This window comes from Mesorhizobium shonense, assembly GCF_040545255.1.
Lineage (GTDB): Bacteria > Pseudomonadota > Alphaproteobacteria > Rhizobiales > Rhizobiaceae > Mesorhizobium > Mesorhizobium shonense.
Genome location: NZ_JBEPLM010000003.1, coordinates 111,222 through 222,640, shown reverse-complemented (window position 1 = coordinate 222,640; position 111,419 = coordinate 111,222). Strand labels below are relative to the sequence as shown.

At 63.5% G+C, this 111,419-nt stretch carries 109 protein-coding genes, 2 tRNA genes and 2 pseudogenes (2 of these 113 cut by a window edge); 66 read left to right on the top strand and 47 right to left on the bottom strand.

The window, feature by feature from the left end; translation table 11 throughout:
* Both lipA and ABID26_RS10450 read left to right on the top strand, forming a co-directional pair.
* Window positions 1-928, top strand: partial view of a lipoyl synthase gene (gene lipA / locus ABID26_RS10455; protein ID WP_292302771.1) — the 3' portion only. Its footprint begins 38 nt before the window's first position; only the last 928 of its 966 coding nucleotides appear in the window; its start codon lies beyond the left edge, outside the window; the stop codon is at window positions 926-928.
* Window positions 929-936: 8 nt separating this feature from the next.
* Complete coding sequence (locus ABID26_RS10450; RefSeq protein ID WP_126100293.1) at window positions 937-1,392, top strand: type II toxin-antitoxin system RatA family toxin; 456 nt, start codon at window positions 937-939, stop codon at window positions 1,390-1,392.
* 3 nt (window positions 1,393-1,395) lie between these two features.
* Here the strand turns inward: ABID26_RS10450 and ABID26_RS10445 are convergent, their stop codons facing one another.
* On the bottom strand, window positions 1,396-1,893 hold the full coding sequence (locus ABID26_RS10445) for a CinA family protein (RefSeq protein WP_292302772.1): 498 nt from the start codon (window positions 1,891-1,893) through the stop codon (window positions 1,396-1,398).
* A complete protein-coding gene (locus ABID26_RS10440) occupies window positions 1,890-3,113 on the bottom strand; it encodes a bifunctional 2-C-methyl-D-erythritol 4-phosphate cytidylyltransferase/2-C-methyl-D-erythritol 2,4-cyclodiphosphate synthase (protein WP_292302773.1) in 1,224 nt (407 codons plus the stop codon). Before ABID26_RS10440 ends, ABID26_RS10445 begins: the two co-directional genes overlap by 4 nt.
* 139 nt (window positions 3,114-3,252) lie before the next feature.
* On the opposite strand from ABID26_RS10440, the gene dusB reads away from it, so the two are divergent.
* The 8 genes from dusB (at window position 3,253) to hflX (ending at window position 13,381) form a co-directional block, all read left to right on the top strand.
* On the top strand, window positions 3,253-4,281 hold the full coding sequence (gene dusB, locus ABID26_RS10435) for a tRNA dihydrouridine synthase DusB (protein ID WP_292302774.1): 1,029 nt from the start codon (window positions 3,253-3,255) through the stop codon (window positions 4,279-4,281).
* Window positions 4,278-5,420 carry a two-component system sensor histidine kinase NtrB gene (locus tag ABID26_RS10430; RefSeq protein WP_292302775.1) on the top strand — a complete coding sequence of 381 codons (1,143 nt, stop codon included), beginning with the start codon at window positions 4,278-4,280 and terminating at the stop codon, window positions 5,418-5,420. Before dusB ends, ABID26_RS10430 begins: the two co-directional genes overlap by 4 nt.
* Window positions 5,417-6,877, top strand: a complete 1,461-nt coding sequence (ntrC, locus tag ABID26_RS10425) for a nitrogen regulation protein NR(I) (RefSeq protein ID WP_126100298.1) — start codon at window positions 5,417-5,419, stop codon at window positions 6,875-6,877. Before ABID26_RS10430 ends, ntrC begins: the two co-directional genes overlap by 4 nt.
* Before the next feature lie 138 nt (window positions 6,878-7,015).
* The gene (locus ABID26_RS10420) at window positions 7,016-9,307 is read left to right on the top strand and encodes a sensor histidine kinase NtrY-like (protein ID WP_292302776.1); all 2,292 of its coding nucleotides are present in this window, start codon (window positions 7,016-7,018) and stop codon (window positions 9,305-9,307) included.
* The gene (ntrX, locus tag ABID26_RS10415; protein ID WP_292302777.1) at window positions 9,297-10,658 is read left to right on the top strand and encodes a nitrogen assimilation response regulator NtrX; all 1,362 of its coding nucleotides are present in this window, start codon (window positions 9,297-9,299) and stop codon (window positions 10,656-10,658) included. The genes ABID26_RS10420 and ntrX overlap by 11 nt, the downstream gene beginning before the upstream one ends.
* Window positions 10,659-10,739: 81 nt before the next feature.
* Window positions 10,740-11,603 (top strand): D-amino-acid transaminase, encoded by an 864-nt coding sequence (locus ABID26_RS10410; protein ID WP_292302778.1) that lies wholly within the window; start codon window positions 10,740-10,742, stop codon window positions 11,601-11,603.
* 143 nt (window positions 11,604-11,746) lie between these two features.
* A complete protein-coding gene (gene hfq / locus ABID26_RS10405; RefSeq protein ID WP_006202172.1) occupies window positions 11,747-11,992 on the top strand; it encodes an RNA chaperone Hfq in 246 nt (81 codons plus the stop codon).
* A complete protein-coding gene (gene hflX / locus ABID26_RS10400; RefSeq protein ID WP_126100300.1) occupies window positions 11,993-13,381 on the top strand; it encodes a GTPase HflX in 1,389 nt (462 codons plus the stop codon).
* 8 nt (window positions 13,382-13,389) lie between these two features.
* On the opposite strand, the gene mazG is transcribed toward hflX, so the two are convergent.
* Both mazG and ABID26_RS10390 read right to left on the bottom strand, forming a co-directional pair.
* Window positions 13,390-14,214 (bottom strand): nucleoside triphosphate pyrophosphohydrolase, encoded by an 825-nt coding sequence (gene mazG / locus ABID26_RS10395; RefSeq protein ID WP_292302779.1) that lies wholly within the window; start codon window positions 14,212-14,214, stop codon window positions 13,390-13,392.
* 78 nt (window positions 14,215-14,292) lie between these two features.
* Entirely contained in the window at window positions 14,293-15,477 is a 1,185-nt protein-coding gene (locus ABID26_RS10390) for an amino acid aminotransferase (RefSeq protein WP_292302780.1), read from the bottom strand.
* Window positions 15,478-15,650: 173 nt separating this feature from the next.
* On the opposite strand from ABID26_RS10390, the gene ABID26_RS10385 reads away from it, so the two are divergent.
* From ABID26_RS10385 to ABID26_RS10365, 5 genes are all read left to right on the top strand, one after another.
* Window positions 15,651-16,172, top strand: coding sequence for a sigma-70 family RNA polymerase sigma factor (locus ABID26_RS10385; RefSeq protein ID WP_292302781.1), 522 nt, complete (start codon window positions 15,651-15,653; stop codon window positions 16,170-16,172).
* Window positions 16,169-16,942, top strand: a complete 774-nt coding sequence (locus tag ABID26_RS10380) for an anti-sigma factor family protein (protein ID WP_292344171.1) — start codon at window positions 16,169-16,171, stop codon at window positions 16,940-16,942. Before ABID26_RS10385 ends, ABID26_RS10380 begins: the two co-directional genes overlap by 4 nt.
* A 24-nt stretch (window positions 16,943-16,966) precedes the next feature.
* Window positions 16,967-17,683: a Bax inhibitor-1/YccA family protein gene (locus tag ABID26_RS10375; protein ID WP_292302783.1), complete on the top strand. Its 717-nt coding sequence runs from the start codon at window positions 16,967-16,969 to the stop codon at window positions 17,681-17,683.
* A gap of 185 nt (window positions 17,684-17,868) precedes the next feature.
* Window positions 17,869-18,750: an aldose 1-epimerase family protein gene (locus ABID26_RS10370; RefSeq protein WP_292302784.1), complete on the top strand. Its 882-nt coding sequence runs from the start codon at window positions 17,869-17,871 to the stop codon at window positions 18,748-18,750.
* Between the two features lie 3 nt (window positions 18,751-18,753).
* Window positions 18,754-19,164: a hypothetical protein gene (locus tag ABID26_RS10365; protein WP_292344172.1), complete on the top strand. Its 411-nt coding sequence runs from the start codon at window positions 18,754-18,756 to the stop codon at window positions 19,162-19,164.
* 5 nt (window positions 19,165-19,169) lie between these two features.
* Here ABID26_RS10365 and ABID26_RS10360 read toward each other — a convergent pair whose 3' ends face one another.
* A complete protein-coding gene (locus ABID26_RS10360) occupies window positions 19,170-19,607 on the bottom strand; it encodes a class I SAM-dependent methyltransferase (protein ID WP_292302786.1) in 438 nt (145 codons plus the stop codon).
* A 123-nt stretch (window positions 19,608-19,730) separates the two neighbouring features.
* Here ABID26_RS10360 and ABID26_RS10355 point away from each other — a divergent pair, with 123 nt between their 5' ends.
* On the top strand, window positions 19,731-20,123 hold the full coding sequence (locus tag ABID26_RS10355; protein ID WP_292302787.1) for a GFA family protein: 393 nt from the start codon (window positions 19,731-19,733) through the stop codon (window positions 20,121-20,123).
* A 23-nt stretch (window positions 20,124-20,146) separates the two neighbouring features.
* Here the strand turns inward: ABID26_RS10355 and ABID26_RS10350 are convergent, their stop codons facing one another.
* The gene (locus ABID26_RS10350; protein WP_292302788.1) at window positions 20,147-21,664 is read right to left on the bottom strand and encodes a winged helix-turn-helix domain-containing tetratricopeptide repeat protein; all 1,518 of its coding nucleotides are present in this window, start codon (window positions 21,662-21,664) and stop codon (window positions 20,147-20,149) included.
* Window positions 21,665-21,790: 126 nt separating this feature from the next.
* On the opposite strand from ABID26_RS10350, the gene ABID26_RS10345 reads away from it, so the two are divergent.
* Window positions 21,791-22,042, top strand: coding sequence for a DUF1127 domain-containing protein (locus tag ABID26_RS10345; protein WP_126100309.1), 252 nt, complete (start codon window positions 21,791-21,793; stop codon window positions 22,040-22,042).
* Between the two features lie 159 nt (window positions 22,043-22,201).
* Here the strand turns inward: ABID26_RS10345 and ABID26_RS10340 are convergent.
* Window positions 22,202-22,432, bottom strand: a pseudogene (locus tag ABID26_RS10340) (arginase family protein); the annotation flags it as partial.
* Between the two features lie 220 nt (window positions 22,433-22,652).
* Between ABID26_RS10340 and ABID26_RS10335 the strand changes: the two are divergent.
* Window positions 22,653-23,540: a PhzF family phenazine biosynthesis protein gene (locus tag ABID26_RS10335; RefSeq protein WP_126100310.1), complete on the top strand. Its 888-nt coding sequence runs from the start codon at window positions 22,653-22,655 to the stop codon at window positions 23,538-23,540.
* Window positions 23,541-24,194: 654 nt separating this feature from the next.
* Window positions 24,195-24,854 (top strand): glutathione S-transferase family protein, encoded by a 660-nt coding sequence (locus ABID26_RS10330; RefSeq protein WP_126100311.1) that lies wholly within the window; start codon window positions 24,195-24,197, stop codon window positions 24,852-24,854.
* A 44-nt stretch (window positions 24,855-24,898) separates the two neighbouring features.
* Here the strand turns inward: ABID26_RS10330 and ABID26_RS10325 are convergent, their stop codons facing one another.
* From ABID26_RS10325 to ABID26_RS10295, 7 genes are all read right to left on the bottom strand, one after another.
* The gene (locus tag ABID26_RS10325) at window positions 24,899-25,720 is read right to left on the bottom strand and encodes an MBL fold metallo-hydrolase (RefSeq protein ID WP_292344174.1); all 822 of its coding nucleotides are present in this window, start codon (window positions 25,718-25,720) and stop codon (window positions 24,899-24,901) included.
* Window positions 25,721-25,723: 3 nt separating this feature from the next.
* Window positions 25,724-26,518 carry a TatD family hydrolase gene (locus tag ABID26_RS10320; protein ID WP_292344175.1) on the bottom strand — a complete coding sequence of 265 codons (795 nt, stop codon included), beginning with the start codon at window positions 26,516-26,518 and terminating at the stop codon, window positions 25,724-25,726.
* Window positions 26,518-28,068 (bottom strand): methionine--tRNA ligase, encoded by a 1,551-nt coding sequence (gene metG, locus ABID26_RS10315; RefSeq protein WP_292344176.1) that lies wholly within the window; start codon window positions 28,066-28,068, stop codon window positions 26,518-26,520. The genes ABID26_RS10320 and metG overlap by 1 nt, the downstream gene beginning before the upstream one ends.
* A gap of 134 nt (window positions 28,069-28,202) precedes the next feature.
* Window positions 28,203-29,258: a DNA polymerase III subunit delta' gene (locus ABID26_RS10310; RefSeq protein WP_292374516.1), complete on the bottom strand. Its 1,056-nt coding sequence runs from the start codon at window positions 29,256-29,258 to the stop codon at window positions 28,203-28,205.
* Entirely contained in the window at window positions 29,255-29,929 is a 675-nt protein-coding gene (tmk, locus tag ABID26_RS10305; RefSeq protein ID WP_292338780.1) for a dTMP kinase, read from the bottom strand. Before tmk ends, ABID26_RS10310 begins: the two co-directional genes overlap by 4 nt.
* 72 nt (window positions 29,930-30,001) lie before the next feature.
* Window positions 30,002-31,180, bottom strand: coding sequence for a D-alanyl-D-alanine carboxypeptidase family protein (locus ABID26_RS10300; RefSeq protein WP_292344178.1), 1,179 nt, complete (start codon window positions 31,178-31,180; stop codon window positions 30,002-30,004).
* 82 nt (window positions 31,181-31,262) lie between these two features.
* Window positions 31,263-32,510: a septal ring lytic transglycosylase RlpA family protein gene (locus ABID26_RS10295; protein WP_292344179.1), complete on the bottom strand. Its 1,248-nt coding sequence runs from the start codon at window positions 32,508-32,510 to the stop codon at window positions 31,263-31,265.
* A gap of 536 nt (window positions 32,511-33,046) precedes the next feature.
* Here ABID26_RS10295 and ABID26_RS10290 point away from each other — a divergent pair.
* Window positions 33,047-33,136, top strand: a tRNA-Ser gene (locus ABID26_RS10290).
* Between the two features lie 166 nt (window positions 33,137-33,302).
* Here the strand turns inward: ABID26_RS10290 and ABID26_RS10285 are convergent.
* The 4 genes from ABID26_RS10285 to ABID26_RS10270 all read right to left on the bottom strand — a co-directional run bounded on the left by ABID26_RS10285 (window position 33,303) and on the right by ABID26_RS10270 (window position 35,487).
* Complete coding sequence (locus ABID26_RS10285) at window positions 33,303-34,130, bottom strand: MFS transporter (RefSeq protein ID WP_354415582.1); 828 nt, start codon at window positions 34,128-34,130, stop codon at window positions 33,303-33,305.
* 5 nt (window positions 34,131-34,135) lie between these two features.
* A complete protein-coding gene (locus ABID26_RS10280; RefSeq protein WP_354415210.1) occupies window positions 34,136-34,480 on the bottom strand; it encodes an MFS transporter in 345 nt (114 codons plus the stop codon).
* 65 nt (window positions 34,481-34,545) lie between these two features.
* Window positions 34,546-35,163: a 2-hydroxychromene-2-carboxylate isomerase gene (locus tag ABID26_RS10275; protein ID WP_354415208.1), complete on the bottom strand. Its 618-nt coding sequence runs from the start codon at window positions 35,161-35,163 to the stop codon at window positions 34,546-34,548.
* Between the two features lie 42 nt (window positions 35,164-35,205).
* A complete protein-coding gene (locus ABID26_RS10270; protein WP_292300490.1) occupies window positions 35,206-35,487 on the bottom strand; it encodes a YybH family protein in 282 nt (93 codons plus the stop codon).
* A gap of 349 nt (window positions 35,488-35,836) precedes the next feature.
* Here ABID26_RS10270 and ABID26_RS10265 point away from each other — a divergent pair, with 349 nt between their 5' ends.
* The 4 genes from ABID26_RS10265 (at window position 35,837) to rimO (ending at window position 39,007) form a co-directional block, all read left to right on the top strand.
* Complete coding sequence (locus ABID26_RS10265; RefSeq protein WP_292300478.1) at window positions 35,837-36,142, top strand: hypothetical protein; 306 nt, start codon at window positions 35,837-35,839, stop codon at window positions 36,140-36,142.
* 151 nt (window positions 36,143-36,293) lie between these two features.
* Window positions 36,294-36,701, top strand: a complete 408-nt coding sequence (locus ABID26_RS10260) for a DUF930 domain-containing protein (protein WP_189521212.1) — start codon at window positions 36,294-36,296, stop codon at window positions 36,699-36,701.
* Between the two features lie 192 nt (window positions 36,702-36,893).
* Complete coding sequence (locus ABID26_RS10255) at window positions 36,894-37,553, top strand: TerC family protein (protein WP_292300476.1); 660 nt, start codon at window positions 36,894-36,896, stop codon at window positions 37,551-37,553.
* Window positions 37,554-37,693: 140 nt separating this feature from the next.
* Window positions 37,694-39,007: a 30S ribosomal protein S12 methylthiotransferase RimO gene (gene rimO / locus ABID26_RS10250; RefSeq protein WP_292300474.1), complete on the top strand. Its 1,314-nt coding sequence runs from the start codon at window positions 37,694-37,696 to the stop codon at window positions 39,005-39,007.
* A 76-nt stretch (window positions 39,008-39,083) separates the two neighbouring features.
* Here rimO and ABID26_RS10245 read toward each other — a convergent pair whose 3' ends face one another.
* The 9 genes from ABID26_RS10245 to ABID26_RS10205 all read right to left on the bottom strand — a co-directional run bounded on the left by ABID26_RS10245 (window position 39,084) and on the right by ABID26_RS10205 (window position 48,179).
* Window positions 39,084-39,515 (bottom strand): hypothetical protein, encoded by a 432-nt coding sequence (locus tag ABID26_RS10245; protein ID WP_292300473.1) that lies wholly within the window; start codon window positions 39,513-39,515, stop codon window positions 39,084-39,086.
* A 319-nt stretch (window positions 39,516-39,834) separates the two neighbouring features.
* A complete protein-coding gene (locus ABID26_RS10240; protein WP_126100324.1) occupies window positions 39,835-40,902 on the bottom strand; it encodes a BMP family ABC transporter substrate-binding protein in 1,068 nt (355 codons plus the stop codon).
* Window positions 40,903-40,953: 51 nt separating this feature from the next.
* The gene (locus tag ABID26_RS10235; protein WP_192245068.1) at window positions 40,954-41,874 is read right to left on the bottom strand and encodes an ABC transporter permease; all 921 of its coding nucleotides are present in this window, start codon (window positions 41,872-41,874) and stop codon (window positions 40,954-40,956) included.
* Window positions 41,874-42,986: an ABC transporter permease gene (locus ABID26_RS10230; protein ID WP_292300469.1), complete on the bottom strand. Its 1,113-nt coding sequence runs from the start codon at window positions 42,984-42,986 to the stop codon at window positions 41,874-41,876. The genes ABID26_RS10235 and ABID26_RS10230 overlap by 1 nt, the downstream gene beginning before the upstream one ends.
* Window positions 42,983-44,560 carry an ABC transporter ATP-binding protein gene (locus tag ABID26_RS10225; protein ID WP_292300467.1) on the bottom strand — a complete coding sequence of 526 codons (1,578 nt, stop codon included), beginning with the start codon at window positions 44,558-44,560 and terminating at the stop codon, window positions 42,983-42,985. The genes ABID26_RS10230 and ABID26_RS10225 overlap by 4 nt, the downstream gene beginning before the upstream one ends.
* Window positions 44,561-44,774: 214 nt before the next feature.
* A complete protein-coding gene (locus ABID26_RS10220) occupies window positions 44,775-45,752 on the bottom strand; it encodes a quinone oxidoreductase family protein (protein ID WP_292300465.1) in 978 nt (325 codons plus the stop codon).
* A gap of 91 nt (window positions 45,753-45,843) precedes the next feature.
* Window positions 45,844-46,686: a phosphatidylcholine synthase gene (gene pcsA, locus ABID26_RS10215; RefSeq protein ID WP_435528561.1), complete on the bottom strand. Its 843-nt coding sequence runs from the start codon at window positions 46,684-46,686 to the stop codon at window positions 45,844-45,846.
* Window positions 46,659-47,273 (bottom strand): DUF1326 domain-containing protein, encoded by a 615-nt coding sequence (locus ABID26_RS10210; RefSeq protein WP_292374519.1) that lies wholly within the window; start codon window positions 47,271-47,273, stop codon window positions 46,659-46,661. Before ABID26_RS10210 ends, pcsA begins: the two co-directional genes overlap by 28 nt.
* Before the next feature lie 12 nt (window positions 47,274-47,285).
* A complete protein-coding gene (locus tag ABID26_RS10205) occupies window positions 47,286-48,179 on the bottom strand; it encodes a DUF2182 domain-containing protein (protein ID WP_292344218.1) in 894 nt (297 codons plus the stop codon).
* Between the two features lie 100 nt (window positions 48,180-48,279).
* Here ABID26_RS10205 and ABID26_RS10200 point away from each other — a divergent pair, with 100 nt between their 5' ends.
* Both ABID26_RS10200 and hspQ read left to right on the top strand, forming a co-directional pair.
* The gene (locus ABID26_RS10200) at window positions 48,280-49,491 is read left to right on the top strand and encodes a UbiH/UbiF family hydroxylase (protein ID WP_354415201.1); all 1,212 of its coding nucleotides are present in this window, start codon (window positions 48,280-48,282) and stop codon (window positions 49,489-49,491) included.
* 306 nt (window positions 49,492-49,797) lie between these two features.
* The gene (hspQ, locus tag ABID26_RS10195) at window positions 49,798-50,121 is read left to right on the top strand and encodes a heat shock protein HspQ (protein WP_059188585.1); all 324 of its coding nucleotides are present in this window, start codon (window positions 49,798-49,800) and stop codon (window positions 50,119-50,121) included.
* Window positions 50,122-50,194: 73 nt separating this feature from the next.
* Here hspQ and ABID26_RS10190 read toward each other — a convergent pair whose 3' ends face one another.
* Window positions 50,195-50,815 (bottom strand): invasion associated locus B family protein, encoded by a 621-nt coding sequence (locus tag ABID26_RS10190; protein WP_059188586.1) that lies wholly within the window; start codon window positions 50,813-50,815, stop codon window positions 50,195-50,197.
* A 295-nt stretch (window positions 50,816-51,110) separates the two neighbouring features.
* Between ABID26_RS10190 and ABID26_RS10185 the strand changes: the two genes are divergently transcribed.
* The 4 genes from ABID26_RS10185 to mgtE all read left to right on the top strand — a co-directional run bounded on the left by ABID26_RS10185 (window position 51,111) and on the right by mgtE (window position 57,876).
* Window positions 51,111-52,931: an extracellular solute-binding protein gene (locus ABID26_RS10185; protein WP_292374521.1), complete on the top strand. Its 1,821-nt coding sequence runs from the start codon at window positions 51,111-51,113 to the stop codon at window positions 52,929-52,931.
* Between the two features lie 31 nt (window positions 52,932-52,962).
* Window positions 52,963-53,643 carry a DsbA family oxidoreductase gene (locus ABID26_RS10180; RefSeq protein WP_292374523.1) on the top strand — a complete coding sequence of 227 codons (681 nt, stop codon included), beginning with the start codon at window positions 52,963-52,965 and terminating at the stop codon, window positions 53,641-53,643.
* 691 nt (window positions 53,644-54,334) lie between these two features.
* Entirely contained in the window at window positions 54,335-56,227 is a 1,893-nt protein-coding gene (locus tag ABID26_RS10175; protein WP_292374525.1) for an ABC transporter ATP-binding protein/permease, read from the top strand.
* 284 nt (window positions 56,228-56,511) lie between these two features.
* Window positions 56,512-57,876 carry a magnesium transporter gene (gene mgtE / locus ABID26_RS10170; protein ID WP_292374527.1) on the top strand — a complete coding sequence of 455 codons (1,365 nt, stop codon included), beginning with the start codon at window positions 56,512-56,514 and terminating at the stop codon, window positions 57,874-57,876.
* A gap of 155 nt (window positions 57,877-58,031) precedes the next feature.
* Here the strand turns inward: mgtE and gor are convergent, their stop codons facing one another.
* The 3 genes from gor to rpiA form a co-directional block, all read right to left on the bottom strand.
* A complete protein-coding gene (gene gor, locus ABID26_RS10165) occupies window positions 58,032-59,420 on the bottom strand; it encodes a glutathione-disulfide reductase (protein ID WP_292374529.1) in 1,389 nt (462 codons plus the stop codon).
* A gap of 124 nt (window positions 59,421-59,544) precedes the next feature.
* Window positions 59,545-60,144, bottom strand: coding sequence for a DUF2059 domain-containing protein (locus tag ABID26_RS10160; protein WP_126100340.1), 600 nt, complete (start codon window positions 60,142-60,144; stop codon window positions 59,545-59,547).
* Entirely contained in the window at window positions 60,131-60,862 is a 732-nt protein-coding gene (gene rpiA / locus ABID26_RS10155) for a ribose-5-phosphate isomerase RpiA (protein ID WP_126100341.1), read from the bottom strand. The genes ABID26_RS10160 and rpiA overlap by 14 nt, the downstream gene beginning before the upstream one ends.
* A 150-nt stretch (window positions 60,863-61,012) precedes the next feature.
* Between rpiA and ABID26_RS10150 the strand changes: the two genes are divergently transcribed.
* Together ABID26_RS10150 and ABID26_RS10145 are read left to right on the top strand one after the other, a co-directional pair.
* Window positions 61,013-61,693 carry a phosphoglycolate phosphatase gene (locus tag ABID26_RS10150; RefSeq protein WP_292374531.1) on the top strand — a complete coding sequence of 227 codons (681 nt, stop codon included), beginning with the start codon at window positions 61,013-61,015 and terminating at the stop codon, window positions 61,691-61,693.
* A 126-nt stretch (window positions 61,694-61,819) separates the two neighbouring features.
* Window positions 61,820-61,894: transfer RNA gene (locus ABID26_RS10145), tRNA-Val, on the top strand.
* Window positions 61,895-61,963: 69 nt separating this feature from the next.
* Here the strand turns inward: ABID26_RS10145 and ABID26_RS10140 are convergent.
* The 3 genes from ABID26_RS10140 to ABID26_RS10130 all read right to left on the bottom strand — a co-directional run bounded on the left by ABID26_RS10140 (window position 61,964) and on the right by ABID26_RS10130 (window position 67,423).
* Window positions 61,964-62,134 carry a hypothetical protein gene (locus ABID26_RS10140; protein WP_292374533.1) on the bottom strand — a complete coding sequence of 57 codons (171 nt, stop codon included), beginning with the start codon at window positions 62,132-62,134 and terminating at the stop codon, window positions 61,964-61,966.
* A 98-nt stretch (window positions 62,135-62,232) separates the two neighbouring features.
* The gene (locus tag ABID26_RS10135; protein WP_292374535.1) at window positions 62,233-63,759 is read right to left on the bottom strand and encodes an MBL fold metallo-hydrolase; all 1,527 of its coding nucleotides are present in this window, start codon (window positions 63,757-63,759) and stop codon (window positions 62,233-62,235) included.
* Complete coding sequence (locus ABID26_RS10130; RefSeq protein WP_354415192.1) at window positions 63,752-67,423, bottom strand: S8 family serine peptidase; 3,672 nt, start codon at window positions 67,421-67,423, stop codon at window positions 63,752-63,754. Before ABID26_RS10130 ends, ABID26_RS10135 begins: the two co-directional genes overlap by 8 nt.
* 612 nt (window positions 67,424-68,035) lie before the next feature.
* On the opposite strand from ABID26_RS10130, the gene ABID26_RS10125 reads away from it, so the two are divergent.
* On the top strand, window positions 68,036-68,722 hold the full coding sequence (locus ABID26_RS10125; RefSeq protein WP_126100345.1) for a Crp/Fnr family transcriptional regulator: 687 nt from the start codon (window positions 68,036-68,038) through the stop codon (window positions 68,720-68,722).
* A 17-nt stretch (window positions 68,723-68,739) separates the two neighbouring features.
* On the opposite strand, the gene ABID26_RS10120 is transcribed toward ABID26_RS10125, so the two are convergent.
* Both ABID26_RS10120 and ABID26_RS10115 read right to left on the bottom strand, forming a co-directional pair.
* Window positions 68,740-73,017, bottom strand: a complete 4,278-nt coding sequence (locus ABID26_RS10120; protein WP_354415190.1) for a cytochrome P450 — start codon at window positions 73,015-73,017, stop codon at window positions 68,740-68,742.
* Between the two features lie 119 nt (window positions 73,018-73,136).
* On the bottom strand, window positions 73,137-74,918 hold the full coding sequence (locus ABID26_RS10115; protein WP_292344190.1) for an adenylate/guanylate cyclase domain-containing protein: 1,782 nt from the start codon (window positions 74,916-74,918) through the stop codon (window positions 73,137-73,139).
* 409 nt (window positions 74,919-75,327) lie between these two features.
* Between ABID26_RS10115 and ABID26_RS10110 the strand changes: the two genes are divergently transcribed.
* Complete coding sequence (locus tag ABID26_RS10110) at window positions 75,328-75,585, top strand: PepSY domain-containing protein (protein WP_292344191.1); 258 nt, start codon at window positions 75,328-75,330, stop codon at window positions 75,583-75,585.
* 113 nt (window positions 75,586-75,698) lie between these two features.
* A pseudogene (locus ABID26_RS10105) lies at window positions 75,699-76,184 on the top strand (hypothetical protein).
* A 63-nt stretch (window positions 76,185-76,247) separates the two neighbouring features.
* Here the strand turns inward: ABID26_RS10105 and ABID26_RS10100 are convergent.
* Both ABID26_RS10100 and ABID26_RS10095 read right to left on the bottom strand, forming a co-directional pair.
* Window positions 76,248-78,122 carry a L,D-transpeptidase family protein gene (locus tag ABID26_RS10100; RefSeq protein WP_292338710.1) on the bottom strand — a complete coding sequence of 625 codons (1,875 nt, stop codon included), beginning with the start codon at window positions 78,120-78,122 and terminating at the stop codon, window positions 76,248-76,250.
* Window positions 78,123-78,332: 210 nt separating this feature from the next.
* Complete coding sequence (locus ABID26_RS10095; RefSeq protein ID WP_126100351.1) at window positions 78,333-79,079, bottom strand: 3-oxoacyl-ACP reductase family protein; 747 nt, start codon at window positions 79,077-79,079, stop codon at window positions 78,333-78,335.
* Between the two features lie 112 nt (window positions 79,080-79,191).
* Here ABID26_RS10095 and ABID26_RS10090 point away from each other — a divergent pair, with 112 nt between their 5' ends.
* Both ABID26_RS10090 and ABID26_RS10085 read left to right on the top strand, forming a co-directional pair.
* Window positions 79,192-79,803 (top strand): TetR/AcrR family transcriptional regulator, encoded by a 612-nt coding sequence (locus ABID26_RS10090; protein ID WP_292344192.1) that lies wholly within the window; start codon window positions 79,192-79,194, stop codon window positions 79,801-79,803.
* An 80-nt stretch (window positions 79,804-79,883) separates the two neighbouring features.
* Window positions 79,884-80,285, top strand: coding sequence for a rhodanese-like domain-containing protein (locus tag ABID26_RS10085; protein WP_059188597.1), 402 nt, complete (start codon window positions 79,884-79,886; stop codon window positions 80,283-80,285).
* A gap of 57 nt (window positions 80,286-80,342) precedes the next feature.
* Here the strand turns inward: ABID26_RS10085 and ABID26_RS10080 are convergent, their stop codons facing one another.
* Window positions 80,343-81,251 carry an alpha/beta hydrolase gene (locus ABID26_RS10080; protein ID WP_292344193.1) on the bottom strand — a complete coding sequence of 303 codons (909 nt, stop codon included), beginning with the start codon at window positions 81,249-81,251 and terminating at the stop codon, window positions 80,343-80,345.
* Window positions 81,252-81,298: 47 nt separating this feature from the next.
* Here ABID26_RS10080 and ABID26_RS10075 point away from each other — a divergent pair, with 47 nt between their 5' ends.
* Window positions 81,299-81,751, top strand: coding sequence for a MarR family winged helix-turn-helix transcriptional regulator (locus ABID26_RS10075; protein ID WP_126089229.1), 453 nt, complete (start codon window positions 81,299-81,301; stop codon window positions 81,749-81,751).
* 16 nt (window positions 81,752-81,767) lie between these two features.
* Here the strand turns inward: ABID26_RS10075 and ABID26_RS10070 are convergent, their stop codons facing one another.
* Window positions 81,768-82,379, bottom strand: coding sequence for a pyridoxamine 5'-phosphate oxidase family protein (locus ABID26_RS10070; RefSeq protein ID WP_292344194.1), 612 nt, complete (start codon window positions 82,377-82,379; stop codon window positions 81,768-81,770).
* Between the two features lie 93 nt (window positions 82,380-82,472).
* Window positions 82,473-82,826 carry a gamma-butyrobetaine hydroxylase family protein gene (locus ABID26_RS10065; protein ID WP_126100357.1) on the bottom strand — a complete coding sequence of 118 codons (354 nt, stop codon included), beginning with the start codon at window positions 82,824-82,826 and terminating at the stop codon, window positions 82,473-82,475.
* Between the two features lie 195 nt (window positions 82,827-83,021).
* Between ABID26_RS10065 and moaA the strand changes: the two genes are divergently transcribed.
* From moaA to ABID26_RS10000, 13 genes are all read left to right on the top strand, one after another.
* A complete protein-coding gene (moaA, locus tag ABID26_RS10060) occupies window positions 83,022-84,017 on the top strand; it encodes a GTP 3',8-cyclase MoaA (RefSeq protein ID WP_292344195.1) in 996 nt (331 codons plus the stop codon).
* A 244-nt stretch (window positions 84,018-84,261) separates the two neighbouring features.
* Window positions 84,262-84,567, top strand: coding sequence for a hypothetical protein (locus tag ABID26_RS10055; protein ID WP_292344196.1), 306 nt, complete (start codon window positions 84,262-84,264; stop codon window positions 84,565-84,567).
* 115 nt (window positions 84,568-84,682) lie between these two features.
* Window positions 84,683-85,039: a hypothetical protein gene (locus tag ABID26_RS10050; protein WP_126100360.1), complete on the top strand. Its 357-nt coding sequence runs from the start codon at window positions 84,683-84,685 to the stop codon at window positions 85,037-85,039.
* 125 nt (window positions 85,040-85,164) lie between these two features.
* Window positions 85,165-86,085, top strand: coding sequence for a DMT family transporter (locus ABID26_RS10045; protein WP_292338704.1), 921 nt, complete (start codon window positions 85,165-85,167; stop codon window positions 86,083-86,085).
* Window positions 86,086-86,090: 5 nt separating this feature from the next.
* On the top strand, window positions 86,091-86,723 hold the full coding sequence (mobA, locus tag ABID26_RS10040; RefSeq protein WP_292344197.1) for a molybdenum cofactor guanylyltransferase MobA: 633 nt from the start codon (window positions 86,091-86,093) through the stop codon (window positions 86,721-86,723).
* A complete protein-coding gene (gene mobB, locus ABID26_RS10035) occupies window positions 86,720-87,235 on the top strand; it encodes a molybdopterin-guanine dinucleotide biosynthesis protein B (RefSeq protein ID WP_292344198.1) in 516 nt (171 codons plus the stop codon). Before mobA ends, mobB begins: the two co-directional genes overlap by 4 nt.
* A gap of 151 nt (window positions 87,236-87,386) precedes the next feature.
* Window positions 87,387-88,172 (top strand): ABC transporter substrate-binding protein, encoded by a 786-nt coding sequence (locus ABID26_RS10030; protein WP_126100364.1) that lies wholly within the window; start codon window positions 87,387-87,389, stop codon window positions 88,170-88,172.
* A 78-nt stretch (window positions 88,173-88,250) separates the two neighbouring features.
* Window positions 88,251-88,967, top strand: a complete 717-nt coding sequence (locus ABID26_RS10025) for an ABC transporter permease (protein ID WP_292338701.1) — start codon at window positions 88,251-88,253, stop codon at window positions 88,965-88,967.
* Window positions 88,964-89,791, top strand: a complete 828-nt coding sequence (locus ABID26_RS10020) for an ABC transporter permease (protein WP_292344199.1) — start codon at window positions 88,964-88,966, stop codon at window positions 89,789-89,791. Before ABID26_RS10025 ends, ABID26_RS10020 begins: the two co-directional genes overlap by 4 nt.
* Window positions 89,792-89,904: 113 nt before the next feature.
* On the top strand, window positions 89,905-90,774 hold the full coding sequence (locus ABID26_RS10015) for an NAD(P)-dependent oxidoreductase (RefSeq protein ID WP_292300418.1): 870 nt from the start codon (window positions 89,905-89,907) through the stop codon (window positions 90,772-90,774).
* Between the two features lie 6 nt (window positions 90,775-90,780).
* The gene (locus ABID26_RS10010; protein ID WP_126100368.1) at window positions 90,781-91,485 is read left to right on the top strand and encodes a DNA alkylation repair protein; all 705 of its coding nucleotides are present in this window, start codon (window positions 90,781-90,783) and stop codon (window positions 91,483-91,485) included.
* The gene (locus tag ABID26_RS10005; protein ID WP_292300416.1) at window positions 91,445-92,023 is read left to right on the top strand and encodes a GNAT family N-acetyltransferase; all 579 of its coding nucleotides are present in this window, start codon (window positions 91,445-91,447) and stop codon (window positions 92,021-92,023) included. Before ABID26_RS10010 ends, ABID26_RS10005 begins: the two co-directional genes overlap by 41 nt.
* A gap of 63 nt (window positions 92,024-92,086) precedes the next feature.
* Window positions 92,087-92,662 (top strand): DUF3299 domain-containing protein, encoded by a 576-nt coding sequence (locus ABID26_RS10000; protein ID WP_292300413.1) that lies wholly within the window; start codon window positions 92,087-92,089, stop codon window positions 92,660-92,662.
* A gap of 45 nt (window positions 92,663-92,707) precedes the next feature.
* Here the strand turns inward: ABID26_RS10000 and ABID26_RS09995 are convergent, their stop codons facing one another.
* The 4 genes from ABID26_RS09995 to ABID26_RS09980 form a co-directional block, all read right to left on the bottom strand.
* Entirely contained in the window at window positions 92,708-93,199 is a 492-nt protein-coding gene (locus ABID26_RS09995; protein ID WP_126100371.1) for an Lrp/AsnC family transcriptional regulator, read from the bottom strand.
* Window positions 93,200-93,308: 109 nt separating this feature from the next.
* On the bottom strand, window positions 93,309-94,013 hold the full coding sequence (locus ABID26_RS09990; protein ID WP_126100372.1) for a uracil-DNA glycosylase family protein: 705 nt from the start codon (window positions 94,011-94,013) through the stop codon (window positions 93,309-93,311).
* On the bottom strand, window positions 93,953-94,564 hold the full coding sequence (locus ABID26_RS09985) for a glutathione S-transferase (RefSeq protein ID WP_292300410.1): 612 nt from the start codon (window positions 94,562-94,564) through the stop codon (window positions 93,953-93,955). The genes ABID26_RS09990 and ABID26_RS09985 overlap by 61 nt, the downstream gene beginning before the upstream one ends.
* 233 nt (window positions 94,565-94,797) lie before the next feature.
* Complete coding sequence (locus ABID26_RS09980; protein WP_126100374.1) at window positions 94,798-95,421, bottom strand: thermonuclease family protein; 624 nt, start codon at window positions 95,419-95,421, stop codon at window positions 94,798-94,800.
* A 76-nt stretch (window positions 95,422-95,497) separates the two neighbouring features.
* On the opposite strand from ABID26_RS09980, the gene ABID26_RS09975 reads away from it, so the two are divergent.
* A complete protein-coding gene (locus tag ABID26_RS09975; RefSeq protein WP_292300404.1) occupies window positions 95,498-97,018 on the top strand; it encodes a sensor histidine kinase in 1,521 nt (506 codons plus the stop codon).
* A 100-nt stretch (window positions 97,019-97,118) separates the two neighbouring features.
* On the opposite strand, the gene ABID26_RS09970 is transcribed toward ABID26_RS09975, so the two are convergent.
* Window positions 97,119-98,114, bottom strand: a complete 996-nt coding sequence (locus ABID26_RS09970) for a nicotinate-nucleotide--dimethylbenzimidazole phosphoribosyltransferase (protein WP_292374542.1) — start codon at window positions 98,112-98,114, stop codon at window positions 97,119-97,121.
* A 156-nt stretch (window positions 98,115-98,270) separates the two neighbouring features.
* On the opposite strand from ABID26_RS09970, the gene ABID26_RS09965 reads away from it, so the two are divergent.
* The 11 genes from ABID26_RS09965 to ABID26_RS09915 all read left to right on the top strand — a co-directional run bounded on the left by ABID26_RS09965 (window position 98,271) and on the right by ABID26_RS09915 (window position 104,120).
* Entirely contained in the window at window positions 98,271-98,501 is a 231-nt protein-coding gene (locus ABID26_RS09965; RefSeq protein WP_292299432.1) for a DUF1289 domain-containing protein, read from the top strand.
* Between the two features lie 24 nt (window positions 98,502-98,525).
* Window positions 98,526-99,230: a TIGR02281 family clan AA aspartic protease gene (locus ABID26_RS09960; protein WP_292299431.1), complete on the top strand. Its 705-nt coding sequence runs from the start codon at window positions 98,526-98,528 to the stop codon at window positions 99,228-99,230.
* Window positions 99,231-99,453: 223 nt separating this feature from the next.
* Window positions 99,454-99,786 (top strand): BufA1 family periplasmic bufferin-type metallophore, encoded by a 333-nt coding sequence (locus tag ABID26_RS09955; protein WP_126102718.1) that lies wholly within the window; start codon window positions 99,454-99,456, stop codon window positions 99,784-99,786.
* Between the two features lie 66 nt (window positions 99,787-99,852).
* Window positions 99,853-100,716: an MNIO family bufferin maturase gene (gene bufB, locus ABID26_RS09950; RefSeq protein WP_354415172.1), complete on the top strand. Its 864-nt coding sequence runs from the start codon at window positions 99,853-99,855 to the stop codon at window positions 100,714-100,716.
* Complete coding sequence (locus ABID26_RS09945) at window positions 100,700-101,491, top strand: HvfC/BufC N-terminal domain-containing protein (protein ID WP_354415170.1); 792 nt, start codon at window positions 100,700-100,702, stop codon at window positions 101,489-101,491. The genes bufB and ABID26_RS09945 overlap by 17 nt, the downstream gene beginning before the upstream one ends.
* Complete coding sequence (locus ABID26_RS09940) at window positions 101,488-101,973, top strand: DoxX family protein (protein ID WP_435528560.1); 486 nt, start codon at window positions 101,488-101,490, stop codon at window positions 101,971-101,973. Before ABID26_RS09945 ends, ABID26_RS09940 begins: the two co-directional genes overlap by 4 nt.
* Window positions 101,970-102,575 carry a sigma-70 family RNA polymerase sigma factor gene (locus ABID26_RS09935; protein WP_354415166.1) on the top strand — a complete coding sequence of 202 codons (606 nt, stop codon included), beginning with the start codon at window positions 101,970-101,972 and terminating at the stop codon, window positions 102,573-102,575. The genes ABID26_RS09940 and ABID26_RS09935 overlap by 4 nt, the downstream gene beginning before the upstream one ends.
* Entirely contained in the window at window positions 102,572-103,228 is a 657-nt protein-coding gene (locus ABID26_RS09930; RefSeq protein ID WP_354415164.1) for an NrsF family protein, read from the top strand. Before ABID26_RS09935 ends, ABID26_RS09930 begins: the two co-directional genes overlap by 4 nt.
* On the top strand, window positions 103,225-103,605 hold the full coding sequence (locus ABID26_RS09925) for a mercuric transporter MerT family protein (RefSeq protein WP_354415162.1): 381 nt from the start codon (window positions 103,225-103,227) through the stop codon (window positions 103,603-103,605). Before ABID26_RS09930 ends, ABID26_RS09925 begins: the two co-directional genes overlap by 4 nt.
* 9 nt (window positions 103,606-103,614) lie before the next feature.
* On the top strand, window positions 103,615-103,896 hold the full coding sequence (locus tag ABID26_RS09920; RefSeq protein ID WP_292338684.1) for a heavy-metal-associated domain-containing protein: 282 nt from the start codon (window positions 103,615-103,617) through the stop codon (window positions 103,894-103,896).
* Window positions 103,893-104,120, top strand: a complete 228-nt coding sequence (locus tag ABID26_RS09915; RefSeq protein ID WP_354415160.1) for a GDCCVxC domain-containing (seleno)protein — start codon at window positions 103,893-103,895, stop codon at window positions 104,118-104,120. The genes ABID26_RS09920 and ABID26_RS09915 overlap by 4 nt, the downstream gene beginning before the upstream one ends.
* Window positions 104,121-104,276: 156 nt before the next feature.
* Here the strand turns inward: ABID26_RS09915 and dusA are convergent, their stop codons facing one another.
* A complete protein-coding gene (gene dusA / locus ABID26_RS09910) occupies window positions 104,277-105,263 on the bottom strand; it encodes a tRNA dihydrouridine(20/20a) synthase DusA (RefSeq protein WP_354415157.1) in 987 nt (328 codons plus the stop codon).
* A 525-nt stretch (window positions 105,264-105,788) separates the two neighbouring features.
* On the opposite strand from dusA, the gene ABID26_RS09905 reads away from it, so the two are divergent.
* The 3 genes from ABID26_RS09905 to ABID26_RS09895 all read left to right on the top strand — a co-directional run.
* Window positions 105,789-109,436 carry a DUF5801 repeats-in-toxin domain-containing protein gene (locus tag ABID26_RS09905; protein ID WP_354415155.1) on the top strand — a complete coding sequence of 1,216 codons (3,648 nt, stop codon included), beginning with the start codon at window positions 105,789-105,791 and terminating at the stop codon, window positions 109,434-109,436.
* An 88-nt stretch (window positions 109,437-109,524) separates the two neighbouring features.
* Window positions 109,525-111,273 (top strand): type I secretion system permease/ATPase, encoded by a 1,749-nt coding sequence (locus tag ABID26_RS09900; RefSeq protein ID WP_354415154.1) that lies wholly within the window; start codon window positions 109,525-109,527, stop codon window positions 111,271-111,273.
* Between the two features lie 3 nt (window positions 111,274-111,276).
* On the top strand, window positions 111,277-111,419 hold the 5' portion of the coding sequence (locus ABID26_RS09895; protein WP_354415152.1) for an HlyD family type I secretion periplasmic adaptor subunit. Its footprint extends 1,384 nt past the window's final position; only the first 143 of its 1,527 coding nucleotides appear in the window; its start codon is at window positions 111,277-111,279; its stop codon lies off the right edge, out of view.

The window sequence follows — 111,419 nt, the reverse complement described above, 5'->3', positions numbered from 1 at the left end:
TCCGCGGCATCCCGAAAAGGCGCACAGGCCGGACCAGGAAGTGCTGCGCAAGCCGGACTGGATTCGCGTCAAGGCGCCGGTTTCCAAGGGCTATGCCGAGACGCGAGAGATCGTGAAGTCGCACAAGCTGGTGACGGTGTGCGAAGAGGCCGGCTGCCCGAACATCGGCGAATGCTGGGACAAGAAGCACGCCACCTTCATGATCATGGGCGAGATCTGCACCCGCGCCTGCGCCTTCTGCAACGTCGCCACCGGCATCCCGACCGCGCTCGATCCGGATGAGCCCGCGCGCGTCGCCCATGCGGTCAAGCAGATGGGCCTCAGCCACGTCGTCATCACCTCGGTCGACCGCGACGACCTCGCCGATGGCGGCGCGCAGCACTTTGCCGACGTCATCCATGCGATCCGCGCGGCCGCCCCTTCGACCACGATCGAGATCCTGACGCCAGACTTCCTGCGCAAGGACGGCGCGCTCGAAATCGTCGTCGCCGCCAGGCCCGACGTCTTCAACCACAATCTCGAAACCGTGCCGTCGAACTACCTGACGGTCAGGCCAGGCGCCCGCTACTTCCATTCGATCCGGCTGCTGCAGCGGGTCAAGGAACTCGACCCGTCGATCTTCACCAAGTCTGGCATCATGGTCGGCCTCGGCGAGGAGCGGAACGAGGTCCTGCAGCTCATGGACGACCTGCGCTCGGCCAACGTCGACTTCATGACCATCGGCCAGTATCTGCAGCCTTCGAAGAAGCACCATCCGGTGATCCGCTTCGTCACGCCGGAGGAATTCAAGTCCTTCGAGACGGTCGGCAAGGCCAAGGGTTTCCTGCTGATGGCGTCGAGCCCGCTGACGCGCTCCTCGCATCATGCCGGTGAGGATTTCGCCAGGCTGCGCGCGGCGCGTGAGGCGCAGCTCAAGAAAGCCGGCTGACCGGTTAGATGCCGAAATTCGAAGCCACTCGCCGCGTTGCCCACACGCCGGAAGAGATGTTCGCGCTGGTGGCCGACATCGAGACCTATCCGCAGTTCCTGCCGCTCTGCGAGGCGCTGACGGTACGCTCGCGCAAGGAACGCGACGGCCGCACCATCCTCGTCGCCGACATGAGCATCGGCTACAAGGCGATCCGCGAGACTTTTACGACCCAGGTGCTCCTGAAACCCGACGAGAACGCCATCGACGTCAAATACATCGACGGCCCATTCAAATATCTCAGCAATATCTGGCGCTTCGACCCGGCCGAAGGCGGCTGCGAGGTCCACTTCTTCATCGACTACGAGTTCAAGAGCCGCATCCTCGGCGCGCTGATGGGCACGATGTTCGACCGTGCCTTCCGCATGTTTTCCGAAGCCTTCGAGAAACGCGCCGACGTGATCTACGGCGCAAAGCTGGCCTGATCTTCACCCCGCCGGATCTTCGCCAAACGTGCGCAACCCTAGTTGCAGCGCATGCCGCACCGTCTCGTGACGTATAAACTCGCGGCCCTTGTGGCCAAACAACTGGCGCTCGGCAACCACCGGCTGACCGGCAAGTGCTATCCCGAACCAGACGAGGCCAACCGGCTTTTCCGCCGAACCGCCGCTTGGACCGGCAATGCCGGTGACGGCAAGGGAGAGGCTCGCGCGCGAATGCGCCAGCGCGCCGGCCGCCATCTCGAGCACCGTCTCTCGCGAGACGGCGCCATGCGCGTCGAGCGTTGCGGCGGAGACGCCAAGCATCTCCATCTTGGCTTCGTTGGAATAGGTGATGAAGCCACGGTCGACCACGGCGGAAGAGCCGGCAATGTCGGTCAGTGCTGCAATGATCATGCCGCCGGTGCAGCTTTCGGCCGTCGCCAGCATGATGCCGCGTTGCTGGCAGGCCTTGAGCAGGGCGTTTGCGAGTTCTGCGTTGCTCATGCCGGCACATCTCCCGGATAGACGACGCTGGCGGTGGCGATGGCCGCTATGCCTTCGCCGCGCCCGACAAAGCCGAGCTTTTCGTTGGTCGTCGCCTTGATCGAAATGCGCTCCGGCGCAATGCCGAGCATCGAGCTAAGCGCCGCCGTCATCGCCGCGCGGTGCGGCCCGACGCGCGGCGCCTCGCAGATCAGCGTGACGTCGGCATTGGCGATGCGCCCGCCACGCTCGCGCACCAGCTTTGCGGCATGTTCGACGAAGATCTTCGAGGCGGCACCCTTCCACTGCGGATCCGACGGCGGGAAATGCGTGCCGATATCGCCGGCGCCGCAGGTGGCGAGCAGCGCGTCGGTGAGGGCATGAAGGCCAACATCGGCGTCCGAATGGCCGGAGAGTTTTCGGTCATACGGGATGGCGACGCCGCACAGCGTGACATGGTCACCGGGCTCGAAGGCGTGCACATCGTAGCCATTGCCAGTGCGGATGTCCGGAAAGCGCGGCAGCGCGCTGGAAAGCCGCTGGTCGGCCATCGCGATATCCCTTGCCCAGGTGAGTTTGATGTTGTCCGGCGAGCCGGTGACGATCTTGACCGGAATATGCGCCCATTCGGCGATGGCAGCATCGTCGGTGAATTCGGTCTTGCCCAGATGATGTGCCTTCTCATGCGCGGCGAGCAGAGGCCAGAATGGAAAGCCTTGCGGCGTCTGCGCGGCATGAAGACCGGCCCTCGAAACCGTCTCCTCGATCATGCCCGTTGCCGATTCCCGTTTGAGCGTGTCGGCGACGGGCAGCGCGGGCAGGGCCCCCTGGCGCTCGCCGATGGCTTCAATGGTGCGGTCGATCAGCCCGGCATCGACGAACGGGCGCACCGCGTCATGCACCAGCACCTTTGCCGGCGCCTGGTCTCTCAGCGCCAACAGCCCGAGACGGACGGACGCCTGGCGGGACGGACCGCCTGTGACAGCAAGCACCCGTCCGGCAATGGCTCCCGCCGCGCGGTCAAAAAGCTCGCGGTCATCGGCATGAATCGCCACGACCACCGGTCCGACACTGGGATGCGACAGGAATCGCTCCAGCGTGTGCGCGATGACGGCGCGGCCGCCGATGCGCTGATACTGCTTCGGTCCGTCGGCCTGACCGGCACGCGCGCCGCGGCCGGCGGCGACGATGACCACTCCGACCTTGCCGCCGGCGTCCTGTTTTCCACTTGCGTCAGTCATGGCGAGAGGCTTAGTCGCGGCTCGAAGGGAAGGCCAGCATTTTCCAAAATGCGCCTTAATGTGACGTCATTGCGCGTTGCACAATGACTTGCATCTGGCTAGAGAATGTGCAGCAATCGTACATGCTTGGTTTTTGTGCATGCCTGAACTGACCACTTTGGCTTCGCTGCTCGACATCGGCGGTGCGAGGATCCGCAACCGCGTGTTCCTTGCGCCGATGTCCGGCATCACCGACGAGCCGTTTCGGCGGCGCGCATATGCGCATGGCGCCGGGCTGGTCGTGTCGGAGATGGTGGCGAGCGGCGAACTGGCCAAGGGCAGGGCCGGCTGCGACCTGCGCATCCGCCATTCCGGGCTGCCTGTCCACATGGTGCAGCTCGCCGGCCGTGAGGCCGCGCATATGGCCGAAGGCGCCCGAATCGCGGCGGGCGAGGGCGCCGACATCATCGACATCAACATGGGCTGCCCGGCGAAGAAGGTGACGGGCGGCTATGCCGGCTCGGCGCTGATGCGCGATCTCGATCACGCGTTGTCGCTGATCGAGGCGGTGGTCGGCGCGGTCGAAGTGCCGGTGACCGTCAAGATGCGGCTCGGCTGGGACGAAAGCGCGCTCAACGCGCCGATTTTGGCGCGCCGCGCGGAAGAGGCTGGGGTCAAGATGGTGACCGTGCATGGCCGCACACGCTGCCAGTTCTACCAGGGCAAAGCCGATTGGCGCGCGATCGCGCGCGTCAGGCAAGCGGTCTCGATCCCGGTGGTGGCCAATGGCGATGTCGGCTCCCGGGAAGAGGCGGCCACAATCCTGGAGCAGTCGGGCGCCGACGCAGTGATGATCGGCCGCGCCCATTACGGCGCGCCGTGGATCGCGGGCAGCATCGCGGCGGCCGCCGCTGGCATATCTGCGCCAGGCATTCCCGAAACGCCACAAGCGCTCGCCGACTACGCCGTTGCGCATTACGAAGACATGCTCTCGCTCTACGGCATCGAGAGCGGACTTCGCCAGGCGCGCAAACATCTCGGCTGGTATCTCGACCGGCACGCGGCCGGTATTTCGGCGGAGCAGAGGAAGCGCGTCCTCACCTCTTTCGAGCCGGCTGAAGTCATCCTTGGATTGCGCGACGCCCTTGCCGACATTGGCATGTCGAATGAACTTCGGAGCGCGGCATGAAGGCCAGTGTCCCACAAGATGCCGACATGGCGGACGCAGCCAACATCGTGCTGAACACGATCCGCCGGCCGGTGATCATGGTCGATCCCGACGGCTTCATCACCTTCGCCAACGCGGACGCCGAAGATTTCTTCCGCTCCAGCGCCACCATGCTTGCCCGCAACACGCTCTCCAAGCTGGTGCCGTTCGGCAGTCCGCTGCTGACGCTGGTCGATCAGGTGCGCGAGCGCCGTGCGCCGGTCAACGAATACCGTGTCGATGTCTCGTCGCCGCGCCTTGGCATCGAGAAGATGGTCGACCTCTATGTCGCGCCGGTGCCGGAGTTCCCGGGCTCGGTCGTGGTTATGTTCCAGGAACGGTCCATGGCCGACAAGATCGACCGCCAGATGACGCATCGGGGTGCCGCCCGTTCCGTCACCGGCCTCGCCGCCATGCTGGCGCATGAGATCAAGAATCCGCTCTCGGGCATCCGCGGCGCCGCCCAGTTGCTCGAGTTGTCGGCCTCCGACGAGGACCGCGCGCTCACCCGGCTCATCACCGACGAGACCGACCGCATCGTGTCGCTGGTCGACCGGATGGAGGTGTTTTCCGACGAGCGTCCGATCGAGCGCTTTCCCGTCAACATCCATGTCGTTCTGGATCATGTGAAGGCGATTGCCAAGAACGGCTTTGCCAAGCGAATCAAGATTTTGGAGGAATATGATCCATCGCTTCCTCCGGTCTTTGCCAACCGTGACCAGCTGATCCAGGTCTTTCTCAACCTGGTCAAGAATGCCGCCGAGGCGATCGGCGCCGACCCACAGGGCGAGATCATGCTGTCGACTGCCTTCCGGCCGGGCATCCGCGTTTCGGTGCCAGGAACGCAGGATCGCGTTTCGCTGCCGCTGGAATTCTGCGTGCACGACAACGGCCCGGGAGTGTCAGAGGACATCCTGCCGATCCTCTTTGACCCGTTCATCACCACCAAGCCGAACGGCTCGGGCCTTGGGCTGGCGCTGGTCGCCAAGATCGTCGGCGAGCACGGCGGCATCATCGAATGCGATTCGACGCCGCGCGGAACCACGTTCCGCGTCCTGATGCCGGCCTGGAAGGAGACTTCGCCCGGCGCCGGCGACGAAGCAGAAGGAGACCGCAAATGACCGTTCGCGGCAATATTCTCGTCGCCGACGACGATGCGGCCATCCGCACCGTGCTCAACCAGGCGCTATCGCGCGTCGGCCACGAGGTGCGTGTGACCTCGAACGCTTCGACGCTGTGGCGCTGGGTGGCGGCGGGCGAGGGCGATCTCGTCATCACCGATGTGGTGATGCCGGACGAGAACGCCTTCGACATGCTGCCGCGCATCAAGAAGGCGCGGCCGGAACTGCCCGTCATCGTGATGAGCGCGCAGAACACTTTCATGACCGCCATCCGCGCTTCAGAGACAGGCGCTTACGAGTACCTGCCGAAGCCCTTCGACCTCACTGAACTGCTCAACATCGTCAACCGGGCGCTGGCCGAGCCGAAGCGGCCGAAGCTCGACTCTCGCGCCGACGAGCAGCCGGAGACGATGCCCTTGGTCGGCCGCTCGGCCGCCATGCAGGACATCTACCGCATGCTGGCGCGCATGATGCAGACCGACCTGACGGTGATGATCAGCGGCGAATCCGGCACCGGCAAGGAGCTGGTGGCGCGCGCGCTGCACGAATATGGCCGCCGCCGCGGCGGGCCGTTCGTGGCGATCAACATGGCGGCGATCCCGCGCGACCTCATCGAATCGGAGCTGTTCGGTCATGAGAAGGGCGCCTTCACCGGCGCCCAGAACCGCTCCACCGGCCGCTTCGAGCAAGCGGAAGGCGGCACGCTGTTCCTCGACGAGATCGGCGACATGCCGATGGAGGCGCAGACGCGCCTGTTGCGCGTGCTGCAGCAGGGCGAATATACGACCGTCGGCGGCCGCACGCCGATCAAGACCGACGTGCGCATCGTCGCCGCCACCAACAAGGATTTAAGGGCGCTGATCAACCAGGGCCTGTTCCGCGAGGACCTGTTCTATCGCCTGAACGTCGTGCCGCTGAGGCTGCCGGCGCTGCGCGAGCGTTCCGAGGACGTCCCCGACCTGGTGCGGCACTTCTTCAAGCAAGGCGCCAGCGAAGGCTTGCAGACCAAGCGCATTTCGGCGGGCGGCATCGAGCTGATGAAGCGCTACCCGTGGCCCGGCAATGTGCGCGAGCTGGAAAACCTGGTGCGCAGGCTGGCCGCGCTTTATTCGCAGGACGAGATCTCAGCCGAGATCATCGAGACGGAGCTCAAGACCGGCGAAAGGCCTGTGGTGCCGGGCGTCGGACCGCTCATCCCCGACGATCTGTCGATCAGCCAGGCGGTCGAGCATTTCCTGCAGCGCTATTTTGCTTCCTTCGCCGGCGAACTGCCGCCGTCGGGGCTTTACCAGCGCATCCTCGCCGAGGTCGAGTATCCGCTGGTGCTGGCCTCGATGACGGCGACGCGCGGCAACCAGATCAAGGCGGCCGAGCTTCTGGGCCTCAACCGAAACACGCTGCGCAAGAAGATCCGCGAGCTCGGCGTCAACGTCTATAAGGCCGCCAGGCAGCCCTGATTCAGCGCAACGCGCTTTGTCGGGGCTTCACCTTCTGGGGATGAGCCGGGGAAAGATTTCCGTCCCAGCCACACTTGTTGCATAATCGCCACAATGCGTTGCATACATCCGACGCTATGACCGACTCTAGACGGCGATATGGCTGCTGAGGCTCCAACACTGAACCAACCGCTTTTCAGCCGGGCCGGCGTTCGCGACGGTCGCCGGTTGCTGGCGCTGCCCGGCGTGGTCGCGATCGTGGGCGCCATGATCACGGCTGCGATCTCGTTTGCGATCCTGGTCGGCGCGACGCCGATCGCTCCGAACGCCAATACGACCTGGGCGCTGATCGCGCTCAACGCGGTCTTCGTCCTGTTCCTGATCGCGCTGGTCGCCCGCGAGGTGCGTCGCATCGTCATGGCCCGCCGGCACGGCAGGGCTGCCTCGCGGCTGCATGTGCGCATCGTCGCCATGTTCGCGCTGGTCGCCGCCATCCCGGCGATCATGGTGGCGATCATCGCCTCGATCACCCTCGATATCGGCCTCGACCGCTGGTTCGAGATCCGCACCAAGACCATCGTCAATTCGTCGCTGTCGATCGCGGATGCCTATGTCCAGGAAAACGCGCGCAACCTGCAGGGCACGACCCTGTCGATGGCCTATGATCTCGACGCCTCGCGCACGCTCTACGGGCTCGACCGCACCGGGTTCCTCGACCTCATGAACAAGGAAGCCGTCGGCCGCGGGCTGGCGCATGCGGCGCTGATCAAGCCCGACGGCTCTTTCGTCATGAGCGCCAAGACCGACGCCGACTTCGCCATGCCCGAACCGCCGTCGGGCGCTGTCGAAACGGCCGCCGACGGCAAACCGGTGCTCATCGAGCCGCGCACCCGCAACATCATGGGCGCCATCGTCAAGCTGCGCGAGATCGAGGGCCTTTACCTCTATACGATCCGGCTGGTCGACCCCGAGGTAATCAGGGCGCGCCAGATCGTCAAATCCAATACTGACGAATACCGCAATCTCGAAGACAACCGCCGCACCTCCCAGGTAGCCTTCGCGCTGCCGTACCTGTCGCTGACGCTGATCATCATCCTGTCGGCGATCTGGACCGGCATTGCGGTCGCCGACCGGTTGGTGCGGCCGATCCGCCAGCTGATCGGCGCGGCCGACGAGGTGGCGACCGGCAATCTCGATGTCGCCGTTGCCGTGCGTCAGTCCGACGGCGACGTCGCCTCGCTTGGCGAAACCTTCAACAACATGATCCTCGAGCTCAAGTCGCAGCGCAACGAGCTTCTCTCGGCCAAGGATCTGATCGATGAGCGACGGCGCTTCTCGGAAGCGGTTCTGGCTGGCGTCACCGCCGGTGTCATCGGCGTCGACCCCTATGGCATCATCACCATCGTCAATCGCTCGGCCGAAACGATGCTCGCGATCTCGGCAAGTGCTGCGCTCGGACAGAATCTCTCGGCCATCCTGCCCCATGTCGGCCGCGTCTTCGAGATCGGCCGCCAGTCCGGCAAGCCGGTCTATCGCGAGCAGGTCACCTTTTTCCGCGCCGGCATGGAACGGACCTTCAATGTCCAGATCACCGTCGAGGCAGAAGACGAAGCAGCGGATGAAAAATCCTATGTCGTTACCGTCGACGACATCACCGATCTCGTCCAGGCGCAGCGCTCTTCGGCCTGGGCGGACGTGGCGCGGCGCATCGCCCATGAGATCAAGAATCCGCTGACGCCGATCCAGCTTTCGGCCGAGCGCATTAGGCGCCGCTACGGCAAGGTCATCACCGAAGACCGCGAGGTCTTCGATCAGTGCACCGACACCATCATCCGCCAGGTCGAGGATATCGGCCGCATGGTCGACGAATTCTCGGCCTTCGCCCGCATGCCGAAGCCCGAGATGAAAGTCATTGATCTGCGCGAGTCGCTGCGCGAGGCATCGTTCCTCGTGGAAGTCAGCCGCTCCGACATTGCCTTCCAGCGCGATTTCGGCAACGAGCAGCTCAAGGGCACGTTCGACAGCCGCCTGATGGCGCAGGCCTTCGGCAACGTCATCAAGAACGCCGCCGAGGCCATTGACGGACTTGATGCGAAAGACCGTTCCGACGGCACAATCCGGATTCAAGCCGGGCGCCAAGATGGCGCCATAAGAATCGACGTTATCGACAACGGCAAAGGGCTGCCGCGCGAGAATCGGCAGAGGCTGCTCGAGCCCTACATGACGACGCGCGAAAAAGGCACTGGCCTCGGCCTCGCTATCGTCAAGAAGATCGTGGAGGACCATGGCGGCCGGCTCGAATTGCACGACGCGCCGCCGGATTTCCACGGTGGCCGGGGCGCGATGATATCGATCATCCTGCCGCCGGCGGCGGTCGTAGCCGCGCCGCCACGCGGCGAAGGCCGCAACGAACACGAACGAGAAACTGAAAAGGTCGGTAATGGCGTCTGACATTCTCATCGTCGATGACGAGGAAGACATCCGCGAACTCGTCGCCGGTATCCTGAGCGACGAAGGTCATGAAACCCGTACGGCACACGATGCCGACAGCGCGCTGGCGGCGATCGCCGATCGCGCGCCGCGGCTGATTTTCCTCGATATCTGGCTGCAGGGTTCGCGCCTCGACGGCCTGGCGCTGCTCGACGAGATCAAGACGATGCATCCGAACATGCCGGTGGTGATGATCTCCGGCCATGGCAACATCGAAACGGCGGTTTCAGCCATCCGGCGCGGCGCCTATGATTTCATCGAGAAGCCGTTCAAGGCCGATCGCCTCATCCTGATCGCCGAACGCGCGCTGGAGACGTCCAAACTGCGGCGCGAGGTCTCCGACCTCAAGCTGCGCAGCGGCGAGACCTTCGACCTGATCGGCATGTCGTCGGCGATGAGCCAGCTGCGGCAGACCATCGAGCGCGTCGCGCCGACCAACAGCCGCGTCATGATCATCGGCCCGTCCGGCTCCGGCAAGGAGCTGACGGCGCGCGCCATCCACACGCTGTCGGCGCGCAAGGCAGGACCGTTCGTGACGCTGAGCGCTGCGACCATCACGCCCGAGCGCATGGAGATCGAGCTGTTCGGCACCGAATCGAACGGTACCGAGCGGAAGGTCGGCGCGCTGGAAGAGGCGCATCGCGGCATCCTCTACATCGATGAAGTCGCCGACATGCCGCGCGAGACGCAGAACAAGATCCTGCGCGTCCTGGTCGAGCAGCAGTTCGAGCGGGTAGGAGGCACCAAGCGGGTCAAGGTCGATGTCCGCATCATCTCCTCGACGGCGCAGAACCTGGAGGCGATGATCGCCGACGGCCGCTTCCGCGAAGACCTCTATCATCGCCTGGCGGTGGTTCCGGTGACGGTGCCGGGCCTTGCCGAGCGGCGCGAGGATATCCCCTATCTTGTCGACAATTTCATGAAGCAGATCGCGCGTCAGGCCGGCATCAAGCCGCGCCGCATCGGCGATGACGCTTTAGCCGTGCTGCAGGCGCATAACTGGCCCGGCAATGTCCGCCAGCTCCGCAACAATGTCGAGCGGCTGATGATCCTGGCGCGCGGCGGCGACGCAGATGCGCCGATCACCGCCGACCTTCTGCCGTCCGAGATCGGCGACGTCATGCCGCGCACGCCCAACCAGTCGGACCAGCACATCATGGCGCTTCCGCTGCGCGAGGCGCGCGAACAGTTCGAGAAGGACTATCTGATCGCCCAGATCAACCGCTTCGGTGGCAACATCTCGAAGACGGCTGAGTTCATCGGCATGGAGCGCTCGGCCTTGCACCGCAAGCTGAAGTCGCTGGGGGTGTAGCGACTATTGGCCCACCCGATTGTTCATTACGGCAGCGGCGGAATCGCCTAAGAAAGCCGGACATTTCCCCTGAGGTGTTCCATGCCGCGCATTGCCTATGTCAACGGGCGTTACGTCGCCCATGCCCAAGCCCGTGTTCATATCGAGGATCGGGGCTACCAGTTCGCCGACGGCGTCTATGAGGTATGCGAGGTGGCGCGCGGCTTTATCGTCGACATGCCGCGCCATCTTGCCCGGCTCAAGCGCTCGTTGAAGGAGTTGTCGATTGCCTGGCCGGTCTCGGAAGGCGTCCTGCCGATGCTGCTGCGCGAGGTGGTTCGCCGCAACCATGTCGTCAACGGCCTCGTCTATGTCCAGGTGACGCGCGGCGTCGCCAGTCGCGAATTCGTCTTCCCGGCAGCCGGCACCAGGTCAGCCCTGGTGATAACCGCCCGGAAAGCCGATCCCGCTGCCGCTGCCAAGCGGGTCGAGACCGGCATCAAGGTCGTCACCGTGCCTGAGAATCGCTGGGACCGCGTCGACATCAAGAGCACCGGCCTTTTGCCCAATGTGCTGGCCAAGCAGAAGGCCAAGGAAGCCGGCGCCCAGGAGGCCTGGTTCGTCGACATTGATGGCACAGTCAAGGAAGGTGGTTCGTCCAACGCCTGGATCATCACCAGGGACGGCGTTCTGGTGACGCGGCCAGCCGAGCACGGCATTCTGCGCGGCATCACCCGCACGACACTGTTCGATGTCGCCGCCAAGCTCGGTCTGAAGATCGAGGAACGCGGGTTTTCGGTCGCCGAAGCCAAGGCCGCGCGCGAGGCTTTCATCAGCTCCGCGACGACGATCGCCATGCCGGTGGTCGAGATCGACGGCGCGCCGATCGCAAACGGCCACCCCGGCTCCATGACACTTTCGTTGCGGCAGGCATTTTTTGACATTGCGGAAAAAAGTCCAGCCTGATAACCGCAAAGGTGGAATGAACCTCAACTATCTCGTTCTGCTTGTCGTTTAGACGGCAAGAGGGGGTTTGCGCGCTTGACAGGTGCCGCGTAATTTGGCGCATTGGCCCGCAGACCGAAGGGGATCGGCGAAAGACAAAAACAATGGCGGAACGATCGCAAAACCTTCAGGACCTGTTCCTGAATTCAGTTCGCAAGAGCAAAAATCCACTTACCATCTTCCTCATCAACGGCGTGAAGCTGACCGGCGTCGTCACTTCGTTCGACAATTTCTGTGTGTTGTTGCGGCGCGACGGGCATTCCCAGCTCGTCTACAAGCACGCCATTTCCACGATCATGCCGAGCCAGCCGGTTCAGATGTTCGATGGCGAGGAAAGCCAGGGCGCCTGATTGGTACGTGAGAAGGACGCGGACCGCAGCGTTCGCGGAAAACAAGGACATCAGCTCGGGCCGGAAGCCAAGGATCCGACCCGGGCGGTTGTCATTGTGCCGGTGCTTACGCGTCAGCCGCGCGGCGACGATGATTCGAGCCGCCCGCGCTTGAGCCGCTCGGCCGATGCCCGCCACGACGAGGCGGTCGGCCTTGCCAGCGCCATCGATCTCAATCCGGTCCACACGGCTGTGGTCACGGTCACTGACCCGCGCCCGGCAACGCTGCTCGGCAGCGGCAAGGTGGCGGAGTTCGCCGACATCGTGAAGGAGCGCAAGGCGGAACTTGTCATCGTCGACCATCCGCTGACGCCGGTGCAGCAACGCAATCTGGAAAAAGAACTGAACGCCAAGGTGCTCGACCGCACTGGGCTGATTCTCGAAATCTTCGGCGAGCGCGCCAGGACCAAGGAAGGTACCCTTCAGGTCGAGCTGGCGCATCTCAACTACCAGAAGGGCCGGCTGGTGCGCAGTTGGACCCACCTCGAACGGCAGCGCGGCGGTGCCGGTTTTCTCGGCGGTCCCGGCGAAACGCAGATCGAATCGGACCGGCGCATCCTGCAGGACAAGATCACTAAGCTGAAGCACGAGCTGGAAACGGTTCGCCGCACACGCGACCTGCACCGGGCCAAGCGCAAGAAGGTGCCATTCCCGGTTGTAGCAATTGTCGGCTACACCAATGCCGGAAAATCGACGCTATTCAACCGTATGACCGGGGCAGGGGTATTGGCCGAGGACATGCTGTTCGCCACGCTCGACCCGACGCTGCGCCGCGTCCGGCTGCCGCATGGCACGCCGATCATCCTGTCCGACACGGTCGGTTTCATCTCGGACCTGCCGACGCATCTCGTTGCGGCCTTCCGGGCGACGCTGGAAGAGGTCGTCGAGGCCGATCTCGTGCTGCACCTGCGCGACATTTCCGATCCGGACACGGCGGCGCAGGCGGAAGATGTCGAGCGCATCCTTGGCGATCTCGGCGTCGATGCCGCCGACACCGGCCGCGTGATCGAAGTGTGGAACAAGATCGACCTGCTCGACGAAGGCAATCGCGAGCGCCTGCTTGCCGAGAGCGCCGGCGGCAAGGCGCCGCCGGTCGCGATATCGGCGGCGACCGGCGAGGGGATCGATGCGCTGAAGGCGCTTATCGAGACCCGGGTGTCGGGCGAGTTGGAAACCATGACTGTCACGCTGAGCCCGGCCCAGCTCGGCCAGGTCGACTGGCTCTATCGCAACGGCGACGTCGTCTCGCGGGCCGACAATGAGGATGGCAGCGTCACCCTCTCGTTGACGGCGACACACAGCACCCGGCAAGAGATCCAGAGCCGGCTGCACCGCAGGAATCACGGCTAAGTCACGGGTTATTTTGCGCTTTTGGCCTGCTGCCAGAGCGCTTCCATCTCGTCCAGCGTCGCCTTTTCCAAAGAACTGCCGGAAGCCTCCAATGCCCGTTCGACATAATGGAATCGCGAGCGGAATTTTTCGTTGGTCCCGCTCAGCGCGGCTTCCGCATCGAGCTTGAGGTGGCGGCCGAGATTGACGACGGCAAACAGCATGTCGCCGAATTCGTCCTTGATGGGTGCCGCGTCACCCGTGGCCAGCGCCTCGCGCAGCTCGCCGATCTCTTCCTCTATTTTGTCGAGGATGGGTGCTGCCTCGCTCCAGTCGAAACCGACGCGGGCCGCCTTCTCCTGCAGCTTGAGCCCGCGGGTCAGGGCAGGGAGGGCAACCGGAACGCTGTCGAGAAAACCCTTGCCGTGATCTTCCGGATCGAGGCCGCGCGCGATGCGGGCGTTGCGCTTGTCGGCCTTCTCCGCCGCCTTGATCTTCTCCCACATGCCCTTGGCCATGCCGGCGCTGCGCGCCTTTTCGTCGCCGAAGACATGTGGATGGCGGCGGATCATCTTGGTGGTGATCGCTTTGACGACGTCGCCGAAAGCGAACTCGCCAGCCTCTTCGGCCATCTGCGCGTGGTAGACGACCTGCAGCAGAAGGTCGCCCAGTTCCTCGCGCAGATCGTCGAGATCGCCGCGCGCGATAGCGTCGGCGACCTCGTAAGCTTCCTCGATCGTGTAGGGCGCGATGGTGGAAAAATTCTGCTCGATGTCCCACGGGCAGCCGGTCTTCGGCGCCCTGAGCGCCGCCATGATCTCGATCAGCCGGGAAATGTCTTTCGAGGGTTTCATGCAACAAACCCTAACGCGCGTAGCGGCGGGCGACCAATCCCGCCGCCAGGCAAAAGCCTATTGTCCACAGTTGCACCTTCAGTCGAGCACGGAGACGATCGCCTTGGCGAGTTCGTCCATGCCGTCCTCCGGCAGTCCGGCCACGTTGATGCGGCTGTCGCCCACCATATAGACGGCGTGCTCGGTGCGCAGGCGCTCGACCTGTGCCTCCGTCAGCCCAAGCCTCGAAAACATGCCGCGATGGCTGGCGACGAAATCGAAGCGGTCGGAGTTGGACTGCCGGCGCAACGCCTCGGCGAAGGCGACGCGCAGCCTGAGCATGCGCAGCCGCATCTCTTCGAGCTCCGACTCCCAGTCTTTCTTCAGGCTTGCGTCTTCCAACACCATGCGAACCGCCGCCGCGCCATGGTCCGGTGGCATCGAATAGAGGGCGCGCGCCGCGGCCAGCATCTGGCTCATCGCCACATCCGCCTGCGCGCCGTCCTTGGTCATGATCATCGCGGCACCGACGCGGTCGCGATAGACGGCAAAATTCTTCGAGCAACTCGAGGCGACAACCATCTCCGGCACCTTTTCGGCGAGCAGCCGCAGTCCGGCGGCATCGGCGTCGAGGCCTTCGCCAAAGCCCTGATAGGCGATGTCGACGAAGGGCAGCAGGCCGCGCTCCACCAGGACGTCGGCCACCTTCGCCCATTGCGCAATATCGAGATTGGCGCCGGTCGGGTTGTGGCAGCAGCCATGCAGCAGCACGACATCGCCCCTGTTGGCGGTCTTGAGCGCTGCCAGCATGTCGTCGAAGCGGACGGCGCCGGAAGCGGCGTCAAAATAGGGATAGTCGCGCACCTGCAGGCCGGCTGCGCGCATCACCGGCAGATGATTCGGCCAGGTCGGGTCGGACAGCCAGACTGTCGCGCCGGGGCGTGTGCGCTGCAGAAGCTCGGCCACCAGCCGGAGCGCGCCCGATCCGCCCGGCGCTTGTGCAGCGCGGATACGCGAAAGATCGGCCTTGTCGCCGAAGGCAAGCTTGATCATCGCGGCGTTGAAGTCGGTATCGCCGGCAAGGCCTAGATAGGTCTTGGTGTCCTGGCTCGCGAGCAGCCGCTTCTCCGCCTCGCGCACAGCGCGCATCACCGGCGTCCTGCCGTCGCGGTCTTTATAGACGCCGACGCCAAGGTCGACCTTGCTTGGGCGCGTATCGGCGCGGTAGAGGCCGATCAGGGCGAGGATCTTGTCGGCGGGCGCGGGCTGCAGGGTTTCGAACATCGATCAGGCTCCAATGGCGGCGGAGTGATACGCAAATCGGCCACGCTTCGCCAGCGCTTTCCTTCCCGCAGCTGGCACCGGCTGCAAAGAGCGAGGGCTTGCCCCCGCAGAAAACTGCCTGTCGTCGGGATTAAAACCTTGCCCTGTTCCGTAAACAGGGCATGAAACGGTCGATGGCACGCTTCGATATCGTCGGGCAGCTAGGGTCACTGCGGCGCTACGCGCGCTCGCTGACGCGCGACAACGCCGATGCCGAGGATCTGGTCCACGACGCGCTGGTGCGCGCTTATGAGCGCCGCGCAACCTTTCGCACCGGCGGCAACCCGCGCGCCTGGCTGCTCGCGATCGTGCACAACATCTTCATCGACCGCATGCGCTCGCGCCGGTCGGAAGCGGCGCGCATCGAACAGGCCGGCCATCTCGCCGATCAGAGCGTACGGGCATCCCAGGACCATTCGGTGCGCTTGGCGCAGGTGCGCGAGGCCTTCCTGGCGCTGCCGGAAGAACAGCGTTCCGCCCTGCATCTCGTCGCAATCGAAGGCCTGAGCTATGCCGAGGCCGCCGAGGTCAGTGGCGTGCCGCTTGGAACCCTGATGTCCCGCATCGGCCGTGCGCGTGCGGCGCTGCGCGGGATGGAGGATGGCGCTCCCGCGCGCGGCAAAAATCGCTTGAGGATCGTGAGAGGTGAATCATGACCGCTATCGTCGATCCCGTGACTGACGCGGATATCGATGCCTATGTCGACGATCAGCTCGACGTCGCCCGCCGCATCGAGGTCGAAGCCTTTCTTTCCACGCGCCCGGAAGTGGCGGCGCGCGTGATGTCCGATCTCAGAACGCGCGACGAACTGCGCGTGGCGCTGGCCGGGCCAGGCGGCATGGCGCGCCCGGCAACGGCCGTGGCGGCGCGTCGGCTGGAGAGGGCGCTTGCCAGGGATCGTGTCTTTTCCGTGCTGCAACGCGCTGCGGCCGCTGCCGTGTTGGTGGCGGCAGGCTGGCTTGCGAACGGCATCTTCGGGCCGATCGCCGTCACCAAGGTGGTCGCCTCGACGCAGCCGCCCCCCTATGTCGAGGAAGCGGTGAGCGCACACCGGACGACGCTGGTGCGCGAGACGATGCCGTCGCAGCGGGAAGCGCCGGGCTACAAGGCCGATGAAATCCGCGCCGCGACCGCGATCGTCATGCCGTCATTGCCCGACGACTGGAAGATCCGCGACGTCCAGATCTATCCGTCGCGCTTCGGGCCGAGCGTCGAGATGGCGGTCGAGACGAAGGACCTCGGGCTGGTGTCGCTGTTTGCGATCAGGCCGGGCACGTTCGACGTGGTGAAGCCGACGGTCGCGCCCTCTGGCGATATTTCATCCGCCTATTTCCAGATCGGCGAGGTCGCTTACGCCGTCGTTGGACGAAGCGATGCCGGCGACCTCGACCGGGCCGCCGAAAAGCTGGCCCGGACGCTTTACTGAGACATCCAACCAAGGAGAACCCAAATGAACAGCCCCAATCTCGGATACCGAATGGGCACCGGCGCCCAGGCCGGAGCGGTCTATGACGAGGGCCTGCGCAAGCACATGCTGCGCGTTTACAACTATATGGGCCTCGGCCTTGTCGTTACCGGCCTTGTCGCCCTTTTCGTGGCCTCGACGCCGGCGCTCTATGTGCCTATCTTCTCCAGCCCGCTGAAATGGGTGGTGATGCTGGCACCGCTTGCCTTCGTCATGCTCTTCTCGTTCAAGATGCAGACGATGTCGGCGGCAAGCGCGCAGGCCATGTTCTGGGCCTTCTGCGCCGTCATGGGCCTGTCGCTTGCTTCCGTGTTCCTGGTCTTCACCGGCACCAGCATCGCGCGCACCTTCTTCATCGCAGCCACCATGTTCGGCGCCACCAGCCTCTACGGCTACACGACCAGGCGCGACCTGACGCAGTTCTCGTCCTTCCTGATCATGGGCCTGATCGGCGTGGTGATCGCCAGCCTGGTCAATCTGTTCCTCGGCTCGACCGCGCTGCAGTTCGCCATCTCGGTGATCGGCATCGCCGTCTTCATCGGCCTGACCGCCTGGGACACGCAGACGATCAAGGAGCAGTATGCCGAGAATTTCGATGCGGAATCGCAGCAGAAGCTCGCCGTCTTCGGCGCCTTCTCCCTCTATCTGAACTTCATCAACATCTTCCAGCTGCTGCTGAATTTCACCGGCGAGCGCGAATAGTCCGGACCGTAGCGGGCAACGCTGCTCACTTTGACGTGGCTGGAGGGAAACCTCCGGCCACTTTTTCATGCGAGACGACCATTCAGGCAAGAATAACCCGTGTGAAGCGCGGCATGCCTGCCGCTCTTGAGTTCGCGCAAAGCCATTTGCTAGCCTGCCGTCCACACAGCCAGCCGCGAGGATGCATGGAACAGGAAAGCTTCACTCTTCACGGCGAGGGCATTTCGGCGACCATCGTCGGGCAGGGCGCCGAACTCGTATCGCTCCGCGATGCCGAGGGCACAGAATTGTTGTGGCAGGCAGGCCCCGCCTGGCGGCGTCATTCTCCGGTGCTGTTTCCGATCGTCGGCCGGCTCAAGGGCGACCAGTTGCGCCATCGCGGCCAAAACTATCCGATGACGCAGCACGGTTTCGCCCGCGACAGGCGTTTTGACTGGGCGGAGCAGGGGCCTTCCTCCTGCACCCTGGTCCTGACCGACGATGCAGACAGCCGCATCCATTACCCTTTCGCTTTCCGGCTGGCGATAAGTTACAGCCTCGAACCCCGTCAGCTTGGCGTGACCTTCGAGGTTGGCAACACAGGCGACGAGGTATTGCCGGCCTCGATCGGCGCTCACCCGGCCTTCAACTGGCCGCTGCTGCCGGAACTGCCCAAGGAAGCCTACCGGCTGACCTTTGCCGACAATGAGCCGGCGCCGATCCGCCGCCTGAAAGACGGGCTCATGCTGCCACAGCCGCAACCCACGCCGATCGAAGGCAAGACGCTCACGCTCTCCGAGCGGCTGTTCGATGATGACGCCGTCATTCTGGACCGGCCGGCCAGCGCCAGCGTACGCTATGCCGCCGAGCACGGGCCAGCGATCGAAATGTCGTGGCAGGGATTCAACGAGCTGGGCGTCTGGTCCAAGCCGGGCGGCGCGCCGTTCCTGTGCATCGAGCCATGGCACGGCGTCGCAAGCCCGGTCGATTTTGACGGCGAATTTGCCGAAAAGCCGGGCGTGATGCTGATCGAGCCTGGCGCGAAGCGCACGCTGACCTACCGGATCGCCATCGGCCGGGGGCCGTAAGGCATGGCCTTTGCGATCAAGGCCGAGGTCAAGGATCCGCAGGCGCAGACGTTTTCATTCACCGCGCAGAAAACCATGTATGGCGGCAAGCATATCGCCGATGGCGACGCGATCTTCGTGTTCGCCAGCGAGAACGAAGGCGGGCAGGGGCTCGTCGCATGTGGCATCGTCACGTCGTCCGAGGCCGTTCCCAGGAGACTTGACCTCGAACGGCAGACGCCGCGCGTCAGCGTTTCGATCCGCCGCACCGCGCTGGCCGCGCGGCGATTGGGCCGTGACGAGCTGAAGCGTTTCAAGGACTGGAAGGATGGTCGGCCCGAGACCGAGCTGAACTTCAAATTCTACCGCCAGGCGACGAACAAGATCGTCGCCATCTCAGGCGAGACTGCGGCGTTTCTCGATACCTATTTTTGATGGGCTCAGGCCAGGCGATCCAAATCGATTTCCTTCAAGGGGTCTCCGGCGTCGATGAAGAGCCTGCCGCCTGGCTTCAAAGCAGCCTTGACGCGCATCAGTGCCGCCAGGCCAGCCTCGGGATGACGCCCGTCGAGCGCGCCGACCCGCATGGCAAAGGCGACATCGAAGAGGGCGTCGCCGGAACTCAATACGAAATCTTCGATAGCCGCGTGCCTGAAATCGAGGTGGCCCAAGGCGATCTCAGCGGCCGACCCCGTGCGCGCCAATCGGATTGCCTTCTCCGAACGGTCGATCGCCAGAACGAAGCCATGGCCGACACGGCGAGCGACAGCACGGGCGGCAACGCCGGGACCGCAACCGATCTCCAGGACGCGAAGTCCGGGCTTCAATGGGAGAGCTTCGACGAAAGCGGATATCCGCTCGGAGATTCCGGCAGCCATGAGATAAGTTATGCAATTCGGCTTGTGAGTCACGCAAGCGAGACGGCGTTGTCGCAGCTTTCATGGACGCCCCGGCGAGTTCGCTGCTAACGTTCCACCGCACGGCTTTAGAGGAGACGCAACATGGACCAATTCACCGGCGGCTGCCTATGTGGCAACGTCCGGCTTGTGGCGTCGGGCCGCCCTTACCGGGTCGGCATCTGTCACTGTCTCGACTGCCGCAAGCACCATGGCGCGCTTTTTTATGCGGCGGCGATATTCCCTCAGGATGCGGTGACGATCGATGGCGAAACACGCGATTACGCCGGGCGGTTTTTCTGTCCGCGCTGCGGCTCGTCCGTTTTCGCGCGCACCGCGGACGAAATCGAAGTGCACCTCGGCTCCCTGGATGCTCCCGATCAGCTGAAGCCGACCTATGAAAGCTGGATTATCCGTCGCGAGTCATGGCTGCCGCCGTTTCCGGTCGCGAAGCGGTACCAGCGCGATCGGGACGCGGCGAGCCGCTTCGAGGAGTAGGTCGTACCATTCACGCGGGCGCATCACTCCGGAAGACCAGCCTTGCGAAAACCATCGACGGAATGCTCGAGCGTGGCATCGTCCCGAAACGGCTCGGTCCAGACCCAGTGGCTGGTCGTGAAATGCGGATTGGCCACGAGGAACAATTCGACCTCTGCGCGGGCTTCGTCCAACCGCCCGAGTTGCGCAAGGCTCGCCGCCAGGAAGCGGCGTGAGCTGGTTCGATAGGTCTCGTCCCGGCGCAGCGTTTCGACGGCGGCCTCGTAGTCGCGCGCCGCATATTGCGCCGCGCCGAGCGTCAGATAGTACCAACTCGGTGGAAACGGGTTCAGCCGGAACGCCTTGCGGATGTGCTCGAGGCCTTCCTCGATCCGCCCGGCTAGGACCTCAATATCCGACAATGTCGCCCAGGCGTCGGCCTCGTTCGGGTCGAGCTCGAATGCCTTGGCGAATTCGGCATCCGCCTCGTCGAAGCGACGCTCATAGGCAAGCAGGTTGGCAAGCACCCAGCGGCAGCCGGCGTCGTTGGGGTCGATCGCCACAGCCTTGCGGGCCAGCTCCAAGGCAAGGCTACGGTTGGGTTCGATGGGTTCCCCCCAATGCACCCATCCCATCCAGTGGTTCATGGCGAGCCAGCGATAGGCCTCGGCGTATCCCGGATCGAGCGAAAGCGCGCGCGTGAGCATCAGATGCGCTTCCCGCGCCGTCTGCGGCGAGTCGTCGATCAGCTTGCGCGCCCGCACGCAGAGATCGTAGGCCTCGAGATTCTTCGGCCGGTTACGCGGCGGCGGTGTGCGCAGCCGGCCGAGCAGCGCCTCCACGATCTTGGCCGTCACCTCGTCCTGAACGGCGAAGATATCTTCCAGGCTGCGATCGAAGCGTTCCGCCCACAAATGCTCGCCGTTCACCGCATCGACCAGCTGGGCGTTGATGCGCACGCGCCCCGCGGCGCGCCGTGCGCTTCCCTCCAGAAGGTAGCGCACGCCAAGTTCCCGTGCGATATCGCGCACATCCATCGCCTTTCCCTTGTAGGCAAAGGCCGAGTTGCGGGCTATGACGAACAGGCCGGAAATCCTGGAGAGGTCGGTGGTCAGGTCTTCGGCCAGCCCATCCGCGAAGGAGTCCTGCTCGGGATCGTTGCTTAGATTGACGAAGGGCAGCACGGCTACCGACGGCTTGTCGGGCAGCGGCAAGGGCTTTCGCACCGCGCCGCCGAGCTGTTCGATGGCTCCCGTGAAGCGGTAGCCGACGCGCGGAACGGTAGCGATCCATTCACCGCCGTCCGCGGCCGGACCAAGCAGCTTCCTGAGCTGCGCGATCTGGACGGTGAGGTTGCCTTCCTCGACAGCCGTGCCTGGCCAAGCTGCATCCATCAACTCGGTCTTGGTCAGGATTTCGCCAGGGCGTTCGACGAGCGCGCCAAGCAGTTTTATCCCGCGATACCCAGCGGAGACGGGGACATCGTTCCGCAGAAGCGTTCCCGCAGCTGAATCAAGTACGTACGGGCCGAAGGCAAAGCGCGATCCCTGCATGCGCCGCATCTATAGCCGATTTGGAAGTTTTGAGAACTATTTGGACGGGCTTAATTACGACGCGGTTCGCATCCTGCAGAATTAAACCTCTTTCAGGTCGAAGGCCTCCGGGCACTCAACCATCAGGAGGTTGCCATGAACGATGTTTTTGCCTCGGCGCCGCATCAGGCAGTGTGCACGCGCACGGCCGCGAGGCCGGATGCGTCCCCCCGGCGCTACACTCTCGCGGCTCTGCGAAGCACCATCGCGAGTTGGCGCGAACAAACGCACTTTCGCTGGGAACTCAAGCGCATATCGAGGGACGATCCCCACCTGATCGACGATATCGGTTTGACGAGACGGCAGGTGGAAGAAGAGATCGCCAAGCTGCCTTTCTGGCAACGATAGGGCGAATGCTGAAAGGACACCGCGTCGCCATCGGCGCTGGCAGATTGGAGCTCGTCGAAAGTGCCTTAGGGTAGGGAGGTCACCTCCCGCATGATTCTCGAGGCGACCATCCGGATAGCCACGACAGGGAACCTTATCGGGCCGTCATGCTAAGCCGGGTTAACCCTGCCTCACGATGGTGCCGATGACATTGACGAGAAGCCGGGCCGCGGTCAGCGCCGACAGGCCGTCAATGTCGGCGGGAGGATAGAATTCGACGAGGTCGAACCCTGCGATCCTGGCCCGCTTGCCGAGGCTCGCGATCAGGTCGATCACCTGCCTGTAGGTGAGGCCGCCGGGCGTGCGCGCCGCCACGCCCGGCATGACGGAGGGGTCGAGGCTGTCGCAGTTGCACCGTGCCCTAATTGAGAGAAGATACGTTCTGCAATTGAGGGGACCGTCCGCCTTTGGTGCCGCTGGCAAACAGAGGGGTACGGCTGGCGCGCTTTATGCGGTCATGCTGCCGGCTACGATCACCAAAGGTGATCGGTCACATTCTATCGCTGCATTGGCTTTCAGCCGGCAGCGCTGGTAGAGATTGGCTGATCCTGATCCGCCTTCGGAGTCTGCCGTGCCCCGCTTTCCGTACGAGACTGTAGACGTCTTCACCGACCGCCCCTTCGGTGGCAATCCGCTGGCTGTCTTCACCGATGCGCGTGGGCTATCCGACGGGCAGATGCAGGCGCTGGCGGCGGAGATGAACTACAGCGAGACAACGTTCGTCCTGCCCGCCGACGATCCAGCCAATGATGTCCGTGTGCGCATCTTCCATCGCACGGCCGAGATGCCCTTTGCCGGCCATCCTAATGTCGGCACGGCGTGTGTGCTGGCGCGCCAGGGCCGCGACCGCGACGGCGTGCTGCGCTTCGAGCAGAAGGCTGGCCCCGTCGAGATCGCTGTGGAGCGCGATGCAGGAGGAGCCGTGACAGGGGCGGTTATCGCGGCGCCGCAGGCCTTGTCCCTAGGCATGGAGTTACCGGTCGACGAGATCGCCGCCTGCGCCGGGCTTTCCGTCCCCGATATCGTTACAGCGGCCCACAAGCCGGTGCACGCCTCAGTCGGCGTCAAGTTCGTGCTGACGCAGGTCGCGCCGGAAGCTCTTGCCGGAGCGACGCCCGATCTCACCGCTTTTCGCAAGCTCGTGCGGCTGCATGGCGAACTGGCCGGACGCTTGTCACTGTTCCTCTATGCGCGTGACGGCGATACGGTCCGAGCGCGGATGTTCGCACCGCTCGCGGGCACCTGGGAGGACCCGGCGACAGGCAGTGCCAGCGCCACGCTGGGCGCACTGCTGCTCTCGCTCGACGGCGACGACAAGGCCGCCTTCACCATCACTCAGGGCGTCGAGATGGGCCGGCCGAGCTTGCTCAAGGTGACGTCGTGGCGCGCCGAAGATGGCTATCACTCGCGCGTCGGCGGCAGTTGCACCCCGATGTTCCGGGGCGAGGCGCTGGTTTAGAGCCCCGATAGGGGATCAGGAACCCCACGCCTTTAGGCGGCAGGGATGAAGCGCCGTCCGCTTTGGATTGGCTCTCATGAAGCATACGAGCTCGGCAGTCACCAAGATTTGCGGCGCCACAAAGGTCAGAAACTGTGAGTATGGGGCTACGGGGGAGACTCCAACATAATGTGAGTTTGCGCCTAGTCCGCCCGCGGCGGACCGATCCGGCTTTGAGCCGTAACCGAAGCCACCGCCTTTAGGCGGTGGAGCATTCACAGAACCGAGTGCTCCAAGAGCGTCCCGCCACGACATCAAGCCGGAACCCGGGAAGGACTGCTTCTGGCGCAACTGCGCCGTTCGGGAACCGAACGTCATGGCGCTCAGGCTGATCCGATCCGTCGAGGCTGCTCGGGGTTGCGCACCTGGGCGGCTCAGCGGGTTGGGGTTCAGGCGCGGTTCGTCGTGTGACAGACTTCGGGATTCATATGGAAGAGGAAAAGATTCAGATGGAATTGGAATCGTCTCCACAGTCACGTCCGCAAGTCGCATAAGATAGATTATGGAACTTAGCTTCGCGATATCGATGTATTGAAATTCAAAACGAATGTCGGAACCGGGGACCCTTCCTCGTCTTGAACATGGACGCCGACATATATCGAATCGAGGGGTTTCATGATCACGCTTTATGGCTTCGGACGCGTTTATCCCGAGATGCTTGGCCACGGCCGCGATCTTCGCGCGCAATGGGCGCTTGAGGAAATCGGGTTGCCCTATCGATTTCATGCCCTCGACTTCATCGCCGGCGACCTTGATAGTCCGGCATACAGCCGGGTCAGCACCTTCCGTCAGGTCCCTGTGATCGACGACGATGGCGTCATCGTTGCCGAGTCAGGCGCGATTGTGCTCTATCTTGCCGAGAAGGCGGGCAAGCTAATTCCCGCCGACTTCGCCGGTCGCACCCAGGTCGTGCAATGGTGCTTTGCCGCGCTAACCACCGTCGAGCGGCCGCTGTCTCAGATCGATGGGATCGACGCAGGCATGGGCGGCGTGGGCGCCTTCGAGCGGCGAGCGGTGCTCGTCGAGGACGCGTGCCGATGGTTTGCCGGGTTGGAGCGCAGGCTCGAAGGCCGCGAGTGGATCGCCTGCGAGACGTTCACCGTTGCAGACATTCTGCTCGCCACCGCCTTGCGGCAAGTGGGCAAGACCGATCTTCTGGAACCCTACCCGCAGTTGAGCGCGTACTACGCAAGAGCTCTGGCGCGCCCCGCGTGGCAGCGTACGCGTAGCCTTTGCGCCGAACGCAGTGGCGTCCTCCTTGCGGACATCCCCTAAAATATCTCGTAATTGAGGCTGCAACGCCAACTGAGCAGTCGCCGCTATCGCTCTGACTCATAAGGAATTTCGATCGCCATGCCGTCATATGCAGGCACCACGTGCTCCGGCGTCTCGGCCATCACGACGGCGTAGTCGAGCGGCACATGCATATGCGTCAGCACGGCGCTTTTCGGCGACAGCTTCTCGATCCAGCCCAGTGCCTCGCCGAGCGACAGATGGCTCGGATGCGTGTTGTATTGCAGCGCGTCGATCACCAGCACCTCGAGGCTCCGCAGCCGTTCCGCGGTGGCTGCCGGGAAGTCGCTGATATCCGGGCAATATGCGACCCCGCCGACACGGAAACCCAGCGAGATGATGTCGCCATGGATCTGCGGCAGCGGCTCAAGGGCGAGGGGACCCCCCTCGCCTTCAACCACGACCGGCCTGGCATGGTCGATGAGATGCGGCTTCACGATCGGCGGATACGAGCTGCCCGGCGGCGTCTCGAAGCAATAGCCGAACGCCTGCCGCAGCCGTCCCATCGTCGGTTCGTCGGCATGGATATCGATGCGGTGCCGCTGCTCGTGCACATAGCCGCGCAGGTCGTCGATGCCGTGGATGTGGTCGGCATGCGGATGGGTATAGACAACGGCGTCGATGCGCTTGACCGAGGCGAGCAGCATCTGCTCGCGGAAATCCGGTCCGGTGTCGATGACCACCGTGGTGCGGGCGCCATTGGCAGCTATCCGCTCGACCAGGGCCGCCGTGCGCATGCGCCGGTTCCTCGGATTGCCTGGATCGCAATTGCCCCAGTCGCCGGTGATGCGCGGCGTGCCGGGCGATGAGCCGCAGCCGAGAATGGTGAGGCGCAGCCGGTCGGTCATGTCTCAGGTGGTCGCCACGTCTGGACGCGGCATCTTGGTGAACAGCCGAAAGACGTTTTCGGTGGTGATGTCGGCGATCTCCGTCTCGCTGACGCCGATGGTTTCGGCCAGCATCTTCGCCGTGTTCGCGACATAGGCGGGTTCGTTGCGCTTGCCGCGGAACGGGATCGGCGCAAGGTAGGGCGCGTCGGTCTCGACCAGTAGCCGGTCACGCGGCACGTCGGCGGCGACGGCGCGCAGCTCGGCCGAGTTCTTGAAGGTCAGGATACCCGAAAAAGAGACATAGCCGCCCAGCGCCACGCCGACCTCGGCCAGCCTGCGCCCGGACGAAAAACAGTGCAGAATGAAGGGGAAGGCGCCCTTCCCTGTCTCGTCCTCGAGGATCGCCGCCATGTCGTCGTCGGCGTCGCGCGAGTGGATGACCAGCGGCAGTCCGGTCCGGCGTGCTGCCGCGATGTGGATGCGAAACCCTTGTGCCTGCGCATCGCGCGGCGCGCGGTCGTAGAAATAGTCGAGCCCGGCCTCGCCGATCGCCACCACCTTGGGATGGCTGGAAAGCCGCACCAACTCGTCGGCGGTGACATCGAGTTCTTCCGCCGCCTGGTGCGGATGAGTGCCGACCGAACAGTAGACCTCATCGAAAGCTTCAGCGATTTCACGGATTTGTTGAAAGCGCTTCACCCGCGTCGAGATCGTCACCATGCGGCCAACCCCGGCGGCGAGAGCGCGGGCGACGATGGCCGCCCGCTCCTCGGCGAAGTCCGGAAAGTCGAGATGGCAGTGGCTGTCGACAAGCATCAGGCTTTGGTGTCCTGCTCGACGTAACGCGGAAACACGCCCTCAGGCGCCGGCAATGCTGCACCCGGTACGAGCGCATGCTCCGCGTGGACATGCGCGAAATTGCGCTTGTCCATGGGCACGGCCAGGAGATCGAGCAGCTTCGCGGCCGATCCCGGAATGAAAGGCTGGCAAAGCACCGTCACCCGCCGCACGACTTCGGCCGTCGTCCACAGCACCGTTTCCATGCGCTCGGGATCTGTCTTCCGCAACGCCCAGGGCTCCTGGGACGCGAAATAGCGATCGGCTTCGGCCACCACGCCGAAGATCGCCGCCAGCGCCAGATGGATGCCCTGCTCCGCCATAGCCCTGCGCGCCACGGCAAGCGCTTCAACCGCCTGGTCGAGGATAGCCGTATCGGCCTCGGCCAATTCGCCGCGCCTCGGCACCGCGCCGCCGCAGTTCTTGGCGATCATCGACAGCGAGCGCTGCGCCAGATTGCCCAGCCCGTTGGCGAGATCGGCATTGGTGCGGTTGACGATCGCTTCGTGGCTGTAGTTGCCGTCCTGGCCGAACGGCACCTCGCGCAGGAAGAAATAGCGCACCTGGTCGACGCCGTAATGCTCGACCATGGTGAATGGATCGATGACGTTGCCGACCGACTTCGACATCTTCTCGCCGCGGTTGAACAGAAAGCCGTGGCCGAAGACGCGCTTCGGCAGCGGGATTCCGGCCGACATCAGGAAGGCGGGCCAATAAATGGCGTGGAAGCGCACGATGTCCTTGCCGATGATGTGCGCGTCCGCAGGCCAGAAGCGCCATTTCTCAGCATTTTCATTGGGATAGCCGACGCCGGTGATGTAGTTGGTCAAGGCGTCGACCCACACATACATCACATGCTTCTCATCACCGGGAACGGGCACGCCCCAATCAAAGGTGGTGCGCGAGATCGACAGGTCCTTCAAGCCCGACTTGACGAACCTCATCACCTCGTTGCGGCGCTCGGCCGGGCCGATGAAATCAGGCTGGCCTTCGTAGAGCGCGACAAGCTTGTCCTGATAGGCCGAAAGCCGGAAGAAATAGCTCTCTTCCTCAACCCACTCGACCGGCGTTCCCTGCGGCCCGTAGCGGATATTGTCGGCCCGGACCTCGGTTTCCTCCTCACCGTAATAGGCTTCGTCGCGCACCGAATACCAGCCGGCATAACCGCCCTTGTAGATGTCGCCATTGGCGGCCATCGCCTTCCAGATCGCCTGCGAGGACGCGTAGTGCCGCTCTTCGGTGGTGCGGATGAAATCGTCGTTGGAAGCGTTGAGCGCGCTCGCCATGCGCTTGAACTCGGCCGCGTTGCGGTCGGCGAGCTCGCGCGGCGAAATCCCATCCTTGCGCGCCGTCTGCAGCATCTTGATGCCGTGCTCGTCGGTGCCGGTCAGGAAGAAGACGTCCTTGCCATCCAGCCGCTGGAAGCGAGCAAGCGCGTCGGTGGCGATCAGCTCGTAGGCATGGCCGATATGCGGCTTGCCGTTCGGGTAGGAGATCGCGGTCGTGATGTAGAATGTGTCGCGTGACATGAATGAACCGTCATGAATGTCTGAATGGAAGCCGTGGCGGTGGATATCCTATCGGCATGGCGATTGCCATCCCGATGCATGCCGCCCAAAAGTGGTCCCCGGTTTTGGGGCAATGGCATGCATCAAGAAAACCGTCACATTCGCATCGCAGACTTCAGGCGGTCGATCATGGTCAGGGCGTGCTGCTTCTTGTCGAGATTGTAAGTCTCAGCCTCAGATATCGTGTTCAGGGCCTCGTGCCAAGCCTCGGACAGCGTTTTGGCCCTGGCGAGATCGCCGGCTAAAGCCGCTTCGCTGGCCGCCGCCGACAAAAGATCGAGCGCGCGGCGGTTGAAGATATCGAACTGGATCGCCTGGTCCCGGCCGGCGACGGCTTCGGCCAGGCGGTGCGCGCCGGCAATGTCGGGCTTCGCCGCCGCCACCAGGGCATCGAGCGCGCCGGCGATCTCCAGCCCACCATATTGGGTAAGCAGGATCGCATTGCGGGCGCTGCCCCCTGCCCGCTCGGCCAGCGCCGCACGCGCCGCCGGATCTTCCGGCGGTGGCGGCTCGACATTTTCCAGCACGGCCATCAGCTCGTCAGGCGTAAGAGGCGTCAGCCGCACCATCTGGCAACGCGATCGGATCGTCGGCAGCAGGCTGCCCGGCGCATGCACGATGAGGATGAACAGGGTACGCGCCGGCGGCTCCTCGAGATTCTTGAGCAAGGCATTGGCGGCGTTGGTGTTCATGTCGTCGGCCGGGTCGACGATGACGACACGGTAGCTGCCGTCATGCGATGTCATCGACAGGAAGCGGCTGACCTTGCGGATCTCGTCGACGGTGAGCACCGTCTTGAAGCTCTTGGTCTTGTCATTGGCCGGACGGGTGAGATGCAGCACCGAAGGATGCGCGCCGGTGGCGATCTGTCGAAACAGCGGCGACGCCGGATCGGGCACGGTCAGTGCTTCGGGCGCGGCCTTGAAGTCCGGATATTTGAGAAGATGGTGGGCCAGGTGGAAGGCGAGCGTCGCCTTGCCGATGCCGTGCGGCCCGGCGAGGATCAGCGCATGCGGCAGCTTGCCGGCGCGGTAGGCGGCCGCAAGCATGGCTGCCGCCTGCGCATGGCCGATAAGCCGCGGCGTTTCCGATGGCTCGGGAACGCCGTCCAGCGTGTCGTGCTGTTCGGGAGCGATGCGTTCGAAGATCATGCCGGCGCCGTCTGCCTGCTTTGCGCCGGCATGCGCTTTTCCAGCACCGCGAACACGGCCGCGGTGACGACGTTTTCAACCGTTTCGGGGTCGGCCGTCGCATCGATCACAATGCAGCGATCCGGCTCTGCCTCGGCGATCGCCAAAAAGGCCTCGCGCCGGCGCCGGTGGACGGCGAGCGTCTCCTTCTCGAAACGGTCGGCGCTGTCGCCGGCGCCACGGCGTGCCGCCGCGCGCTTCAGACCTTCGGCCGGATCGATATCGAAGATCAGCGTCATGTCGGGAACCATGCCGTTGATGGCGACCGCCTCCAGCGCTTCCATGAAATCCGGGTCGAGCCCGCCGGTAACACCCTGATAGACGCGGGAGGAATCGATGAACCGGTCGCAGAGCACGATCGTGCCGCGTTCGACCGCCGGCCGGATCACCTGCTCGACATGGTCGGAGCGCGCGGCGGCGAACAGGATTGCTTCCATCTTGGGCCCGAACGGCTCGGCCGCGCCCGACAAAAGCACATGTCTCACCGCCTCGGCACCCGGCGAGCCGCCCGGCTCGCGCGTCACCAGAACCTCGTATCTCTTGGCGCGCATGCGCCGCGCCAGCCGCTCGATCTGCGTCGACTTGCCCGCTCCTTCGCCGCCTTCGAAGGTGATGAAAAATCCGCTCGCCAATCGAGAATGCCTTTGCCCGCGCTGGCCGCTGTCATAGCTGTCGTCCGACAAAAGGTCCACGCGCCTGCCCGATCACAAATGCTTCTGACGCAGCCAGCCGACAGCCAGTTCCTTGGCGGCGTCGAGCGCGCGCTGCGGCAGCGTACCCACTTTCACCGGCTCCGCGGCGAACAGCGGCGTTCGCTGGCTCAGCGTGTCGCCTATCCAAACGCGCAACTCCCCGACGGGTTGCCCCTCCTCCACCGGCGCCGCCACCGGACCTTCATAGACGATCCTGGCGGTCAGCTTGTCGCGATTGGCTATCGGCAAAAAGATGTCCACCGGACCCTTGGCTTTCAAGGCCACGCCGGATTTGGCGCCGCCAAAAACCTGGGCTTCGCCGACCACCTCGTCCTTGGCGAAGATCTCCGTCTTCTGGAATGACCGCGACCCCCAGTCGAGCAGCTTGCGGGCCTCCTCGGCACGTTCGCGATCGCTGGCCAGGCCGCTCAGGGCCGCGATCACGCGGATGCCGTTGTGGCTGACCGTGCCGACGATGCCGAAGCCGGCGGATTCGCTTGCCCCGGCTACGAAGCCGTCGGCATCGATGCCCATAGCCAGCAGCGGGTTGCGGTTCCTCTGGGAGATCTTGTTCCAGGTGAAATCCGGCTGGCCGTAATAGTGGAAGAACTCCGGATAGTCGCGCCAGATATGCAACGCCAGCATCGTCAACTCGCGTACTGTGGTCTGCTGGCCATCAGCCGGCAGTCCGGTCGAGTTGACGAAGGTCGATTTCGAGAGGCCTATCTCTCGGGCACGATCGGTCATCTGCGCGGCGAAATTCGCCTCCGAGCCCGCCATGCCTTCGGCGAGCACGATGCAGCCGTCATTGGCGGCCTGCACCGTCACGCCCTGGATCAGATCTTCGACGCGGACCGCCGATTTGAGCTTGGCGAACATGGTCGAGGTCCCGGACGGCGCACCGCCCGTGCGCCAGGCGTTTTCGCTGACCACGAAAGTGTCGTCGAGCGTCATCCGCTTCGCCTTGATGGCGTTGAACACCACTTCCATCGTCATCAGCTTGGCCATCGAGGCCGGCGGGATCGACTTGTCGGCATCCTTGGCGAACAGCACGGTGCCGGTATCGGCGTCGATCATGAAGGCCTGGGCCGCCTTGGTCTCGAAAAGCTGCGCGCTCGCCGGAACGGCGCAAAGCAGCACCAGCACCAATCCCAGAAGTGCGGCGAAAGGCGGAAGAGCACGGAACAGCATGAAATATCGACCAGTTAGCCGCATTGGCCCGGTCAAGCTATCAGGGTTTTTTCAGCCGAACCAACCGAGCGCGCGAAATTGATCAGTTTCGCACAACCAAAGCGTCCGGCGCCCCGTGCGACCAGGCCGCCTGCAGCAGGTCGTCGATGCTGCCATGGCCATCCGGATAGACGTTGACCGCATACCAGTCGTTGCCGTCGAGCTCGGTCCGCTGGATTTCAGTCTTGCCGAATGGCTCGAGCGCCGCAGCCACGCGCTTTGCCTCGGCTGCGTCGTCGAAGGAGCCGGCAGCGACATAGTCCAGGACCGGCGTCTCTACCTGGCGGTTCGATTTCTTCCACGACCGCAAGATGTCGGCCGGCGACATGCCGCTGCCATCGAGCGCGGCAAAGACGTCGGCGCGATTGACGCGCTCATCCGCATAGGACAGCGAGGCCATGGCAAAGGGCGAGTTCGGCGGCAGCCTGAACTCCGGCCGCTCTGGCACGATCGGCCCGAAATCCGGCAAAGTGACGTCACTGGCGCCTGGCACCTGTGTCGCCGATTGCTCCGACAGCCCTGGCTGCGCAGCGAAAGCCTCGCCCGAATTGGTCAACTGACCCGGGAACGGCACGGCAGCCGGAGGCGCGTCCGTCTGCATGCTGGGCGACGGGCCGTTCATGGCCACCATCACGCCGGTCGGCAGGCCGTCGGACGGATCAGGCCGCCTGTTGCCCGGATGGTAGGAGGCCATCAGATACTGATCGTCATTGCCGTCGAGCGGTGCCCGGCCGACATATTCGACCTTCACCTTTGCGGTGCCGACCTTGCCATAGTCGAGCATTTGCGCGGCACGTTCCGAGACGTCGATTATACGGCCCTCATGGTATGGGCCGCGGTCGTTGACGCGCACGATGATCGAACTGCCGGTCTCGAGATTGGTGACGCGCGCGTAGCTCGGCAGCGGCATCGTCGGGTGCGCCGCCGTCAGTTGCGCCGTGTCGTAGACTTCGCCATTGGCGGTCAGCCGGCCATGGAAGGCATCGCCATACCACGACGCCAGACCGACCTTGGCGTAGCGTTTGTCTTCCTTCGGATAATACCACTTGCCGCGTACCTGATACGGCTTGCCGAGTTGGTCGCGGCCGCCGCCGCGCCGCATGAAATTGACGCGCGGGCTCGCCTTCACGCCATATTCGGATTCGGCGAAATATTCCTTGGAGCGCGGCCGCTTGTCGACCATCGCCTTAGGTTGCGGCGTGGAGGTGCAGGCGGCAAGCAGCACCGCCGACAGAGCGCACAGCACAAAAGCAGGAGCGCGACGAAGACGCGGGCGCGCCGAGGTCTGCATGTTTTCGATTGTCCCCTACAGTCTTGCCGCCACCAGTCGGAGCCAAAGCGCCCGCGAATGCCAGCAACACCTTGATCCCCAATCCCCTTGTGCACAGGAATTGTTTATCACGATGTTAATCGATTATGGCCGGAACCCGGCGACATTATGGCGAGGACTGCCGGTGTGGACGATCCTTGCAGGATGAGCGCCGGATGGAGGGGCAGCTTTTGGAGGGGGGACTTCCTTTTTCCAACCGGCGCTCATGGCGCTGGAATTCCCTGCGCCGAACAAGAGCTTAGCATGAGCCTCTGCATGGAGTGCCTCGGTCGAACGGATGACTCGGCTCATCTATATTAGCTATCGCCTGATAAAGCCGTTGGCCGCAACACTTTGGAGCGCCGTCCCTGCGCCGGCCGACAAGGTCAGGCATAACCGGCCGGACCGGTTTCCAACGATTGACATGCCTTTGCACGGCACACTAGAGGATGGGTGCTCTGTCGGCATCGCGGCCTACCGGCCCAACCGGGACGGAGCACCTCGTGAAGAATCACGATGGAGGGATGGCCGAGCGGTTTAAGGCACCGGTCTTGAAAACCGGCGTGGGCGCAAGTTCACCGTGGGTTCGAATCCCACTCCCTCCGCCAAGTCAACCCCTGAAATGTCTTGGAAACCCTAGGGTTTGGTGATTTTCGGTTAGTGACCAACCTTCCTGTTATTTGGCCCGCTCAGAGAGCGCGGACTCGGCAAGCCGCCTTACCACGCCTCTCGGCCTCAACTGCGACGTTGATCGACTCGGCAAGTGCTCTCGCGTTATGTCGATGGAATAGCAGACCGGTTCTGGCCAGAAACGATGCGGCGGAAGAACCACAGAATGGCTGGACAAGCCAGGAGCAGAACCGCGCCGAAGTCGACCGCGGCGCTGGCGGAGCCAAGTGACGTGGAAAGCTTTCCGCCGATCGCCGATCCAACCGGGCTTCCGGCATAGAAGGCCGTATAGAATATTCCCATCCCGATCGCCCGCGTCTTCGGCTCGAGCACGCGCGCAGGAAGGCTCATGATCGCGCCGGCGGGCAGGCCGCAAACGGCCCCGACGGCAATGACGACAGGAAGCACCTGGCCGCTTCGCGACAGGAGAACCGTCAGCAGCGCAAAGCCGATGCAGCCTGCGACAATGATGGCTTCGCCGCGTTTGGTCAGATCGGCGAGGAAGCCCCCCAAGGGAACCGAAATCGCCGCGAGCCAGAGGACGATGCTGATCGTTGATCCGGCTGCAGCCATGGACCAGCCTCGCTCGACGAGCATCGATGGGCCAAAACTGAAGATCATCACCAAGCCGAGATTGTAGAGACACCAGATAGAGCTGGCGGCGATCACCGCGTAGACCGTTTCCGGGGTCAGACTGCCTCGTTCGCCGACAACGGAGACGGCCGCCTCCTCCGCCGCGCGGTAGAAAATGGCCATGAGGACGAGGCCGATCAGGATCCACCCTGCGACGGCGAGGTTGACGAGATGAAGCCCGAACCTTGCTCCGATCCATGGCAGGAGCATGAGCGAGATTGCGATGCCCACCGGCCACGAGTTGACGAAAATGGCCATCGCGGTTGCGATTTCGCGGCCGGTGAACCAGTCGGCGACCATCTTGGTCACAGGACGCTGAGGAGAATGCCGCCGGTCCCGGCGATCAGTCGGCCTGCGATCTGCACGCTCCAGGATGCCGACGAGGTCATCAGCAATTCGCCCGCCAGCATCGCCAGGATTGCGGCGAGGACCGTCGCCTTGTCGCCGTAGCGGCGCCCGATGGCGCCGCCGGGGAAGGCGAGCAGGACACCCGGGGCAAAGTAGATTCCGATAAGGATGCCGATGTCAGCCAGGCTGGCGCCGAGGCTTTGGCTAAGCTGCGGCGCTACGGCCCCTACGCTGCCGAACTGGAAGGCGAAGGCAGCTCGGGCGACGAACAGGACTGCAAGAATGGTCCAGCGGCTTGGCATTTGAATCCTCCCCTGGGACTGATGATCGGCGCATGGTTTTCACCAAATGCGTCGCGCACTCAGCCCTATCCATCATGGTTCAACGTTTGCAGATCATGTCGGCCAGCGGCCCAGGCAAGCGCCTCTTCGAGCCTGTCGTCGCCCCAAAACGTTTCGCCATCCACGACGAACGCCGGGGAGCCGAAAATGCCGTAGCTGCGGGCCGCATCGGTTTCAGCCTTGAGCCGCTCATGGGCGAGGCGGCCATCGGCCTTGGCAATCACGTCGTCGATATGCTGGCCGAGGGGAGACAGCACATGCTCCAGATGGGCGCGGCTGCCCAGTTCCATGCCTTCCAGGTACCACGCCCTGAAGCTTGCGACGGAGTAGGCCTCGCACCAGCCCTCTTCGGCCGCCACCATGGCAACCCGGTTGGCCAGAAGGTCCGGATCGGTCGGCCAGAAGGGCGCCCTGACATATGGCACGCCGTGGGTCGCCGCGCGCCGCTCCACATCGCGCCACATGTACTTTACCTTTGCCGCCTGGGTGCTGAGGGCGATGTTGTTCTCGGCCATGACGGTGCGGACGTTGAAGGGGCGCCATCGAACGGCAACGCCCGACTGTTTCGCCATGCCGTCGATGCGCATCACGGACAGATATGCGTAGCCGCTCCCGAAGAAGTAGAAGAAGTCGAGTTGCTTCATTTCCACCGCCTCCAGCCGGAGCCAAGTCGGCAACAACCTTCCTCAGTCGGTGCTGTTAAGGCTGCACATGCGTATAAGCCATGATCCGTCGGCCTGTTGCTCGAAGACGTCGACCGACGTACCGTTGCCGACCTCCAAGCCCTCGGTATACGTCGCCAGACACCAAGCCAGGTCACCAGATCTGCCCGCATGTATCACTGTCATTTTCTTGTCGGTCGCCTCACTGTGCCCGTTCGTCCAGGTTGAATGGAGAGCTTCGATCGCGTCGCGGCCCCGAGCAGGAGGCGCGTAGGGCGAGTGTAACTCGGCATCGGCCGTAAACATCGCGCGCATGTTTTGGCGTCGCCGGCACGATAGGCAGCCACATAGGCATTGCAGAAAACCTGCAGTTCCTCATGGATCGACATCGGCGGCCCTCCAGCGGCGAGATTGCCATATTAGTGAGTTCTTAGATAAACGACAATTCTTCGATGTCGTCGGCCACTTGGCCATGCGATGGACGACCAGCCGCAGTTTCGTCGGATACAGACTCGTCTTCATCGTGCTCTGCTTCACCCGCCAGACGACAGCGTGCCCCCGCGCGCTCGGCCTTAATTAGCAATTGCTGAAGTCCGCAAGGTTGGCGCCAGCCAGCCGTGTTAAATGGCGGCGGTCATCAACCCGGAGCGCAGCCATGACCTCTCCCATTGGAAGCCAGCAAAACGCCGGCGCAGCGCAGCGTACCATCAGACTTCCGACAGCACCCGACACGGCTTTTCCCGGCAAAAGCGCCGAAAGCGTCGGTCATCTCGCGAAAGCCTCCGTTTTGGAGACGGGCGACAGCGAGCCGGGCGCCCAAGGTCGGGCAGCATCCAGGATCGCTCGGATGGACGTCACGGTGCTTCCTCCGGCTGGCTCGGGCGATAATCAAGTGTCCGACACAGGAAACGAAGACAACGGGGCGGCGGATCAGGATGCAGGAGAGAACGCCATCGGTTGACGCGGCCCCCGAAGCAGTCGGGCTGAATTTCGTCACGGCGGGCATTTTTTAATCCGTTCGGCCTCCGGCGGATTCCGGATCACGAGCCGGTGAATCCTGGCCGGCATCAATCTCACAAGCGCGTGGGTTTGGTTGATTTCTCAGACAAGATATGCTGCTTGTCGCGCCCATGAAAAAGCTCTGCCTGATGGCTCTGGCGTCCCTGACGCTGGCCTGGCCGGCCAACGCAATGGACAACGCGCTTCGCGCCGGCCTGCTGAAACTCGACCCTGAGACCCGTCTTGAGCAGCGTTGCGACGCCGAGGTGCTCGACCGGATCAGCCATGACGACCACAACTACAAGGCCGACCGCGTCGTTGCTTATGCCTTCGCCACGCCGCAGATGAGCGCCGATGCGATCAGGAGTCCCGGCGCTGCCTTTCGCAGCAAGGGTCAATGGTACCGGCTGAAGTTCAAGTGCCAGACCGCGCCCGACCACATGCAGGTGCTGCAGTTCCGCTACAAGATCGGTGACGAAATCCCGGAAGCCGACTGGGCAAAATACAATCTTTACGACTGACAGATCGCCTGCGGTCGGCTGCGCCAAAGTCAGCCTTTTCGATTGCAAACTCCATATGGATTCCGGTGGAACAACACGACGTGCAAGCGCTTGTTCCGGCTGGGTTCTCTTGACGTGCGGGAACGATACACGTTAGGGCGTCGGGATATTCGACGACCGGCGCTCGGCGAACAGCAAAGGGCTTCCCAGACGATGGACATTTTCAGCGCGGCAAGCCTGAGCGCCCTTCTTCAGGTCATCGCGATCGACCTGGTGCTTGCCGGCGACAATGCCATCGTCATCGGGCTGGCGGCCGCCGGCCTGCCCACGGAGCAGCGCAAGAAGGCGATCCTGATCGGCGTGCTGGCGGCGACGGTGCTGCGCATCCTGTTCGCGGCGGTCACCGTCAAGCTGCTCGCCATCGTTGGCCTGCTGCTGGCAGGCGGCATCCTGCTGTTGTGGGTCTGCTGGAAGATGTATCGCGAGCTGCGCACCTCGCAGGCCGACGAACAGGAGGCCACGGAGGCGCTGTCCAATTCCGACCTCGACAACGACAGCGCGGTTGCCGGCAAGGCGCCGCGCAAGACGCTCGGCCAGGCGGCGCTGCAGATCGTCATTGCCGACGTATCGATGTCGCTGGACAACGTGCTGGCCGTCGCTGGCGCGGCGCGGGATCATTTCTGGGTTCTGGTCATCGGGCTGGTGCTGTCGATCGGCTTGATGGGCCTTGCCGCGAGCTTCATTGCCCGGCTGCTGCACCGCTACCGCTGGATTGCCTATGTCGGCCTGGCGATCATCCTCTACGTTGCGCTCGACATGGTCTACAGGGGCGCGATGGAAGTCTGGCCGCACGTCAACAACGCGGTGAGCTGACCACGCCACCTGGCGCCGGCTTCGGCCGAACGATGACCTGGCCCTTCGCTTTGCGTTTTGCCGCAGCAAGGGCCAGCCCATACCAATGCCGCAATTAGTGTGGTATGGCGCCGCCGATCCCGAAAAGCCTGGAAAGCCTTATGTCTGCCCCTCGTGTCAGTTTCGTCAGTCTTGGATGCCCGAAGGCGCTCGTCGATTCCGAGCGCATCATCACGCGGCTGCGCGCCGAAGGTTACGAGATCGCCCGCAAGCATGACGGCGCCGACCTCGTCGTCGTCAACACTTGCGGCTTCCTCGATTCCGCGCGTGACGAGTCGCTCAACGCCATCGGCTCCGCCCTTTCGGAAAACGGCCGCGTCATCGTCACCGGCTGCCTCGGCGCCGAGCCGGAGGTCATCCGCGAGAAGCATCCCAACGTGCTGGCGATCACCGGTCCGCAGGCCTATGAGAGCGTGATGGCGGCGGTCCATGAGGCCGCGCCCCCCAGCCACGACCCCTATGTCGACCTCCTGCCGCCGCAGGGCGTGAAGCTCACGCCGCGCCACTACGCCTATCTGAAGATCTCGGAGGGCTGCAACAACCGCTGCACCTTCTGCATCATCCCGGCGCTGCGCGGCGACCTCGTCTCGCGGCCTGCAGCGGACGTGCTGCGCGAGGCCGAAAAGCTCGCCAAGGCCGGCGTCAAGGAAATCCTCGTCATCTCGCAGGACACCAGCGCCTACGGCATCGACATCAAATACCAGACGAGCCTGTTCGGCGAGCGCGAGGTGCGGGCTAAATTCCTCGACCTCGCCGAGGAACTCGGCAAGCTCGGCATCTGGATACGCATGCATTATGTGTATCCCTACCCGCATGTCGCCGACGTCATTCCGCTGATGGCTGAGGGAAAAATCCTTCCCTATCTCGACATCCCGTTCCAGCACGCCTCGCCGCAGGTGCTGAAGAACATGCGCCGTCCCGCCCATGGCGAGAAGACGCTGGAGCGCATCCGCGGCTGGCGCGAGGTCTGCCCGGATCTTGCCATCCGTTCGACCTTCATCGTCGGCTTCCCCGGCGAGACCGAAGACGATTTCCAGATGCTGCTCGACTGGCTGGACGAGGCCAAGATCGACCGCGCCGGCTGCTTCAAATACGAACCGGTCAAGGGCGCGCGCTCCAACGATCTCGGCCTCGAGCAGGTGCCGCAGGAGATCAAGGAAGCCCGCTGGCATCGCTTCATGCAGCGCCAGCAGAAGATCTCGGCAACGCAGTTGGCCAAGAAAGTAGGCAAGCGTTTGCCGGTACTGATCGACGAAGCACACGGCACGTCCGCCAAGGGCCGCACCAGGTACGACGCGCCCGAGATCGACGGCTCCGTGCACATCCAGTCGCGGCGGCCGCTGCGCGCCGGCGACATCGTCACCGTCAAGGTCGATCGCGCCGACGCCTACGACCTCTACGGTTCGGCGGTCTGATAGCCGCAAATGAAAAGGGCGCCTTGCGGCGCCCTTAGGCTCTTGAAAAGCCTTTCGGATTCAGTAGCGTCCCGCGTCAGAGCTTCACCGCCTCGATTGCAGCCAGCGAACGGTCGATCACCTGATCGAGGGTCTCATCGAGGTGTGTGCCTGTTGCGACCGCCGACAGCCGTGCGGCAAATCCCAGATGGTAGTCGACGAACCACTCCGGGCGCGGTTCCGGCTCCGGAAACGGTCCCCACCACGGCGGAAGCTTCGGGATCTTCGGTCGCGTCGGGCACCAGTCGTCGAGATCACGCAACAGCGCTTTCATATCGAGCCCGCCTCGCTCGGCCACCCACGCATGGCGGACAAACTCGTCAGCGACCGCTGCGCCCAGTTCATGCGGCGGCAGCGGCTGTGGATTGAGCGCGACCCGCACCCCACCTTGTGGTCCGTGCGGGATGACGTCGTAGATCGCGGGAAAGCGTTTCCCGATAATCGCCAGAAGCTTTTTATTCAATTGCATAAGACCCCCTTCTGCGGGCGCTTGTCACGCCAGCTGGTTTCGTCTGATTTGCGTAATCAGCATGGAAGTAGAAGCCGTCGACGTATGTGAAAACGGTCACGGAACCGGTCGCGGATGCTGCGGCGACTTCATGAAAAATTGTAATTCAGAAAAGATAGAGCAAGATTTATCTTAAATACTTGGCACGCAAGATCGTACAGCGATCAACTGCCAAAACCAGCTCAGCGTCCGCCTTGGGCAGGAAAATCTTGCCGATCGATCTTACAAACGAATGAGGGCGCCACAAAGCGCCCTCTCCGGTTCGAAATTTCGTTGTCGCTTACTGCGGCAGCTTGTCGTCGATGCCTTTGACATAAAAATTCATGCCGAGCAGCGTGCCGTCGTCGGCAACCTCGCCGTCCTTCAGCCAGGGCGAGCCGTCCTGCTTGGATACAGGGCCGGTGAAGGGGTTCCAGCCCCCCGCAATCTTCTTCTCGGTCGCCTCAGCCATGGCCTTCACGTCGTCGGGCATGTTGGTGAAGGGCGCAAGCTTCACAGCGCCGTCCTTGATGCCGAGCCACACATTGTCCGGCTTCCAGGTCCCGTCGAGAGCCGCCTGGACACGGCTGATGTAGTACGGACCCCACTCGTCGGTAAGCGAGGTCAGCTGCGCGTTCGGCGCGAACTTGATCATGTCGGAGGACTGGCCGAAGCCGTGCAGCTTGCGCTCCTCGGCGACCTGCAGGGCGGCGGTCGAGTCGGTGTGCTGGACGATGATGTCGGCGCCCTGGTCGAACAGCGCCTTGGCGGCGTCGGCTTCCTTGCCCGGATCGAACCAGGAGTTCACCCACACGATCTTGACCTTGAAGTCGGGATTGACCGACTGCGCGCCGAGAATGAAGGAGTTGATGCCCATCACCACTTCCGGGATCGGGAAGGAGACGATGTAGCCGGCCAGCCCCTTCTTCGATTCCTTGGCCGCGATCTGGCCGAGCACGTAGCGGCCCTCATAGAAGCGCGCGTTGTAGATGCCGAGATTGTCGCCGGTCTTGTAGCCGGTGGCATGCTCGAACATCACCTTCGGAAACTTCTTGGCGACCTTCACCTCGGCGTCCATGAAGCCGAAGGACGTGCCGAAGATGATCTTGCACTTCTCGCGCGCCAGGCGCTCGAAGGCGCGGTCGGCGTCGGGGCCTTCCGAGACGTTCTCGAGATAGGCGGTCTCGACCTTGTCGCCGAGCGCCTTTTCCACCTCGAGCCGGCCCTGGTCGTGCTGGTAGGAATAGCCGAAGTCGCCGATCGGACCCGTATAGACCCAGCAAGCCTTCAGCTTGTCGGCCGCCTCGGCGGTCGCGGCCAGCGACAGGGCCGCAGTCGTGGTCAAAAGCGCAATGAGCAGTTTTTTCATCGTGTTACCTCTCTGAGTTAAGCCTTGGAGCTTCCCGTCTTTTTGTTGTCGTCAACGATCCGGAACGAATGGCTGCCCCAACGAAGCCGGCGTGTTCATCATCGTCAGCCGCTTGTTGCGCGAGATTAGAACGAGAACCACGATGGTTGCCAGATAGGGCAGCGAAGAAAGGAACTGCGAAGGCACCGGAATGCCAAAAGCCTGTGCATGAAGCTGGCCGATCCACACTGCGCCGAAGATGTAGGCGCCGGCCAGCACCCGCCACGGACGCCAGGAAGCGAACACCACCAGGGCCAGCGCGATCCAGCCGCGTCCCGCGCTCATGTTCTCGACCCATTGCGGCGTGTAGACCAGCGACAGGTGGCCGCCGGCAAGGCCGGCGCAGGCGCCGCCGAAGATCACGGCGAGATAGCGGTAGCGGATCACCTTGATGCCGAGCGCATGCGCCGAAGAGTGGCTGTCGCCGATCGAGCGGAGCGTGAGGCCGGTACGGGTCTTGAACAGGAACCACATCACCGCGGCGGTGAGCGCGATCGAGATGTAGAACAACGGATCCTGGCCGAAGATCAGCCTGCCTACGACCGGGATCGAGCTCAGACCGGGGATGTCGAGGTTCGGCAGCCTGACGCCGGGCTGGCCGACGAAGCTGGTGCCTATCATGCCGGAGAGGCCGAGGCCGAGCAACGTGAGCGACAGGCCGGTCGCCACCTGGTTGGTGGCCAAGGACAGCGTCATGACGGCGAAGAGCAGCGAGAACAGCGCGCCGACGATGATCGCGGCAAGCAGGCCGATCCAGGGCGATCCGGTAAGATAGCCGGCGCCGAAGCCGCCGACCGCGCCCATGATCATCATGCCTTCGACGCCGAGGTTGAGCACGCCGGAACGCTCGACCACAAGTTCGCCGATCGCCGCGATCAAGAGCGGCGTCGCGGCGGTGGCGATGGTCAAAAGGATGTTGACGGTGATGTCCATCAGCGTGCCTCCTCCAGCTTGGGTGCAGCCTCGAGTTTAGGGGCGGCAAAGCCGATCAGACGAATGCGGTAGTGGATGAGCGTGTCGCAGCCGAGCACGAAGAACAGAAGCATGCCCTGGAACACCCGCGCCACCTTGTCGGAGATGCCGAGCGCGCTCTGCACAGCCTCGCCGCCGAGATAGGTCAACGCCAGCACCAGGCCCGCGGCGACGATGCCCAGCGGATTGAGCCGGCCGAGGAAGGCGACGATGATGGCGGTGAAGCCGTAGCCGGGCGAGATCACCGGCTGCAGCTGGCCGATGGCCCCGGACACTTCCGAGATGCCGGCAAGGCCAGCCAGCGCGCCGGACAAAAGAAAGGTGAAAAAGACCATCTTGTTGAAACCGAAGCCGGCGAAACGCCCTGCCCTCGGGCTCGAGCCCAGCACGCGGACCTCAAAACCCTTCAGCATGCGGCTCATCATCAGCCACACCGCCACGGCCGCGACCAGCGCGAAGACGAATCCCCAATTGGCGCGACCGGCATCCGGCATCAGCTCCGGCAGGATGGCCGAGTCGCCGAACTGGATGGTCTGCGGAAAGCCATGGCCCTGCGGGTCGCGCCAGGGTCCGCGCACCAGCCAGTCGAGGAAGAGCTGCGCCACATAGACCAGCATCAGGCTGGTCAGGATCTCGTTGGTGCTGAAGCGGGTCTTCAAGAGCGCGGGGATCGCCGCGTAGAGGGCGCCGCCGACCATGCCGAGCAAGAGCATCAGCGGCAGGACAAGGGGCCCTTCGAATTGGGGAAACAGCACCGGGATGATCGAGCCGAAGATGCCGCCCAGGATGAACTGGCCTTCGGCGCCGATGTTCCAGATGTTGGCCTTGTAGCAGACCGACAGGCCGACGGCGATCAGGATCAGCGGTGCCGCCTTGATGGCCAACTCGTGCAACTGCCAGACCTCGCTGATCGGCTGAATAAAGTAAACATTGAAGGCGTTGAACGGATTGACGCCGAGCAACGCGAACATGGTGGCGCCCGCAATCACAGTCAGCGCGAAGGCAATGAAGGGGGAGAGCACCGAAAACAGCGCCGAGCGCTGCGGGCGTTTGACCAGTTCGAGGCGCATCATGCCGTCTCCATGGTGTGTTCGGCGTGGCCGGGCTCGGCGCCGCCCATCAACAGGCCGATCTTTTCGAAGGTGGCTTCGGCGATGGGCAGCGGCGCGGACAATTCGCCGTTGTGCATGACCGCGATCGCGTCCGACAGCTCGAACAATTCGTCGAGGTCCTGGCTGATGACCAGAACCGCCGAGCCGCTGCGGGCGAGCTCGATCAGCGCCTGTCGGATATGGGCGGCGGCACCCGCATCGACGCCCCAGGTCGGCTGATTGACCACCATCACGCTCGGCTTGCGGTCGAGCTCGCGGCCGACGATGAATTTCTGCAGATTGCCGCCGGACAGCGCCGCAGCCTCCGGATCCGGCGCGCTCTTGCGTACGTCCATTGCCGTGATGATGCGCTGGGCGGCGCTGTAGACCGAACCGTTCTTGACCATGCCGCCGGAGCCGACGAAGGACTTGCCGTCGGTGGCATGGCGCGACAGCAAAAGGTTCTCCGAAAGCTTCATGCGCGGCGCCGCGCCATGGCCTAGGCGCTCCTCCGGCACGAAGGCGGCACCCATCAGCCGCCGCCCGGTGATCGAGAGCCCGCCGGCATCCTTGCCGCGGATGCGAACCGAACCGGCATCCTGCTGCAGCACTTCGCCGGAGACGGATTCGAAGAATTCGCCCTGACCGTTGCCGGCGACGCCGGCAATGCCGATCACCTCGCCGGCGCGCACGCTGAGATTGATGTTCTTGAGCGGGATGGCGAAGGGCGTCGCCGGCTTGCGGGTAAGCCCGCGGATCTCGAGCAGCGCCGGCGCGGTCTCGATACCTTCGGCCGGCGCGCGCACCACCGCCTTGACCTCGTTGCCGACCATCATGCGGGCAAGCGACGCGGCCGTCTCCTGGCGCGGATTGCAATGGCCGACGACCTTGCCGTGGCGCAGCACCGTGGCGCGGTCGCAGAGGCGTTTGACCTCTTCCAGCCGGTGCGAAATATAGAGGATCGACTTGCCTTCGGAGCGTAGCCTCTCCAGCGTCTCGAACAGCTTGTCGGCTTCCTGCGGCGTCAGCACCGAGGTCGGCTCGTCGAGAATGATGAGCTGCGGCGTCTGTAAGAGGCAGCGGATGATCTCGATGCGCTGGCGCTCGCCGACCGACAGATCGCCGACCAGCGATTCCGGATCGAGCGGCAGGCCGTAGCTGTAGGAGAGCGCCCTTGCCTTCGCGGCAATGGTGCTGATCGGCGAGCCGTCGTTGAGCGAGAGTGCGATGTTCTCCGCCGCCGTCAGCGCCTCGAACAACGAGAAATGCTGAAACACCATGCCGATGCCGAGCTTCTTCGCCACACCGGGGCTGGTGATCTGAACGGCCTGGCCGTCCCAGAAGATCTCGCCCGAATTCGGCTCGAGCGATCCGAACAGCATCTTGACCAGCGTCGACTTGCCGGCGCCGTTCTCGCCAAGAAGGGCATGGATTTCGCCCCTCGCGATGTTGAGGTCGATATGATCGCACGCCGTCAGCGTGCCGAAAACCTTCGTAAGGCCACGAACCTCGAGCAGGTTCGCCCTGTCATGATTTGCACTCACAGTGCCTCCCATCCAGTGACCCGGATATGTTCTGTGTTCCCGCTGGTATCGTATGCGCGGCCGGCTTCTGTCGGAAAGCGGCACCCGACTTGAAAGAGCTTCAAGAATTCCAGCGGAAACTCAAGGGGTAAGATACACCTATTGGGAGCTTGCGAAAAACCGGCGGGCCTTTTGGGCAAACCGTGCCCTAATCCACGGCAAGGCGCTGAAGAGCAAGGCAGCCGGCTCAGGGAATGAGGACGGTCGTACCCGTCGTCCTGCGGCCCTCGAGATCGGACTGCGCTCGTGCCGCATCCTTCAGCGCATAGCGCTGGTTGATCTTGATCTCGACGGCGCCGCTCAGCACCACATCGAAGAGAGCCTTAGCCGACGCCACCAGGTCCTCGCGCTTTGCGTTGTAGACGAAGATCGTCGGCCGGGTTGCATAGAGCGAGCCTTTCTGCGCCAGCAGCGACATCGAGAATGGCGGGATCGGCCCCGACGACTGGCCGAAGCTGACGAACATGCCGAGCGGCCTCAGGCAATCGAGCGAAGCGGGAAAAGTATCGTTGCCGACGGAATCGTAGACGACATCGCATTTCTTGCCGCCGGTGATGGCGGCGACGCCGGCAACGAAATCCTGCTCCTTGTAATTGATGACATGGTCGAAGCCATGCGCTTTAGCGAGCTCGATCTTGTCGCTGGAGCTTGCCGTGCCGATCACGGTCGCGCCGAGATGCTTTGCCCACTGGCCAAGGATGAGGCCTACACCGCCGGCCGCGGCATGGTAGAGGATCGTGTCGCCGGCCTTCACAGGAAAAGTGCGGCGCAGCAGATATTCCGCCGTCATGCCCTTCAGCATCATGGACGCCGCCTGCTCGTCGCTGATGCCGTCCGGCACCTTGACCACGCGGTCGGCGGCGATGACTCGTTCCTCTGAATAGGCGCCGACATTGACCGCATAGGCGATGCGGTCGCCGGGCTGCAGCCAGTCGATCCCAGCGCCGACGGCCAGAACCACGCCGGCCGCCTCGCTGCCCGGGATCAGCGGGAAGCCGCCCGGCGGCGGGTAAAGGCCCGAACGGTGATAGACATCGATGAAGTTGAGGCCGATCGCGGTATGCCTGACCAGGATCTGTCCGGCGCCCGGCTGGCCGGGATCGGCATCCTCATAGGTCAGGACTTCTGGACCGCCATGGGCGTGAATGCGGATTGCCTTGGACATCGCTCAATTCTCTCGGGACAGGGATAGGATTTAGAGCATGATCCCGAAAAACCGGTTTTCGGAAAAGATCATGCTCCAACAAAAAGTTAGGTTAGGGCTTCTTGGCGCCAAGATTGGGGAACATCTGCATCACGCCCCCGATGCAGGCGAGATAGAGCCCGGTGATGGTGATGCCGATCTTGGTGAAGTCGCTGACCTGTTCACCCAGGACGCCGATCTGGTTGTAGAAGCTGGCGAGTGCGGCCTGTGCCAGCGCAAGCGCGCCAAAGGCACACCACAAAAGGATCATGCCGAGGTTGAGCGACCTGAGCCGGACCACCCGCACCGGATGAATGAAGTTGATCGGCAGGAAGGTGAGGATGCCGGCGACCACGACCACGGCGAACGAAACCCATTGTCCCGGCTCGATGACGAAGAGCGTGAACACCACCATGTTCCAGACGACAGGGAAGCCTTTGAAGAAGTTCTCCTTCGTCTTCATGCCGGTATCGGCATAGTAGATCGCGCTCGACACCACGATGATGGCCGCCGACAGGAACGACAGGTTCTCGCCCATGAAGCCGCGCTGATAGAGCGCGAAGGCCGGGATGAGCACGTAGGTCACATAGTCGATGATGTTGTCGAGCACCTCCCCCGACCATGTCGGCAGGATCTCCTTGACCTCGAGCTTCCTGGCGATCGGGCCGTCGATGCCGTCGACAAAGAGCGCCAGCCCCAGCCACCAGAACATCGCCGTCCAGCGCTCCTCGCTGGCCGCGACCAGCGACAGGAAGGCGAGGAACGAACCGGACGCGGTGAGCAGGTGCACCGAAAAAGCGCGCGCCTGCGGCCATGTCACTTTCTTCTTCGGCCGCGGAATCCGCTCCGCGATCTTCTTGGCCGCTTTACGGGCCGCTGTGTTCTTGCTCACGGGCCTCGCCAATCCAGCTTGCATATCTCGGCCGAGCGGCCGGCGAAATTCCAGTTGCGGCCGAAGGCGCGCATCTTGCTCTTGTCGGACTTCGCCACGATGATTTCCGGCGCGATCCAATATTCGGAATTGCTGATCACCGTATCCTTCTCGCGGTCCTTGCCTAGTACAGGCGTCACCGCGCCGTCGATAATCCGCGGTATCTGGAACACGCGTGTCCTGTCGTGCGTCTCATAGGTGATCGGCACCTGCTCGACGCCGAGGAATTTGCCGACCAGGATCGACAGCAGCGATGTGGTGCCGCCGGCCTTGCCGGTGAAGATTTTTGTCAGCGCCTTCACCGCGTATACCGAGGCGCGCTTGTCGATGAACAGCCCGGCGGTCCAGTTGCCCCGGCTCATATAGCCCGGGATTTCCATGATCAGCCCGAGATTGAGGCCGGAGAGGTCGACCTCGCCGAAATGGCCGGCATCGATGCGGAATCCCGCCCAGGTCTGGCAATAGCCCTCGGTCGGCGGATGGCTGCCGAGCGACAGCACGCAAGGGCAGAAAACCGTGCAATTGCAGGAGAGTACCAGCTCTCCCTTCATCGCCCAGCTTTGATCGGTCATCGAATTCTCCCCTCACGCCGAAACTAATAGCAGGGCGGCAGCCCACACAAGCAGTATCGCACCGGCGGTCTGGCTTGCCACCCTGCCGGTGGTCTGTTTTTCGATCAGGGTGAACAGGCCGATCAGCGCCATCCAGAAGATGTTCATCGCGCCAACGGCGAACATCACCAGCATCAGCGCCCAGCAGCAGCCGAGGCACCAGACGCCCTGCAGCAGGCCCAGACGGAAAATGCGCCACGGTTGCGCGCTCCAGTTGGCGAACAGGATCGAGAACGGGTTCCGGCATTTCTTCAAGCAGGCCTGTTTCAAGCCGCTGAATTGATAGAGGCCGGCAATCGCAAGCGCAGCAGCACCAGCCAATCCGACGACCGGATCAAGCATCTGCCCCGCGGCGGCGAAGCGATAGATTGCAAGTGTCAGTACGGCAAATGCCGCCGACGCCGCAAGCCAGGCTGAGAGGTATCCGGCCACCAGAACCAGTGGATGGACGACGGGCTCGCGCTTGATTCGAGCGGTATCCGCAATCTCGCAATAGGTGCGGATCATCGGCGCCGCCGAAGGCAGCATCGCCGCCACAGCCATCAGGAACCACATCAGGACGAGCGCTAACGCCTGCGGGCCTGCCGAGCCTGCATGCGGAGCCGGCGCAAGGCACAGGGCGAAAAGGCGGTCGACGAATTCCGGCAGCGGCAGCCGCGGCAGGTCTTTGAGCAGCGCATCGCCCGGAGCGCCGCCGGCAAGCCGGCCTTCGGCGCCGCGGATCGCCATGGCAGCGAGGATGAGCCAGGCAAGCGCGATGCCCGCGCCAATGGCGAGCGTCACCGCGAGGCGCGGGCTGCGCGCGAGTCCTGCCGTGGCGCGGCCGGCGCGGTCGAGATGGCTGAAATCGTGCTCCTGGCCCGTCATGGCAATCGAATGGGCCGAATCGCCGCGTTGATCAAGCCCGCCGATCTGCCCTATATCCGGTGATAGGCCCGATGGCCGCCCATCCATATGGAAGCCTCGCGTGGAGCAGAACGACAAAGCCCGCATATTGGTTGCCGGCAGCGGCCCGGCCGGCCTTATCGCAGCGCTGGGCTTTGCCGAGGCAGGTTTTGCCGTGACGTTGGCAGGCCCCGAGGCCACGACCAACGATAGCCGCACTACCGCGCTCATGAACCCTGCCCTGAAAGTGCTCGACCGGCTGGGCGTGCTTGCCGAGCTCAGGTCGCAGGCGGCGCCGCTCAAGGTGATGCGGATCGTCGACGCGACGCGCAGGCTGATCCGCAGCCCAACCGTGACCTTTCGCGCCAGCGAGATCGGCGAGGAGCAGTTCGGGTTCAATCTGCCGAACAAGGTCCTGATCCCGGTCCTTGCCAAGGCAGTCGCCGATCGCGCCGGCATCGATTGGCGAAAGTCGATGGTCGAGACATGGCGGCTCGACGCCGACCGGGCACATGCCAGTCTCGCCGATGGCGGCGAGGTCTCGGCGTCGCTGGCGGTCGCCGCCGACGGGCGGCTGTCGCCGGCACGCGAAGCCGCGGGCATAAGGGCGTCCGCCCGCCCCTATCCCCAGTCGGCGCTTGTTCTCAATTTCAGCCATCGCAGCGAGCATGGTTTCATTTCGACCGAATTCCATACCGAGACCGGACCGTTCACGCAGGTTCCGCTGCCGGGCAGGCGCTCGAGCCTTGTCTGGGTGGTGAAGCCGGAGACGGCAAAGGAACTCGCGGCACTCGACGATGCTACCCTGTCCGTCCGGGTCGAGGAGCAGATGCAGTCGATGCTCGGCCGGGTTTCGGTCGAGCCCGGCCGCCAGGTCTATCCGCTGTCGGCGGCCTCGCCCGGCCGTTTCGCGCAGAATCGCGTGGCGCTTGTCGGCGAAGCGGCCCATGTCTTTCCGCCGATCGGCGCCCAGGGCCTCAACCTCGGCATCAGGGATATCGACGATCTGATTGGAATCGCCAGCGAAAATCGCGACGATCCAGGGTCGAGGCTAAGTCTCGCCGCCTATGACACAAGGCGTCGTCCCGACATTTTTGCGCGCAGCAGCGCGGTGAACCTGCTCAACATGTCGCTGCTGTCCGACATGCTGCCGGCGCAGTTGGCGCGCAGCGCCGGCCTCAACGTGCTGGGCAGCTTCGCGCCGTTGCGCGCTTTCTTCATGGGCGAAGGCCTGCGGCCCGGCAGCGGCTTTCGCGCGCTCGCCGGCGGCTTCAGGAAACAGGCCGCGCGCTGAGCGATACATTTGGACCTTGCGCTTTCCGAAACCATTGCATTCACCGACAGCGCTCCGGCATGGAATTGCGGCAATGTCTACGCCAATGGTACCAAGCCGAAAGTCGGGGTCGATTTTTGGCTGCGTGATGTGTAAATTCAAGACCTTAGGCGCCTTGTGCGCAAGCCACTGACGGGCGCCTCGGGGTCCCGCGCATGACCCCGAAAATCGAAATCGATTTTCGGAAAGGATCATGCGCAAAATGAAGGTGCTACAGCGTCCTTTGCGCGTCCGAACGGACGCGCGGCGCTGTAGGTGGTGAGTGCGATGAAGACGGCCAAATTCGCGATCGGGCAAGTGGTTCGCCATCGGCTGTTTCCGTTCCGTGGCGTGATCTTCGATGTCGATCCGCAGTTCGCCAACAGCGAGGAATGGTACGAAGCCATTCCCGCGGACATGCGTCCGCACAAGGACCAGCCCTTCTACCACCTTCTCGCCGAGAATTCCGAGACCGAGTACATCGCTTACGTGTCCGAGCAGAACCTGCTCGAGGACCGGTCGGGCGAGCCGGTGCGGCATCCGCAGATCGGCGAGATGTTCGACAAACTACCCGATGGACGCTACGAACCGAAACGTCACTCGAAGCACTGAAGGCTCGACAGGCGGCAACAAAAAAGCGGGGTGCTTGCCCCGCTTTTTGCATGCTGGAGAAACGCTCCGGCGATCAGTTGGCGGTCTTCGCCTTGTCCTGCTCTTCCTTGAGCTTCTTGGCGAAGTCCTGGTTGTTCTTGGCGACGAAGTCCTGCAGCTTCTTCTGCCGGTCCTCGATGTCCGACTGCTGCAGCGGCGGGCCGTCATAGGCGCCGCTGAAGCCCGTCAGCGCGACCTTGATCGGGTTCGGCTGGTTCTGGAAATTGATCGAAGTGAGCGAGATCGCCTGGCCCTTCTTGAAGGACGCGACGAGCTGGTCGGTCAGCGGCACTTCGGCCACGCAACGATCGGGGAAACAGATCACATAGTCGAGCTTCTGCGCCTTGCCCGCGTCGATCTGCAAGCCGATGCCCGGGGGAATAAGGCGCCCGGTCGGCACCGTGACCTGGAACACCTTGCGGTTCACCTTGCCCTTGAGCTCGATCAGGCTGACGCCGGTGACGAGCTGGCCATTGCCGGCGGTGACGATGTTCTGGACATTGCAGATGTCGACGTCTTCCTGCTTGGTGCAGGCCTTGAACCAACCCTGCGGAATCTGCGGCTGCTGCTGGGCCGAGGCGGTGAAAAGCCCGGCGCCCAGGACGCCGACCACGCCTGCGGCCAGCACCGAAAGGCGATACGCATTGCTCGTCATATGGTGCACTTTCCTCTCAAATGATCCCGGGGACCGGCTTCTTCGTGCCGTGCGGTCCCGCTACCTGTTGCCCAAATGAGGCAACAGCATGACTTCGGAGCGCGTGTTACACTGCCAGCGGCGCCGAATCCAGCCCGGTTTCCGCGATTTCTTCTTGGTTTGAAGCCACACCACGAACCCCCGATTGGCGATGGACTGGCCGAACCCAATTCCGATTGGCGCACCGATTCAATCGGGGGGCGAAATGCTCTAGGGTGCGTGTCGAATCACAAAGCCGCCCGGTAAGGAGACGGTCATGGACCGCGTTCTCGTTCGGCTGATCGCCGCGACCTCGTTTCTGGCCTTCTCGCTGCTTCCGGCTTTGTCGGAGCCGAAGCACGCCATCGCTATGCAGGGCGAGCCGGCGCTGCCTGCGGGCTATCAGCATTTCGACTACGTCAATCCCGATGCGCCGAAAGGCGGCAGCGTCACCTATTGCGTCGTCGGCAGCTTCGACAACCTCAACCCCTTCATCCTCAAGAGCCTGCGCACCACCGCGCGCGGCATGATCGACACGGTCTACGGCAATCTCGTCTTCGAGCCGTTGATGCAGCGCAATTACAACGAGCCTTTCAGCCTCTACGGCCTTCTCGCCGACAGCGCCGACATGGACTCGGAGCGCAAGAGCATCGAGTTCCATCTCAACCCCAATGCCAAATGGTCGGATGGCCAGCCGGTGACGCCGGAAGACGTGCTGTTCACCTACGATGTCTTCACCGACAAGGGCCGCCCGCCTTACAGCGACCGCATGAGCATGATCGCCAAGCTGGAGAAGACCGGCGACCACAGCGTGAAATTCACCTTCAACGACAAGGCCAATCGCGAATTTCCGCTGATCGTCGGGCTGACGCCGATCATCCCCAAGCACGCTTTCGACAAGGACAGCTTCGACAAGACCACGCTGAAGCCGCTGATCGGCAGTGGCCCCTACACGGTGGACAAGGTGCAGCCCGGCCAGCGCATCGTCTTCAAGCGCAATCCCGATTACTGGGGCAAGGACATCCCCTCGAAGCGCGGCTTCGACAATTTCGACCGGATCACCATCGAATATTTCCTCAACGCCAACGCCAAGACGGAAGCCTTCAAGAAGGGCATCTGCGCCCTCGACGACGAGACCGATCCGGTCAAGCGCGACCGCGATGTCGACTTCCCGGCCTTTCGCAAGGGTGAAGTGAAGCAGGAATATTTCGACACCGGCATTCCGCCTGTCGTGACGGGCTTCCTGTTCAACACCAGGCTGCCGAAATTTGCCGATCCGGTCGTGCGGCGCGCGCTCGGCATGCTCTACGACTTCGAGTGGGCGAACAAGAACCTCTTCGCCGGCAAGTTCAACCGCACGATGAGCTTTTGGCAGAACTCCGAGCTGTCGGCGCTCGGCCATCCGGCCGACGAGCGGGAGAAGGCGCTGCTCGCCCCCTACCCCGGCCGTGTGCCTGCTGAGGTCATGGACGGCAGCTGGCGGCCGCCGGTCACCGACGGCTCCGGCCAGGACCGCAAGGTGCTGCGAGCGGCTTTCGAGATGCTGAAAGGCGCCGGCTATCATGTAGAAGACGGCAGAATGGTCGATCCCCAAGGGGCCTCCTTCGGCTTCGAAATCCTGACGTCATCGCAGGATGAGGAGCGGCTTGCGGCGCTCTATCAGCGCACGCTGGAGAAGATCGGCATCGATGTTACCATCCGCAGCCTCGACGGCGACCAGATCCAGTCGCGCAAGCAGCGGTTCGACTTCGAGGTTCTGATTGGCACGAGCGGCTTCAACAATTCGCTTTCGCCCGGCAGCGAGCAGGTCGGGCGCTGGGGATCCGTCGCGGCCAAGCAGGAAGGTTCGTTCAACCTCGCCGGTGTCGCCGACCCAGCGGTCGACGCCGCGATCAACGCCCTGCTGAATGCCCGCGCCAAGGAGGACTACGTCGCCGCGGTGCGCGTCCTCGACCGGCTGCTGATCTCCGGCAACTACATCGTGCCCATGCAATACAACACGCAGCAGTGGCTGGCTTACTGGAGCTACCTGGAACATCCACAGAAGACCCCCATATTTGGCTATCAGCTGCCGACATGGTGGCGAAAGCCCAACTGACATCCCTACCGACATGAAGAGGGAGACGACCATGAGTGCCGAGAACTCGATCACCGTCGATGTGGTGTCCGATGTCGTCTGCCCCTGGTGTTTCATCGGCCAGAAGCGGCTGGACAAGGCGATTGCCGCTGTCGGCGATGTCGGAGTGCATGTGCGCTGGCGGCCCTTCCAGCTCGATCCGACCATTCCGCAAGGAGGCATGGATCGCCGCCAATACATGCTGGGCAAATTCGGCAGCGAGGAGCGCATTCGCCAGATCCATACGCGCATCGAACCGCTCGGCGAAGCGGAAGGCATCCATTTCGCCTTCGGCGCCATCAAGGTCGCGCCCAACACGCTGGACGCGCACCGCGTCATCCGCTGGGCGGGAGCCGCCGGCGAGGACGTGCAGAACCGGCTGGTGCGCCGCCTCTTCCAGCTGAATTTCGAGGAAGGCGCCGATCTTGGCGATTATGCCGTGCTGGCCGAGGCCGCGCGCGAGGCGGACATGGACGCTTCGGTTGTCGAGACGCTGTTGCCGACGGACGCCGATGTCGACGCCGTTCGCAACGAAATCGCCACTGCCTCGCGCATGGGCATCACCGGCGTGCCCTGCTTCCTGCTCGAAGGCAAATATGCCGTGATGGGCGCGCAGGACGCCGACACGCTTGCCGATGCCATCCGCCAGGTCGCCCAGGCCAAGGCGCGCGGCGAACTGGAAACGGCGGGCTGACCTGAAGTTTATTTTGCCATCACCTTCGCCTTACTGACGAGAAGCCGTGGCCGCTGCCGCCCGAAGTCAGTCCCTGGCTGATGGCAGGCAAGTAATTGGCTCCCTCGCTCCAGCTGTTGCCGTGACCGAGCTCGGCAGGTAGTCGAGGCAGCTCTGCTCGCCGGGGCTCCTGGTCAAAGTCGCCGGCCCTTGGGCGCCAAAATCACCGTCATATAGCTCGGCTCGACTAGCTCGGCTCGACCCGAACGGGCACCCCGTCATGGGCTCGGAAAATGACGGTTGGAGCGAATTGAGGGCGGCGGTTTTCGAGCATTCCGGCTGCCGCCCAATGGCGAAACCGGGCCGGCCGGCAGGGTATTCCGTTCACAAAGCCGTGTTTTTGGTTTCCCTAGGGGAAAGTCGGCGACGCCTTGGACCGTCACCGTCAACCTACTGGAATAAAACACGAAATTCCTGCTGAGGGCAACCAGCCGTCGATGCTCTCCTGTTGCCTTCATGCCACTTCGGGTAACCCTGTTCACATTTGGGGGCAGAAAATTAATGGAAAATGATCAATTGGTGTTACCATGTGTAACAAAACAAGAAAGGTTTGGGCGGGATCGTGATTCGGGTCGGCAGACCGCGACGTGCAGTACCGGCAAAACTACCTGGCGAGGCGGCAAAGCCCTCGCACCTGACGCCGGTATCGTCGATGCGCACCTTCTGGGGGCTGATGCGAGCCTACTGGTTCTCCGACCGCTGGAAGGAAGCCTGGACCCTCACCCTCGTGATTGCGCTGCTCACCGCGCTCTCCAGCAAGGCAGGCGTCTGGTTTGCCATGGCGTCCGGCGAGTTGGTGAATTCGATCGCCTTTTTCCACGACGCCGCCAATACCAATCCGTTGCAGGCGCTTCTCACCAATGCCGGCATATTGGTGGTGCTGGTCGTGCTCAAGGATGCCGGCTTCACCGGCGTGCGCAACCTCGTTTCGACGACCTTGCACCGCAAATGGCGCGGCTGGCTGAACAGCCAGTTCAACCAGGCGCTGCTCGACGGCAACCATACCCATTTCCATACCCAGCATGGTTCCGTGGCCGGCGGCATCGTCGCCCCTGACAACATCGACCAGCGCGTCCAGGAATCGATCAAGGACATGACCGGCGGCGCGATCGGCCTCGCCATGGGCGTGCTGGGTGTGGCGACCTCGCTCTACTTCGTCGGCGAGAACTTGATTGGAGCCTCCGTGGAGGTCAAAGGACTGGAGTTTCTCGGCAGCTATGGCAGCGCCGTGCTCGCCTTCCTGGCGGTCGCCACCTACGTGCCGCTCAACACATGGATTGCGGTCAAGCTCGGCGGCATGCTCGAGCGCCTCAACATACGCATGCAGCAGGCCGAGGGCAGCTATCGCGCCGAGCTGACGACGTTCCTGCGCCGCAGCTTCCACGTCGCCGCCTCGCATGGCGAGGATGTGCAGAAGACCATGCACGACAGGCTCTATGTCGACATCGACAAGACCTGGGGCCGGCTGAACGTCGTCAACACCAGCTACACATCGTTCGAGCTAATCTACAATTTCATCGGCGCCCGTATCGTCGCCTACGGACCCGGTCTCGTGCCGTTCATCCACAACGGCTTCGACCTCAAGGGTTACATCACCGGCTCCGAAATGGTCGCCCAGCTGATCAGCCAGTGCTCATGGTTCATCCATGTCATGCCGGCGATCGCGACGCTCCGGGCCAACAGCCAGCGCGTGACCGAGCTTGCCAACGCCGTCGAGAACGTCCAGCAGCCGCAGGAATTCTATCGCCAGACCGGTCGTTCGGACTTCAGCTACGCCAGGCAGAATCCTGTCTTCGGTCTGACCATCCAGAAGCTCGAGCTGGCGCATCAGGGCGAGGACGCAACGCCTTTCCTCAGCGCCGCCAATCTGCGCTTCCGCCGCGGCGAGTGGACTTTCCTCAAGGGCGAGTCCGGTTGCGGCAAGACCTCGCTGATCAAGGCGATCAACGGCCTCTGGCCCTATGGCCGCGGCACCATCGTGTTCCCGGAAGGGGTGACGAGCTTTTACGCCGCCCAGGAAGTGAAGCTGCAGCAGGTCTCGCTGAAGCAGTTGGTCTGCCTGCCGGGTTCCGAGAACGACCACAGCGACATGCAGGTCGCGGCAGCCTTGCATAAAGCCGGTCTCGGCGAATTCATCGAGCACCTGACTGACGAGAGCCGCGAGGGCAAGATCTGGGATCAGGTCCTGTCCGGCGGCCAGAAGCAGAAGCTGGTGGTCGCCCGCATCATCCTGCAGCAGCCTGGGCTGCTGTTCCTCGACGAAGCGACCGGCGCGCTCGATCCTGAAGGCAAGATCGCCTTCCACGAGGCGATCAAGGCTAACTGCCCCGATGTCACGGTGATCAGCGTGATGCACGAGGCCGTGCCGCCGCGGTCGCTCTCCGGAGAGGAATTCTACCACAGCGTTGTCGCGATCGCCGACTGCGTCGCGACCAAGAAGCCGCTGGTCCCCACCCTGCCGCGCGAGCTCACGACCATCCTCGCCCAGCCGCCGAGGCCAGCCGAGGACAAATGGCTGCGCTTCCGCCGGCTGAAGCAGAAATAGCAGTCATACCAAGCCTTTGACCGGCCGGCCTGGTTCGGTCGCGGCTGCCTCCGATCACAGTCTCGCGAGCCGGCGTCCATTGGCTCATTTTTCGAGCCTTCCGCAATTGACTCGGCAAAACGCGCTCCTATGTTGCGCCCCGCTCGCAGAATTCCCCAACCCGAAACCCGCGAGCAGAAAGGTCAACCCGCCATGCCTGGCGACAGTCACAGTCGAACGCAACCGCCGTCCGCCTTGACGTGACCTGACGGTTCACGTCCTGCCGGACGGCAAGGAAGTGAACCATGAACGAATTCGCACCCGTATTGGACGACGAAGCGATCGCCGTCGCCCGTGTTCTTGCCAACGATCACGTCGCCGACGTCGTCGAAGCCCTCAACCACGAACCCCATGAGACGGCCGTCGAGCTGCTCTGCGCGGTCCCGTTCGAGCGGCTGGTCGAAATCTTCGACCAGCCGGAGCTCGAAAACGCGCCGGAGCTCACCGAAGCCCTGCCCCGTTCCAAAGCGAGCAAGCTTTTGACCGCCATGTCGGTCGACCGCGCGGCCGACATCCTGCGCGAGCTCGACGAGCCGGCCCGTTCCGAGCTGCTCGGCGCGCTTGCCCCGCCGCTGCGCGCCACGCTGCTTTCCATTCTCGGCTATCCCGAAGGCAGCGCCGCCTCGATCATGACGACGGAGTTCGTCAGCGTGCCTTCGGACTGGACCGTCGGCCGCACGCTCGACTACATCCGCAAGGTCGAGCGGACGCGCGAGACCGTCTATGCGATCTACATCACCGACCCGGAGACGCTGCTGTTGCTGCGGGCGACCGGCTTGCGCCGGCTTATCACCGGCGAACCGGAGGACTCGATCCTGTCGGTGGCGCCGGATCGCGTGCCGGTGACGGTGACGCCGCTCACCGATCGCGAGACGCTCGCGCAGACTATCTCCAAATACGACCTGCTCGCCTTGCCGGTTGTGGATCACGGCAAGATCCTTGGCATCGTCACCGTCGACGACATCATCGACACGATGGTCGAGGAGACGACCGAGGACGTGCACCGTTTCGGCGGCATGGAGGCGCTGGATGAGCCATACATGAAGATGAGCTTCCTCGCGATGATCCAGAAGCGAGCCGGCTGGCTCTGCGCGCTGTTCCTCAGCGAGATGCTGACGGCCAACGCCATGCAAAGCTACGAAGGCGAGTTGGAGAAGGCGATCGTGCTCACGCTCTTCATCCCGCTGATCATGAGCTCGGGCGGCAATTCCGGCTCGCAGGCGACCTCGCTGGTCATCCGAGCGCTGGCGCTGCGCGAGATCGGCCTGCGCGACTGGTGGCGCGTGGCGCTGCGCGAGCTGCCGACCGGGCTGGCGCTGGGCTCCATCCTCGGCATCGTCGGCATCTGCCGCATCATGCTCTGGCAGTATCTCGGCCTCTACGACTACGGCCCGCACTGGATGCTGATCGCGGCAACGGTGGGCGCCGCGCTGGTCGGTATCGTCACCTTCGGGTCGCTGTCGGGATCGATGCTGCCATTCGCGCTGAAGCGCATCGGCTTCGATCCTGCGAGCGCCTCGGCGCCATTCGTCGCCACGCTGGTCGACGTCACCGGGCTGGTGATCTACTTCTCGGTGGCGCTGGTAATCCTGCGCGGCACCCTGCTTTGAACTTGGGCATCACCGTCGCCGGCTCTGCCGGCGGCGGCTCCCAAGCCAGGGCTTATTGCATGTCGCCCAAAGTGTGCAGCGGTTTTGGGAGAACGACATGCATCAAAACAAAGACCTAAAGCGCGTCGCCTGAATCCGCTTCAGCGCGACGCGCTTTAGACTCGCACGCCATTCTTCACGCGATAGGTCGGCTTGTACATGGTGACCAGTTCCTCGGCCGCAGTCGGGTGGACGGCCATGGTGCGGTCGAAATCGTCCTTGGTCAGCCCGGCTTTCAACGGAATGCCGAGCAGCTGCGCCATCTCGCCGGCGTCGGGGCCGAGAATATGGGCTCCGAGCACTTTTCTCGATACGCCGTCGACCACCAGTTTCATCAGCATCTTCTCGTCGCGGCCCGACAGCGTGTGCCGCATCGGACGGAAGGAAGTGCGATAGACCTCGATTTCCGGGAAGCGCTTGACCGCCTCGTCCTCGGACAGTCCGACGGTGCCGATTTCAGGCTGCGAGAACACGGCCGTCGCGATGGTGTCGTGGTCCGGCGAGGTCGGATTATCCTTGAAGGCGGTTTCGATGAAGCACATCGCTTCGTGAATGGCCACCGGCGTCAGTTGCACGCGGTGGGTGACGTCGCCGATCGCCCAGATGTTCTCGATATTGGTGCGGGAATACTTATCGACGACGATCGCGCCCGTCTTGCCGAGTTCCACGTCGACCCCTTCGAGCCCCATATTCTCCGTATTGGGAATGCGGCCGATCGCCAGCATGACCTGGTCGACCGTCAGCGTCTGGCCGCTGGAGAGCAGCACGTCCAGCCTGCCTTCACGATTCTTCCGCACCCGTTCGGAAACCGCGTGGCAGAGGATCCTGATCCCCTTTTTCTCCATCGTCTCGTGCAGCGAGCGGCGAAGGTCCATGTCAAAGCGGCTGAGTATCTCCTGGCCACGGTAGACAAGCGTGGTGTCGACGCCGAGCCCATGAAAGATGTTTGCGAATTCGACGGCGATGTAGCCGCCGCCCTCGATCATGATCGCCTTAGGCAATTCCTTGAGGTCGAAGGCCTCGTTGGAGAAGATGCAGTATTCGTGGCCGGAAAGCGCAGGATGCGGCGCCGGACGGCCGCCGGTGGCGATCAGGATCTGATCGGCGCTGACGGTGCGGTCTTCGGCAGTGAGATAAACAGAATGCGGATCGACGAGCACGGCGCGCGAGTGAAAGGTCTCGCCGCCCGCGCCCTCGACATTCTTCTTGTAGATCGCCTCCAGCCTGGCGATCTCCTTGTCCTTGTTGGCGACCAAAGTCGGCCAGTCGAAGCTTGCTTCGGGCACCGTCCAGCCATAGCCGGCGGCGTCGGCGAAATGCTCGGGAAACTGCGAGGCATAGACATAGAGCTTCTTCGGCACGCAGCCGCGGATGACGCAGGTGCCGCCGTAACGATATTCCTCGGCGATGGCGACGCGCTTGCCGAGGGACGCCGCCATACGGGCCGCCCTCACCCCGCCGGAACCGCCGCCGATGACGAAAAGATCATAGTCGTAACCGGCCATCGGATGGGCTCCTGGGAAGTGAAAAGGGTTCGCCAGAGGTAGGCTGCCAAGCGCCAAAAGAAAAGCCCGGGAAACCCGGGCTCTTCTGGTCCAGCGGCGGTGACCGCCGAAATGACTGGGCGGATCAGTTCTGCGAGTTGTCGGCAGGGGCCGAACCGTCGGCAGGAGCCGAGTTGTCGGCCGGAGCAGTCGCATCCTGCGCAGGCTTGGCCGGGGCCGCGGCCTTGGCGGCGGCGGCGAGCGTCTCGCCGACCTGCTGGGCGAGATCGCGGGCGACGCCGTTCTGCCAGATGTCGGCCGCCTTCACGAGATCGCGCGTCACCGCCGGGCCGCTGTCGAGCAGCTTCTTGCCGGCATCCGAGCTGTAGAAGGTGGCGATATCGTTAAGGTCCTTTTCGGAGAATACCTTGGCGTAGGCGAGCGCCGCCTCCTTCTCGAGGTCGGCGCGACGCGAAGCGAGGCCGATCGCCTTCTCGGTGACGGTCTTCCCGATCAGCTCCTGCATGTCGGGGTTCTTCTGGATCAGCTGGTTCTCGAGCGCGGCCGCCGCCTGCGGCAGTATGTTGTCGAACGGGTCCGTGGCGTGGATAGCCACAACTGCGGCCCGCGCGGCCTTGAGATGCGATTCGCTGATATCCTGCGAAAACGCCGGCGAGGACAGGGCAAGGACGGCTGAGGCCGCCAGAAACATCGAAAGGCGGCGAACCCGTTTATGCAACATCATGGTCGATAGAACTCCCTGGTTTTCGGGCGGCATGGACGGTTTGGATGCCGTCGCCGCCGGCGATGATGGCCGTTGACGCCAGCCCGATGAATAGACCGTGCTCGACAACGCCTGGAATGGCGAAGAGAGCATTCGAAAGCGCTCTTGTATCCGGAATGCGGCCAAAAGATGCATCGAGGATAAAGTGGCCGCCGTCTGTAACAAATGGCTGTCCCCCCGTCATCCTCAATGTAACCGGGCCGGCAAGGCCGAGGCCCGTCGCGGCCGCGCGAACCGCGATCTCGGTGGCGCGCAGGCCAAACTTGTTGACTTCGATCGGCAGCGGGAAGCGGCCGAGGGTCTCGACCATCTTGGATTGGTCGGCAATGACGATCATGCGCTTGGATGCCGCCGCGACGATCTTTTCGCGCAACAGCGCCCCGCCGCCGCCCTTGATCAGCGTCAGCGCCGGGTCGATCTCGTCGGCGCCGTCGATCGTGAGGTCGAGCTCAGGCGTCTCCTCCAGTGTCGACAGCGGCACACCGAGCTCGCGGCAGAGTGCCGCAGTGCGCTCGGATGTGGGCACGCCGATGACGGTGAGGCCGGTTGCGACCTTTTCGGCGAGCAGCCGCACGAACGCGTCGGCGGTCGTGCCGGTGCCGATGCCGAGCCGCATGCCGTCACTGACGTGGACGAGCGCTGCCCGCGCGGCTTCGACCTTCAGCTGTCTTGCATCCACGCTTTTGCCCCGATTTCTCTGGTTTCGCGCGCGTCCTAGCATTTTTGCCTGTCCCGTCAAAGGCTCCGCCTGTGGACCGATAGAGGCTGCTTGCTTGACCAGCGCGCAGCTTGTATCGGCTGCGGCATTTCAACCGCTGCAGGACTGGCCATGACCCGACCGATAATCGTGTTCGACCTCGACGGGACGCTGATCGATACCGCGCCGGACCTGCTCGACAGCCTCAACCACAGCCTGGCGGCCGGAGAACTTGCTGCAGTCGACGAAGCCGGCTTCAGGCGCTTCGTCGGCCATGGCGGCCGCGTCATGATCGAGCGCGCGCATGCGGCGCAGAACAAATCGCTCATGGCGGAAGAACACGACCGGCTGCTGAAACTCTTCCTCGACCATTACACGCTGAACATTCCCGGCAAGTCCCGCCCCTACCCCGGCGTCATCGCCGCGCTCGATCGGTTCCAGGCCGCCGGCTACCTGATGGCGGTCTGCACCAACAAATACGAAGCGAATTCCGCGACGCTGATCGGCGCGCTTGGCATGTCGAACTATTTTGCCGCGATCTGCGGCCAGGACACCTTCGCCTTCCGCAAGCCCGACCCGCGCCATCTCACCGAGACGATCCGCCTAGCCGGCGGCGATCCGCACAACGCCTTGATGGTCGGCGATTCGCAGACCGACATCGACACCGCCAAGGCCGCCGGCATTCCGGTGGTGGCGGTCGATTTCGGCTATACCGACCGCCATGTGCGTGAGTTCGAGCCGACGCTGGTGATCTCGCATTTCGACACGCTGACGCGGGAACTGGCCGAACGGCTGATCGCGGCGGCGCGCTGAGTCCCGGCTTTTCAAGCCTGCCGAGCACCGGCAAATTCGATCGTCGCAGATCGTCGGCACACTGCCTTGACTTCGCGCACCCGCCTCCCTTATATCGCGGCTCGCTTCGGCCTTCGGGCCACAGGCGGGCGATTAGCTCAGCGGGAGAGCACACCCTTCACACGGGTGGGGTCGCAGGTTCAATCCCTGCATCGCCCACCATCCAACTTCCTGAGAATGTTGGATGACCTGGCCCCATGAAACTTCTGAAAATCTCGACGCCGCCGGCGCCTAAATCAGCCCTCGGCGCACGTTCAGATGCGTCACCGCCGTCACCAGGATGGCGCCGGTCATGAAATAGAGCGTGGCGATGATGTGGCCTTGATGGAAATGAATCCCCGCGAAAAGCAGGGCCATGACCACGGCAAGGAAGGCGATGACGCGAGAGAAGGCATCGGGCATGGGGCGACCTATCACATAAGATGGATGGCCGCCCTCACTCAGCCGCTCGCTCCATAGAGCGGTTTTCGATTTTCCGCAATCGGCTCGGTGGCGAACTGTCAGGCCAGATCCACTTCCACCCATAGCCCGCCCGGTCCCCGGGCAGGATCGCGGGGCGCGCTGCGCACCGCCTGGATCGAACCGGACGGCGCAGCAAAACCGGGCTTTCCGTTCTTGTCGGCCAGCCACGGATCGTCAGCACGAATGACGCGGCCCTTGGTCTTTGCTTCGAGCGCGGTCAGGATCGCGTCGTAGGGCATCTCGCCCCAACGCACCTTCACCGCATCCAGCTTATTGGTCGGAATGAACGCCGACAGGTCCGGGCTCGTCATCAGGTCAAGCCCCTGTTTCTGCGGCGTGGCGTTCTGGCTGCCGTGGTGGGCGACTTTCAGATAGACGGTGCGCGCCAAGAGATCGGCCGTGGCGACGGTCGCCTGCCCGCCCGGCCATTTCAGGTCCTTCCAGCTCAGCCAGTTGCCGATCTGGGCGTCGCCCGGGAACAGGAACACCCTGCCGCTGTCGATGAGTTCGAAGGCGAGCACAAGGCTGGTGTTGTTGACGCCGCGGTCGAGCTGCAGCGCGAGGTCGGCGGCGATCCCCATCCAGTCTGCGTCGATGCGGCGCCATGATTGGTCGCGGTCCTCCATGGGGGCAGCTCCGGAGACGGGCCCGGAATAATGCTTGCGGGTAAAGGTGCCGATATCGACGACCGGGTCGCCGCCCCTGTCGCCGTTCAGCGCCGTCGAGAGCGGCGTGCCGATGTTGCGTTCGAAGGGGCTGAGCTCGTCAATGTAGGTCGGATCGTCGGCCTGGTTCATCTTTAGCCCGGATGCGAGCGCCCGCGCGAATGGCCCGCCGCTGGCGAGCGGGAACATCTCGCTCGCCTTTTCCTCCAGCCGGAGCGCCGCCTTGTCGCGCGGCGGCCCGAGCACATAGATCCGAAGTTTGGGCAGGCCATCGATCGCTTGCGGCACTCCGCCGGGCTCGAAATAGGTGGGCGATGGTTTTGCGGACAGTTTTGCCGCGGCGTTGCGAGCCGAACGCACCCTCTCCCCGGCGGCGCCGAACTGGAAACCGAGCACGGCCTGCAGGCCGTCGCGGACACGCTGCATGTAAGGGTTGAGTCCCTGCATGCCGTCGAGCTTCCGGCTGGCGCCCTGCAATGCGTCCAGTGCCTGGCCCTTGAACTTGTCGAGCTCGATGGCTCCAGGGTCGGCTGGATTTTCGGTCCAAGCCATCCAGACGTCGCCGACGGAAAAATCCTTGAACAGGTCCTTCGAAGTCAGGAATCCCGAAACATGGTCCCAGTGCTCATGGGTGACGACGAGCACATCGATCTTGCCGCCCGTTTCTTTCTTGAGGTCTCCGACGATGTCGGCGACCAGCGCCGGACCTCCCGTGATCGAGACATGGATACCGCAATCGATCAGCATGCGGAACGGCGCGCCATCGGCCTTCGTGAAAGTGAGCAGGTGACAGTCGCCGATGCCCTGGCAATAGTGCCGGACCGTGACGGAAGGAACGCGCGCTGTTGCGGAGGCCGCGGTTCTGCGAGGCCGCCTTGCTGCTGCTGGCTTCCTAGACATGATCGTCGTCTCCGTCGCTGGCATGCAGCATGGCGAAGGGCTCGGAGACCTCGCCGCCGAAATAGAGCGCCCGGAGCGGCGACAGATAGTTCGCCGTCACGGTCTCAGCCTGGCGCTTCTGCCGCTCCGCGCTGCCGGTGTTCTTGATGATCGCGTAGCGGATCTCCTCAAAGCCTTCGCGCGGGTCGATGATGATCGTTGCGCCGCCACGGAACCAGAAGAAGCCGTCACCCTTGTTCACGCCCTGCGGCGCCGGCGTGCCGTCGAAAGCGATCGGAAGCCGCTGCTGGATGACGGCGACGACCTCGACGCGGAACGAGCCGTCCGGCTCGACGCGCCGCGTCGGGCGAACGCTGTAGATGTCGAAGGTCGTCTCGCCCTTCTTCGGCTGGTGCATGACCGTGCCGTCGTCATTGTAGCGCGGCAGATCGGGAAGCAGGCCGAACTGCTTGTAGAGGTCGGGATTGGACGCGAAAGCCTTGTGCATCGCCTTCCAGAGCGCATAGCGGTTCTTGTCGTTGAGGGCGAAGATCTCGGAGCGCTTCAGTTTCTGGTTCCAGCCGAGGTCGATCTTGCTCAGCAGCCCCTTCAGCCAGGGTGGCGAAGGATCCTCCGGCGCGCTCCAGGCGAGCGTCTCTTCCGAAATGGTGCGCACGTCGCGCGGCAGGAGCTTCCATTTGCGGAAGGATTCCAGGAATGCCAGGCGATAGTGCAGAGGATCGTCGGGATAGGCGTCGCGGTCGGCTGTGATCAGCGCCCGCAGATATTCGCCGAAGGTGATGTCGACGGCGGGGCAATAGTCGAGCGCGCGGATGCACATGGTCAGCATCTGGCTGGCGGTCTTGGCGACCTCGTCTGTAAGGCGCTCGACGAGGCTCGGATGCAACGTGCCCGCCGGCAGGATGCCGGTACCGCCGGTGGCAAGCTGGATCAGATCGTCGGTGCGGCGGTCGGCGATGGCGATGAACGCCTGGTAGACGGCGAAGACGAGGATGGAGCCGCGGTCGTGCGCCTCGACGGTCTTGTCGTAATCGAGGGCGGCCATGCCGGCGCCGCCATATTCGCGCAAAGGTCCGGCCCTGCCGCTGCCCTCGCCGAACTGCTTGGCGATGCCGGACAGTAGCGAGGCCGCCGACAACTCACCCCTCGCCTTGCCGATCTCGAAATTCACCAACTCCTTCAGCGTAAAATGCTGGAACAGCGCCACGATGTCGGCAAAGGCCTCATGGAACGCCGGAACGTCCGGATTCGACGCCTCCTGGAAGCGGCGATGCAGTCCGTCGAGCAGCGCATGCGACATCTCATGCGCGATGATGTCGCTGGAGAGGCACGAAAACACCGTCGTCCCGGGCGTGGTGACATCTCCTTCATTGCCGGTTGCCGGGAAATAGCCGAACAGCAGCGCCTTCTTTTCCGGGCTGTAATAGGCGTTCTCGGCGCGCAGCGCATGCGGATAGATGCGCAGGCGCGGCACATAATGCGCCTTCACCGTCATGTCGCCGGCGCGGCCGGGAGTTTGCGAATAGTGCGGCGCCCATAGCGCCCGCCGCCCCAGCGCGCGCTCGAAATGGCCGATCGTGGTCATGGCGACAGCGTAGACCATCTGCTGGTGGAATTTCGGATTGCCTTCCGAGGGCGGCAGGCCGTCCTGCGCCAAGAGCACCTTGTCGTTGAGGTCGACCGGATCGTAGATGCGGTTCGATGCCGGATCGACATCGACCACTTCGAGATATTCGCCGATCGGGCCCGGCTGCAGCGCCTTGTCGGCCGACGGTTCGTCGTCCCAGGGAACCCAGAGCGTTGCCTGGTAGACCGACACCGAGTCCAATCGCTTGGCGACCGAAGGGTCGAGCGCGTAGATGCGCAGGCGCCGCTGTGGCGGCGGCAACGGACGCGGCTTGCGCTTGATCGGCGCCGGGCTTGCTGCCGGAGCGGCGGCCGGCACCGGCTTGGCGCCGGCCCTGCCCAGCACGTCCTCGAGAAAGGCCCTGAGCGGCTTCGACGGATTGCCCTGGTCCAGGGCGGCTTCGAGATAGCGGTTGCGCGCCGCGGCCGAGATGGCGGCCGGGTCGCCGTCCGGATCGGCGATCGCCTCGTCGACTGCGGCCGTGCTTTGCGTCATCTGCATCAGCTCCAGCGCCAGCATCCTTTGCCGTTGCAATGCCACGGACGACTGTGCGGCAAGCGAATTGCCCCCGGTCAAGAAATCGAGCCAGCTCCACGTATAAGTCGCCCGCGGCAGTTTCTGCAGCAGGCTTTCCGCCGGTGGGGCGACCGCCAGCGCGTCGAAGGCGCGCACCACGCCCTGCCCGATCTTCTCCAGCGCCTCGGCGGCGTTCATCTTCAGCGTCGATTTCTGCGCTGCCTTGAACAGCGCGAAGCGCACGGCCTCGATGCGCATCCAGGGTTGCGAATAGGTCTTCACGACGTCCCAGTGCTCGGCCAGCCAAAGCGCGGCCGCGGCGGCGACCTGCGGCGTCGCCGCAGAGGTGCCGTTGCCGTCCATGTCGACGATCTTGGCGCAATCGATCTCCGCCCAGGGCACGTTGGGCGTGTAGGCGCCGAGCGCCGTCTTCATCTTCGATGGCGGGCCGTAATTGCCCTGCATGGTGCCGAAATCGAGCCCGGTATAGGCGCGGCCGTCACCCATCACGCCGCATGCGGCCAAGACACGGTTGTAGCGGGCTGGATAGACGATGCTGCGCGGCGTGATGGCAAAATTGTTGCCGGCCGCGGTGACCATCACCAGGCCATGGTCGTAGGCGAGATTGACGGCATCGACCAGGGCCTGTGAGGTAAGACCACCCATGCTCATCGACAGCACCTGCGCGCCTTGCTGGCGCGCATAGTCGATCCCCTGCACCATGGTGCCCGTGGTCAGGCGGACCACCCAGTCTGCGATGCGCACTGGAAGGATCTTCGCTTGCGGAGCACCGCCGACGAAGTCGGTGAAGCCCGGCCAATGTGGCGACGTGCCGTCGAGCTTGTTGCCGGCAAGCAGGCTGAGCGTGCCGGTGCCGTGGCCGCGATTGCTGGTGAGTGTGCCGGCAGGCGCATGATCGGTCGCATTGTCCGGCCCAGTGCCATCGTCGACGAAATTGCGCTGCTTGGCCGTGAGAAGCCCGGCCGGCACGGTGCGGTGGCCCGGATCGAAGCCGGTATCGAGATGGGCAATGGTGATATTGGCCTGCTTGGCGCCGGCCTTGCTGCGGGCAGCGGCGAACTGGCTGAAGGACGGCCCCGCGTTCCAGGCAACCACGCCAGGCACCGTCGCCTGCCTGCCGCTCGGGTCCTGATCGTCGAAGGCGCAGACAGGGCTGGCGCTCGCCGCCATGCCGCGGTCGCCGCTGCCGTTCTTGTAGTCCCATTGCTGAACGATGTCGGGCTCGATCGCTAGGACATCGGCGTCGGCAATCGCGACATCTCCGCCGCGAGCCACCAGTTCGTGGGCGTCGTCCCAGGGATTGTCCGAGTCCGCGGCCCTGGCGGAAAGCCGCAGCCAGGTCGCGCCCCGGTCCGTTGCTGCCCCGAAGTCGGCGCCGGAAGCACCTGGCGGCACAGTCAGGATCGGTTCGGCGTCGATCCTTCCGATACCAAGCGACCGGCTTTTGGCCGCAAACCCGGCGCCGTCGCCGCGAACCTTGACAAGGAGACTCCTCGCCATGGCATGCCCCTCCTCGGAAGTTGAAACCATGGCGTGAGCTGCCAATCCCAGTCAAGCCAAGTCCCAAACCATGCTTCGATCGTTCTGTTTGTTTGCCAACTAGGAAACCGGCCGATTCCGTTTCGGCTTCGGCACAACTATGCTCGGTGTCTGAAACATGCATGCGACGAATGACAATCGCGCCGGCCGGTAGGCGCTTCTGTGACCGCCTTCACATACGCCGCGCGAGCTTCACGCACAGATATCGCACCGGGTGGCCCTGGCTTCTGCTTCAACGCACGGGCTCGAATGGCTTCCGGGCCTGAAAATGGGTCGGTCCTCGGCAGGGAATTTCGATCACCTAGCCATTTTCAGATTTGCTGTCTGCGCGCGTCGGTAACCTCCCGCCACGCGCGCGGACGGCGTTTCAAAGATCGGTCCGCGTCCGCCAGCGCGCTCCGATTCTCATTGCAAGGGAAGTCGCCGGCTAATTTGATGCCTGCGACACACGTCTGGCGCTCGATCTTGACCAAAGGCCATCGTGCTGCCGTGACCGCCACGAAAGGAGACCAGGCCTTGATCGAGCACGCACTTGTCATACAATTTCCGCTCAACGAGAGGCGGAATCGCATCATGTCGACAGCCGGCGTAGACGACCGGGGCGCCGTGCCGCGCCTGGCACGGATCGATCCGCGTCAGTTCGATCTGCTGTTCGGCGGCTGCAAGGTCGAACGCTATGCCGCGGGTCAGCACCTGTTCGTGCAGGAGGACGCTTCCGACCGCATCTATGGCGTGATGAACGGCACCGTCGAAATCTCGCTCTATTCGCCGGGCGGACAGAAGCTGGTGGCCAATATCGAGCTCTCGCGTAGCCTTGTCGGCGAGATCGGCGCCTTGGACGGACGCCCGCGAACGGCAACCGCGATCTGCCTCACCGCGTGCGAGCTGGTTTCTCTCAGCCGAACGCAACTCTTTGATCGCATTGAAAAAAATCCGCCGTTGGCGCGTGCCATGATCGAACTTCTGTGCACGCGGCTGCGCTGGGTCAGCGGCGAGCTCGGCGACCAGGCCTTCTTCGGCATCGAGGCCCGGCTGGCGAAGCGGCTGGTGTTCCTCAGCAGTGTCATGGCCGACGCGGCCGGATGGATCCCGATCTCGCAATCGGAGCTCGGCGAGTTCCTCGGCGCGACTCGCGAATCCGTCAACAAGACGCTCAACGACTGGCGCAATCGGCATATGATCGCCATCAGGCGCGGCGGGCTGCGCATCACCAACGCCGCCGCGCTGAACCAGATCGCCGAATCGCAGGACGACGACTGAGCGATTTTTGGCCCGAATCAAAGCCGCGAAATCAGGTAGCGCAGCGCGGACCGGCTCGGCATGAAGAAGTAACCGCCGCCCTTCGTGGTAACGAATTGTGGCATGTCCTTAAGCACAGTGACCTTTTCCCAGGACGGAATCGAGAACCGGCCGCCGCCGTCGCGCGCGCCGATCGTCGGATCCTTTTCGCCGACAAGCCCCTGGAACGAGCTCGACGAGACCCAGGTCTGCTGGATGAATTCGTACTGACGTTCGATGTCGGCGTTGAGGCACATGAAGAGAAGCCCCTTCTCGACCTTCCCGCTCCGGCCCTTCTTCTCGTAGGTGCGGCCGACGCGCAGGATGCGATGGCGCTTGCCGATCCTGATCTGCGTCTCGCGGTCCTCGCCGAGCGAATCGCGCGGATTGGAGCGGCGTATGTGCGAGCCGAGCGGGCAACGATGCCCTTGCGGGTCCTCGGCGCCAAGCGCGAAATCGTTGTCGACGCCGCGGCCGGGGCGGCCATCGGGGTTGCGCACCAGCGAGCTGCCGTCCTGCCAGCGCCCGAGCATCTTGGCCGCCACCCAGCGCGGTGTGATGGCGTCGTCGCCGGTCTCATGCGCGGCTCGCGCGGCGGCGTGCTTGCAGTAGTCGTTGAACAGCTCGATATGCTGCTCGAATTGACGCACGACGAGGAACGAGCCGTTGCGTCCAAAATCGCGCGGCGGTGGCGGCTGGCCGGGGATCTGCCGGTTCCGCCGCACCTGCGACAGGATGCCGGTGCGATCCTGCGCTGCCTCGACGGAGGGCGAGGCTGGATAGAATCCGTGCTCGTCGCGATAGCCGAACAGGAACTCGCCGGGCGCGACCAGATGCATCGGCGCGGCGCCCTTGTTGGCGCGCGACGTGCCCCTGACGATCGGCTGCGAGACACCGTCGGCAAAGCCAAAATGCTCATAGGCGCGCGAGCGCTCCGGCTTGCCGCTGTTGCCGGCATGCTGGGATTTCGCGCCGTCCCTTTTCGGCGAGCGGTTCACGACGAGCGGCAGCTCGGCGACGATTTTCATCCCGGCGCCCGTCGTCTTCCGCTTCGTCGTCGTGATCTCTCCCTTGAGAGCCGCCGGCTCTTCGGCGTAGCAGATGACGACCGCGTCGACCGGCGTCTTGGCCGAGCCCCACTGCCATTTGTCGGCCGCGTCCGGGCCGGTATCGTCGAGGATGCGGCTACGCTCCGGATTGCCCATGCCGTGGCGAAAGGCCGCTGGAAATGTGTCCAGCGGATCGTCGTCGACGCCACCTGCCAGCCCGAGACGGCGAAGGCCGTCGGGACCGAAAGCCACCGTCATGGCCCGTCCGGCAGGCACGCCGTCGCCGAAACTCGTTTTGTCGATGACGAAGTCCAGCCATGCTTTGCGTTGCATTGCCGGCAGATCTTCAGGCACCCGGATCGCCAGCATATGCGCGTAGCCGAGCGCGCCGAACGGACCGAAGAAGATCGATTGGATCTCGCCCGCTTCCAGCTCTTCGAGAGGCGAAGGCGCCGGTTCACGGCTGGCGGTTTCCGCCGGCCTTGCCTGCGGCCGCTGCAACGAGCCGAACAGGCTCACCCAGTCGCGCGCCTCGTTGCCGGTGGCCGAAGCGATGCCGCGCCTGATCCTGGAGTTGATGCGGATGCGCGTGGTGTTGAGATGGGGATAGGCGGAGTACCAGAACAGCGTCGGCACCTGCTGGCGCCGCGCCCAGCGCTTGAAGCGGTCGCCGTCGCGCGCGCCGTCGAGGAAAAGCCAGCGCGTGCGCGGATAACCGTCCGTGTTGCTCCACACCCCGGTCAGGCCTTCCGAAGCCTTGGCGATGAAGTCCTCCAGATAGCTTTCCCAGCTGCCGCCGTAGTTGGAGAAGAACATCAGCTTGTCGGTACCCGGCAGCAGCACCCAGCGGGCGAAGTGAATGGTGTTGATGGTGGCAAGGAATCCCGGCTTGAACACTTTCTGCGCCGATATCGAGATCAGGTAGAAGGAAAGCCTCAGTGCCAGCCGCCGCAAGGTGCCGGCCTTCATCGTCGAGATCGCGGTCAGATGGTTCTGCGCGCAGTGGTCCTCATTGGCGAGGATCCTGTCCAGGGCGCCGATGTCGACCGGAGTGCTCTGCGGCCTGTCCTTGTCCTCGAGGCGTCGCAGACCCAGGAAGCACAAGCCGACGAACACAAGGGCGATAGCCAGCAGCCCCAGCACCGCCAGCAGAAGTGCGGTGCCGGCAATTGCGATGTTGGTGAAGGTGATGCCGTGGAGGTTGCCGAACACAAGCACGTAGATCATGCGCCAGAAGGCAAGCACGACGATCGCGACTGTGGCGAGCATAGCCGGCGCAAGCAGCGTCGTCGTCAAGGCCCGCCACCAGCGGCCCGGCGGCCGCTCGAGCAGGCTTTCGGCCGGCTCGAAGGCCCAGCCGAACTGTCCCAGCGACTGGGCATGCCGGCGCGCCTCGGTAATCACCGCAAGGGCGTTGCCGGTACCGGCACGCGGCTTTTCGACGATCTCGCGCACACTGTCGGCAAGCTCGGCCTCGGCCAGGATGCGGCGCACCGAATGGCCGGGCGTGCCCGAAAAAACCAACCCTGCCGTGCTGCCGAAGGACGGCGATATTTCGATGTGATGCTTCTTCAGGAAGCCGTCCAGAGAGCCGCCGTCGGACAGACCGCAAACGTCCCTGAAGATCGGCCGCAGCCGGTGGCCTATGGCCAGCGTGACGGCGCCGATCACATCGTCGGCGCTGCCGTCGCCGGAGATTTCGAACACGAGCGCCCCGGTCTCGAGGCCTGATTTCTCGTCCTTTCCGGTGGCCGCGACTGCAAGGCTGGCGAAATGAATCGAGCCCATCTTGTCGAGCGCGCCGCCCACCTCGTCGATCGCCGGATTGCCAAGGGCGCCGACCTTGTCGCGCACGGCATCCAACGGCACCGCGCGCGCGATCGGGCAAACCACGGTGACCATCGACTGGTCGACTGTGCGGCAAAGTGGCGAGCGCTCGAAATCGACCTTGAGGCTCGCCGGATAGGCGCCGACATTGACCATCTTGCCGGCTCTGCCGCGCGCGCGGCTGAGCTTGGGCTTGCTGAACAGGGCACGAACGCATTCGCCGATCTGTATGCGGGCGATCTCGGCGCCGATGCACAGGTGGATACCATGGCCGAAAACCATGTAGTCGCGGTGCGGACGCAAGGTGTCGAATTCATTTGGCCGTTGCACGATTTCCGGATCGAACATGGCCGACAGCGTCGCCGGCATCACCACGGTTCCAGCTTTCACCAGGCGCTCGCGGCGCGAGCCCTTGCCGATGGTCGCATCGCGGGCGGTGTAGCGCCACGGGCCGACCCAGATCGGCTTGAAGCGCATGGCTTCCAGGATCGCCCGATCGAGCTTGCCGGTATCGCTTGCTGCAATGGCCGCGTCGACGGCCTGGCGGGCATCGGATCGCGACAGGATGACGTCCAGGCAATTGCCGCCGGCAAGCACGTTGGTCGGAACGAAACCGGCAATCATGCCGAGCATGATCGAATGGATGTCGGGCCGCGACAGGCGCCCCTGATCCATGAGCGCGACGAGGCGGGCCAGCGGCCGGCCGTCCTTCCCTCCCTTGTCCCTGACCGCGGCGATCGAGCGCTCGATGACCTTGATCAGGCGATCGCCGCCGACGACCGCGAGCTGGCGCGTTGTCGGGTTCGCGGTCGGATCTGAAAAGAACAGCGCGCTCAGCGCAATCGACCAATCGGCAAACTCGGTTTCGTCGTCGATCTCGAGACCGAAATAGTCGCGGCAGATTCGCACCGGCACAATTTTCATCAGCCCGGCGATGGCGTCGAAGCCCGGGCTGGCTCTGGTCATGATGTCGCGTGAATGACGCTCCGCGATCGGCCTGACGGCGGCTTCGACTTCCGCTGGCGGAAAGGCGCTCAGCACGGCCGACTTCATCTGCCGGTAGGCAGCCCCGTCCTGCATGCCGAGGATGAAGTTCGAACCCCTGGCCAGTTCCGCCATTTCCGGACCGTAGGGCGTTTCGAACTCGTCGCCGCGCTCCAATATGTCGCGCACGTCGACGCCCTTGGTGACGAGCAGGAAATTGCCGAAGGCCAGGTTCGGCCAAAAACGGCGCAGCAGCGCCAGCAACCAGCGCGGATCGCTTAGAAAGAACCCGGCGATGCGGGAGGCAATACCATCCCTGGCGCGAAGCCGGTTGATATCGAACGACGGCATCTCGACGACAGGGCGCTGGCTCTTCTGGGCCGCGCGGACAGCAGCGAAATACTTCAACTTGATCATGCGCGTTCGAGCCCCCCGGCTGTCCAAGTCGATGCGATGCCGGCAACCTAATGGCCTAGGTTTGCATCGGTCCGGCGTATGTGATTTTTTTCACAGTCGTCTGTCTTCGGTTCCAGCGATCATGCAATGGACTTGGCCTGGTCGAAATTCGCGATCAGGAAGTTGTTCTTCGCCGAATCGACGAACGGTATCCAGCGAATCCTCTGCTCGGAAAAGTCGGGATGCCTGGTCGCGAAAATGGCGAGTTCCCGCTCGGCATCGTCGCGACGGCCGCTCCGCATCAAGGCGCCGATTTTCAGGAACCTGGCGTAGAAGTAGCTGGGCGAAAGGTTGAGCGAGCGGTCGGCAACGGCAATTGCCGCCGGCCAGTCCTCGACGAAGCAGTATGCGGCGGCCAGTTCCCCAAGATTGTGGAAGCGGTAAAGGTCGAACGGGCTCAGCCGCTCGGTATCGAGGAAGAACGGGATCGCGCCGGCGGCATCGCCGAGCAGCAGCCGCGCGCTGCCCATCGCCGAGCGGGCGAAGGCAAAGCTCGGGTTGATGTGGATCGCCTCGGCGAGATGCTCGGCGGCCGACGCCGGCCGGCCGCGCATGATGTCGGCCGCGCCGAGATAGGCATGTGGGCGCGCGTCGAGGCTGTCCATCAAAAGCGCCTTGCGCGCGAACGCCTCGACCTTGTCCAGGTCGTCGCTGTCGCCGAAGCGCAGCCATGCCCGCCAGAAATACCACCATGACAGCTCGTTCAGCACGGCACTGGAATTCGGATCTTCCTGGTAGGCCTTGTCGAAAAATTCGAGCGCGATTTCGGTGTCGCCGCGCGTGCGCCTGTTCATGTGCCAGCGGCCCCGCCGCACCAACTGCCAGGTCTCGAGGCTTTCCCACGGCACCTGGAAGGTCCGCACCTGCTCGGCCCGATCGACTTCCTTGTCGAGGATCGAAACGATCTCGCTGCCGATCTGGTCGCGCAGGCTGAAGATGTCGACGAGGTCGCGGTCGAAGCGTTGCGACCAGACGAGACGTCCGTTCGACGTATCGGTGAGCGAGGCGTTGAGGCGGATCTGCCCGCTGTAGCGTGCCAGCGTGCCGCCGACGATATAGCGCGCGCCAAGCGCATTGCCGATGAGCCTGGTCCCGAGGCTGTCGTCGCGGAACTGGAAGCTGGAGCCCTTGGCGATCACCGAAAGCCAGCGGGTGTTGGAGAGGCCGTAGATGATGTCTTCGGCAATGCCGTCGGCCATGTAGCCGACATCGGGCTCGCTTCCGTCGCCCTGGAACGGCAGCACCGCGATTGCCGGCGGTCCCTTGTCGAAGGGTCTGTAGGAACCCGAAGCTGTGGGGATGGCGGCCAAGGGAGCCGTCATCGTGGCGCCGTTGCCGCCGCGCCCGGCTATCAGGACGCGCACCGGCAGGGCGATGTTCTTCAGCATGAACTCGCCGAGGTCGGTAAAGACCGCCGCGGTCTTGTCCTTTACGTGGTGCCAGGTTGTCTCCGAAATGGCGAGGCCGTCATGGGGAGCGAATTCCTGGAGGCGGGCGGCTATGTTGACGTCGTCGCCATAGAGCCGGCCCTCGCGGACGATGACGTCGCCGGTGTTGATCCCAGCCCGAAACGGCATGCGCATCTCCTCGCCCACCGAGGCATTGAGCGCCATGATCCGATCCTGGAAATCAAAGGCCGCGCGCAAGGCTTCGATCGGATTGCCAAACTCGGCCATGATGCTGTCGCCGGCAACGCCAAAGGTGCGGCCGCCAAAGGCGCCGCAGCTGTCGGTGATGATATCGCGCCTTTCCTCGAAGGCCGCGACGGCAAGCTCGTCGTCGATGCCCATCAGCCGTGAAAAGCCAACGGCGTCGATGGAAATGATTGTCGCCAGCTGACGGATATAGTGCCGTTCAGCCATGGTTGAGCCCCCGGTCCCTGTTTTCGGTCCAGAACAGGCGACTTCCGCTCTCAAAACACTTCGCCGTTTGCCGACGGAAAATCCCCGGCAGGCTCGGCGCGCCGTTGCCACCCTGTCAGCTTGGAACTCTAACAGGGTCTTGCCAAAAGCTCTACCACGAACAGCTAATGGAACGCGCCTTCGGCCCGACCCATGGTTAGCCGTTTGTTACCTGAAGCACCAGATCCTGGAAACGTGCTTACATATTGGAATCTCGAGGCTTTATTTATTTCCGCTTCTGCGAATGGAAATGGTGCCGGTCGTGGCGGACTGGCCGTGGAGCAAGGTGTTGTCATCCCGTGGTGGAACCAACCGGCCGGGATTCGAGTTTTCCAGCGCACTCATGCCAACACGAAATTGAGGGGCAGTCATGCGCGCTGTTGTTTTGGCAATCGGTATTGCGTCTTTCCTTGCCGGCGGGCCGGCTCTGGCGGCGAACGAGCAACCGATACCGCCGCAAAATGCCAAGAAGCTCTCGGAAATCGTCGCCAAGGTCGAGAAGCGGAACGACTTCCAATATGTGAAGGAGGTCGGCTGGAGCAGCGACGGCTATACCGTCACCTACTACACGACCGACAAGGCCAAGGTCGAAATCACCTACGATCCGGTAACCGGCGAGCCAAGATAGACACCTGAAGACGGCTGCCCGTGGGTAGCCGCCCCTGCCCATCCGAGTCTTGCGTCGACGCGTATTTGATGGCTGACTGCGCGCCACGATTGCGGGCACGGGGGTGCATGGCAATGGTTGGCTACGTCCTGAAGCGCATCTTGATGATGCTCGCCGGCTATCTGGTCGCCGTGCTCGTCGGCTTGATCGCGCTGGTCGTGATCTACATGGTGCTGAGCTCGCTGCCCGGCGCTCCAGGCTATTTCGAGCTGATGCAGTTCACGCCCGTCGCTGTGCTCGTGGTGCCGCCCCTCGGCATGTTCGTCTATTTCCTGACGATCGTGGTCACCGGCGTGCAGACCCTGGTCTTTGCCCTGATTGCCGAGTTCTTCTCGTTGCGGAGCTTCTGGCTGCACATGCTGTTCGGCTGCGCCGCGGCAGCAGCCGGTTTCGTGCTGCTCTGACCTGAGGCGCCGGACGATCCGGAACGCTGGGCCGACATGGGCATCATCGCCGGCGCCGGTCTCGTCGCCGGCCTGGTCTACTGGCTGATCGCCGGGCGCGACGCCGGCTTTCGGCGCCCGCTCGCCCAAATTAAACAATTCCAGGAAAAGTCCTAAGCGGTAAGGCTCGGCGGCCTCGCCGTAGCCTTCCGCCCGCAATTGGTGAAAAACAAACAGCGCTCAGCTTGACGGCGTGCGCACCGCTTCGGTTGCGTCCAGCGCCTGCATCAGCTTTGAATCGCGATCGTAGACGTCGTCGAAATATTCGACCTTGCCGGACATGTCAGGCCAAGCGGTGAAATAGGCGACATAGACCGGGATGACGCGCGTGACATTTTCGGTTGAATGGCCATGCTTCAGCTTCTCGGCGACATAGTCGACCGAGGTGCCGAGCACCGCGGCAGCCATGCCGCGTGGATCCTGCAGACGGATGCAGCCATGGCTCAGCGCACGCATATCGCGCTCGAAGAACGACTTCTGCGGCGTGTCGTGCATGTAGATGGCGTGCTTGTTGGGGAACAGGATTTTCAGTTCGCCTAGAGCGTTGGCCTCGCTCGGCTGCTGGCGCACGCTGAAAGGGATTTTGGCGCCGTAGGCGCCCCAGTCGACCGACGACGACGGGATCTGCCTACCCCGCGAATCCGTCACCTCATAACCCGCGCGGTCGAGATAGCCAGGATCGCTGCGCAGCCGCGGCAGCATCTCGTTGACGATGATCGACTGCGGCACGCCCCAATAGGGGTGATAGTCGACCTGCTTGATCTGGTTGTAGAAAAAGGCGGTCTGGTTGGTGACCTTGCCGATGACCGCGCGGGTTTTCAGCTTCTCCTCGCCATTATCGATATAGCTCGCCGTGAAGGCTGGCTGGTTGATGAAGACGCGCGGGCTGCCAAGATCTGACGGCAGCCAGCGCAATTCCTCCAGCGCGGCCTCGACCTTCTGGATCTTGTCGGCTTTGGATGTTCCTGCAAGCGAAGCAACGGTGCGCGGGCCGACGACGCCGTCGCCCTTCATGCCTGCCCGCTTCTGCACCGCCTTGATCACCGGCACCAGCTCGGGATCGTAGACCTCGCTCTTGCCGAGCCTGGCGAGAACCTCTCCATAGTCGCCGCCCATCTCGTCATCGAGATTGCGGGCAATGAGCGTCAAAAGCTTGGGCAGCTCAGGGCTGCTTTCGCCGGGCTTCAAGAGCAGCTTCGGATCGACGACGATCTCATTCTCCTCGCTCGCCTCGAGCGATTCCAGTTCGACGCGTAGCGCCTGGTATTCCGGGTTCTGCGGGTGTCGCGATTCTAGGTAGGTGCGCACCTCCTGGGTATGCGCCAGCGTCTTCAACACACCCTCGAGATCGAGCGGCTTGGCCGGGAAGTCGTAATAGCCGGTCATGCGGTTCGGGTCGACGCGGCCGTTCTGGGCATCATGGGCATAGCGCAGCACGCGCGCCGACAGCGCCATCTCGAAGCGGACCAGTTCCTTGGTCCGCTCTTCCGACGTGGCGGCAGTCGTGGCCGGAACATCGACGGAGTAGTCGGCAGGGGTCAGGCCGTAGCTCGCCGCCTCGCCAAGAACCCGCACGGCATCCTGCGCCCTGCTGTTGGGCGCGTCTCCTGTTATCCAGATGAAATCCGGATTGGCCGAGTAGTAGGCGACCAGCGCCTTGGCGATGTCGGGTTCGGCAAAGAGTTCGTAGTCGCTCAGGCCTGCCAGCGCGTCGCGAAACACGCTCCCGGTCACGGACGGCACAAAGGCTGCGTCCTGTGCGGTCGCGAGTTGCGGAGCCGGCAGCAGCGACTTGAAATCGACACGCACGAGCTTGTCGGCTCTGTAGGTGTTGTAGGTAGGGCTGCTGATCCTGAGGCCGCCCCCGTCGCCAGTACTTGGCTGCATCTTGCGGGGCTTCGGCGGTGGCGGAAACTCGCCTTGCGGATTGTGCCGGATGCCACCGCCGAACAGCATATCGAACAGGCCCTGCGCGCTCGCCGGCTGCTGCCCGAAGGCAAGTGCCACCGCGATCGCGACCGGCATGACAGCCGTTTTGTTCCCGAGGATTTTCATGCTTCACCCGCACCGGTTGAAACCGGTTCCCGTTCCGCGCCGCTTGACGGTCCCGCCCTCCGCATGGCGGATGTAAGGCGCGACTATACCGATTCATACTGATTTCGTTAAGCTTCCATAAATTTCCGCGACCGTGTTGCAGAACAGTTTCACATCCTTGTGAGACACAATGCGGCAGGGCCGCTCCTGGTTTCAGAAACCTGATGACAATCAGGCGTTGGCGCCGCCATCGATGGTCAGCGCCGCGCCGGTGACGAAGCGGCCCTCGGGGCTGGCGAGCCAGGCAACCAGGCTCGCTATCTCCTCGGCCTCGCCGAATCGCGGGGTCGCCATTTTCCGGCGCTGGTGCTCGGCATGCGGCCCGTCAGCAGGGTTCATGTCGGTGTCGGTCGATCCCGGATGAACGATGTTGGCGGTGATGCCGCGTGGGCCGAGGTCCCGTGCCAGAGCCTTGGTCAACCCGACCAGCGCCGCCTTGCTGGTCGAATAGGCGCTGAGGCCGGCGTCCGTCACGCGTTCGGCCAGGTTGCTGCCGATCGAGATGATGCGACCGCCTTCCGCCATGTGCCGGGCGGCCGCTTTCGAGGCAACGAAAGGCGCCCTCAGATTGACCTCCATGCTCTCGTCGAAATCGGCAAGCGACAGGCTATCGATCGGCGCGGCGCGCCAGATGCCGGCGCTGTTGACCAGGATATCGAGCCGGCCAAACGCATCGGTTGCCTGTTCGATGGCGCGCTCGATCGTTTCGGCGTCGCGGCCGTCCGCCTTGATGGCAAGAGCGCGACCGCCGGCCGCCTCGATCTCGTCGACGACGGCGCGGGCCTGCATCTCGCCATGGACATAGGTCAAGGCGACGCTTGCACCGTCGCGCGCCAATCTCCTGGCAATGGCCGCGCCTATGCCGCGGCTGCCGCCGGTCACGAAGGCGGCCTTGCCGCTCAGTGGCTTGGAAGGCATCGATTTCTCCTTTTTGTAATGATCGATACATAAATATCTGTCAGCCTTGCCCCGCCCCGTCAACTGAATTATGTATCGATCAACACAGAAAAGGATGCCACCCAGAAACACCATGCCGGAAAGAGGCCGCCCCCGTTCCTTCGATCGAACCGCAGCGCTGCGGCGAGCGATGGAGGTTTTTTGGGTCAAAGGCTATGAAGGCGCCTCGCTGAGCGACCTGACCACAGCCATGGGTATCAATTCGCCCAGCCTCTATGCCGCCTTTGGCAGCAAGGAAGCGCTCTTCCTCGAAGCAACCGACCTCTATACGCGCGTCGAGGGCTCCGATATCTGGACGACGCTGGAACAGGCGCCGACCGCGCGGCTGGCGATCGAAGGGTTCCTGACCCAGACAGCAAAGGCCTATTCCCAGGCCGATCGGCCGCAAGGCTGCCTGATCGCGCTCGGCGCCTTGCATCAGGATTCCAGCCAGGGTCTGATCTGTCATGATCTGCGCCGCCGCCGGGCCGAAAATCATATGGCGCTCAAAAGGCGCTTGGAACGCGCCGTCGCCGAAGGGGAACTGCCGGCGGATTTCGACGGCCAAACCGCCGCCACCTTCTTCGCCACAGTGCAGCACGGCATGTCGATCCAGGCGCGTGACGGCGCCACGCATGCTGCCCTCATGGCAACCGTTGCCGGCGCCATGGCGGCCTGGGCAACGCTGGCCGGCGCTTGGGCCTGAACCAAACATCAATCCGTGACAAACAGCGGTCTTTGTGATCGAAATTCCAGTGGCCTCGAGCACGGCCTGGAGGATGTGCAGTGAAGAAGGGATATCGCGAGCTTCTCGATGAGGCGAATGCCGAGATCGAGGTGGTATCGCCCGAGGAGGCGGCCGGGCTGCTGGAGGACGACGACACCATCTTCGTCGACCTGCGCGACCCTCGCGAAGTCGAGCGCGACGGCAAGATCCCCGGAGCAAAGCATGTGACGCGCGGCATGCTCGAATTCTGGATCGACCCCGAAAGCCCCTACCACAAGCCATTCTTCGCCTCGGGAAAGACCTTCGTCTTCTTCTGCGCCGGCGGCTGGCGCTCGGCACTCGCCACCAAGACGGCGCAGGACATGGGTCTTGCCCCGGTCAAGCACATCCTTGGCGGCTACACCGCCTGGAAGGCGGCGGGCCTGCCGGTCGAGCCCGGTCAGAAGAAGAAGGCTGACTGACCGCGTTTTTGCTCGCTATCCCGGGCCGAAGGCCGCAGCGCGCTTTCCCCCAACCATTCAGTGCAGCGTCGATTCGTGCTCCTCGGTGACGAAGCGGACGGCGCGCGCGACGACATCCTTGTCGGCAAGGATGCGGCGGTGGCCAAGCCCTTCGGCCCAATGCAGGCGGACATGATCGCCGGCTCCCGCATAGCGCTTGGCATGGTCGGCATGGACTTCGCGATCGTCGGGCGCGTGGATGATCAGCGTCGGCACCGGCGCCTCGGCAAGCTGGCGGTCGCCGGTGAATTCGCTGAGCGGCCGCCCAGACAGATGCTTCACCCGATCCGCCATGGCGATCCGGGAGCGCGGCCCGACATTCATCATGCGACTGAAGTCGTCGAAGATCGCCGGCATGGAACTTGGCGCCGCGATCAGCACCAGCTTTTCGGCCGAGAGCGGCGGCATGCCCTTGACCGACGCCGCAACGGCGTTGGCGGCGATCGCGCCGCCGAAAGAATGGCCGACCACGGCTGCAAAAGGACCGAACCATTCGCCTGCGGCTCGCGCCGCATCCACCGCGGTCACCATATTGAGATGCCTGCCGAGCGAATGGCCGTGCCCCGGCAGATCGAGCGAGACGACCTTGTAACCAGCCCCGCGAAATCCTTCGATCAGCGCGCGCATATATTCGGTGCGCGAGCGCCAGCCATGGATGACGAGCACTGTGCCATGAGAGCCCCTGCCCGGCTCGGGCCTGAACTCATGCACCGCAACGCAGTCCGTCCTCGTCTTCAGCCTGTGATGGCGCGCCTCGGCCATGAAACCGGCAGCGCGCTCCACGGCGCGGCGCTCGCCATCGCTCAAGGATTTGACGTTTGGCGTGCGACAGAACAATTCGAACGCTGCGCGGCCGCTGAGACGCGGGGCGACATGCTCGGCCGCACCGAAGACGCCCCGGATGACCTTCAATCCAAATGATGCCATAGTGGCGGTCCATCCATTCGTTCAAGCATGAACATAATAGTTCAAACATGAACATTAAGCAAGAGCTGCCCTGGGACAATCCGCGCTTTCGCAACTGGGTTGCGGTGGCGCGCGCCTGCCATGTGCTGGAGCGCACGCTGGCGACGAAGCTCGCGCCTCTCGACTTGAAGCCGGCGCAGCTCGACGTGCTGATGAACCTCTACCGCCACCCCGGCATGTCGCAGCACGACCTTGCCCGCAAGCTGCTGGTCGGCCGCTCGAATATCACCATGCTTTTGCCGCAGCTCGAGGCGCGCGGCCTGCTGCGTCGCGAGGGCGACGAGAAGGACAAGCGCGTGCTGCGGTTGAACCTCACCGAAGCCGGCGAAGCCCTGCTGATGCGGGCGCTGAAAGTGCATATGGCGCTGATCGAAAAGGCGATGAGCCAGTCGACGCCGGAACAGTGCGACATGATCGGCGAGCAGATGCGCAAGATCGCCGACGTGCTGAAGGAAGCCTGAGCCCCAGGCTTAGCAATCACCACATGGTTTTCTTGGCCCGCTCCGGCCACTCCTTGTCGTAGATCTCGCCGTCGATGGTCTTGCGGCTGGTGATCTCTAGGATCTGGCCGGGCGTTGGCAGCGACTTCGGGTCGACATGCTTTGCCGGATTCCACAGCTCCGAGCGCACGATGGCGCGGGCGCATTGGAAATAGACGGTGTCGACGGCGACGACGGTGACCGACCGCGCCGCCTTGCCGTCGACGGTGAAGGAAGCGCAAAGCTCGGCATCGGTGGTGATGTGGGCGCGGCCGTTGACGCGCAGCGTCGTGCCGGAGCCCGGCACCAGGAAAAGCAGCCCGACGCGCGGATCGCGAATGATGTTCTTCAGCGAATCGGCGCGGTTGTTGCCGCGCCTGTCGGGCATCATCAGCGTCTTTTCATCGATAAGGCGCACGAAGCCGGCGAGATCGCCGCGCGGCGAGCAGTCGAGCCCCTCCGGCCCGCTGGTCGCCAGCGCCACGAAGGGCGAGGCCTCGATGAAGGCGGCATATTCGGAGATCACATGGTCGAGTTCCTTGACGATCGAGGCCTCGCCAGGGAGGCCGTAAAGGGCTTCGAGCTGTTCGACCGATGTGACGAGCGACATCTTTTTTGCCTCCTGACCTTTTGCCGGCGCTACTCCATGTCCATGACGCTTTGACGACAGTCCGACACCGAAGTTGAACTTGCGGGCGTCAGGCTAGCGATCCCTGCTGAGCCCCTTCTCGGCCAACTCGGCGAGATAGGCGTTCCAGCGTTCCTCCTTCTCATGGCCGAGCGTGTGAAGGTAATTCCAGGTGAAGATGCCGGTGTCGTGGAAGTCGTCGAAGGTGATACGCACCGCGTAGTTGCCGACCGGCTCGATCTTGAGGATCGCGACATTGCGCTTGCCGGGCACCGTCACGCGCTGTTCGGGCGAATGGCCCTGCACCTCCGCCGAGGGCGAAGCCACGCGTAAAAACTCCGCCGGCAACTCGAACGGCTGGTGATCCGGGAAAGTCACGGTGAGCAGCTTGCGGTCTTTCGAGACCCTCAGTTCCTTCGGCGCCGTCATGTTTGGTCCTGCGTGAATGGATCCCTTCCCTACGCCGCTTCGCGCGATGCGGAAAGGTCATGGAAGCCAGCCGACATGCGATGTCGGTCAGGGACTGTTACCAAAGATCAAGACCTTCTATCTTGAATGCCGGGCCGGATCGTATCACATAGCCATATATAACGAGCCCGTTTACGGCCACGGAAGCGCTTGAACATGAACATGATCGACCCATTCGGTCGCACGATCACCTACCTTCGCGTGTCGGTCACCGACCGCTGCGACTTCCGCTGCACCTATTGCATGGCCGAGGACATGACCTTCCTGCCGAAGAGGGACCTGTTGTCGCTCGAGGAGCTCGATCGGCTCAGCACAGTCTTCATCGAAAAGGGCGTGAGGAAGCTCAGGCTGACCGGTGGCGAGCCGCTGGTGCGCAAGAACATCATGCATCTGGTGCGCCAGTTGTCGCGGCATCTCGAGAGCGGCGCCCTGGAAGAGCTGACGCTCACCACCAACGGCTCGCAGCTCTCGCGCTTTGCCGCCGAGCTCGCCGATTGCGGAGTGAAGCGCATCAACGTCTCGCTCGACACGTTGGATGCCGGTAAATTCCGCCAGATCACCCGCTGGGGCAATCTCGGCAAGGTCATGGAAGGCATCGACGCCGCGCAGGCCGCGGGCCTGAAGGTCAAGCTCAACGCCGTGGCGCTGCGCGACTTCAACGACGCCGAAATCCCCGAGATGCTGCGCTGGGCGCATGGCCGCGGCATGGACCTCACCGTGATCGAGACCATGCCGATGGGCGAGATCGACGCCGACCGCACCGACCAGTACCTGCCGCTGTCGCTGCTGCGCGCCTCGCTTGAGCGCCACTTCACGCTGACCGACATCCCCTATAAGACCGGCGGCCCTGCCCGCTACGTCCAGGTCGCGGAGACCGGCGGCCGGCTCGGTTTCATCACGCCGATGACGCATAATTTCTGCGAAAGCTGCAACCGCGTCCGGCTGACCTGCACCGGCACGCTCTATATGTGCCTCGGCCAGGAGGACGCCGCCGACCTCAGGGCGCCGTTGCGTGCGTCCGAAGGCAACGAATTCGTCGGCGAGGCCATAGACGAGGCGATCGGGCGCAAGCCGAAGGGCCATGATTTCATCATCGACCGCCGCACCAGCCGCCCCTCGGTATCGCGCCATATGAGCGTCACCGGCGGCTGATTTTTTCGGAAATTGGTGCAGGATCACCCTCGGTCACTGACCTTGGGGGCACCATGAAGCGTTTTCATCTCATCCAGGGCACGCCTCTGGCGATCGCTTTGTCGTGCTTGTTGGCGGTCGCCGCCACAACGGCGGCCGCGAGGCCATTCACCTACGTCAATGCGCGTTTCGGAATCGCCTGCACCTTTCCCGACGAGGTATTCAGCATCACCGAAGCCGAGCCGGACAACGGCGACGGGCAGCAATGGACCGCGCCCGACGGCGCAAGCCTGACCTGCTCCGGCATCTACAACGTCGACAACGACACGCCGAAGGCTTCGTCGCCGGCGAAAAGGCAAACATCGGACCGGGCTACAAGATCACCTACAGCAAGACCGGCAAGAACTGGGCCGTGCTCTCCGGCGTCAAGGGCGACAGGGTCTTCTACGAGCGGCGCCTGTTCGGAAAGGACGATGTCATCCGCACCGTGTGGATCGAATATCCCTCCTCGCTCAAGGCGAAATATGACCCCCTGATCGTGGCCATCGCTGCCAGCCTGCGCGGTCCTTGAGGCGTACGCGACACCCCTGCAAATAACCCTTCGCACGGGCTTCCACGGCGATTTACCGCGGCAGTGTTCGGGCCTAGCCTCCAGAAGCGACTTTTCGCATCCAGGGGGAATTCTCATGCGCACATTCATGCTTTCGCTTGCAATGCTCGGACTTGCTTCCGCACCGGCCGCCGCCCAGTCGATCGGCGGCACCTACACTGTCGCCGGCACCAATTTCGACGGCTCCAAATATGGCGGCGAGGCGACCATCACGCTGACCAGCGACACCACCTGCACCATCCATTGGGAAACCGGCGGCTCGTCCTCCGACGGCATCTGCATGCGCAACGACAACGCCTTTTCCGCCGGCTATGTGATGGGCAAGGAAATCGGCCTCGTCGTCTACAAGGTCGATAAGGACGGCTCGCTGCACGGGCTGTGGACCATCGCCGGCCAGAACGGCAACGGCACCGAAGTGCTGACGCCCAAGTAAGCGTTCGACGCATTTGCAAATCGATCGTCCGGGCCGCGGAGAAATTCGTGGCCCATTTCTTTGCCGTTGCTGTTTTCCAGTTGCCTGCTACAGGCTTGACCCAAAAATAGAATCTGGAAACGCCCTTGCCTCTCTCGCCCAATCTTCGCGGCGCGCTTTTCATGGTGGTGGCCATGATCGGCTTCACCCTCAACGACGCCATCACCAAATTCTCGTCGGAATCGATGAACATGGCGCAGGTCATGCTGGTGCGCGGCGCTTTCGCATCGCTCTTCGTCGGCCTGCTTGCCTGGCGGCGCGGCGCGCTGGCCAATCCGGCAGCGATGCTGCAGCCGATGGTGGCGATGCGCGTCGCCGGCGAGGCGGGCGCCACGGTGTCGTTCCTGATCGCCCTTGCCCATCTGCCGATCGCCAATGTCTCGGCCGTGCTGCAGGCGCTGCCGCTTGCGGTGACGATGGGCGCGGCACTTTTCTTCGGTGAAGGCGTCGGCTGGCGGCGTTGGTTGGCCATTGCCGTTGGCTTTGCCGGCGTTCTGATCATCGTGCGGCCGGGTTTCGAAGGTTTTAGCGTCTATTCGCTGCTGGCGCTGACAAGCGTTGCCTGTTGCGCCGTGCGCGACCTCGCCACCAAGCGCATACCGCAGGCGATCCCGACCATGCTGGTGTCGACGGCGACGGCGCTGGCCATGACTGTGCTGGGCGCGCTGCTGCTGTCGCCGATGGGCGGCTGGACGCCGATGAGCGGCAAGGCGACCGTGCTGCTGGCGCTGGCGGCGGTGCTGGTGCTCATCGGCTATCAGTTCATCATCATGGCGATGCGTTCGGGCGACATCTCCTTCATCGCGCCGTTCCGCTATACGGCGCTGCTGTGGTCGATCCTGCTCGGCCTCGTCATCTTCGGCGACGTTCCCGATCTGCCGATGATCGTGGGCGCCACGATCATCATCGGCTCCGGCCTCTATGCGCTCTACCGCGAGCGCGTCGTCGGCAGGCTGCAACCCGCCGCCGAAAGCGCTGGACCGGACATGGCGCCGGACGGCATATAGGGCCGATGGACCGGAGCGTAGCGGGCATCATCCTGGCAGGCGGCCAGTCGCGCCGGATGGGCGGCGGCGACAAGCCCCTGCTTTCGCTGGGCAAAGCCAGGCTGATCGACCATATCGCCGCGCGCCTCGAACCGCAGGTCGGCACGCTGGCGCTCAATGCCAATGGCGATCCCGCGCGGTTTGCCGGCACGAACCTTCCTGTGCTTGCTGACACGATGCCCGGCTATGCCGGCCCGCTGGCCGGCATTCTGACCGGCCTCGAATGGGCGGCAACGAACACGGCTTGCCGGTCACTGGTGAGCGCGGCCGGCGACACGCCGTTCTTCCCCGGCGATCTTGTCGAACGATTGAACGCTGCTGCCCAAGAACGGCCGGGCGCGATCGCCGCCGCCAGTTCCGATGGCCGATTGCACCCCACTTTCGCGCTGTGGCCCCTTGGCCTGCGCGATGCACTGCGCCATTTCCTGGTCGACGAAGACAACCGCCGGGTTTCGGCCTTCATGGAGCGGCACGGTTTTATTCAGGTGGAGTTTCCGATGATCGAAGCCGAAGGCCGGCGGATCGACCCGTTCTTCAACATCAACACGCCGGACGATCTTGCGGAGGCGAAACGTCTGTTGCAAAGCCTCCAGCCATGAGACGCGTATTCGGCATCACCGGCTGGAAGAATTCCGGCAAGACGACACTGACCGAGAAGCTGGTCGCCGAACTGGTCCGGCGCGGCTGGACGGTCTCGACGGTGAAGCATGCCCATCACGACTTCGACATCGACAAGCCGGGAGCGGACTCCTTTCGCCATCGCCAGGCCGGCGCCACGGAGGTCGCGGTCGTCTCCGGCCGGCGCTGGGCGCTGATGCACGAGCTGCGCAATGAGGACGAACCCTCGCTGGACGACATCCTGTCGCGTCTGGCGCCCTCCGACATCGTGCTCGTCGAAGGCTACAAGCGCGAGGCACACAAGAAGATCGAGGCGCGACGCCTGGAAGCCAAGGACCGGACGCCGCTTTCGGCCAACGATCCGAACATCGTCGCTGTCGCCGCCGACTTTTCAGTCGAAGGCGAGAGCCTGCCGGTTTTCGACCTCGATGATACGAAATCGATAGCCGACTTCATCGAGCGCGCGATCGGCCTCGTTGCTCCCGGCAAGTAACGCAGCGGCAGTCGGCGATTGTCGTTTGCTGTTGTTTTGCGGTTGCTTTTTTCTTCGAAAGAGTGGGAGTATCCCGCGCAGCGGGCGGACAAGTAGCTCCGTCCTCAAGAGCCGCATGGGACAGCGGCCATGACAATATGAGAGGATTATCATGCGTATTGCACTGCGTATCGCGCTCGCCGCTTCGGCCGCGCTGCTGACACTTGGCGTCGCCCAGGCTCAGGAAAAGACCCTGAGGATCGGCACCGAAGGCGCGTATCCGCCCTTCAACAACCTGACCTCGGACGGCCAACTGGTCGGCTTCGACATCGACATCGCCAAGGCTCTTTGCGACGAAATGAAGGTGAAGTGCACCTTCGTCGCGCAGGACTGGGACGGCATCATCCCGGCTCTCCAGGCCGGCAAGTTCGACGCCATCGTCGCCTCGATGTCGATCACGCCCGAGCGCCAGGAAAAGGTCGACTTCACCCACAAATACTACAACACCCCCTCGGCGATCGCCGTGCCGAAGGATTCGCCGCTCAAGGGCGTGACCAAAGAAGACCTCGCCGGCAAGAATATCGGCGTCGCCACCACGACGACGCATTTCAACTATGCCTCCAAGACCTATACCGACAGCACCATCAAAGGCTATCCGAGCAGCCCCGAGGAGCAGGCCGATCTCGCCAACGGCCGTCTCGACGCCATCGAGGACGACATCGTCGTGCTGCAGCAGTGGCTGGATTCGCCTGACGGCGCCTGCTGCAAGATCCTCGGCCAGCCTTCGCCGCAGCCGGTCGAAATCTTCGGACCGGGCGCCGGCATTGCCGTGCGCAAGGGCGAGACTGATCTTGTCAACAAGCTGAATGCCGCGATCGACGCCATCCGCGCCAACGGAAAGTACAAGGAAATCAACGACAAGTACTTCAAGTTCGACGTCTACGGCGCCGAGTCCTGATCATTGCGCTCGGGGCGGTGAGGACGACCTCACCGCCCTTCTTTCGTTCCGGGATCGCCACGGAGACACGCCCCGCCAATGCCGGCCCAAAGCATTTGGACACTTCTCAGTTGGGGGCCCGATGGCTGGAGTGACGATATCGCCTCTGGCGTGCTGGTCACGATTGCGCTGGCGCTCGCCACGCTCCCCATCGGCCTGGTGATCGGCTTTTTCGTCGCCTTCGCCAAACAGTCGCAAGAACCGTCGCTGCGGCTCGCGGCCAATATCTACACGACGGTCTTTCGCGGCCTGCCCGAACTGGTGACGCTGTTCCTGTTCTTCTTCGGCATGCCGCTGCTGCTGCAATATGTCGTCCGGCTGTTCAATCCGGATGCCACGATCGACGTGAACAGCTTCATTGCCGGCATGATCGTGCTCTCGCTGATCTTCTCGTCCTACGCCAGCGAGGTTTTTCTTTCCGCCTTTCGCGCCATTCCCAAGGGCCAGTATGAGGGCGGCTTCGCCATTGGCCTTTCGAAATGGCAGACGATGCGCCTGGTGATCCTGCCGCAGTTGCTGCGTATCGCTTTTCCGGGCCTCGAGAATTGCTGGCTGAGCCTGCTCAAGGACACTTCGCTGGTCTCGGTCGTCAACCTCGCCGAAACCTTGCGCAATGCCGGCGTCGCGGCGCGCGTCACCAAGCATTCGTTCCTTTTCTACAGCGTCGCGGCGCTGGTCTTCCTTGTGCTGGCCATCCTGTCATCGATCGCCACAGGCTACATCCTGCGCTCCCTCGGGCGGAGAGAGGCACGATGAGCGTCAGCCAGGCTATTGCCGTCGACAGGCCGCCGCCCGAGGCTCGCGGCTGGCCGCGCGCCCGCATCATAGGCTATGTGCTGGTCGGCGTGTGGATCCTCTTCGGCCTCGGCATCGTGGCCTATCTGGTCCATGCCTGGCAGGGCGGCACATTCTTTGACAGATACGCGCCAGCCTATCTGAGGGGACTTGGCACCACTTTGGCGCTGGTGGGCATCTCGATGGTGACCGGTGCGATCCTCTCGCTCCCCGTTGCCTATGGCCGCATGTCGAAGAACCGGATCCTGTCCGGATTTGCCTATTGCTACGTCTATTTCTTCCGCGGCACGCCGCTGCTCGTGCAGACCTATCTGGTCTATTACGGCATCGGCTCGTTCAGGCCGGAACTGCAATCCGTCGGTCTCTGGTGGTTCTTCCGCGAAGCTTTCTATTGCGGGGTGTTTGCCTTCTCGCTCAACACCGCCGCCTACCAGGCCGAAATCCTGCGCGGCGCCATCGAGAGCGTGCCCCGGGGCCAATGGGAGGGTGCCGCCTCGCTCGGGCTGCATAAGCTTCAGACGCTGCGCAAGGTAATCCTGCCCCAGGCGATCATCGTCGCGCTACGGCCCTACGGCAACGAGCTCGTTTTGATGATCAAGGCCTCGGCCATCGTTGCCATCATCACCGTCTACGACCTGATGGGCAATGCCAAGCTCGCCTACGCCAACTCCTTCGACATCCAAGCCTATATCTGGGTAGCGATCGTCTATCTGGTGATGGTCGAGATCCTGCGCCACGGCGTCGAATGGATCGAGCGCCGGATCACCATTCACCTCAAGCGATAGAGCGCCGCGTTCCAGGCTGTACCAGTCGATGTGGCCCTCCGTGCCTTGACGAATTTTTCGCATGGCCTAGACCTTCCGGCACTGAAATCTCTCTTTTGTTGGAAGGCAGGCTAATGGCATCGGTTGCATTTCTCGGTCTTGGCGTCATGGGCTATCCGATGGCCGGCCACCTCAGGAACAAGGGCGGCCACGACGTCACCGTCTACAACCGTACAACGGCCAAGGCCGAGCAGTGGGTCGCCCAACATGGCGGCAGGCTGGCACTGACGCCGGCCGAAGCGGCCGAAGGCAAAGATTTTGTGTTCTCCTGCGTCGGCAATGACGACGACCTGCGCTCGGTGACGACCGGCGCCAAGGGCGCCTTCGCAGCGATGAAGAAAGGCTCCGTCTTCATCGACAATACCACCGCCTCGGCCGAAGTCGCGCGAGAATTGGCCGACGCCGCTGAAAAGGTCGGCTTTTCCTTCCTCGACGCGCCGGTATCGGGCGGCCAGGCAGGCGCCGAGAACGGCGTGCTGACCGTCATGGTCGGCGGCGAGCAGGCAGCCTTCGACAAGGCAAGGCCGATCATCGACGCCTTTGCCCGCATGGTCGGGCTGATGGGGTCGGCGGGCGCCGGCCAGCTCACCAAGATGATCAACCAGATCGCCATTGCCGGCCTCGTCCAGGGGCTGGCCGAAGGCATCCATTTCGGCAAGAAGTCCGGGCTCGACATCGAGAAGGTCATCGAGGTGATCTCCAAGGGCGCCGCCGGCTCCTGGCAGATGGAAAACCGCCACAAGACGATGAACGCCGGAAAATATGATTTCGGCTTTGCCGTCGACTGGATGCGCAAGGATCTCGGCATCTGCCTCGCCGAGGCCAACCGCAATGGCGCCAGGCTGCCGGTGACGGCGCTGGTCGACCAGTTCTACAAGGATGTGCAGGCGATGGGCGGGCGGCGCTGGGACACGTCCTCGCTGCTGGCGCGCCTGGAAAAATAGACAGCGATGGCCCCGCCCGATCCGAGCTGGAGCGCCGACGACATCGTCGCTCATTTGCGCTCGATCGGCACCGAGGAGAACCGCGCCGGCATGGCGCGGTTCGGCATCAATACCGCGGCCGCGCTCGGCGTCGGCAATTCCGATCTGCGGCCGCTGGCAAGCAAGCTGAAGAAGAACCACGAGAGGTCGCTGCTTCTCTGGGATACCGGCATCCGCGAGGCGCGATTGATGGCCGCCTTCACCGGCGAGGCGAAGAAGGTCGATGTCGGCCAGTGCCGGCGCTGGGCCGCCGGTTTCGACAGCTGGGAAATCGTCGACACCGTTGCCGACCTGTTCGCCGAAACGCCGTTCTGGCGCGAGCTGATCGAGGAATTCGCCGAGGACGAACGCGAGTTCGTGCGCCGCACCGCCTTTGCCATGCTGGCCTGGGGCGCGGTGCATCTGAAGAAGGAGCCGGATGCGACCTTCCTTGCCTATCTGCCGCTGATCGAGAAGCATGCGGGCGACCCGCGCAACTTCGTCCGCAAGGCGGTCAACTGGGCGCTGCGGCAGATCGGCAAGCGGTCGATGGCACTGCACGCCCCTGCCCTTGCGCTGGCCGAGAAACTGGCGGCATCGTCCGACAAGACGGCGCGCTGGATCGGCAAGGACGCTGTCAAGGAACTGACGGATGCCAAACAGCTCGAACGGCTCGCTGCCGGAAAGGCTTGATCTCGGCCATATCCGCTTCATCGAGGTGACGCGGCAAACGCGCGGTCGTTTCGAAGACCTGTTCGAGCAGCCCGGCGCGCCGAAATATTGCTGGTGCATGGCCTGGCGCCATTCCAGCCGTGAGCACATTGAGAACGACGAGAAGAAGCGCATGATGATGGCGCTGATCGACGCCGGCACTCCCGTCGGCATCGTCGCCGAGCTCGACAGCAAGATGGTCGGCTGGTGTTCGGTCGCGCCGCGCGAAACCTATCGAAAACTCTCAAAGCAGCAGGACGACAGCGAAACAGGCGTCTGGTCGATTGTTTGCTTCTACGTCCCAAGGGCCTTGCGCGGTGGCGGCCTCGCTTCCGCTTTGCTGGATGCCGCGATCGAGCACGCTTTCGCCAAAGGCGCTTCTACCATTGAGGCCTATCCGGTCGACGAGGCCGCACCGAGCTATCGCTTCATGGGTTTTCGCGACATGTTCGTCGCACGGGGTTTTCATGAGGTAGGCACAGCCGGCGCACGGCGGCATGTGATGCGGGTGGACCGTTGATCTGAAACAGTCACAACGCTCTTACTCGATTCCGGAGATCAACTGACGGAGGATGGCACGACTATGAGCAAGCATTTCAAAACACGCGCGATGCTGGTGGCGTTAGCGCTCGCGCTCGCCACCACCGGAACCAATGCCGCGGCCGATATCGCGCATATCTTCTGGAAGGATCTGCGCCCGGCGACGCAGGCAGTCGCCGCGGATGCCAACCTGCCGATGATAGCGGCAAAACTGCCCGATCACGGCGAGACGCTGTCGCTCGATCTGCAGGACAAGACCATTCAGTTATCCGGCTATGCATTGCCGGTCGATCGCGACGGCGATCTCGTCTACCAGTTCCTGCTGGTGCCGTGGACGGGCGCCTGCAGCCACATGCCGACGCCGCCGCCCAACCAGATCGTGCTGGTGACGCCGGCGCATCCGTACAAAATGTCGGAGGCCTATCAGCCGGTCTCCGTCACCGGCGTGCTGAAGCCCGGCATGGAGAAGAGCCAGCTCTTCATCCTCGACGGCGTCTTGATCGTCCAGTCGGGTTATACCGTGCGCAAGGCGGAGGTGGCGAGCGTCGATACGGTGCCGGACGCGGTCACGTTGCCGGTCAACTCGCCGTGGAATTTCCTCAACAAAAAGAAGAACTAAATCTCGCCGCTTCGCGTATAGTGGAAAGCGGCGAGCGCTAGATGATCAGGCCGCGTTGGCGCCCGATTCCTTGTCGAGCACCATGTAGTCGAGTGGGATCTCGGTCGTGTATTTGATCTGCTCCATCGCGAAGGACGACGACACGTCGCGGATCTCGATCTTAGCGATCAGCCGCTTGTAGAAGGCGTCGTAAGCGGCAATGTCGGGCACCACGACGCGCAGCAGATAGTCGACATCGCCGCTCATGCGGTAGAACTCGACCACTTCCGGGAATTCCTGGATGACCTCGGAGAAGCGCCGCAGCCATTCATGGCTGTGCGAATTGGTGCGGATCGACACGAAAACGGTGACGCGAACATTGACCTTTTCGTGGTCGAGAATGGCCACGCGCCGCTGGATGACGCCCTCTTCCTCGAGCTTCTGGATACGCCGCCAGCACGGCGTGGTCGACAGGCCGACTTTCTTGGCGACATCGGCGACCGCAAGTGTCGCATCCTCCTGCAGGAGGCGGAGAATTTTTCGGTCAAGGCGGTCCATTGGGAGAACTCCAGGGGAATAGTTTCGCTATATTCCCTTTTATCCGGGCCTTCCACAAGAAAGAAATTCTGCCAATGGCGGCAAAAGCGAGTGATATCTTGCCGAATGCCTATCCGATGCGATAGCGGATTTGCGACCGCAGGAAAGGCAGCAAATCCATTTCAAACCAGGGATTCTGCTTCAACCAGCCGGTGTTTCGCCATGACGGATGTGGCAGCGGCAGCACTTTCCGGGCGGGCGACTGGTCCCAAATGGTGCGCCAGTTTTTGACCGTTTCCGTCAGCGATGGCCCACGGGCCGAGCCCATGTGCCAGGATTGCGCATAACCGCCGATCGTCAGCACCAGATCGATCTGCGGCATCAGCGCCATCAACGCAGCGCGCCAGGCCGGCGCGCATTCGCGGCGCGGCGGCAGGTCGGCGCCCTTGGCATCCTGACCCGGGAAGCAAAAACCCATCGGCACGATGGCGAATTTTTTCGTGTCGTAGAACTCTTCGCTGCTGACACCGAGCCAGCTTCTGAGGCGATCCCCGGAAGCATCGGTGAAAGGCATGCCCGATATGTGGACCTTGGTGCCCGGCGCCTGGCTGGCGAGCAGGATGCGCGCGCTCGACGATGGCCTCAGCACCGGACGCGGCTCATGCGGCAACGGTCGGCCGCGCGGCTGCTCGACGCAGATGCGGCAGGCCCGCACCCTGGTGGTGAGGCTTTCCAGCGCTTGGGTCATGCTCGGCAAGTCGTCCAAATGGGGCCTCAGGCAGCGGCGCTTGGCCGGCTGGAGAGCGCCGCGTGCCAGCGCAGCACATTCGCGCATTCCTCAGGCACCTTGATACGGGCCGGCTTCATGAAATCGATGGCGATCAGCCCGGTAATGTCGGCTACAGAATAGGCTTCACCTGCGGCGAATTCCCGGTCCGCCAACTCGCGGTCGAGGAGATGCAGGAACTCGATGACCTTGGGCTTGTTGGCCTCGCCCCATTCCGGGATCTGGGGCACCTCCCAGTCCTTCATCGCCGGATGGATGTGCCGGAAGGCGGCGGCGACGCTGGTCATGAGGTTTAACTCCAGGCGCCTTTGCCACATCTCCACCTTGGCCTTGCCGAGCGCGCCCTTTCCGAACAAAGCGGGCTCCGGATGCAACTCCTCGAAATAGCGGCAAATGGCGATGGATTCGGTGATGATGGTACCGTCGTCCAATTCCAGCACCGGCAGCCGCCGCAGTGGATTGCGCGACGCCACCGGCTCCTCGCGATGCTCCAGCGCGCCCATGTCGACAGGCACCAGCGGAACCGTCAGCCCCTTTTCCGCCAGGAAAACCCGAACCCGCCTGGGGTTCGGAGCGCGGCCGCCATCGAACAACTTCATTCCATTCTCCGATCTTTCACCCTGATCATAGGGCATGATCCCGAAAAGTGTGCGGCGGTTTTCGGGAAAGATCATGCCCAACAAGAAGGGCGCACTTCAATGCATGTCGCCCAAAAGTGCGCAGCGGTTTTGGGAGAACGACATGCATCAAAACAAAGATGCATGTCGCCCAAAAGTGCGCAGCGGTTTTGGGGAGACGACATGCATCGAACAGAGCATCGCCAGAAGCGGCATCACCAGAAGCGAACAAGCTCGCGCAGCGCGTCGCCAAGCGAAGCCAACGTGCCATGCTTCCTTTCGGTCGGTTGGTCGTGATGGCTGTCGCGCCAGTCCTGCGGCTCTTCGAAGGAGCCGGCCCAAATGCCGACCTTGGCGACCCGCGCCGTCGCCTCCTCGGTTTCGAAGTCGCCGAAGGCGACGGCCCATCCAGCCTGCACTTGAGCACGGTTGAGTTGGGTGTCGCCTGCCTTGCAGTCACCGAGCAGCCGGCCGTAGCGGTCGCGCTGCCAGCCGCTGCAGGACACCGGCCTGTTGGCGATCAGCCGCACCAGCGACTGCCGCGCAAGCCTGCCGCAAGGGTAGTCGGCGCCCTCCTTGCGGCACGTCTGTGTGTATTCCGGAGCGTCGATGCCGCGCATGCGGATGCGCTCGGTACCCAGCGTGAGCGAATCGCCGTCATTGACGATGGCCGTGCCTTGCTCCTTGCGCGTCTCGAAACGGTCGAGCCGCGCCGCCACCAGGATGAACAGGCCAAGCACAATCGCGGTCAGCCCATAATCCAGCAGCCTGCGCCAAAGGCTGCGCGGAGGCCGCGGAGCATATCGCCGGCGCGGTCCTCGCGACCAGGAACGGCTCATATGGCAAACAGTCTCTTAATCATTCGAACGTAGCTTAACGAACTGAAAATCGCTGCGCGCAGAAATTGAACTTCGCATGCCTTTGCTACGCTCGGACACAGCGGACAAATTCATAGTGGACCGCAGGAGACCGCATCGCAACAGCGATGTGGCGCGCGCGGTGCGCAGGACGCGTGACCGCCTTTCGCAGCAGGCCGGCAGCCTCGACTTCGACCGCGAACTGCTGAAGCTGCACGCGCGCGCCATGGTGGTCAGCGCGGCGGCGATACCACTGCTGGTGCTTACCGTGGCGGCGATCGGCCGCCTTTCCGGTGTTGGTAATCAGGTTGCCATCTGGGCTCTCTTCACGCTGCTTTGCTACACCATCGTCGCCTTCATGGCGCGGCGCGTCGAGCGGACGGAAGCAGCCGAACTCGACCCGGTGCAAACGCGCCGCGACTTCCTGATCGGCCACTCGCTGTGCGGCCTCGGCTGGGCCTGGTTCGCCTGGCTCGGCTGCGACACGTGCCAGGTCGACCAGTTCCACGTCGTCAAGGCGATGGTGCTTCTGGTTGCCATGGCGACGACCGCGGTCATGGCGTCATCGCTGGGCGGCGCCCTGCTCGCGACCTTCGCCGTTCCTGTCGCCGTCTATGTCTATGCGGTCCTGCGCCTATCGATGCCGATCGAAGGGATCATGGCGGCGCTCCTGGTCGCCGCCCTGCCTTTCTTCGGCTATGTCGCGCGCCATCTCAACCAGGCCTCGTGGATGGTGCTCTCTTTCCGCTCGGAAAAGGACGCGCTGATCGCCGAGGTGGAGACGGCGAAATCGATGTCCGACGAGGCGCGGCGGCGCGCCGAGGACGCCAATCTGGCGAAGTCGCGCTTTCTCGCCTCGATGAGCCATGAGCTCCGAACGCCGCTCAACGCCATCCTTGGTTTCTCCGAAGTGATGGCCAACGAGGTGCTCGGGCCGATGAACAACCCGACCTATCGCGACTACGCGCACGACGTGCACGAATCCGGTCAGCACCTGCTCGACTTGATCAACGAGATCCTCGACCTGTCGCGCATCGAGGCTGGCCGCTACCAGCTCAACGAGGAGCCGGTGGTGCTGGTGACGATCGTCGAGGACTGCTGTCACATGATGGAGCTCAGGGCCCGCAATAAGGACATCCGCGTTATCCAGGAATTCGAGACGACCTTGCCGCGTCTGTTCGGCGACGAGCGGGCCATCCGGCAGATCACGCTCAACCTATTGTCCAATGCGATCAAGTTCACCGCGTCGGGAGGCGAAGTCCGCGTGCGCGTCGGCTGGACAGCGGGCGGCGGTCAGTACATCTCGGTCAAGGATAACGGCCCGGGCATCCCGGACGAGGAAATCCCGGTGGTGCTTTCCGCCTTCGGCCAGGGCTCGATCGCCATCAAGAGCGCCGAACAGGGAACCGGCCTCGGTCTGCCGATCGTGCAGGGGCTGCTCGACATGCATGGCGGCGAATTCGAGCTTCACTCCAAGCTGCGCGAAGGCACGGAGGCCATCGCCATTTTCCCGCTGAGCCGGGTGATGGAGGAATTGCCGGCCCTGCCGACCAAGGCGGTTGCGGCGCGCCGGCGCTAAAGCATGTCTCCCGAAAATGGGGACCGGTTTCGGGACAAAGACATGGGTAAAATCAAGAACCTAAAGCGCGCGGAGCGAATCTGAAAGATCGCAACGCGCCTTAGTTGCGAACAACTACCGCCATGCCGGAACTGGTAAGCGCCGCGGCCTTCACAAGACCTGCGGCAAGTCCAGCCCCCACCCCTTCGCCGTGACTGACGCCGAGATCAAGCAACGGCTCGAGCCCAAGCCGTTCGGCGATCTTGGCATGGCCGGGCTCCGGCGACAGGCTGGCGAGCAGGCAATGGTCGAGCGCACCGGGATTGGCCCTGTGCAGAACCGAGGCGGCGGCCGTCGAGACGAACCCGTCAAGCAACACCGGGATCTTCTGCATGCGGGCTGCCAGAATGGCGCCGCAGATCGCCGCGAGCTCGCGGCCGCCGACCCGGCGCAACGCTTCGAGCGGATCGTCAAGGCTGGAGCCGTGGAGGGCCAGTGCCCGGTCGACCGCGTCGGCCTTGCGCGCCACCATCGCCGCATCCGCGCCCGATCCCGGCCCGACCCAGTCGGCGCCCTTGCCGCCGAACAGCGCCGCGCACAAGGCGGCCGCAATCGTGGAATTGCCGACGCCGAGGTCGCCCAGGCAAAGAAGGTCGGCACCGCCGGCGACGGCTTCCATACCGAAGGCCATGGTGGCGGCGCAGCCGCGTTCGTCGAGCGCCGCTTCTTCGGTGATGTCCCCGGTCGGAATGTCGAGGGCCAGATCGAAGACTTTCAGGCCGAGATCATTGGCGATGCAGACCTGGTTGATTGCCGCACCGCCGGCAGCGCAGAGTTCAACGGCGTTGGCGGTCGCCGAAACGGGCCGCGGCGAGATCGCATGCCGGACAGCGCCGTGATTGCCGGCAAAGATCGCCACAAGAGGCCGGTTTATGGCCGGCGGCGCACGCCCGCTCCAGGCGGCCAGCCAGATCGCGATATCCTCGATGCGCCCAAGCGAGGCCTTTGGCTTGTCGGTCTTGGCGAACAGCGTGCGGATACGGGTTTCGGCGGCGACGTCCGCCGTCGGCAGCGTCGCGAGCAGGGTGCGGAAATCATCGAAAGGCTTGGCGGTCATATCGGTCTCATTGCAGGAACAGGCAGCGGCATAGCCGCCTTCGCTGCCCGGCACAACCGCCCGGCAATGCCGCGAAAGCACCGGTGGGCGGCGCATTGCGGAGGGCTTGCATTGGCTTTGTGGTTGCACCATGTGGAGTGAAGGCAAGAGAACAGCATGACCGCCATCGAGTCTCCCTGCATACTCGTCTGCTCGATCGACATGAAAACCGGCTTCTGCTTCGGCTGCGGGCGCACGCGCGATGAGATCTCGAGCTGGCTCACGATGACGCCGGACGTCCGGCGGACGGTGATGGCCGAGTTGCCGGCGCGGCTGGAGACGGTCGAACGCCGCCCCCGCCGCGAGACGCGGCGCGCCCGCATGGCGCGCGAGCGTGGTATGTTGTGAGCAAGGATTGAGAAAGGGCCGGCCATGAACCGCCTGTTCTGGATCGTCATGCTGGTGATCGGCGCCGGCGTCATCCTGCTGATGATGAACGATTCCGCCGGCCGCACCTTCGGCATCGAGAACCATGATTTCAGCCGGCTGATCTGGGTTGGAGTCCTGGTGACGGTGATTGGCGCCAGCCTCGTTCGCTCGGGCCGGCCGCTCGGCGACATGGCGCGCAATATCGGCGTCTGGGCGGCAATCGTGCTGGCGCTGATTGCCGGCTACCAATACCGCTACGAGCTTCAAGACGTTGCGAGCCGCGTGACGGCCGGCCTTGTTCCGGGAAGCCCGCTGGCGCTGGGCGTTGACAATGGCCGCGCCACCGTCACGCTCGACAAGGCCGACAACGGCCATTTCGAAGCGCGAATCCTGGTCAACGGTACTCCGGTGCGGACGGTTGTCGACACCGGCGCGACCAGCACGGTGCTGACGGCGCAGGACGCCCAGGCGGCCGGCTTCAATCCGGCGGCGCTCAGCTACACCGTGGACGTTTCGACCGCCAACGGCATGGCGCGCGCGGCGACGGTCAGAACCGATGAAGTGGCGATCGGCGGCATCGTCCGCAAGGATATGCCGGTCATGGTGGCGGCGCCCGGCATGCTCGAGCAGAGCCTGCTCGGCATGAACTTTATCAGTTCGCTGTCGGGCTTCGACGTGCGCGGCGACCGCATGGTGCTGCGCGATTAGACCCTCAAGCCGGTTCGGCCACCGCCTTGCCGAGGCCGGCTTTATGGCTTTGCTTCAGGTGCATTATGCCGACCATTCCTGAGCCCAACTACACGAATTCGTGAACCGCGGCGATCTGAACCGCCGTAACCTCAGAAGGCGCCGCCGCGAACCTCCAGAAGAACCTGCCGCTTCCAGCATCGCCGGGGAGAAGGTTCGTCCAACAATGCCAATGGAGGATAGCATGTCAAACCGCCTGATTTCCGCTGCCGTCGCCAGCGCCTTTGCCGCAGCCATTGGCGCCGCCGCCATCGGCTCCGCATCGGCCGCTATGAGCGAGGCAGAAATGATGAAGATGCGGGAGATGACCAAAAAGGAGGTCGCTTCCGGCAAAATGGAGAAGTGCTTCGGCGTGGCGCTGAAGGGCCATAACGACTGCTATGCGGGCGCTGGAACCACCTGCGCGGGCACCTCCACCAAGAACTACCAAGGCAATGCCTTCAAGCTAGTGAAGAAGGGAACCTGCACCGCCATGACCACGCCCAATGGCCATGGCTCGCTGAAGCCGATCGGCTGATCTCCAGGAAACCCGGAGGATGGCGAGGCCATCCGCCTCCTGTCAGTGACCTTCCGGGAGATCGACATGAACATACCTCAGCGCGCCGGAGTGGGACTTAAGCCGCAGCACTACCGCGAGATCCTGGAAACTGTGCCGGATATCGGCTTTTTCGAGGTCCACGCCGAAAACTACATGGGGGCGGGCGGACCGCCGCACCGCTACCTTGCGGCGGTGCGCGAGCTTTATCCGCTGTCGCTGCACGGCGTCGGCCTGTCGATTGGCGCGGCCAGGCCCCTCGACCAAGACCATCTGAGGCGCCTGAAGGACCTGATCGCCCGCTACGAGCCTGGGCTTTTCTCCGAGCACCTCGCATGGTCGAGCCATGGCGAGGCGTTTCTGAACGATCTACTGCCGATGCCCTACACCAAGGAAACGCTCCAACGCATCGCCTCTCACATCGACGAGGTGCAGGAGACGCTCGGCCGCCAGATGCTGCTGGAAAATCCTTCCACCTACGTCGCCTTTGCCGAAAGCACCTATGCCGAGCCCGATTTCATCGCCGAGGTGCAGCGGCGCACCGGCTGCGGTCTGCTGCTCGATGTGAGCAACGTCCACGTCGCTTCGACCAATCAGCAATGGGATCCCTTCGCCTATATCGATGCCTATCCGCTCGTCGCCGTGCAGGAAATACACCTTGCCGGCTTCACGCCGGAGACCGACGAGAAACAGCGGCCGCTGCTTATCGACACCCACAACCGGCCGGTCGACCCATTGGTTTGGCAGCTCTACGCCTACGTTATCGGCAAGCTCGGTCCCACGCCGACGCTGATCGAATGGGACGCCGATTTGCCATCATGGGGCGAGCTGCACGCCGAGGCCATGCGGGCCGAAGCGCATATGAAGTCTCACGCGACACCGCAGGAGGTGCGCCTTGCAAGGACTGGCTGAACGGCAGCAGGACTTCGCGATGGCCCTGCTCGATGCTGCTCGCGCCACGCCGCCGGGCATCGTGGGTCCCGATGGCTTACCAAGTCCACGCCGCTTTGCGGTCTATCGCAACAACGTCGTGGCCGGCCTCATCGAGACATTGAAGGAAAACTACCCGGCGGTTCATCGTATCGTCGGGGACGAATTCTTCCGCGCTATGGCCGGACAGTTCGCAACGGCCCATCCGCCTCGGTCTCCGATCATGCTCGGCTACGGCTCGGGTTTCCCGGAATTCATCGGTGGATTCGAGCCTGTGGCGGCGCTGCCCTATCTCGCCGACGTGGCGAGGATCGAGCGCGCCTGGATCGAGGCCTATCACGCGGCCGATGCGGAACCGCTTACAGCCGCCGATCTCCTCGCCATCGATCAGGATCGCCTCGCCCAGGTCAGGCTGGCGCTCCATCCTTCGCTGCGTGTCACGCGATCGCGGTTTCCCGCCCTCACCATCTGGCGCATGAACATTGCGGGCGGCGAGCCCGCAGCCGTCGATCTCGACGCGAGCGGCGAGGATGCTCTCATCATCCGGCCAGGCGCAGAAGTTCGTGTTCACCAGATCCCGGTGGGCGCAGCGGCCCTTGTCAGGAGCCTGGGCGCCGGCAGGCCAGTGGTGGCCGCGGCTATCGCAGCGCTTGAGGTCACGGTCTACTTCGATCTCAGCGCGACGTTGGCCGGACTGATCGAAGCCGGCGCTTTCGTCGGTTGGAGCCTCGAACGGGATGCCGCAGGTGAGCCATGACGATCTCAGCTCCGGAACTCGTCCGTACACTGACAAGGCGGCTTTCCTCGGTTGCCATGGCTGTGGCGCCCCTGTTTCTGCGAACAGCACTCGCGGTGCCGTTTTTCCGCTCCGGCCTTACCCGCTGGGACGGCTTCCTGCAGCTCTCGGACAGCACCGTCTATCTGTTCGAAGAGGAGTTCAGGTTGCACATCTTCGGCGCCGAGTATGGTTTCCCCATGCCGGATGCCGTGGCCTATCTGGTCGCGACCGCCGAACTCGTTTTGCCGGTGCTGCTGGTCCTGGGCCTCGCCACCCGCTTTGCCGCGCTGGCGATGCTCATCATGACCGGTGTCATCCAGCTTGTGGTGCCCGATGGCTGGGCCAACTTCCACCTGCCCTGGGCCGCCATGGCGATCTCCATCATCGCCCTGGGCGCAGGGCCGATTTCCCTCGATCGGCTGATAGCCTTACGATTTGCTTCGGAGGCACACCGGCAATGACCACCAAACCGGTGCTGAAACTTGTGCGGGGGCCGGCTGTTCCCTCGCTGCAGGTGCGAGAACTGGATTGGTCGATCCTCATGGCCAGGGCTCAGGACGGTGACGCCGATGCCTACCGGCGGCTCCTCGAGGGCATCACGCCTTACCTCCGCGCTCACGCGGCGCGCTGCCACCGCAATCCCAGCGATGTCGAGGATGCGGTGCAAGATATACTGCTCAGCCTGCATACCGTGCGCCGGACCTATGATCCGGCGCGGCCGTTCGGTCCCTGGGTTACGGCCATTGCCCGGCGCAGGCTGATCGACCGCCTGCGCCGCCAGGGCCGCCGCCGGGCCTACGAAGCGGAATTTGAACCTGCTCACGAAACCTTTGCCGATCCGCCCGCGAACCTTGAGGGCATGACGAATATCCATGAGATTGCGGCGGCCCTCGACCGCCTTCCCGCCGGACAGCGCGAAGCCGTCCGGCTCACCAAGATCGAAGGGCTGTCGCTGAAGGAAGCCTCGGCGGTGAGTGGTACGAGCGTGGCGGCGCTTAAAATCGCCACGCACCGCGCCATCCAGCGTCTGCGGCGATTCTTCCATGGCGGGAGTGAAACATGATCCCCACGGATGATCTCATTTCCGCGCTTGCGGCCAATCTGAGACCGGTCAGGCGGCTCCGCCCACCGCTGCTGCGCGCCGCCGGTTTCCTGCTTCTGGGCGCATTGATCCTCACCATGATCGCCGCTGGCCATGGCTGGCGGCCAGGCCTCCTTGTTCGCCTGGCCGATATCCGCTTCGCCTTGAGCCTCACAGGAGCTGTCCTAACCGGCATCCTTGCCGCGGTCGCGGCATTCTTCATCAGCCTTCCCGACCGTTCACGTCATTGGATTTGGCTGCCGCTTCCGGCGCTTGCCTTGTGGCTTTTCTCGATCGGCTATCAGTGCCTGCGTTTCTGGACCCCGATGGTTCCCGGTAGCGCGGCTCCTGGTGAGACGGCCTCCTGCATTGCCACATTGGTGCTGACCAGCCTGCCGTTGTCGCTCGCCTTGGCTCTGATGCTGCGCCATGCCGCCAGTTTCAACCCCGCGCCGGTGATCTTCGCCGCAAGTCTCTCCGTGGCTGGAATTACCGCGGCGGCGCTGACCCTGTTCCATCCAATCGACGCCAGCATCGAGATTCTGATGTTCAATCTTGGCACCGGATTGTTGATCATGCTGTCGGGCGCCGCCATCAACCTGTTCCTGTCGAGCCGCGTGGAGATGCCGGAATGATCGGGCCATCGCCCGTCAGCAACCCAACGACATCACGGACTGGCCTGCCGTTCGCTCTTGGCGGCCTTTCGGCAGGTCTCCTCGCCTCCGCCTGCTGTATCCTTCCGCTCGCTTTCGCACTCGCCGGGATTAGCGGCGCCTGGATCGCGCGCCTCACCGCGCTGGCGCCCTATCAGCCGTACTTCCTCACGCTCGCAGCCGTCTCCATCGCTCTCGGATACTGGCGCTACCGCCGCAGTGAAGCGGCCGCCTGCCTTCCGGGCTCCCTCTGCGCCAGCCCCGTTTATCGCCGTTCCACCCGATGGATTCTGTTGGCCGCGAGCCTCATTGCCGCGTCAGCGGCCGCTGTCGATGTCTTCGGACGGCTCAATTCGTAGGAGATCTCCATGCGCATTGCGATCGCAATCGCTGTCCTGCTCCTCGTCGCCGCGCCCGCTGCTGCGGGGCAGCGTACCGCCACGTTCTCAGTGCCCGACATGACGTGTCCGCTCTGCCCGGCCACCGTTACGACCGCAATCAAGCACCTCGACGGCATTGTCTCCGTTTCAACCGACCTCAATGCCAAGACTGCGACGGTTGTCTTCGACGACGGCAAGACGAGCCCAGCAGCGATCGCCGATGCTTCCACAAACGCTGGCTATGCGGCAGCCTTGGTGAATGAGCAATGATCGAACTCACCAGCACCATCACCTGTCCGGCCTGCGGTCACCGCAAAACCGAGACGATGCCGGCCGATGCCTGCCAGTATTTCTACGAATGCGAAAGCTGCGGGATTCTCCTCAAGCCCCTGGCGGGAGATTGCTGCGTATTCTGCTCTTACGGTGATCACCCCTGTCCGCCGAGACAGAAGGAGCCGCAATCCGGTCCCGCAGGCCAGCATTGTCGCTGCTGAGATCTGTGACATAAATACGGACAGGATCGCCTGCGAGATTTGAGTTGCAGCCTCTTAAAGCATGTCTCCCGAAAGTGGGCCCGGTTTCGGGACGAAGACATGCTTAAAATCGAAAACCTAAAGCAGGTCGCGTGAATCCTTTTCACGCGACCTGCTTTAGGCGGCTTCGGCCGCAGCCCCGCTGAGATCGACCGCCGCAAAGGCTGCCTCCAGCACCTCCGGCCTCGCTCCGGGTTTGTTGGCATCGGTGGACAGAATCTGCCGGTAGCGGCGCGCGCCCGGAAGGCCATGGAACAGGCCGACCATATGGCGGGTGATGTGGCCGAGCCTTCCACCCTCCTCGATATGGCGCGCGGCGTAAGCAGCCATTTCATCCATCAGCGCTGCGTAGTCGAAAGCGATCCGCGCCTCGTCATAGAAAGCCGCATCGACGCCGGCAAGGATGCCCGGCGTATGATAGGCCGCACGGCCAAGCATGGCGCCGTCGACATGGCGCAGATGTTCGGAAACCTCGTCGAGCGATTGAATACCGCCATTGATGCCGATGAATTCGTTCGGCTTTCTGGCCTTCAGCCGATAGACGCGCGAATAATCGAGCGGTGGGATGTCGCGGTTTTCCTTAGGGCTCAGCCCCTCCAGCCACGCCTTGCGGGCGTGCACCCAGAGGGCATCGGCACCGGCCGCGAGCACTCGGTCAGCCAGCGTATCGAGAGCGGGTTCGGGGTCCTGCTCGTCGACGCCGATGCGGCATTTGACGGTGACCGGGATTTTCACCGCCGCCTTCATCGCCGCGACGCATTGCGCCACCAGCAGCGGCGTCTTCATCAGGCAGGCGCCGAACGTGCCCGACTGGACCCGATCGGACGGACAGCCGACATTGAGATTGATCTCGTCATAACCGAACGCCTCGCCGATGACGGCCGCCTCGGCGAGCTTGCGCGGATCTGAACCGCCAAGCTGCAGCGCAACCGGATGCTCGGCGTCATCAAAGCCAAGCAGGCGCTCGCGCACACCATGGATGACGGCGTCCGCCACCACCATCTCGGTGTAGAGGAGCGCGCGGCGCGTCAACTGACGGTGGAAGAACCGGCAATGCCGGTCCGTCCAATCCATCATTGGTGCTATGGCGATCATCGTCTGCATTAGGTCCTATTCATTCTTTCAGGAGATCCCAAATCCACGGACACCATCTAGTGTGTTCTTTTTGACTTTAAATGGTTCGAATCATGGGGACAAAAGTCCTGCCCCTGGAGGGACTATTTCCGATCCACACTTTTTATTAAAAGGCAATAGTCCGATTTGAAATTTCCACAAATAAGAGTAAAGTTTTTGTGCTCATGTTCTGAGCGGGAGGCGTACAGGCAGTCAATGCCTGTTGAAGAGGGGCGGGGTTGAGTATGCCCTCATTGTCGATCCTTGGTGCCCGCCGTTGGTGGGTCACCGATGCGCATAGGACGCATCCGCCTACAATTGCCTGACGGGGCAAGGAGCGGAGGATTAGCGGCGGCTCCTCCAACCCCTCTACCCCCTGAGTCAATCGAAACTTCAGATCCCTTTTAACAATGGCGCGCAGCGCCGGCCCTGCCGGCGAATGCACGCCCATGCGACCGGTTGCCAGCGTTGGGGCTGACTTCGCGCCTGTCGCATTGAAACCAGGGAGAATTCGTAATGGCACTCGACATCACAGCTCAAGACATCATCATCGACGAGACAACCGGCTTAACAGACGACGATATTAATCCGGCCGTTCCGCCGCACGACACCAACACCACGCTGCAACATCTTCTCACTCTCGGCACCGCGCTGGAGGTCGCCTATCAGGCCGATTTCGTGCAGGCCACGGCGAGCGCCGGAGAAACCATCACCTCGGTCGTTCTCACCCAGGACGCCTCGGGAACTCCGTTTTCCGAGACCGACGGCGTACTCACCGATATTCAGACGGTCGACGGCAACTTTGTCTGGCTGTTCCAGGACCCGAACAACGCAGATGTCGTGATCGGCGTCATTGGTACCGCTGACCCAACCGCCGAGCCCGACCCAACAACCGATCCGCTCGCCTTCTCGTTTGGGCTCGACCACACCAGCACCACCGATGCGGATCTGTATCTGGTTCAATATGTGGCGTTGTCCCATCCAGATGCGTCCGATCCGGACGACCAGATCGATCTGACCGATCTGGTGTACGCGTCGATCGAGGGAACCTCCCAGATCAGCTTCTCCGGCCAGAACGCAGCTCCGGGCAATCATGATTTTTACCTGATCAACTCGCCCGATGACGCTTCCAAGCAGCTTCTGGTGATCGGTTTGAATGGCGGCACCGCCAACGTCAGTGAACAGGGCTTCGGCATCAACAACCAGAGCATCAATCCGACCGAAACGCTGCAGGTCGATTTTGTGACCGGCGGCCTGCTGAACGCAGGTAGTGCTTCGCAAATCCAGTACGGCAGCCATATCGAGACCATCACCGAGGCCGGGTTCACGATCAACCAGATCACGCCTTCCAGCCCGGACAAGCGGGTGGACATCACGATCAAGGCTTTCGACAACACAGCCAACCAGCAAGGCACGGACTTCTTTGACGGCACCACGACCGACCCCGTTGACATCACCAGTGTCAAATTGACAGGTGCATCGGGGTTTGCCTCGACCATCACCGTCGACGGCACCTATGCCACGGCGAGCGGCAACGTCACCGTCACAGGGCTTAGCGGCACCGGGAACGCCGTTACCATCACCGGGCTGGATAACGTCACCACCGTCGATATCACCACCGCCGATAACATGGATCGACTGACGGTTACGGGGGTCGATGCGAATGAAGGGTGCGACATCACCGAGTTCCATTTCAAGGCGACGACCACCAACGCCCACACCGAAGAGGTCGGCTCCTTCATCAACTTCGATGACGACGGCCCGACGGCGGGTTTGACCGAGGAAAGCGCCACCGTGCTGCATGACGAAACGGCCGGCGTCGACGCCAGCTCGGACGACCAGCCCCTCGCCTCCTTGCCCGGCGCCTTCTCGGGGCTTGGCACGGCCATCGGCTGGGCAGCCAGCGCCTCCGCTGTGGTCACACCCAGCTCGAGCTTCGGCACCGACGGCCCAGGCACCGAGACGCTGTCGCTCGACGTCAGCGCGGCGAATGCCGATTCCGGTTTCGACACGCTCGACGGCCACAACATCCTGCTCAATGTCGAGGGCGGCCTCGTCGTCGGCCGCGTCGATGCCAATGATGACGGTAGCGTCGACACGAGTGACGCAGTGGCCATCGCCATCTCCATCGACGACAACGGCATCCTCAGCATTGCGCAATACATTGCGATCGCGCATTCCGACGCCACCGATCCCGACGATGTGCAGACGATGAACGACGGCGCCCTGCTGGCGGTGGTCGACGTCGATGACGGCGACGACGACAGCGACAGCACCAGTATCGCCATCGGCGACAAGGTGCAGATCAGGGACGACGGCCCGACGGTGACGGCGGACGGCACCGCTCCGACGCTCGTCACCGACGATTCGGAACTTTCCGATACCGCATCGGCAGGCTTCGCTTCGGCCTTCACCACGGACCCCGGCACCGACGGCGACGCCGTCACCTATGAGCTGGGCGTTAAAAGCGCCAACGTCGACAGCGGCCTCGACGACACGCTCAGCGGCGACAACATTCTCCTGCGCGTCAATGCTAGCGGCCAAGTCGAGGGCTATCTGGAGAACGACACGAGCACCGTCGCCTTCCTGATCAGCGTCGATGAAAACACCGGTGAGGTGACACTGACCCAGGACCGCGCGATCATCCATGACGATCCGACAGACCCGGTGGAGAGCGGCCTTTCGGCGGCGACACTTGCCGCTGCCGATCTGGTGACGCTGAAGGCGACCATCACCGATGGTGACGGTGACACCGCCGATGCAACCGCCAATATCGGCACGGCTTTCACCTTCGAGGACGACGGTCCGACGATCACGAAGCCGTTCGATGGTGACGCGGATGCCGGCAACGGTACCGGAACCCACGAAACGTTGGCCAATACGCTCAACGCGTCGGCCAGCGGCGACTTCGGCTACGATATCGGCGCGGATGCTCACCCGGCCGCGTTTTACGATGCCACGCATTCGGACTTTGTCGACCAGGACCTCGTGACTGCCGGCATCCAGATCGGGCTCACCGGCTCGATCACCGGCGGCGGCGGCGGCAGTATCCTGACCCCGGACGTGACGCTGGCATCGGAGACGGATGCCTCCGCGACGTTCAACTTCAGCTTCACCTACGACAAGGATCCGGCCGCCGGCGTCCAGACAGGCACAGCGGGCGGTACCCTGGTCTTCGACAAGGTCGCCGGTACTTACACCATCACCCTGACCGACCCGCTGGAGGGCTTCAGCTTCGACGTCATCCACACCGCCGAGCTCTTGTCCAAGCAGCCCACGAGCAACGTGGGCCACCCACCGATCGTGTTGGAAAAACTGCAGGCGGATGACCCGAACACGCCGGCAGACGAAGACTTCTACGTGCAATTCACCGGCAACGCGATCAACAAGGCCAATCCGTTCAGCCTGACGAACAATGGCCAGGGATCGTCCTCCGACACCTCGTTCAACACGCCGACCGGCACTCACGACATGGTCAGCAACAACAATCCAACGTGGGTTTCGGCGACGCAGAGCACCAACGGTGTCGCCGGCGACACGATCCAGAAGGGCGAACTGCTGACGTTGCGGTTCTTCAGCAGCGACGTCGGCATCGTGAACGAGGCAACCGTCCCGACGGCGACCGCCGGCGCCATGGCGATCAAGTTCGACGGCATCGGCACCAGCGAGGACCTGATGCTGATCCTCAACCTGGTCGACGATGGCGCCGACAACATCCTCGGCACCGCGGACGACACCTCGATCACGCGGGCTGTCTACGCTGACAACTCCGACATCTTGAAAAAGGGCCAGGTCCCGGCGCCGTACAGCAGCGAGTTCACGCTCGACAACAATGACGGTCTCCTGATCATCGAGCGGAACGACTACAACGCGGCCGGCGAAGATTATGTCCTGCAGGGTGTCCAGATCATGCAGTCGGGCAACGGCATCACCGGTCAGGCGATCAGCCTGAACGGAGCGACCGGCGCTGGCGGCGGCAGCAATGCGACCGGCGGTCTGGTGAGCTTCGATGCCGTCGACAACGACGTGCTGAAGATCGTGGATATCGGCTTCACCTCGACCGTGAGCGAGACGCCGGATGCCAATCTCGACTTCTCGTTCAAGGTGGCCGACGCGGACGGCGATACGACCGCCCTCCAGCATATCCTCGTCGACATCGCCTGACCACTCAACCAACGGGGGCAGTACCAGCTGCCCCCGTTGGACCTCAGTAAAGCAGCAGTAAAGGCATCGAAACCGGGGGGTATCCGTGATGCAGCCAAGACCGCAATTCCAGGAGGTGATGCGCCTGGCGCGCCACCAGGCGCCGGCCCTTCTCCTCTTCAGCCTGCTCACCAATGTCCTCCTGCTCGCCAGCACCGTCTACATGCTGCAGATATACGACCGGGTGCTGTCGAGCGGCTCGATCGACACGCTGCTGTGGCTCACTCTGGCCGTCATCGGCGCCATCGCCGTGTACGGCCTGCTGGAACATGCCCGCCGGATGATGCTGGGCCATATCAGCCAATGGCTGGACGACCAGCTCAGCGTGCCGGTGATCGAACGCGCCATGGAGGCGCGCCTCGCCGGCAGCAGCCTTGAGGCCGGCCTGAAGGACGTGGGCGATCTGCGCGGCTTCATAGCCGGCGACGGCATACTGACCTTTCTCGACGCGCCTTGGACACCCGTGTTCCTGGCGTTCATGTGGTTTCTGCATCCGGCATTGGGCGTGCTCGGTCTCGCCGGCGCCGTGCTGCTGTTCTGCTGCGCTTTAGCCAACGATTTCCTCACCCGCCGCAAGGGTCAGGAGGCGGCGGCTGGGCTGCGCCGCAGCCAGGCCGCGGTCGGTCAATATATCGATGGCGCCGAGACGTTGTGCTCGCTTGGCATGTCCGAGCCGGCGCTGCTGCGGTGGGAACAGAACCAGCAGTCACTGACGGATCTGCAGTCTCGGATTTTCCAGCGCACCACCGTCATCGGCAGCCTGTCGCGCTCGCTGCGCCTCGCCCTCCAGGTGGCCGTGCTGGGGCTCGGCGCCTATTTCGTCCTGCGCCGCGAACTGACGGGCGGGTCGATGATAGCGGCCTCCATCCTGCTCAGCCGCGCGCTGGCGCCGATCGAGCGCTCGATCGGCGCCTGGCGCAGCCTGGTCAACGCGCGGACGGCGCGCCAGAACCTGATCAAGCTCTTCGCCGCCACCGCGTCGATGCAGAACACCGGCGTCACCCTGCCGCGTCCGCAGGGTCGGCTGAAACTCGAAAATCTGCACTACTATGCGCCGGGAACCTCGCAGGCGCTGCTGAATGGGATCGGCTTCGGTGTCGAGCCTGGCCAAACCTGCGGCGTGATCGGCTCGTCCGGCTCCGGCAAGACTACGCTCTGCCGTCTCATCGTCGGCACGATGCGGCCGTCGCTCGGCCATGTCAGGCTGGATGGCGCGGAGGTCTGGAACTGGCCGTCGGACCAGTTGGGCCAGCATATCGGCTACCTGCCGCAACAGATCGAATTGTTCCCGGGAACGATCGCCGAGAACATTTCGCGTCTGCGCGACGAAGTCGACAGCGAAGCCGTCATCGCCGCGGCGCAGCTCGCGGGCATCCACGAGATGATCCTGCGGCTGCCGAACGGTTATCGGACCGAGGTCGGGCCGCACGGCGTCAAGATCTCGCGCGGCCAGCGCCAGCGCATCGCGCTGGCCCGGGCCCTGTTCGGCGACCCGCCGCTAATCGTTCTCGACGAGCCGAATACCGGCCTCGACGGCGAAGGCGAGGTGGCGCTGTTCAACGTGCTGCAGCAGCTGAAGGAGCGTGGCCGCACCGTGGTTGTCGTCACCCATCAGACCAATCTTCTGCGCACGGCCGATCATGTCGTCTTCCTCCGCGACGGATCCGTCTCGATGTTCGGTCCGCGCGACGAGGTTCTCGGCGCTCTGGCGGGCCAGCCCAAGCGCATACCGGTGCCGGCAGCCATCCGTGACAAGATTGCCGCCTTCGCGCCGGCAAACCTGAAGGCGGTGGAGTGAGCCATGGACGAGCGATTTGACGATTTCTCGACGATGCTGAGCGGGCTGGCGGACGCCCTGCGCGAGCTGTCCGGCAGGCTAACCATCTCCGCCGGGCAACTCATTGCCGCAGTGTCCGTGTGGTTCGACGGGCTCGACCAACCGAA

Excerpts from the sequence above, each read along its gene's own strand:
- ABID26_RS10450 (WP_126100293.1), top strand. The coding sequence starts at position 937 with ATGCCGAAATTCGAAGCCACTCGCCGCGTTGCCCACACGCCGGAAGAG.
- ABID26_RS10445 (WP_292302772.1), bottom strand. The coding sequence starts at position 1,893 with ATGAGCAACGCAGAACTCGCAAACGCCCTGCTCAAGGCCTGCCAGCAA.
- ABID26_RS10440 (WP_292302773.1), bottom strand. The coding sequence starts at position 3,113 with ATGACTGACGCAAGTGGAAAACAGGACGCCGGCGGCAAGGTCGGAGTG.
- dusB (WP_292302774.1), top strand. The coding sequence starts at position 3,253 with ATGCCTGAACTGACCACTTTGGCTTCGCTGCTCGACATCGGCGGTGCG.
- ABID26_RS10430 (WP_292302775.1), top strand. The coding sequence starts at position 4,278 with ATGAAGGCCAGTGTCCCACAAGATGCCGACATGGCGGACGCAGCCAAC.
- ntrC (WP_126100298.1), top strand. The coding sequence starts at position 5,417 with ATGACCGTTCGCGGCAATATTCTCGTCGCCGACGACGATGCGGCCATC.
- ABID26_RS10420 (WP_292302776.1), top strand. The coding sequence starts at position 7,016 with ATGGCTGCTGAGGCTCCAACACTGAACCAACCGCTTTTCAGCCGGGCC.
- ntrX (WP_292302777.1), top strand. The coding sequence starts at position 9,297 with ATGGCGTCTGACATTCTCATCGTCGATGACGAGGAAGACATCCGCGAA.
- ABID26_RS10410 (WP_292302778.1), top strand. The coding sequence starts at position 10,740 with ATGCCGCGCATTGCCTATGTCAACGGGCGTTACGTCGCCCATGCCCAA.
- hfq (WP_006202172.1), top strand. The coding sequence starts at position 11,747 with ATGGCGGAACGATCGCAAAACCTTCAGGACCTGTTCCTGAATTCAGTT.
- mazG (WP_292302779.1), bottom strand. The coding sequence starts at position 14,214 with ATGAAACCCTCGAAAGACATTTCCCGGCTGATCGAGATCATGGCGGCG.
- ABID26_RS10390 (WP_292302780.1), bottom strand. The coding sequence starts at position 15,477 with ATGTTCGAAACCCTGCAGCCCGCGCCCGCCGACAAGATCCTCGCCCTG.
- ABID26_RS10385 (WP_292302781.1), top strand. The coding sequence starts at position 15,651 with ATGGCACGCTTCGATATCGTCGGGCAGCTAGGGTCACTGCGGCGCTAC.
- ABID26_RS10380 (WP_292344171.1), top strand. The coding sequence starts at position 16,169 with ATGACCGCTATCGTCGATCCCGTGACTGACGCGGATATCGATGCCTAT.
- ABID26_RS10375 (WP_292302783.1), top strand. The coding sequence starts at position 16,967 with ATGAACAGCCCCAATCTCGGATACCGAATGGGCACCGGCGCCCAGGCC.
- ABID26_RS10370 (WP_292302784.1), top strand. The coding sequence starts at position 17,869 with ATGGAACAGGAAAGCTTCACTCTTCACGGCGAGGGCATTTCGGCGACC.
- ABID26_RS10365 (WP_292344172.1), top strand. The coding sequence starts at position 18,754 with ATGGCCTTTGCGATCAAGGCCGAGGTCAAGGATCCGCAGGCGCAGACG.
- ABID26_RS10360 (WP_292302786.1), bottom strand. The coding sequence starts at position 19,607 with ATGGCTGCCGGAATCTCCGAGCGGATATCCGCTTTCGTCGAAGCTCTC.
- ABID26_RS10355 (WP_292302787.1), top strand. The coding sequence starts at position 19,731 with ATGGACCAATTCACCGGCGGCTGCCTATGTGGCAACGTCCGGCTTGTG.
- ABID26_RS10350 (WP_292302788.1), bottom strand. The coding sequence starts at position 21,664 with ATGCGGCGCATGCAGGGATCGCGCTTTGCCTTCGGCCCGTACGTACTT.
- ABID26_RS10345 (WP_126100309.1), top strand. The coding sequence starts at position 21,791 with ATGAACGATGTTTTTGCCTCGGCGCCGCATCAGGCAGTGTGCACGCGC.
- ABID26_RS10330 (WP_126100311.1), top strand. The coding sequence starts at position 24,195 with ATGATCACGCTTTATGGCTTCGGACGCGTTTATCCCGAGATGCTTGGC.
- ABID26_RS10325 (WP_292344174.1), bottom strand. The coding sequence starts at position 25,720 with ATGACCGACCGGCTGCGCCTCACCATTCTCGGCTGCGGCTCATCGCCC.
- ABID26_RS10320 (WP_292344175.1), bottom strand. The coding sequence starts at position 26,518 with ATGCTTGTCGACAGCCACTGCCATCTCGACTTTCCGGACTTCGCCGAG.
- metG (WP_292344176.1), bottom strand. The coding sequence starts at position 28,068 with ATGTCACGCGACACATTCTACATCACGACCGCGATCTCCTACCCGAAC.
- ABID26_RS10310 (WP_292374516.1), bottom strand. The coding sequence starts at position 29,258 with ATGATCTTCGAACGCATCGCTCCCGAACAGCACGACACGCTGGACGGC.
- ABID26_RS10300 (WP_292344178.1), bottom strand. The coding sequence starts at position 31,180 with ATGCTGTTCCGTGCTCTTCCGCCTTTCGCCGCACTTCTGGGATTGGTG.
- ABID26_RS10295 (WP_292344179.1), bottom strand. The coding sequence starts at position 32,510 with ATGCAGACCTCGGCGCGCCCGCGTCTTCGTCGCGCTCCTGCTTTTGTG.
- ABID26_RS10285 (WP_354415582.1), bottom strand. The coding sequence starts at position 34,130 with ATGGTCGCCGACTGGTTCACCGGCCGCGAAATCGCAACCGCGATGGCC.
- ABID26_RS10280 (WP_354415210.1), bottom strand. The coding sequence starts at position 34,480 with ATGCCAAGCCGCTGGACCATTCTTGCAGTCCTGTTCGTCGCCCGAGCT.
- ABID26_RS10275 (WP_354415208.1), bottom strand. The coding sequence starts at position 35,163 with ATGAAGCAACTCGACTTCTTCTACTTCTTCGGGAGCGGCTACGCATAT.
- ABID26_RS10270 (WP_292300490.1), bottom strand. The coding sequence starts at position 35,487 with ATGTTTACGGCCGATGCCGAGTTACACTCGCCCTACGCGCCTCCTGCT.
- ABID26_RS10265 (WP_292300478.1), top strand. The coding sequence starts at position 35,837 with ATGACCTCTCCCATTGGAAGCCAGCAAAACGCCGGCGCAGCGCAGCGT.
- ABID26_RS10260 (WP_189521212.1), top strand. The coding sequence starts at position 36,294 with ATGCTGCTTGTCGCGCCCATGAAAAAGCTCTGCCTGATGGCTCTGGCG.
- ABID26_RS10255 (WP_292300476.1), top strand. The coding sequence starts at position 36,894 with ATGGACATTTTCAGCGCGGCAAGCCTGAGCGCCCTTCTTCAGGTCATC.
- rimO (WP_292300474.1), top strand. The coding sequence starts at position 37,694 with ATGTCTGCCCCTCGTGTCAGTTTCGTCAGTCTTGGATGCCCGAAGGCG.
- ABID26_RS10245 (WP_292300473.1), bottom strand. The coding sequence starts at position 39,515 with ATGCAATTGAATAAAAAGCTTCTGGCGATTATCGGGAAACGCTTTCCC.
- ABID26_RS10240 (WP_126100324.1), bottom strand. The coding sequence starts at position 40,902 with ATGAAAAAACTGCTCATTGCGCTTTTGACCACGACTGCGGCCCTGTCG.
- ABID26_RS10235 (WP_192245068.1), bottom strand. The coding sequence starts at position 41,874 with ATGGACATCACCGTCAACATCCTTTTGACCATCGCCACCGCCGCGACG.
- ABID26_RS10230 (WP_292300469.1), bottom strand. The coding sequence starts at position 42,986 with ATGATGCGCCTCGAACTGGTCAAACGCCCGCAGCGCTCGGCGCTGTTT.
- ABID26_RS10225 (WP_292300467.1), bottom strand. The coding sequence starts at position 44,560 with ATGGGAGGCACTGTGAGTGCAAATCATGACAGGGCGAACCTGCTCGAG.
- ABID26_RS10220 (WP_292300465.1), bottom strand. The coding sequence starts at position 45,752 with ATGTCCAAGGCAATCCGCATTCACGCCCATGGCGGTCCAGAAGTCCTG.
- pcsA (WP_435528561.1), bottom strand. The coding sequence starts at position 46,686 with ATGCAAGCTGGATTGGCGAGGCCCGTGAGCAAGAACACAGCGGCCCGT.
- ABID26_RS10210 (WP_292374519.1), bottom strand. The coding sequence starts at position 47,273 with ATGACCGATCAAAGCTGGGCGATGAAGGGAGAGCTGGTACTCTCCTGC.
- ABID26_RS10205 (WP_292344218.1), bottom strand. The coding sequence starts at position 48,179 with ATGACGGGCCAGGAGCACGATTTCAGCCATCTCGACCGCGCCGGCCGC.
- hspQ (WP_059188585.1), top strand. The coding sequence starts at position 49,798 with ATGAAGACGGCCAAATTCGCGATCGGGCAAGTGGTTCGCCATCGGCTG.
- ABID26_RS10190 (WP_059188586.1), bottom strand. The coding sequence starts at position 50,815 with ATGACGAGCAATGCGTATCGCCTTTCGGTGCTGGCCGCAGGCGTGGTC.
- ABID26_RS10185 (WP_292374521.1), top strand. The coding sequence starts at position 51,111 with ATGGACCGCGTTCTCGTTCGGCTGATCGCCGCGACCTCGTTTCTGGCC.
- ABID26_RS10180 (WP_292374523.1), top strand. The coding sequence starts at position 52,963 with ATGAGTGCCGAGAACTCGATCACCGTCGATGTGGTGTCCGATGTCGTC.
- ABID26_RS10175 (WP_292374525.1), top strand. The coding sequence starts at position 54,335 with ATGCGCACCTTCTGGGGGCTGATGCGAGCCTACTGGTTCTCCGACCGC.
- mgtE (WP_292374527.1), top strand. The coding sequence starts at position 56,512 with ATGAACGAATTCGCACCCGTATTGGACGACGAAGCGATCGCCGTCGCC.
- gor (WP_292374529.1), bottom strand. The coding sequence starts at position 59,420 with ATGGCCGGTTACGACTATGATCTTTTCGTCATCGGCGGCGGTTCCGGC.
- ABID26_RS10160 (WP_126100340.1), bottom strand. The coding sequence starts at position 60,144 with ATGATGTTGCATAAACGGGTTCGCCGCCTTTCGATGTTTCTGGCGGCC.
- ABID26_RS10150 (WP_292374531.1), top strand. The coding sequence starts at position 61,013 with ATGACCCGACCGATAATCGTGTTCGACCTCGACGGGACGCTGATCGAT.
- ABID26_RS10140 (WP_292374533.1), bottom strand. The coding sequence starts at position 62,134 with ATGCCCGATGCCTTCTCTCGCGTCATCGCCTTCCTTGCCGTGGTCATG.
- ABID26_RS10135 (WP_292374535.1), bottom strand. The coding sequence starts at position 63,759 with ATGTCTAGGAAGCCAGCAGCAGCAAGGCGGCCTCGCAGAACCGCGGCC.
- ABID26_RS10130 (WP_354415192.1), bottom strand. The coding sequence starts at position 67,423 with ATGGCGAGGAGTCTCCTTGTCAAGGTTCGCGGCGACGGCGCCGGGTTT.
- ABID26_RS10125 (WP_126100345.1), top strand. The coding sequence starts at position 68,036 with ATGTCGACAGCCGGCGTAGACGACCGGGGCGCCGTGCCGCGCCTGGCA.
- ABID26_RS10120 (WP_354415190.1), bottom strand. The coding sequence starts at position 73,017 with ATGATCAAGTTGAAGTATTTCGCTGCTGTCCGCGCGGCCCAGAAGAGC.
- ABID26_RS10115 (WP_292344190.1), bottom strand. The coding sequence starts at position 74,918 with ATGGCTGAACGGCACTATATCCGTCAGCTGGCGACAATCATTTCCATC.
- ABID26_RS10110 (WP_292344191.1), top strand. The coding sequence starts at position 75,328 with ATGCGCGCTGTTGTTTTGGCAATCGGTATTGCGTCTTTCCTTGCCGGC.
- ABID26_RS10100 (WP_292338710.1), bottom strand. The coding sequence starts at position 78,122 with ATGAAAATCCTCGGGAACAAAACGGCTGTCATGCCGGTCGCGATCGCG.
- ABID26_RS10095 (WP_126100351.1), bottom strand. The coding sequence starts at position 79,079 with ATGCCTTCCAAGCCACTGAGCGGCAAGGCCGCCTTCGTGACCGGCGGC.
- ABID26_RS10090 (WP_292344192.1), top strand. The coding sequence starts at position 79,192 with ATGCCGGAAAGAGGCCGCCCCCGTTCCTTCGATCGAACCGCAGCGCTG.
- ABID26_RS10080 (WP_292344193.1), bottom strand. The coding sequence starts at position 81,251 with ATGGCATCATTTGGATTGAAGGTCATCCGGGGCGTCTTCGGTGCGGCC.
- ABID26_RS10075 (WP_126089229.1), top strand. The coding sequence starts at position 81,299 with ATGAACATTAAGCAAGAGCTGCCCTGGGACAATCCGCGCTTTCGCAAC.
- ABID26_RS10070 (WP_292344194.1), bottom strand. The coding sequence starts at position 82,379 with ATGTCGCTCGTCACATCGGTCGAACAGCTCGAAGCCCTTTACGGCCTC.
- ABID26_RS10065 (WP_126100357.1), bottom strand. The coding sequence starts at position 82,826 with ATGACGGCGCCGAAGGAACTGAGGGTCTCGAAAGACCGCAAGCTGCTC.
- moaA (WP_292344195.1), top strand. The coding sequence starts at position 83,022 with ATGAACATGATCGACCCATTCGGTCGCACGATCACCTACCTTCGCGTG.
- ABID26_RS10055 (WP_292344196.1), top strand. The coding sequence starts at position 84,262 with ATGGACCGCGCCCGACGGCGCAAGCCTGACCTGCTCCGGCATCTACAA.
- ABID26_RS10050 (WP_126100360.1), top strand. The coding sequence starts at position 84,683 with ATGCGCACATTCATGCTTTCGCTTGCAATGCTCGGACTTGCTTCCGCA.
- mobA (WP_292344197.1), top strand. The coding sequence starts at position 86,091 with ATGGACCGGAGCGTAGCGGGCATCATCCTGGCAGGCGGCCAGTCGCGC.
- mobB (WP_292344198.1), top strand. The coding sequence starts at position 86,720 with ATGAGACGCGTATTCGGCATCACCGGCTGGAAGAATTCCGGCAAGACG.
- ABID26_RS10030 (WP_126100364.1), top strand. The coding sequence starts at position 87,387 with ATGCGTATTGCACTGCGTATCGCGCTCGCCGCTTCGGCCGCGCTGCTG.
- ABID26_RS10025 (WP_292338701.1), top strand. The coding sequence starts at position 88,251 with ATGCCGGCCCAAAGCATTTGGACACTTCTCAGTTGGGGGCCCGATGGC.
- ABID26_RS10020 (WP_292344199.1), top strand. The coding sequence starts at position 88,964 with ATGAGCGTCAGCCAGGCTATTGCCGTCGACAGGCCGCCGCCCGAGGCT.
- ABID26_RS10015 (WP_292300418.1), top strand. The coding sequence starts at position 89,905 with ATGGCATCGGTTGCATTTCTCGGTCTTGGCGTCATGGGCTATCCGATG.
- ABID26_RS10010 (WP_126100368.1), top strand. The coding sequence starts at position 90,781 with ATGGCCCCGCCCGATCCGAGCTGGAGCGCCGACGACATCGTCGCTCAT.
- ABID26_RS10005 (WP_292300416.1), top strand. The coding sequence starts at position 91,445 with ATGCCAAACAGCTCGAACGGCTCGCTGCCGGAAAGGCTTGATCTCGGC.
- ABID26_RS10000 (WP_292300413.1), top strand. The coding sequence starts at position 92,087 with ATGAGCAAGCATTTCAAAACACGCGCGATGCTGGTGGCGTTAGCGCTC.
- ABID26_RS09995 (WP_126100371.1), bottom strand. The coding sequence starts at position 93,199 with ATGGACCGCCTTGACCGAAAAATTCTCCGCCTCCTGCAGGAGGATGCG.
- ABID26_RS09990 (WP_126100372.1), bottom strand. The coding sequence starts at position 94,013 with ATGCGCGAATGTGCTGCGCTGGCACGCGGCGCTCTCCAGCCGGCCAAG.
- ABID26_RS09985 (WP_292300410.1), bottom strand. The coding sequence starts at position 94,564 with ATGAAGTTGTTCGATGGCGGCCGCGCTCCGAACCCCAGGCGGGTTCGG.
- ABID26_RS09980 (WP_126100374.1), bottom strand. The coding sequence starts at position 95,421 with ATGAGCCGTTCCTGGTCGCGAGGACCGCGCCGGCGATATGCTCCGCGG.
- ABID26_RS09975 (WP_292300404.1), top strand. The coding sequence starts at position 95,498 with ATGCCTTTGCTACGCTCGGACACAGCGGACAAATTCATAGTGGACCGC.
- ABID26_RS09970 (WP_292374542.1), bottom strand. The coding sequence starts at position 98,114 with ATGACCGCCAAGCCTTTCGATGATTTCCGCACCCTGCTCGCGACGCTG.
- ABID26_RS09965 (WP_292299432.1), top strand. The coding sequence starts at position 98,271 with ATGACCGCCATCGAGTCTCCCTGCATACTCGTCTGCTCGATCGACATG.
- ABID26_RS09960 (WP_292299431.1), top strand. The coding sequence starts at position 98,526 with ATGAACCGCCTGTTCTGGATCGTCATGCTGGTGATCGGCGCCGGCGTC.
- ABID26_RS09955 (WP_126102718.1), top strand. The coding sequence starts at position 99,454 with ATGTCAAACCGCCTGATTTCCGCTGCCGTCGCCAGCGCCTTTGCCGCA.
- bufB (WP_354415172.1), top strand. The coding sequence starts at position 99,853 with ATGAACATACCTCAGCGCGCCGGAGTGGGACTTAAGCCGCAGCACTAC.
- ABID26_RS09940 (WP_435528560.1), top strand. The coding sequence starts at position 101,488 with ATGACGATCTCAGCTCCGGAACTCGTCCGTACACTGACAAGGCGGCTT.
- ABID26_RS09935 (WP_354415166.1), top strand. The coding sequence starts at position 101,970 with ATGACCACCAAACCGGTGCTGAAACTTGTGCGGGGGCCGGCTGTTCCC.
- ABID26_RS09930 (WP_354415164.1), top strand. The coding sequence starts at position 102,572 with ATGATCCCCACGGATGATCTCATTTCCGCGCTTGCGGCCAATCTGAGA.
- ABID26_RS09925 (WP_354415162.1), top strand. The coding sequence starts at position 103,225 with ATGATCGGGCCATCGCCCGTCAGCAACCCAACGACATCACGGACTGGC.
- ABID26_RS09920 (WP_292338684.1), top strand. The coding sequence starts at position 103,615 with ATGCGCATTGCGATCGCAATCGCTGTCCTGCTCCTCGTCGCCGCGCCC.
- ABID26_RS09915 (WP_354415160.1), top strand. The coding sequence starts at position 103,893 with ATGATCGAACTCACCAGCACCATCACCTGTCCGGCCTGCGGTCACCGC.
- dusA (WP_354415157.1), bottom strand. The coding sequence starts at position 105,263 with ATGCAGACGATGATCGCCATAGCACCAATGATGGATTGGACGGACCGG.
- ABID26_RS09905 (WP_354415155.1), top strand. The coding sequence starts at position 105,789 with ATGGCACTCGACATCACAGCTCAAGACATCATCATCGACGAGACAACC.
- ABID26_RS09900 (WP_354415154.1), top strand. The coding sequence starts at position 109,525 with ATGCAGCCAAGACCGCAATTCCAGGAGGTGATGCGCCTGGCGCGCCAC.